Source organism: Bacteroides sp. AR29, from assembly GCF_900217715.1.
Taxonomy (GTDB): Bacteria; Bacteroidota; Bacteroidia; order Bacteroidales; family Bacteroidaceae; genus Bacteroides; species Bacteroides uniformis.
Genome location: NZ_OBMS01000002.1, coordinates 230,686 through 346,028, shown reverse-complemented (window position 1 = coordinate 346,028; position 115,343 = coordinate 230,686). Strand labels below are relative to the sequence as shown.

The 115,343-nt window shown below is 47.9% G+C and carries 97 protein-coding genes and 4 tRNA genes (2 of these 101 only partly in view); 65 read left to right on the top strand and 36 right to left on the bottom strand.

The annotated features are described in order from the left end of the window. From CSD97_RS01275 to CSD97_RS01260, 4 genes are all read left to right on the top strand, one after another. Nucleotides 1-1,167, top strand: partial view of an ABC transporter permease gene (locus CSD97_RS01275; RefSeq protein WP_005825072.1) — the 3' portion only. 93 nt of this gene lie to the left of the window's left edge; only the last 1,167 of its 1,260 coding nucleotides appear in the window; the start codon falls outside the window, past its left edge; its stop codon occupies nt 1,165-1,167. Nucleotides 1,168-1,172: 5 nt separating this feature from the next. Continuing rightward, complete coding sequence (locus CSD97_RS01270) at nt 1,173-2,414, top strand: ABC transporter permease (RefSeq protein WP_005825074.1); 1,242 nt, start codon at nt 1,173-1,175, stop codon at nt 2,412-2,414. A 78-nt stretch (nt 2,415-2,492) separates the two neighbouring features. After that, complete coding sequence (locus CSD97_RS01265) at nt 2,493-3,596, top strand: efflux RND transporter periplasmic adaptor subunit (protein ID WP_008662889.1); 1,104 nt, start codon at nt 2,493-2,495, stop codon at nt 3,594-3,596. 30 nt (nt 3,597-3,626) lie between these two features. Beyond that, the gene (locus CSD97_RS01260; RefSeq protein ID WP_005825078.1) at nt 3,627-4,955 is read left to right on the top strand and encodes a TolC family protein; all 1,329 of its coding nucleotides are present in this window, start codon (nt 3,627-3,629) and stop codon (nt 4,953-4,955) included. A gap of 84 nt (nt 4,956-5,039) precedes the next feature. Here CSD97_RS01260 and CSD97_RS01255 read toward each other — a convergent pair whose 3' ends face one another. The 3 genes from CSD97_RS01255 to CSD97_RS01245 form a co-directional block, all read right to left on the bottom strand. Further along, complete coding sequence (locus CSD97_RS01255) at nt 5,040-5,957, bottom strand: hypothetical protein (protein ID WP_005834784.1); 918 nt, start codon at nt 5,955-5,957, stop codon at nt 5,040-5,042. Nucleotides 5,958-5,971: 14 nt separating this feature from the next. Beyond that, nucleotides 5,972-6,664, bottom strand: a complete 693-nt coding sequence (locus tag CSD97_RS01250; RefSeq protein WP_005825088.1) for a DUF4476 domain-containing protein — start codon at nt 6,662-6,664, stop codon at nt 5,972-5,974. Nucleotides 6,665-6,764: 100 nt separating this feature from the next. Next, a complete protein-coding gene (locus CSD97_RS01245) occupies nt 6,765-7,601 on the bottom strand; it encodes a S1-like domain-containing RNA-binding protein (RefSeq protein ID WP_005834783.1) in 837 nt (278 codons plus the stop codon). 193 nt (nt 7,602-7,794) lie between these two features. On the opposite strand from CSD97_RS01245, the gene CSD97_RS01240 reads away from it, so the two are divergent. From CSD97_RS01240 to CSD97_RS01230, 3 genes are all read left to right on the top strand, one after another. Further along, a complete protein-coding gene (locus CSD97_RS01240) occupies nt 7,795-8,796 on the top strand; it encodes a malate dehydrogenase (protein WP_025833211.1) in 1,002 nt (333 codons plus the stop codon). A gap of 137 nt (nt 8,797-8,933) precedes the next feature. Continuing rightward, nucleotides 8,934-9,006, top strand: a tRNA-Phe gene (locus CSD97_RS01235). 15 nt (nt 9,007-9,021) lie between these two features. Continuing rightward, nucleotides 9,022-9,094: transfer RNA gene (locus tag CSD97_RS01230), tRNA-Pro, on the top strand. 144 nt (nt 9,095-9,238) lie between these two features. Here CSD97_RS01230 and CSD97_RS01220 read toward each other — a convergent pair. Further along, entirely contained in the window at nt 9,239-9,748 is a 510-nt protein-coding gene (locus CSD97_RS01220) for a hypothetical protein (RefSeq protein ID WP_098031853.1), read from the bottom strand. 520 nt (nt 9,749-10,268) lie between these two features. Between CSD97_RS01220 and argR the strand changes: the two genes are divergently transcribed. The 10 genes from argR (at nt 10,269) to CSD97_RS01170 (ending at nt 19,572) form a co-directional block, all read left to right on the top strand. Beyond that, a complete protein-coding gene (gene argR, locus CSD97_RS01215; protein WP_005825113.1) occupies nt 10,269-10,742 on the top strand; it encodes an arginine repressor in 474 nt (157 codons plus the stop codon). Nucleotides 10,743-10,777: 35 nt separating this feature from the next. Further along, nucleotides 10,778-11,335: a GNAT family N-acetyltransferase gene (locus tag CSD97_RS01210; RefSeq protein ID WP_005825115.1), complete on the top strand. Its 558-nt coding sequence runs from the start codon at nt 10,778-10,780 to the stop codon at nt 11,333-11,335. Nucleotides 11,336-11,348: 13 nt separating this feature from the next. Continuing rightward, complete coding sequence (locus tag CSD97_RS01205; protein ID WP_005825117.1) at nt 11,349-12,554, top strand: argininosuccinate synthase domain-containing protein; 1,206 nt, start codon at nt 11,349-11,351, stop codon at nt 12,552-12,554. Beyond that, nucleotides 12,555-12,773, top strand: coding sequence for a PspC domain-containing protein (locus tag CSD97_RS01200; protein ID WP_005825120.1), 219 nt, complete (start codon nt 12,555-12,557; stop codon nt 12,771-12,773). After that, nucleotides 12,766-13,734, top strand: coding sequence for an N-acetyl-gamma-glutamyl-phosphate reductase (gene argC / locus CSD97_RS01195; RefSeq protein WP_005825122.1), 969 nt, complete (start codon nt 12,766-12,768; stop codon nt 13,732-13,734). The genes CSD97_RS01200 and argC overlap by 8 nt, the downstream gene beginning before the upstream one ends. A 5-nt stretch (nt 13,735-13,739) precedes the next feature. Next, nucleotides 13,740-14,861: an aspartate aminotransferase family protein gene (locus CSD97_RS01190; RefSeq protein WP_005825124.1), complete on the top strand. Its 1,122-nt coding sequence runs from the start codon at nt 13,740-13,742 to the stop codon at nt 14,859-14,861. A 129-nt stretch (nt 14,862-14,990) separates the two neighbouring features. Further along, nucleotides 14,991-15,764: a pyrroline-5-carboxylate reductase gene (gene proC / locus CSD97_RS01185; RefSeq protein WP_005834777.1), complete on the top strand. Its 774-nt coding sequence runs from the start codon at nt 14,991-14,993 to the stop codon at nt 15,762-15,764. Between the two features lie 120 nt (nt 15,765-15,884). Beyond that, the gene (locus tag CSD97_RS01180; protein WP_016272528.1) at nt 15,885-16,439 is read left to right on the top strand and encodes a cupin domain-containing protein; all 555 of its coding nucleotides are present in this window, start codon (nt 15,885-15,887) and stop codon (nt 16,437-16,439) included. A gap of 7 nt (nt 16,440-16,446) precedes the next feature. Continuing rightward, on the top strand, nt 16,447-18,102 hold the full coding sequence (locus CSD97_RS01175; RefSeq protein ID WP_005825134.1) for an AMP-binding protein: 1,656 nt from the start codon (nt 16,447-16,449) through the stop codon (nt 18,100-18,102). Between the two features lie 219 nt (nt 18,103-18,321). Further along, on the top strand, nt 18,322-19,572 hold the full coding sequence (locus CSD97_RS01170) for an acyloxyacyl hydrolase (RefSeq protein ID WP_098031852.1): 1,251 nt from the start codon (nt 18,322-18,324) through the stop codon (nt 19,570-19,572). Between the two features lie 305 nt (nt 19,573-19,877). Here the strand turns inward: CSD97_RS01170 and CSD97_RS01165 are convergent. From CSD97_RS01165 to prmC, 7 genes are all read right to left on the bottom strand, one after another. After that, nucleotides 19,878-19,961 (bottom strand) — tRNA-Leu (locus tag CSD97_RS01165). Nucleotides 19,962-19,982: 21 nt separating this feature from the next. Continuing rightward, a tRNA-Gly gene (locus CSD97_RS01160) sits at nt 19,983-20,055 on the bottom strand. 102 nt (nt 20,056-20,157) lie between these two features. Next, nucleotides 20,158-21,498 (bottom strand): argininosuccinate lyase, encoded by a 1,341-nt coding sequence (gene argH / locus CSD97_RS01155; RefSeq protein ID WP_009037779.1) that lies wholly within the window; start codon nt 21,496-21,498, stop codon nt 20,158-20,160. Nucleotides 21,499-21,526: 28 nt separating this feature from the next. Continuing rightward, complete coding sequence (locus CSD97_RS01150; RefSeq protein WP_009037778.1) at nt 21,527-21,937, bottom strand: SRPBCC family protein; 411 nt, start codon at nt 21,935-21,937, stop codon at nt 21,527-21,529. Between the two features lie 93 nt (nt 21,938-22,030). After that, nucleotides 22,031-22,669, bottom strand: a complete 639-nt coding sequence (pyrE, locus tag CSD97_RS01145; protein ID WP_005825142.1) for an orotate phosphoribosyltransferase — start codon at nt 22,667-22,669, stop codon at nt 22,031-22,033. An 82-nt stretch (nt 22,670-22,751) separates the two neighbouring features. Continuing rightward, complete coding sequence (locus CSD97_RS01140; protein WP_009037777.1) at nt 22,752-23,231, bottom strand: regulatory protein RecX; 480 nt, start codon at nt 23,229-23,231, stop codon at nt 22,752-22,754. Continuing rightward, nucleotides 23,228-24,064: a peptide chain release factor N(5)-glutamine methyltransferase gene (gene prmC / locus CSD97_RS01135; RefSeq protein WP_009037776.1), complete on the bottom strand. Its 837-nt coding sequence runs from the start codon at nt 24,062-24,064 to the stop codon at nt 23,228-23,230. The genes CSD97_RS01140 and prmC overlap by 4 nt, the downstream gene beginning before the upstream one ends. Before the next feature lie 74 nt (nt 24,065-24,138). Here prmC and ribD point away from each other — a divergent pair, with 74 nt between their 5' ends. The 11 genes from ribD to CSD97_RS01080 all read left to right on the top strand — a co-directional run bounded on the left by ribD (nt 24,139) and on the right by CSD97_RS01080 (nt 35,962). Next, a complete protein-coding gene (ribD, locus tag CSD97_RS01130) occupies nt 24,139-25,194 on the top strand; it encodes a bifunctional diaminohydroxyphosphoribosylaminopyrimidine deaminase/5-amino-6-(5-phosphoribosylamino)uracil reductase RibD (RefSeq protein WP_098031851.1) in 1,056 nt (351 codons plus the stop codon). Nucleotides 25,195-25,328: 134 nt separating this feature from the next. Continuing rightward, nucleotides 25,329-26,693, top strand: a complete 1,365-nt coding sequence (locus CSD97_RS01125; protein ID WP_009037775.1) for a DUF6242 domain-containing protein — start codon at nt 25,329-25,331, stop codon at nt 26,691-26,693. A 5-nt stretch (nt 26,694-26,698) separates the two neighbouring features. After that, nucleotides 26,699-27,433 carry an isoprenyl transferase gene (locus tag CSD97_RS01120; protein WP_005834753.1) on the top strand — a complete coding sequence of 245 codons (735 nt, stop codon included), beginning with the start codon at nt 26,699-26,701 and terminating at the stop codon, nt 27,431-27,433. A gap of 52 nt (nt 27,434-27,485) precedes the next feature. Beyond that, entirely contained in the window at nt 27,486-30,125 is a 2,640-nt protein-coding gene (gene bamA, locus CSD97_RS01115) for an outer membrane protein assembly factor BamA (protein WP_005825149.1), read from the top strand. A gap of 41 nt (nt 30,126-30,166) precedes the next feature. Continuing rightward, a complete protein-coding gene (locus CSD97_RS01110; RefSeq protein WP_044468779.1) occupies nt 30,167-30,682 on the top strand; it encodes an OmpH family outer membrane protein in 516 nt (171 codons plus the stop codon). A gap of 128 nt (nt 30,683-30,810) precedes the next feature. Then, on the top strand, nt 30,811-31,317 hold the full coding sequence (locus CSD97_RS01105; RefSeq protein WP_098031850.1) for an OmpH family outer membrane protein: 507 nt from the start codon (nt 30,811-30,813) through the stop codon (nt 31,315-31,317). Between the two features lie 109 nt (nt 31,318-31,426). Then, nucleotides 31,427-32,266: a glutamate racemase gene (gene murI / locus CSD97_RS01100; protein ID WP_016272511.1), complete on the top strand. Its 840-nt coding sequence runs from the start codon at nt 31,427-31,429 to the stop codon at nt 32,264-32,266. A gap of 75 nt (nt 32,267-32,341) precedes the next feature. Beyond that, nucleotides 32,342-32,581 (top strand): DUF2007-related protein, encoded by a 240-nt coding sequence (locus CSD97_RS01095; RefSeq protein WP_005825154.1) that lies wholly within the window; start codon nt 32,342-32,344, stop codon nt 32,579-32,581. Next, nucleotides 32,571-33,650 carry a glutamate 5-kinase gene (gene proB / locus CSD97_RS01090; RefSeq protein WP_035449862.1) on the top strand — a complete coding sequence of 360 codons (1,080 nt, stop codon included), beginning with the start codon at nt 32,571-32,573 and terminating at the stop codon, nt 33,648-33,650. The genes CSD97_RS01095 and proB overlap by 11 nt, the downstream gene beginning before the upstream one ends. Nucleotides 33,651-33,716: 66 nt before the next feature. Continuing rightward, nucleotides 33,717-34,964 carry a glutamate-5-semialdehyde dehydrogenase gene (locus CSD97_RS01085; RefSeq protein ID WP_005825156.1) on the top strand — a complete coding sequence of 416 codons (1,248 nt, stop codon included), beginning with the start codon at nt 33,717-33,719 and terminating at the stop codon, nt 34,962-34,964. A 44-nt stretch (nt 34,965-35,008) separates the two neighbouring features. Then, entirely contained in the window at nt 35,009-35,962 is a 954-nt protein-coding gene (locus CSD97_RS01080) for an acetylornithine carbamoyltransferase (protein ID WP_098031849.1), read from the top strand. Nucleotides 35,963-36,102: 140 nt separating this feature from the next. Here CSD97_RS01080 and CSD97_RS01075 read toward each other — a convergent pair whose 3' ends face one another. The 7 genes from CSD97_RS01075 to rpmH form a co-directional block, all read right to left on the bottom strand. Beyond that, entirely contained in the window at nt 36,103-36,489 is a 387-nt protein-coding gene (locus CSD97_RS01075) for a rhodanese-like domain-containing protein (protein ID WP_008662859.1), read from the bottom strand. Nucleotides 36,490-36,502: 13 nt separating this feature from the next. Continuing rightward, entirely contained in the window at nt 36,503-37,171 is a 669-nt protein-coding gene (locus tag CSD97_RS01070) for a NigD-like C-terminal domain-containing protein (RefSeq protein WP_098031848.1), read from the bottom strand. 4 nt (nt 37,172-37,175) lie between these two features. Next, nucleotides 37,176-38,333 carry a hypothetical protein gene (locus CSD97_RS01065; RefSeq protein WP_005825164.1) on the bottom strand — a complete coding sequence of 386 codons (1,158 nt, stop codon included), beginning with the start codon at nt 38,331-38,333 and terminating at the stop codon, nt 37,176-37,178. Between the two features lie 12 nt (nt 38,334-38,345). After that, a complete protein-coding gene (locus CSD97_RS01060; RefSeq protein WP_005825166.1) occupies nt 38,346-39,326 on the bottom strand; it encodes a D-alanine--D-alanine ligase in 981 nt (326 codons plus the stop codon). Next, nucleotides 39,323-40,393 carry an RluA family pseudouridine synthase gene (locus tag CSD97_RS01055; RefSeq protein ID WP_005834741.1) on the bottom strand — a complete coding sequence of 357 codons (1,071 nt, stop codon included), beginning with the start codon at nt 40,391-40,393 and terminating at the stop codon, nt 39,323-39,325. The genes CSD97_RS01060 and CSD97_RS01055 overlap by 4 nt, the downstream gene beginning before the upstream one ends. 53 nt (nt 40,394-40,446) lie before the next feature. Next, nucleotides 40,447-41,094: a PASTA domain-containing protein gene (locus tag CSD97_RS01050; protein ID WP_005834739.1), complete on the bottom strand. Its 648-nt coding sequence runs from the start codon at nt 41,092-41,094 to the stop codon at nt 40,447-40,449. A gap of 169 nt (nt 41,095-41,263) precedes the next feature. Further along, entirely contained in the window at nt 41,264-41,425 is a 162-nt protein-coding gene (gene rpmH / locus CSD97_RS01045) for a 50S ribosomal protein L34 (RefSeq protein ID WP_004292199.1), read from the bottom strand. Between the two features lie 194 nt (nt 41,426-41,619). Between rpmH and efp the strand changes: the two genes are divergently transcribed. The 7 genes from efp to CSD97_RS01010 all read left to right on the top strand — a co-directional run bounded on the left by efp (nt 41,620) and on the right by CSD97_RS01010 (nt 47,714). Beyond that, the gene (gene efp / locus CSD97_RS01040) at nt 41,620-42,186 is read left to right on the top strand and encodes an elongation factor P (protein WP_005825176.1); all 567 of its coding nucleotides are present in this window, start codon (nt 41,620-41,622) and stop codon (nt 42,184-42,186) included. A 145-nt stretch (nt 42,187-42,331) separates the two neighbouring features. Next, nucleotides 42,332-43,321, top strand: coding sequence for a glycosyltransferase (locus tag CSD97_RS01035; protein ID WP_098031847.1), 990 nt, complete (start codon nt 42,332-42,334; stop codon nt 43,319-43,321). 31 nt (nt 43,322-43,352) lie between these two features. Then, nucleotides 43,353-44,039, top strand: a complete 687-nt coding sequence (gene radC, locus CSD97_RS01030) for a DNA repair protein RadC (protein ID WP_005825180.1) — start codon at nt 43,353-43,355, stop codon at nt 44,037-44,039. Between the two features lie 349 nt (nt 44,040-44,388). Further along, on the top strand, nt 44,389-44,700 hold the full coding sequence (locus CSD97_RS01025; protein WP_005824875.1) for an iron-sulfur cluster assembly protein: 312 nt from the start codon (nt 44,389-44,391) through the stop codon (nt 44,698-44,700). 39 nt (nt 44,701-44,739) lie between these two features. Further along, a complete protein-coding gene (locus CSD97_RS01020) occupies nt 44,740-45,504 on the top strand; it encodes a UDP-2,3-diacylglucosamine diphosphatase (RefSeq protein ID WP_005824878.1) in 765 nt (254 codons plus the stop codon). Between the two features lie 41 nt (nt 45,505-45,545). Further along, nucleotides 45,546-47,402: a ChbG/HpnK family deacetylase gene (locus CSD97_RS01015; RefSeq protein ID WP_098031846.1), complete on the top strand. Its 1,857-nt coding sequence runs from the start codon at nt 45,546-45,548 to the stop codon at nt 47,400-47,402. A gap of 99 nt (nt 47,403-47,501) precedes the next feature. Further along, nucleotides 47,502-47,714 (top strand): hypothetical protein, encoded by a 213-nt coding sequence (locus CSD97_RS01010; protein WP_008662841.1) that lies wholly within the window; start codon nt 47,502-47,504, stop codon nt 47,712-47,714. Nucleotides 47,715-47,820: 106 nt separating this feature from the next. On the opposite strand, the gene CSD97_RS01005 is transcribed toward CSD97_RS01010, so the two are convergent. From CSD97_RS01005 to pta, 3 genes are all read right to left on the bottom strand, one after another. Beyond that, on the bottom strand, nt 47,821-49,221 hold the full coding sequence (locus tag CSD97_RS01005; protein ID WP_098031845.1) for an alkaline phosphatase: 1,401 nt from the start codon (nt 49,219-49,221) through the stop codon (nt 47,821-47,823). A gap of 180 nt (nt 49,222-49,401) precedes the next feature. After that, complete coding sequence (locus CSD97_RS01000; RefSeq protein ID WP_005834728.1) at nt 49,402-50,598, bottom strand: acetate kinase; 1,197 nt, start codon at nt 50,596-50,598, stop codon at nt 49,402-49,404. 21 nt (nt 50,599-50,619) lie between these two features. Continuing rightward, nucleotides 50,620-51,639 carry a phosphate acetyltransferase gene (gene pta / locus CSD97_RS00995; protein WP_098031844.1) on the bottom strand — a complete coding sequence of 340 codons (1,020 nt, stop codon included), beginning with the start codon at nt 51,637-51,639 and terminating at the stop codon, nt 50,620-50,622. A 322-nt stretch (nt 51,640-51,961) separates the two neighbouring features. Here pta and CSD97_RS00985 point away from each other — a divergent pair, with 322 nt between their 5' ends. From CSD97_RS00985 to CSD97_RS00970, 4 genes are read left to right on the top strand one after another with little or no spacing between them, the layout of a single operon-like run. Then, a complete protein-coding gene (locus CSD97_RS00985) occupies nt 51,962-52,300 on the top strand; it encodes a CidA/LrgA family protein (RefSeq protein ID WP_005824896.1) in 339 nt (112 codons plus the stop codon). Beyond that, nucleotides 52,297-52,992, top strand: a complete 696-nt coding sequence (locus CSD97_RS00980; RefSeq protein WP_005824898.1) for an LrgB family protein — start codon at nt 52,297-52,299, stop codon at nt 52,990-52,992. Before CSD97_RS00985 ends, CSD97_RS00980 begins: the two co-directional genes overlap by 4 nt. A 52-nt stretch (nt 52,993-53,044) precedes the next feature. After that, nucleotides 53,045-53,959, top strand: a complete 915-nt coding sequence (locus CSD97_RS00975; protein ID WP_005824900.1) for a DUF2156 domain-containing protein — start codon at nt 53,045-53,047, stop codon at nt 53,957-53,959. 42 nt (nt 53,960-54,001) lie between these two features. After that, on the top strand, nt 54,002-55,018 hold the full coding sequence (locus tag CSD97_RS00970) for a GNAT family N-acetyltransferase (RefSeq protein WP_098031843.1): 1,017 nt from the start codon (nt 54,002-54,004) through the stop codon (nt 55,016-55,018). Nucleotides 55,019-55,020: 2 nt separating this feature from the next. Here the strand turns inward: CSD97_RS00970 and CSD97_RS00965 are convergent, their stop codons facing one another. The 4 genes from CSD97_RS00965 to folP all read right to left on the bottom strand — a co-directional run bounded on the left by CSD97_RS00965 (nt 55,021) and on the right by folP (nt 59,623). Then, the gene (locus CSD97_RS00965) at nt 55,021-56,340 is read right to left on the bottom strand and encodes a TldD/PmbA family protein (RefSeq protein WP_005834721.1); all 1,320 of its coding nucleotides are present in this window, start codon (nt 56,338-56,340) and stop codon (nt 55,021-55,023) included. 22 nt (nt 56,341-56,362) lie between these two features. Next, on the bottom strand, nt 56,363-57,901 hold the full coding sequence (locus CSD97_RS00960) for a TldD/PmbA family protein (protein ID WP_005824906.1): 1,539 nt from the start codon (nt 57,899-57,901) through the stop codon (nt 56,363-56,365). A 79-nt stretch (nt 57,902-57,980) separates the two neighbouring features. Next, the gene (gene cdaA, locus CSD97_RS00955; protein WP_005824908.1) at nt 57,981-58,745 is read right to left on the bottom strand and encodes a diadenylate cyclase CdaA; all 765 of its coding nucleotides are present in this window, start codon (nt 58,743-58,745) and stop codon (nt 57,981-57,983) included. 26 nt (nt 58,746-58,771) lie between these two features. Then, nucleotides 58,772-59,623, bottom strand: a complete 852-nt coding sequence (gene folP / locus CSD97_RS00950) for a dihydropteroate synthase (protein WP_005824910.1) — start codon at nt 59,621-59,623, stop codon at nt 58,772-58,774. A 184-nt stretch (nt 59,624-59,807) separates the two neighbouring features. On the opposite strand from folP, the gene murF reads away from it, so the two are divergent. Continuing rightward, nucleotides 59,808-61,106 carry a UDP-N-acetylmuramoyl-tripeptide--D-alanyl-D-alanine ligase gene (murF, locus tag CSD97_RS00945; RefSeq protein ID WP_098031842.1) on the top strand — a complete coding sequence of 433 codons (1,299 nt, stop codon included), beginning with the start codon at nt 59,808-59,810 and terminating at the stop codon, nt 61,104-61,106. Nucleotides 61,107-61,108: 2 nt separating this feature from the next. On the opposite strand, the gene CSD97_RS00940 is transcribed toward murF, so the two are convergent. Continuing rightward, a complete protein-coding gene (locus CSD97_RS00940; RefSeq protein ID WP_005824913.1) occupies nt 61,109-61,492 on the bottom strand; it encodes a VanZ family protein in 384 nt (127 codons plus the stop codon). A gap of 103 nt (nt 61,493-61,595) precedes the next feature. On the opposite strand from CSD97_RS00940, the gene CSD97_RS00935 reads away from it, so the two are divergent. The 3 genes from CSD97_RS00935 to CSD97_RS00925 all read left to right on the top strand — a co-directional run bounded on the left by CSD97_RS00935 (nt 61,596) and on the right by CSD97_RS00925 (nt 66,369). Next, nucleotides 61,596-62,963, top strand: a complete 1,368-nt coding sequence (locus CSD97_RS00935) for a sodium-dependent transporter (protein WP_005834711.1) — start codon at nt 61,596-61,598, stop codon at nt 62,961-62,963. Nucleotides 62,964-62,969: 6 nt separating this feature from the next. Further along, complete coding sequence (locus tag CSD97_RS00930) at nt 62,970-63,920, top strand: helix-hairpin-helix domain-containing protein (RefSeq protein ID WP_008662822.1); 951 nt, start codon at nt 62,970-62,972, stop codon at nt 63,918-63,920. Between the two features lie 124 nt (nt 63,921-64,044). After that, nucleotides 64,045-66,369: a TonB-dependent receptor gene (locus CSD97_RS00925; RefSeq protein ID WP_098031841.1), complete on the top strand. Its 2,325-nt coding sequence runs from the start codon at nt 64,045-64,047 to the stop codon at nt 66,367-66,369. A gap of 2 nt (nt 66,370-66,371) precedes the next feature. Here CSD97_RS00925 and CSD97_RS00920 read toward each other — a convergent pair whose 3' ends face one another. The 3 genes from CSD97_RS00920 to CSD97_RS00910 form a co-directional block, all read right to left on the bottom strand. Continuing rightward, on the bottom strand, nt 66,372-67,031 hold the full coding sequence (locus tag CSD97_RS00920; RefSeq protein ID WP_008662818.1) for an ABC transporter ATP-binding protein: 660 nt from the start codon (nt 67,029-67,031) through the stop codon (nt 66,372-66,374). A 64-nt stretch (nt 67,032-67,095) separates the two neighbouring features. Beyond that, nucleotides 67,096-67,806, bottom strand: a complete 711-nt coding sequence (locus CSD97_RS00915; RefSeq protein WP_005834703.1) for a tRNA threonylcarbamoyladenosine dehydratase — start codon at nt 67,804-67,806, stop codon at nt 67,096-67,098. A gap of 58 nt (nt 67,807-67,864) precedes the next feature. After that, a complete protein-coding gene (locus CSD97_RS00910; protein WP_098031840.1) occupies nt 67,865-69,994 on the bottom strand; it encodes a cation:proton antiporter in 2,130 nt (709 codons plus the stop codon). A 154-nt stretch (nt 69,995-70,148) separates the two neighbouring features. Here CSD97_RS00910 and CSD97_RS00905 point away from each other — a divergent pair, with 154 nt between their 5' ends. After that, nucleotides 70,149-71,156, top strand: a complete 1,008-nt coding sequence (locus tag CSD97_RS00905) for an aspartate-semialdehyde dehydrogenase (RefSeq protein ID WP_009037764.1) — start codon at nt 70,149-70,151, stop codon at nt 71,154-71,156. Nucleotides 71,157-71,228: 72 nt separating this feature from the next. Here CSD97_RS00905 and CSD97_RS00900 read toward each other — a convergent pair whose 3' ends face one another. The 3 genes from CSD97_RS00900 to CSD97_RS00890 all read right to left on the bottom strand — a co-directional run bounded on the left by CSD97_RS00900 (nt 71,229) and on the right by CSD97_RS00890 (nt 77,822). Beyond that, on the bottom strand, nt 71,229-73,127 hold the full coding sequence (locus CSD97_RS00900) for a RagB/SusD family nutrient uptake outer membrane protein (protein WP_005834695.1): 1,899 nt from the start codon (nt 73,125-73,127) through the stop codon (nt 71,229-71,231). A 19-nt stretch (nt 73,128-73,146) separates the two neighbouring features. Continuing rightward, a complete protein-coding gene (locus tag CSD97_RS00895) occupies nt 73,147-76,488 on the bottom strand; it encodes a TonB-dependent receptor (RefSeq protein WP_009037763.1) in 3,342 nt (1,113 codons plus the stop codon). A gap of 485 nt (nt 76,489-76,973) precedes the next feature. Further along, complete coding sequence (locus CSD97_RS00890; protein ID WP_005824933.1) at nt 76,974-77,822, bottom strand: hypothetical protein; 849 nt, start codon at nt 77,820-77,822, stop codon at nt 76,974-76,976. Between the two features lie 404 nt (nt 77,823-78,226). Here CSD97_RS00890 and CSD97_RS00885 point away from each other — a divergent pair, with 404 nt between their 5' ends. From CSD97_RS00885 to CSD97_RS00865, 6 genes are all read left to right on the top strand, one after another. After that, nucleotides 78,227-81,622 (top strand): TonB-dependent receptor, encoded by a 3,396-nt coding sequence (locus CSD97_RS00885; protein WP_005834692.1) that lies wholly within the window; start codon nt 78,227-78,229, stop codon nt 81,620-81,622. A 22-nt stretch (nt 81,623-81,644) separates the two neighbouring features. Next, nucleotides 81,645-83,330 carry a RagB/SusD family nutrient uptake outer membrane protein gene (locus tag CSD97_RS00880; protein ID WP_098031839.1) on the top strand — a complete coding sequence of 562 codons (1,686 nt, stop codon included), beginning with the start codon at nt 81,645-81,647 and terminating at the stop codon, nt 83,328-83,330. A gap of 208 nt (nt 83,331-83,538) precedes the next feature. After that, entirely contained in the window at nt 83,539-84,456 is a 918-nt protein-coding gene (locus CSD97_RS18990; RefSeq protein WP_244284005.1) for a hypothetical protein, read from the top strand. Then, complete coding sequence (locus tag CSD97_RS18985; protein WP_244284004.1) at nt 84,453-85,091, top strand: hypothetical protein; 639 nt, start codon at nt 84,453-84,455, stop codon at nt 85,089-85,091. Before CSD97_RS18990 ends, CSD97_RS18985 begins: the two co-directional genes overlap by 4 nt. Nucleotides 85,092-85,181: 90 nt before the next feature. Continuing rightward, entirely contained in the window at nt 85,182-85,454 is a 273-nt protein-coding gene (locus CSD97_RS00870) for an HI0074 family nucleotidyltransferase substrate-binding subunit (RefSeq protein ID WP_005824947.1), read from the top strand. 3 nt (nt 85,455-85,457) lie between these two features. Continuing rightward, nucleotides 85,458-85,766 carry a nucleotidyltransferase domain-containing protein gene (locus tag CSD97_RS00865; protein ID WP_005824948.1) on the top strand — a complete coding sequence of 103 codons (309 nt, stop codon included), beginning with the start codon at nt 85,458-85,460 and terminating at the stop codon, nt 85,764-85,766. 148 nt (nt 85,767-85,914) lie between these two features. Here the strand turns inward: CSD97_RS00865 and CSD97_RS00860 are convergent, their stop codons facing one another. Further along, nucleotides 85,915-86,538, bottom strand: a complete 624-nt coding sequence (locus CSD97_RS00860; RefSeq protein WP_005824951.1) for an HU family DNA-binding protein — start codon at nt 86,536-86,538, stop codon at nt 85,915-85,917. 371 nt (nt 86,539-86,909) lie between these two features. On the opposite strand from CSD97_RS00860, the gene CSD97_RS00855 reads away from it, so the two are divergent. The 15 genes from CSD97_RS00855 (at nt 86,910) to CSD97_RS00785 (ending at nt 111,402) form a co-directional block, all read left to right on the top strand. Further along, the gene (locus tag CSD97_RS00855) at nt 86,910-89,003 is read left to right on the top strand and encodes a BT4734/BF3469 family protein (RefSeq protein WP_098031838.1); all 2,094 of its coding nucleotides are present in this window, start codon (nt 86,910-86,912) and stop codon (nt 89,001-89,003) included. Nucleotides 89,004-89,233: 230 nt separating this feature from the next. Continuing rightward, nucleotides 89,234-90,400: a DUF1343 domain-containing protein gene (locus tag CSD97_RS00850; protein ID WP_098031837.1), complete on the top strand. Its 1,167-nt coding sequence runs from the start codon at nt 89,234-89,236 to the stop codon at nt 90,398-90,400. A 144-nt stretch (nt 90,401-90,544) separates the two neighbouring features. Next, complete coding sequence (locus tag CSD97_RS00845; RefSeq protein ID WP_009037758.1) at nt 90,545-91,999, top strand: sodium:solute symporter; 1,455 nt, start codon at nt 90,545-90,547, stop codon at nt 91,997-91,999. A gap of 15 nt (nt 92,000-92,014) precedes the next feature. After that, nucleotides 92,015-94,999: a xanthan lyase gene (locus CSD97_RS00840; protein ID WP_098031836.1), complete on the top strand. Its 2,985-nt coding sequence runs from the start codon at nt 92,015-92,017 to the stop codon at nt 94,997-94,999. 19 nt (nt 95,000-95,018) lie between these two features. Then, the gene (locus tag CSD97_RS00835; protein ID WP_034523321.1) at nt 95,019-96,878 is read left to right on the top strand and encodes a PQQ-binding-like beta-propeller repeat protein; all 1,860 of its coding nucleotides are present in this window, start codon (nt 95,019-95,021) and stop codon (nt 96,876-96,878) included. Between the two features lie 24 nt (nt 96,879-96,902). Continuing rightward, nucleotides 96,903-98,363, top strand: a complete 1,461-nt coding sequence (locus CSD97_RS00830; RefSeq protein ID WP_098031835.1) for a glycosyltransferase family 2 protein — start codon at nt 96,903-96,905, stop codon at nt 98,361-98,363. A 1-nt stretch (nt 98,364) separates the two neighbouring features. Beyond that, nucleotides 98,365-99,297: a DUF4922 domain-containing protein gene (locus CSD97_RS00825; RefSeq protein ID WP_009037754.1), complete on the top strand. Its 933-nt coding sequence runs from the start codon at nt 98,365-98,367 to the stop codon at nt 99,295-99,297. A 41-nt stretch (nt 99,298-99,338) separates the two neighbouring features. Continuing rightward, complete coding sequence (locus CSD97_RS00820) at nt 99,339-100,658, top strand: SpoIID/LytB domain-containing protein (protein WP_098031834.1); 1,320 nt, start codon at nt 99,339-99,341, stop codon at nt 100,656-100,658. A 27-nt stretch (nt 100,659-100,685) separates the two neighbouring features. Further along, nucleotides 100,686-102,008: an MFS transporter gene (locus CSD97_RS00815; RefSeq protein ID WP_005824972.1), complete on the top strand. Its 1,323-nt coding sequence runs from the start codon at nt 100,686-100,688 to the stop codon at nt 102,006-102,008. A 48-nt stretch (nt 102,009-102,056) separates the two neighbouring features. Next, nucleotides 102,057-103,298 (top strand): DUF1343 domain-containing protein, encoded by a 1,242-nt coding sequence (locus tag CSD97_RS00810; RefSeq protein WP_005834674.1) that lies wholly within the window; start codon nt 102,057-102,059, stop codon nt 103,296-103,298. Between the two features lie 176 nt (nt 103,299-103,474). After that, complete coding sequence (locus CSD97_RS00805) at nt 103,475-106,435, top strand: FAD-binding and (Fe-S)-binding domain-containing protein (RefSeq protein WP_098031833.1); 2,961 nt, start codon at nt 103,475-103,477, stop codon at nt 106,433-106,435. Nucleotides 106,436-106,468: 33 nt separating this feature from the next. Beyond that, nucleotides 106,469-107,653, top strand: coding sequence for a heparan-alpha-glucosaminide N-acetyltransferase domain-containing protein (locus CSD97_RS00800; protein WP_008662773.1), 1,185 nt, complete (start codon nt 106,469-106,471; stop codon nt 107,651-107,653). Nucleotides 107,654-107,782: 129 nt separating this feature from the next. Continuing rightward, nucleotides 107,783-108,622 carry a BadF/BadG/BcrA/BcrD ATPase family protein gene (locus tag CSD97_RS00795; protein WP_005824980.1) on the top strand — a complete coding sequence of 280 codons (840 nt, stop codon included), beginning with the start codon at nt 107,783-107,785 and terminating at the stop codon, nt 108,620-108,622. Nucleotides 108,623-108,668: 46 nt separating this feature from the next. Continuing rightward, nucleotides 108,669-109,478 (top strand): N-acetylmuramic acid 6-phosphate etherase, encoded by an 810-nt coding sequence (murQ, locus tag CSD97_RS00790; protein WP_005824981.1) that lies wholly within the window; start codon nt 108,669-108,671, stop codon nt 109,476-109,478. 28 nt (nt 109,479-109,506) lie between these two features. Further along, complete coding sequence (locus CSD97_RS00785) at nt 109,507-111,402, top strand: serine hydrolase (RefSeq protein WP_005824982.1); 1,896 nt, start codon at nt 109,507-109,509, stop codon at nt 111,400-111,402. A 144-nt stretch (nt 111,403-111,546) separates the two neighbouring features. Here CSD97_RS00785 and CSD97_RS00780 read toward each other — a convergent pair whose 3' ends face one another. From CSD97_RS00780 to CSD97_RS00770, 3 genes are all read right to left on the bottom strand, one after another. Further along, entirely contained in the window at nt 111,547-112,191 is a 645-nt protein-coding gene (locus CSD97_RS00780; protein WP_005824983.1) for an FKBP-type peptidyl-prolyl cis-trans isomerase, read from the bottom strand. A gap of 68 nt (nt 112,192-112,259) precedes the next feature. After that, the gene (locus CSD97_RS00775; RefSeq protein ID WP_005824984.1) at nt 112,260-113,801 is read right to left on the bottom strand and encodes a glycine--tRNA ligase; all 1,542 of its coding nucleotides are present in this window, start codon (nt 113,799-113,801) and stop codon (nt 112,260-112,262) included. A gap of 238 nt (nt 113,802-114,039) precedes the next feature. Further along, nucleotides 114,040-115,343 carry the 3' portion of a glycoside hydrolase family 3 C-terminal domain-containing protein gene (locus CSD97_RS00770; protein ID WP_098031832.1) on the bottom strand. It continues 1,033 nt past the right edge of the window, so the window shows 1,304 of its 2,337 coding nt (coding positions 1,034-2,337); its start codon lies beyond the right edge, outside the window; the stop codon is at nt 114,040-114,042.

The window sequence follows — 115,343 nt, the reverse complement described above, 5'->3', positions numbered from 1 at the left end:
ATGCTCATCGTGCTGCTCGGAGCCGGAAACGGTATCATACATGCCTTCGAGCAAAATGCGTCGGAGCGTGCCTTGAACTCTATCCGCATCTTCCCCGGCTGGACCACCAAGTCATACGACGGTCTGAAAGAAGGACGCCGCGTCCAACTGGACAACCGGGACATGGATGACACGGAGAAGCAATTCACTGAAAATGTCATCAGTGCCGGTGCCACCGTGCGTCAAAGTAATGTAAACGTCAGCTTCGGACAAGAATATATCAATATCTCTCTGCTGGGCGTATATCCCAACTACACCGAAGTGGAAACCGTGAAAACAGCGGACGGACGTTTCATCAACTACAACGACCTGAAAGACCGACGTAAAGTCATCATCCTCCATAAGAAATCTGCAGATATCCTTTTCGGAAAAACGCATACTGAACCCATCGGACAATTTGTCAATGCCAGTGGAGTGGCCTATCAAGTAGTAGGCCTCTACAATGACCAGGGAGACCGCGAGGCAAACGAAGCGTATATCCCCTTCTCCACCTTGCAGACCATCTATAATAAAGGAGACAAGCTGAATAACATCATCTTTACAACCAAGAACCTGCACAGCATAGAAAGTAACGAAGCCTTTGAAAAAGAATACCGCAAGGCTATTGCCACCAATCACCGCTTTGACCCCACGGATGAGAGCGCCATATGGATATGGAATCGTTTCACCAACTATCTGCAGACACAGAATGCAATGGGTATCCTCCGGACTGCAATCTGGGTTATCGGTATCTTCACACTGTTGAGTGGGATTGTCGGCGTGTCGAACATAATGCTGATTACCGTGAAAGAACGTACCCGGGAATTTGGTATCCGTAAGGCATTGGGAGCAAAACCTTTCTCCATCCTTTGGCTGATTATTGTGGAAAGCGTGACTATCACTACGCTATTCGGTTATATCGGTATGGTGGCAGGCATCGGGGTGACGGAATGGATGAACTCTGCTTTCGGTAGCCAGACGATGGATGCCGGCATGTTCCAGCAGACCATGTTCTCCGATCCCACCGTAGACCTCAGTATTGCTATCCAAGCTACCCTGACCCTTATCATAGCGGGTACGTTGGCTGGGTTCTTCCCGGCTAAGAAAGCGGTAAGTATCAGTCCTATTGAAGCACTTAGAGCAGATTAAAGATTATGAGAATAGACATAGATACGTGTGAGGAAATCCTCATCACAATAACAAGGAACAAAACGAGAAGCCTGCTTACGGCGTTCGGCGTATTCTGGGGTATCTTTATGCTGGTGGCGCTTATCGGTGGCGGCCAGGGCATGCAGGAAGAACTAAAATCCCAGTTCGAAGGATTTGCAACCAACTCGGGCTTTATCGCTGCACAAAAGACAAGCGAGGCTTATAAAGGTTTTCGCAAAGGACGATGGTGGGATTTGGAGATGGAAGATGTAGACCGTGTACGCAATGTGGACGGTGTGGCGCTTGCCACGCCTTCCATTGCCTTATGGGGACAAGTGGCTGTCTACGGAGACAACAAGTACGACTGTAGTGTGAAAGGCTTGTATCCCGAATATGAACAGATAGAACATCAAGAGATGACCTATGGACGTTTCATCAATGATGTCGACATTAAAGAGTCGCGTAAAGTGTGTGTAATCGGCAAACGTGTTTATGAAAGCCTCTTCAAACCCGGTGAAGACCCCTGCGGCAAATATGTCCGGGTAAATGGTATCTATTACCGGGTTATCGGAATGTGTTCATCCGAAGGCAATGTCAATATACAAGGGCAGGCCTCTGAAGCCATTACATTGCCTTTTTCCACCATGCAACAGACCTACAACCTCGGAAAGAAACTGCATGTAGTATGTTTCATCATGAAACCGGGAGTAAAAGTGAAAGACGTGCAGCCCGAAGTGGAACGTCTTGTAAAAGCAGCGCACTACATTGCTCCCGATGACAAACAAGCCGTCATGCTTCTGAATGCGGAAGCTATGTTCTCCATGATGGACAACCTGATGATTGGAGTGCGCTTTCTAATCTGGATGGTAGGTTTGGGGACGCTGTTTGCCGGAGCTATCGGCGTATCGAATATCATGATGGTAACCGTCAAGGAGCGCACAACGGAAATAGGCATACGCCGTGCCATAGGTGCCCGTCCTAAAGACATTCTGCAACAAATTCTTTCGGAAAGCATGGTGCTGACCACTATAGCGGGTATGGCAGGTATTTCTTTTGCCGTATTTGTACTGCAAATACTTGAAAAGGCCGCCAATGACCCTGGAGTTATCAAAACCCACTACCAGGTTTCATTCGGACTGGCTATCGGAACCTGTATCCTCCTCATCGCATTAGGAGTGCTTGCCGGACTGGCACCTGCCTATCGCGCCATGGCAATCAAGCCAATTGAAGCCATCAGGGATGAATAAACTTATAGAGAGACCACTAACCGTAAGCCATGAAATAATGGCTATATCAATCGTAAATAATTAAATCGTAAATATAAGATGAAAACAAAGAAGTTTCTGAAAATCGCATTATTGGTAGTAATTGCTGCCTTATTCATTTGGACATTCGTTTTTCTGTACCAGAAGTCCCAACCTAAAGTAACAGTATACGAAACGATAGTTCCGGAAGTGACAGACCTTGAAAAGACTACCGTAGCCACCGGCAAAGTGGAACCGAGAGATGAAGTCCTTATCAAGCCGCAGATTTCCGGTATCATTGCCGAAGTATACAAGGAAGCAGGACAAAGTGTGAAGCAAGGGGAAGTGCTTGCCAAAGTAAAGGTGATACCCGAACTGGGACAATTGAACTCTGCCGAAAGCCGCGTACGATTGGCGGAAATCAACGCTGCCCAAGCCGAAACGGATTTCGCCCGTACCCAGAAACTGTACAACGACAAGCTTATCAGCGCTGAAGAGTACGAAAAAGGGGAAGTAAGCGTGAAGCAGGCACGCGAGGAACTGCAGACAGCAAAAGATAACCTGGAAATTGTAAAGGAAGGCATCACCAAGAACAGCGCCTCTTTCAGTAGTACCCTGATCCGTTCCACCATTACCGGTCTGATTCTGGATGTACCCATCAAAGTCGGTAACTCGGTTATCATGAGTAACACTTTCAATGACGGAACCACCATCGCTACCGTTGCCAACATGAACGATTTGATTTTCCGCGGCAACATTGACGAAACGGAAGTGGGCCGTGTGCACGAAGGCATGCCGGTGAAACTGACAATCGGCGCCCTGCAGAATCTTTCGTTCGATGCCACACTGGAATACATATCTCCGAAGGGTGTGGAAGAAAACGGTGCCAACCAGTTTGAAATCAAAGCTGCCATTGCCGCACCGGACAGCGTACAGATACGTTCCGGCTATTCTGCCAACGCAGAAATCGTATTGGACCGTGCCCAGAAAACGCTTGCCGTACCGGAAAGTACCGTTGAATTCAATGGTGACAGCACCTTTGTATACGTAATGACGGACAGCGTACCGGTACAGAAGTTCGAACGCCGCCCCATCCAGGTCGGCATGAGTGACGGCATAAAGATTGCCATCAAAAGCGGTATCAGTGCCCAGGATAAGATTCGCGGTACAGAGAAAAAGGATTAACAAACGGAATAGCTTAAAAAGATATACGATATGAATAAAAAGATATTCTTATACCTCGCAATATTCGGCAGTATCTCAGTGCAGGCGCAGGAACGATGGTCTTTACGCCAATGCATAGACTATGCCATCGAGCATAACATCAGTATCCGCCAGACAGCCAACGCTGCCGAACAGAGTGCTGTCGAAGTAAATACAGCCAAATGGGCACGACTGCCGAACCTGAATGCCAGTGCCGGCCAGAGCTGGAACTGGGGACGTACGCAAACAGCCATCAAAAATGAGGATACGGGAGACTATTCCACTGTATACGTCAACACCAGCAGCCACGGCACTAATATGTCTGTCAATACCAGCATACCTATCTTTACCGGTCTGGAAATTCCCCACCAGTATGCATTGGCCAAACTAAACCTCAAAGCTGCCATTGCCGACCTGGACAAAGCCAAGGAAGACATTGCCATCAATATAGCTTCGGCCTACCTTCAGGTGCTGTTCAATGAAGAGCTCCACCAGGTGGCGTTGGGACAAGTGCAATTGAGCAAAGAGCAATATGTCCGCATCAGCCGGCTTGCCGACTTGGGAAAAGCCTCTCCGGCAGAACTGGCAGAAGCCAAAGCACGTGTGGCACAAGACGAGATGAATGTAGTGCAGACAAACAACAACTATAAGTTGGCCCTGCTCGACCTTAGCCAGCTTATCGAACTGGAAACACCGGAAGGGTTCAATCTGGAATCTCCGGCAGTCAATCTGGATTTAGTCCCTCTCACTCCTCCGGATGAGATATTCCAAACAGCCATGGTGAGTAAGGCTTCCATACAAGCTGCACAGTTCCGCTTGGAAGGCAGTAAACACAATATCCGTATTGCCCAGAGCAACTACTACCCGCAACTGAGCCTGAACGGTAGTCTCGGTACGAATTACTATTCTACCATCGACCGTACTTTCAGCCAGCAGATGAACGATAACTTCAACAAATATGTAGGATTCAACCTCAGCGTACCTATTTTCAACCGTCTCTCTACCCGTAACCGGGTACGCACGGCACGCCTGCAACGTGAAAACTATGCCTTGCAATTGGATAATGCCAAGAAGACACTTTATAAAGAAATCCAACAAGCATGGTACAACGCCGCTGCTGCCGAAAGCAAATATACCAGTAGCCATACAGCCACCGTTGCCAGCGAAGAGTCTTTCAAGCTGATGAGCGAAAAGTATGAGAACGGAAAAGCAAATGCCGTAGAATACAATGAAGCAAAACAGAACCTTATGAAATCCCAATCGGACGAATTGCAAGCCAAGTATGACTATCTGTTCCGTACCAAGATTCTGGATTTCTATAAGGGAGAACCGATTGAATAAAAAAAGAAGTATAATTTTAGTTGTTGTGTTTGATTCTCCCCTCTCCCTGCCTCCAGGCTGACAAGAGGGGAGTTTTTTGTTCTTCTATCTCCTTTCCGAAGAGCGGGAAGAGCTACTGCCGGTAGAACTGCGAGTAGTGCTTGAAGAGCTGCTGCGACGGCTTTCGGAACTCCGTACGCCGGAAGCATTTCTTCTTTCCTTGCTTGCCGTCTTTACCCTGCTACGGCTGGGGCTCTTATCATTATTTTTAGTTCTTGTGGTTTCTATTTTCTCTTTACTCGACTTTCTGCCACTATCCACACTACTACGTCGCGTACTGCTGTTACGTGTACCTGTGCTAATGCGATTATTACTACCGTTACTACGTCGCGTGGTATATACATCATCCCTGCCTGCCGGACGCTTATGCGAATTAGGGCGGATGTTCACCGAACCGAAATCTGAACGGCGGCTGGTGTGGTACGACTTATCATTCCGAATACTCCACGAACCGGTATAGTGCGGATGATGGTAACGACCGCGATAATAGCTGTTGTGATAGTGCGTACGATAATGCCCACCGCAATATGTACGGTAATGATACGGCCGCGGGAAATAGAAATGATTATGGTTGGTGTAAGTGATGTAAACCCTAAAAGACCAACGACCACCACTTACATAAACCGGACGGTAAAAATAGGCGGCCTGCATGAAACGGCCGTACTGCCGGTTATTCAGCACCCATCGAAGGTCGTCATTGCGCACATCCAGATAATCGTAATAGCGATTCAAGGCCCATTCCTCCCCCCGAAGAACGTCATCCATCAGATAACGTATACCGGAAATGAAATCATAGTTTATTTCGTACACGTCATTATACTGTTCTGTACTCAGGTTCAATTCATAGGCCATCTTGTCCGTAAGAAAACGGGTCTCTTTACGCACTTTGCTGTTGCTCATTGCCGCACTACAAACAGCTGTACTCATCATAGCGGCAAGAAATATAAATATAATCCGTTTCATAATCCCTCCTTTTTTTAGTTATTCTTCTCATGATATTGTTTGATGAAGGCATTTATCTCGTTCTTGTCCGACGAGAAGGTCAGCTTGTCTATCGCATAATAGAAATTCGGTTTATCGGCTATTTTAGGATAAATCTTCTTCATCAACTGTTTCTTTTCACTGTCGAAACGATAAAAATCCATCAGACGGATACACTGGTCAGTAGTGAACCAAGAGGTCAGCAAGGCATGGTCGAGCACTTCCTTACGGTCTGAATCGAAACTCTGTTTTTCCATCAGCCCCATAAACTGTTCGAAGGCAGATGGTGACATCACCGGTTCATGCTGCTCGCCTCCTAACGGTCTGTCACCGGGTCTGCCAGGCTTGTGATGATTAGAAGTACCCCAGTTTCCACCAGGTCTTTTGTCCTCTGGAATGAAAATATCTTCCACTTCATTGATGGAGCAATGCACACGTTCATCATATAGGAGTTTTCCTCTTCGGGAATTCTCCCCACGGGATGGCGCTTCATAAACCTCTACCCGACAACTACCACGCAGATTGGCTACAAAACAACTGAAAGTAGGCAGGCAAACCTGCTGTCCGTCGACCAGTACCACCACTCTACGATATGGACTTTCTATACGGATTCCGTCTATGGGCGCCGCTTTTATTGCGGGAAACGCTACCAGAACTAGACAAACACTTAATATCAAATGACGTATCATGACTTTTCTTTTTTTATTGTACGACAAAAATAGGGAGAGGAAATTCCCCTCCCTAATGATTGTCTCTATTTACAAGTAGGGAAATTCCTAATGACTGGGACTAATTCCTAATCCTGATTCCATCTTCCTCCAATACAACCAGATGTTTTTTGTACAAATCTCCCACAGCCTTTTTGAAGGTTTTCTTGCTGACACCGAAAGTTGCATAGATTTCTTCTGCCGGACTCTTGTCATTCAAAGCTATCCGTCCGCCCTGTTCACGGATATAGTCCAGCAACGTAGCTGAGAAATCTTCTACTTTAGCCTGCCCCGGTTTTTGAAGCAGCAGATCTATCTTGCCGTCTTCACGTACCTGCTTCACATAGGCTTTCATCCTCATGCCCGTGTGCAGTGGCTGAAATATCTCGCTCTCATATAGCAAGCCGCTATATTCATCGTTGATGATCGCCTTGAATCCCAAATCCGTCTTCTGCCAAATCAGGATATCCACCTCCTGCCCCGACTCATAGGCGGCCTTCTCTTTGGAAAGATAACGGTCTACCTTGGCCGATGCCACGATACGATAGCTTTCATCATCCAAATGGGCATGAACCACATACTTCTTTCCCACCTGCATCTTCATTTTCTGTTCGCGGAAGGGGACAAAAAGATCCTTCATCAATCCCCAGTTAAGGAAAGCACCATACTGGTTTATCCACGCCACCTCCAAGCAGGCAAACTGCCCGACCTGCACTAACGGTGTCAGAGTAGTGGCTACCAGACGTTCTTCGTTATCAAGATATATAAAAACGTTCAGTTTGTCTCCCACCTTACAGTCTTGGGGGACATAACGCGACGGAAGCAGAATTTCACCTTCTTCGCCACCGTCCAGATACATGCCGAAGGCTACCTCCTTCACCACTTCCAGCGTATTGTACTTTCCTAACTCAATGCTCATAGTTTCTTACTTATCTTCATTTTCCCAACAAAGATAAGTAATTTAGGTACAATACAGCAGTTCGGAAAGAAGAAATAACTTTTTGCTCTAAAAGATAACTTTTTTCTATGAACAACTCTCTTCAAAAAGGGTTATCTTTGTATCGTGACAATCAGCAAGAAAAGATATTACTCACCTTTAAATAAAAAAGATTATGGAATTTCTGACAAATGACAAATTGACAATCGTCGGCGCAGCCGGCATGATCGGTTCAAACATGGCACAGACTGCAATCATGATGCATCTCACTCCCAACCTATGTCTGTACGACCCTTATGCTCCCGGACTGGAAGGTGTGGCCGAAGAGCTGTTCCACTGCGGATTCGAAGGAATGAACATCACATTTACCTCCGATATCAAAGAAGCGCTGACCGGTGCCAAGTATGTGGTATCATCAGGCGGTGCCGCCCGCAAGGCCGGCATGACCCGCGAAGACCTTTTGAAAGGCAATGCCGCTATTGCCGAAGAATTCGGCAAGAATGTAAAAGCCTACTGTCCGGATGTGAAGCACGTGGTTGTCATTTTCAACCCTGCCGACATCACCGGTCTGATTACCCTATTGTATTCCGGCCTGAAACCTTCACAAGTGACCACACTGGCTGCCCTCGACAGCACCCGCCTGCGCAGTGAACTTTCCAAGCACTTCGGCATTGCCCCCGACAAAATCGAAAATTGCCGTACCTACGGCGGTCATGGTGAACAGATGGCTGTATATGCCTCTACCGCCAAGGTGGACGGTAAACCGTTACTTGATATCATCGGTACCCCCGCCTTGACTAAAGAACAGTGGGTCGAAATCCAGACTAAGGTAACCAAAGGCGGTGCCAACATCATCGCCCTCCGTGGACGTTCTTCCTTCCAGAGCCCGGCATACGTCTCCATCGAAATGATAGCTGCAGCTATGGGTGGCAAACCGTTCCGCTGGCCTGCCGGTACATATGTACACAGCCACGGCTTCGACCACATCATGATGGCAATGGAAACTGAAATTACCAAAGACGGTGTACACTATAAGGAACTGAACGGCACACCCGAAGAAGAAGCCAAACTGAAAGAAAGCTATGCCCATCTCTGCAAACTTCGTGACGAGGTGATAGAAATGGGTGTACTGCCTGCCATCAAAGACTGGCACAGCATCAATCCGAATATCGACTGATGTCTTCGATAGCAAATGATTTTTAGAAGTAAGGTGCCTCGCTCCATAGAGCAAGAGGCACCTTTTTTAGATATTTTTCCTCAAAAAGCCTTGCGGTATAAAAAAAACTCTTTATCTTTGCACCCGCAAACGAAAAAGGTGCCATAGCTCAGTTGGTAGAGCAAAGGACTGAAAATCCTTGTGTCCCCGGTTCGATTCCTGGTGGCACCACTTTTCAAAAGCAATCGGAATGTAGCGCAGTTGGTAGCGCACTACGTTCGGGACGTAGGGGTCGGGCGTTCGAGTCGCCTCATTCCGACAGAAGGCGACAAACGAGCAAAATCGGTTGTCGCTTTTTCTTTTTCACCTTCACAAACCGCTGTAAATCTGCGGAAAATTTTAAAAACTTCATTCTCGTTTTCTGTTCGATAATCCATTATATAAACCTATAACAAAACAGTTGTCAAAAACAAAACTTTCCCGCTTTAAAAGTAAAAGAAGGTATTTCCATAGGTTTTATCTTTATAGCATGATACCCCTCATACTTTTGAAATATAAAATATGTATAAGTAGTGATTGGAAAATATAACACCACTTTGTTTATAAATGATTGCTGAATTGTATCATACCCTTGATAACAAAAAAAACTATTATTATTAAGCATTAAAGAAAATCTCATTCTCACCAAACCCTGATAATTAATGATATGTGGTAAACACTTACTTTGAAATAATACTCCCAAAGGAAAATGATACCCATTACTGTTAGAACCTTGGAAATACAAAATCTGAGATTGTGTATCATATAGGAATTCAAGTTCTTTCCCCGTATGTGTAAAACAATAAAACCCTGTATGAATAACCTCTATACCTTCAGATAGATTACATTTCGAATGGATAGCTGTATTTACTACTCTTAGCACTTCATGTCTATTTTGCGAATACAGTCCTACTATTGTAGTATATAAATCCATAATGATTACTTTTTTACCGTAAAAATAGCTTTTTATTTTAAAACAACTAAAATAAAATCTATTATTTTCTCAAAATCCACTATAAACTTGTTCGATAATTCGATAGTGCAGCCGACAGAAAAGGCTTAGCTTTTAGAAGTTAAGCCTTTTTTATTTCATCCCTCCTCTCCTCCGGTTTCCCGACCATAAGAGAGAGGGGGGGGCAACGTAACAATCTGGGACCAACGTAAAAACCTGAGGGATTTTATTTCTATGCATATAATTTTTGTACAGTTTTTGATTGAAAGGGTGTCAGATTTGACAATTGCATATCTATTCTATATTATATCAACATTTACCAAAGACATACGGAAACAATCTCCAATAACGTAAAAGAACAAACAAGACTCCAACAAAGAGAACAAAAACAACATATACAGTACACCCGATGTATAAAAAGAATAAAAAAGCTCTCCTTTTTGCATATTCTTTCCGAAATAATCCCTAATTTTGCACTACTCTTAGAATAATTATACAGAAAATGAAGAAAAAAGCCAATCGGTTAGACGCCATCAAGATGATTATCTCAAGCAAAGACGTCAGTTCTCAGGAAGAACTGTTGCAAGCTTTGAGCAAGGAAGGCTTTGAACTGACACAAGCCACCTTGTCACGCGACTTGAAACAGCTGAAAGTAGCGAAAGCAGCGAACATGAACGGTAAATACGTATATGTGCTGCCCAACAACATCATGTATAAACGTTCGAACGACCAGAGTGCAAGTGAAATGCTGATGACAAGCGGATTCGTTTCACTTCAATTTTCGGGCAATATTGCCGTCATCCGTACCCGGCCCGGATATGCCAGCAGCATGGCCTACGACATCGACAACCGAGAGTGTCCCGCCATTCTGGGTACCATTGCCGGAGATGACACCATCATGCTGGTGGTGCACGAAGCAGCGTCACATGACGAGGTACGCAGCTTCCTATCGCAAATCATCCCGAACATTAAATGATAGATAACAACAAAAAACAAGAAATTAAATAAGAAATGGATTCGAAACAAATTGATGTGATGGTGGCTGACGCCTCACATGAAGTTTACGTAGACAAGATTTTGGATACCATCCGGGAAGCTGCCAAGGTACGCGGAACGGGCATCGCAGAACGCACACACGAATACGTAGCTACTAAAATGAAAGAAGGAAAGGCCATTATAGCCTTGTGTGGAGATGATTTTGCCGGTTTCACCTACATAGAGAGCTGGGGTAACAAGCAATATGTAGCAACCTCCGGTTTGATAGTACACCCCAAATATCGGGGACTGGGGCTGGCAAAACGTATCAAGACCGCTTCTTTCCGCCTGGCACGCCTACGCTGGCCTAATGCTAAAGTTTTCAGTCTCACCAGCGGAGCTGCCGTCATGAAAATGAATACCGAGCTGGGATATGTGCCCGTCACCTTCAACGAACTGACCGATGACGAATCGTTCTGGAAAGGTTGCGAAGGCTGTATAAACCATGATATATTGGTAGCTAAGAACCGTAAATTCTGCATTTGCACAGCAATGCTTTACGACCCGAAGCTGCACGAAGAGGATAAAATATAAAAATACTAAGGATATGGAAAAGAAGAAGAAAGTAGTAGTCGCATTCAGCGGAGGTTTGGATACCTCGTTTACGGTGATGTATCTTACCAAAGAAAAAGGGTACGAAGTATATGCAGCTTGTGCCAATACGGGCGGTTTCAGTGCTGAACAGTTGAAGACAAACGAAGAAAATGCCTACAAGCTGGGCGCCAAAGAATACGTCACCCTCGACGTGACGCAGGAATACTATGAGAAAAGCTTGAAATACATGGTATTCGGCAATGTTTTGCGTAACGGCACCTATCCTATCTCTGTAAGTTCCGAACGTATCTTCCAAGCATTGGCCATTGCACGCTATGCCAACGAAATCGGCGCGGATGCCATCGCCCACGGTTCTACAGGTGCGGGTAACGACCAGATTCGTTTCGACATGACTTTCCTCGTCATGGCTCCGGGCGTGGAAATCATCACGCTGACACGCGACATGGCACTGAGCCGTCAGGAAGAGATTGATTATCTGAACAAACACGGCTTTGCCGCCGACTTCACCAAACTAAAATATTCCTATAACGTAGGTTTGTGGGGCACTTCCATTTGTGGTGGCGAGATTCTGGATTCCGCGCAAGGGTTGCCCGAAAGCGCCTATCTGAAACACTGCACCAAAGAGGGCAGCGAGCAGTTGCGCCTCACTTTTGAAAAAGGTGAGCTGAAAGCCGTGAACGACGAGACATTCGACGACCCCATCAAAGCCATCCAGAAGGTAGAAGAGATTGGTGCGGCATACGGTATCGGACGCGACATGCACGTAGGCGACACGATTATCGGTATCAAAGGCCGCGTAGGTTTCGAAGCTGCCGCACCTATGCTGATTATCGGAGCACACAAGTTCCTCGAGAAGTACACTTTGAGCAAATGGCAGCAATACTGGAAGGACCAGGTAGCCAACTGGTATGGCATGTTCCTGCACGAAAGCCAATATCTGGAACCAGTAATGCGCGACATCGAAGCCATGCTGGAATCCTCGCAACGCAACGTAAACGGTACGGCTATCCTCGAACTTCACCCGCTCTGCTTTTCTACCGTAGGTGTAGAAAGCAAAGATGACCTTGTGAAAAACAAGTTTGGCGAATACGGTGAGATGCAGAAAGGATGGACGGCAGAAGATGCCAAGGGCTTCATCAAAGTAACCTCCACAGCACTGCGTGCTTATTATTCAAATCATAAAGACGAGAAAATCTAAATGACCGGCAGGAAGCAAAAACTGACACGTCCCCGGACTGGAAGGATGCTTTCAGGCGTATGTGCAGGACTGGCAAACTTTTTCGGACTCGATGTCTCATTGGTGCGTATCGTTTATACGTTCGCCACGATCTTTACTGCATTTGCAGGCATACCCATATACATTATAATGCTAATTGTTATACCACAAGAACCAAATAGATATTATCGAAATGATTAAAGTAGGAATCATCGGCGGAGCCGGATACACGGCAGGCGAACTGATACGTTTGCTGCTCAACCATCCGGAAGCGGAAATCGTTTTCATAAACAGCTCAAGCAACGCCGGCAACAAAATTACCGACGTACACGAAGGACTGTACGGCGAAACAGACTTGGTATTTACCGACCAGCTCCCGCTGGAAGAAATCGACGTACTCTTTTTCTGTACGGCACATGGTGACACGAAGAAGTTCCTCGAAAGCCACAACGTGCCCGAGGAACTGAGAATCATCGACCTCTCCATGGACTACCGCATAGCCTCTCCCGAACACGACTTCATCTACGGCCTGCCGGAGCTGAACCGCCGTGCCACCTGCAAAGCGAAGCACGTAGCCAATCCGGGCTGCTTTGCCACCTGCATACAGCTGGGCCTGCTGCCGCTCGCCAAACATCTGATGCTGAACGATGATATCATGGTGAACGCCATTACCGGAAGTACCGGCGCCGGTGTGAAACCGGGCGCCACGAGCCACTTCAGCTGGCGCAACAACAACATGAGCGTCTACAAAGCTTTCGAGCACCAGCATGTGCCCGAAATCAAGCAATCGCTCAAACAGCTGCAGAACAGCTTTGATGCGGACATTGACTTCATCCCCTACCGCGGCGACTTCCCGCGCGGCATCTTCACCACCATTGTGGTGAAGACCAAAGTGGCCCTGGAAGAAATCGTCCGCATGTATGAAGAATATTACGCCAAAGATTCCTTTACCCACATCGTGGAGAAGAATATCGACCTGAAGCAAGTGGTAAACACCAACAAGTGCCTCATCCATCTGGAGAAGCATGGCGACAAACTGCTTATCATTTCCTGCATTGATAACCTCCTGAAAGGCGCCAGCGGACAAGCTGTCCATAACATGAATTTAATGTTTAACCTGGAAGAGACCGTAGGATTACGGTTGAAACCTTCTGCATTCTAAAAAAAATGAATTTATTCGACGTATACCCTCTCTTTGACATCAACATCGTCAAAGGAAAAGGCTGCCATGTATGGGACGAGAACGGTACCGAATACCTCGACCTCTACGGTGGCCATGCAGTCATCTCAATCGGACATGCACATCCACATTATGTAGAGATGGTGAGTAACCAAGTTGCTACGTTAGGATTCTACTCAAACTCAGTAATTAACAAGCTGCAACAGCAAGTGGCAGAACGCTTGGGAAAAGTCTGTGGCTATGACGACTACTCATTCTTCCTCATCAACAGCGGTGCCGAAGCCAATGAAAACGCCTTGAAACTCGCCTCTTTCTACAATGGCCGTACCCGTGTGATATCCTTCTCAAAAGCATTCCACGGACGTACCTCACTGGCGGTGGAAGTAACGAACAATCCTAAAATCATCGCTCCCATCAACAACTGCGGGCACGTCACCTACCTCCCGTTGAACGACATCGAAGCCATGAAGGCCGAATTGTCCAAAGGAGATGTCTGCGCAGTGATTATCGAAGGCATACAAGGTGTAGGCGGCATCCAACTGCCGACAGACGAATTCATGCAGGCTCTCCGCCAGACTTGTACGGAACACAACACGGTCTTGATTCTCGATGAAATCCAAAGCGGCTACGGACGCAGCGGCAAGTTCTTCGCCCATCAGTACAACGGCATCAAAGCCGACATCATCACCGTGGCAAAAGGCATCGGCAATGGTTTCCCGATGGCAGGCGTACTCATCAGCCCAATGTTTACACCAGTATACGGGCAACTTGGAACCACTTTCGGCGGAAACCACCTGGCTTGCAGTGCCGCCCTTGCCGTGCTGGATGTGATAGAGCAGGAAAACCTGATAGAGAATGCAGCCCAAGTCGGCAACTTCCTGATAACGGAACTAAAGAAATTCCCTCAAATCAAGGACGTTCGCGGACGCGGACTCATGATAGGGCTGGAATTTGAAGAACCCATCAAGGAACTGCGCCTAAGACTACTGAAAGAGCAGCATGTATTCACCGGTGTAAGCGGTACGAATGTACTTCGCCTGCTGCCGCCTCTGTGCCTCGGCATGGATGAAGCAAAGGAATTCTTGGAACGCTTCAAGAAAGTACTTTAATATTTGACACAAATAATCAGCCAGCAAAAGAAACGACCGAAAAGCAGAATACCTTTCTCTCTCGGTCGTTTTTTGTAGAAAATTTATCTACCTTTGCCAGCAAAACAACTCTTTTAACAACAAAAAGATATGAAAACAGCAATTATCGGTGCAGGAAATATGGGGGGAGCCATTGCCCGAGGGCTGGCAAAAGGAACAATCATCCCTGCCGGTAACATCATTGTCTCCAACCCCACCCAGGGCAAGCTGGACAAGCTGAAGGCAGAATTCCCCGCATTGCAAGTGACCAATGACAACCAGGAAGCGGCAGCCGGTGCAGATATGATAATCTTTGCCGTGAAGCCATGGCTGATGGAGCCAGTGATAAAGGAACTGGAACTAAAAGGCACAGAGATTCTTATATCCGTTGCAGCCGGCATTCCTTTTGAAGAGCTGACACACTATGTAGCAGACAAAGAAATGACCATGTTCCGTCTTATTCCCAATACCGCCATCAGCGAGATGGAAAGCATGACACTCATCGCCAGCCGCAATGCCACCAAGGAGCAGGAGCAACTGATGCTGGACATTTTCAACCAGATGGGACTCGCCATGCTCATTCCCGAAGAAAAGATTGCGGCAACCACTGCCATGACTTCCTGCGGCATCGCCTACGTGCTTAAGTATATCCAGGCAGCCATGCAGGCCGGCGTTGAAATGGGTATCTATCCCAAAGACGGCATGCGCATGGTGGCACAATCCGTGAAAGGGGCAGCCGAGCTGATTCTGAACAACGACACGCACCCCAGTGTTGAGATTGACAAGGTGTGTACCCCCGGAGGAATTACCATCAAGGGAATCAACGAGCTGGAACATGAAGGATTCACCTCCACTGTGATTAAAGCCATCAAAGCGAGTAAATGATATTTAATGTGCTAATGTAACGATGTCCCGATATGCCTATGAGCTACGGTGTAATTAAACATTGTGCAGCCTATTGGCACATTGCCACACTTTAATAACAACCCATTAAAAAATATAATTATGGACGAACAAATCAGACAAATAGCCGAACGCCTGCGCGGACTGCGTGACGTATTGGAACTGACTGCCGACGATATCGCCCGTGACTGCGACATTTCTGCAGAAGAGTACCGCCTGGCCGAAACCGGAGAATTCGACATCTCGGTCAGCATGCTGCAGAAGATAGCACGGCACTACGGCATATCACTGGACGCACTGATGTTTGGGCAAGAGCCCAAAATGAGCTCCTACTTCCTGACACGTGCCGGAAAAGGAACCAGTATAGAACGTACCAAGGCATATAAATACCAATCGCTGGCAGCCGGTTTCATCAACCGCACGGCAGACCCGTTCATTGTGACCGTAGAACCGAAACCGGACAGCGAGCCGATACATTACAACAGCCATGCCGGTCAGGAGTTCAACCTCGTACTGGAAGGCCGTATGATGGTCAGCATCGACGGCAAAGACTTAATCTTAAACGAAGGAGACAGTCTATACTTCAACTCCAAACTGCCGCACGGCATGAAGGCGCTTGACGGAAAGACTGTAAAATTCCTGGCAGTAATCATGTAATAAAGTTATGGTAGAAAGATTTTTATCTCAAACATCCTTCACCTCACAGGAGGACTTCATCAAGAACTTGAAGATAAACGTACCGGAGAATTTCAACTTCGGCTACGACGTAGTGGATGCCTGGGCAGCCGAGCAGCCCGACAAACCCGCACTGTTGTGGACCAATGACCAGGGCGAATGCCGGCAGTTTACCTTTGCCGACATGAAACGGTACACAGACATGACGGCTTCCTATTTCCAAAGCCTCGGCATCGGGCACGGAGACATGGTGATGCTGATACTGAAACGCCGTTATGAATTCTGGTTCAGCATTGTGGCACTGCACAAACTCGGTGCAGTGGTGATTCCCGCCACCCACCTGCTGACGAAGAAAGACATCGTATACCGCTGCAACGCCGCAGACATTAAAATGATAGTCTGTGCCGGCGAAAGCGTCATCACCGACCATATCACGGCAGCTATGCCAGAGTCTCCTTCTGTGAAACGCCTCGTAAGCGTCGGGCCGGAAGCTCCCGAAGGATTCGAAGACTTCCACAAAGGTATCGAGGCCGCCGCTCCTTTCGTGAAACCGGAACATCCGAACACGAACGATGACATCTCCCTGATGTACTTCACCAGCGGTACTACCGGAGAGCCCAAAATGGTGGCCCACGACTTCACCTATCCGTTGGGACATATCGTCACCGGCAGCTTCTGGCACAACCTGAAAGAGAGCAGCCTACACCTCACCATTGCCGACACCGGTTGGGGAAAAGCCGTGTGGGGCAAGCTCTACGGACAATGGATTGCCGGTGCCAACGTATTTGTATACGACCACGAGAAGTTCACTCCCGCAGCCATACTGGAGAAGATACAGGATTATCACGTCACGTCGCTTTGTGCACCGCCCACCATCTTCCGGTTCCTCATTCACGAAGACCTTACGAAGTACGACCTATCCAGCCTGGAATACTGCACCATCGCCGGAGAAGCCTTGAACCCCGCTGTATTCGAGACCTTCAAGAAACTGACGGGCATCAAGTTGATGGAGGGTTTCGGACAGACCGAAACGACCCTCACCGTCGCCACCATGCCCTGGATGGAACCGAAACCCGGCAGCATGGGATTGCCCAATCCGCAATACGACGTAGACCTGATAGACAACGACGGCCGTTCTGTGGAAGCCGGTGAGCAGGGACAGATTGTAATCCGTACCGACAAAGGCAAACCGCTGGGATTGTTCAAGGAATACTACCGCGATGCCAACCGTACCCACGAGGCATGGAACAACGGCATTTACTACACGGGAGACGTAGCCTGGAAGGACGAAGACGGCTACCTCTGGTTCGTGGGCCGCGCCGACGACGTTATCAAAAGTAGCGGTTATCGCATCGGCCCGTTCGAAGTGGAAAGTGCATTGATGACCCACCCAGCCGTAGTGGAATGTGCCATTACCGGTGTGCCCGATGAAATCCGCGGCCAAGTGGTAAAAGCTACGATTGTGTTGGCAAAAGAGTACAAGGCACGCGCCGAAGAAGAGCTTGTCAAGGAGTTGCAGAACCATGTGAAGAAAGTGACGGCTCCCTACAAATACCCGCGTGTCATCGAATTTGTTGATGAGCTCCCCAAAACCATCAGCGGGAAAATCCGCCGTGTGGAAATCCGGGAGAACGACCGGAAATAATACTCGCCACCCAGTATCTGAATCATAAGACAACATCCGGGTGAATGAATAAGGAGGGGATAAAACCGAAGTCGGCCATTCTATTGACGATTTCCGTTTTACCCCCTCTTTTTACAAATAGTTGTCTCATTGTGAATACCAAAAGGAGAAAAGAACTATATTTGCACGAAATTAAACTTCACTTGGAACATTTATAAACAAGAAAGACCGACACGGCATATGAAAAATAGAACGCAGATATGGAAAATACTGGCTTTCTTAGGAGCGGTACTTTTCTTGTCTGATACAATATACGCCCAACAATGGACATCCGATAGTCATTCGGAATACAAACGGGATACACTCCCTTTCTCACAGCGCTTCATCCACAGATTAGGCGTAGAAGGGCGTGCTGGCTATATTTTTCAGACCAACCCTTTTCTGGAGTACTCCAACCACCAATACAAGCCCATGAAAAATGCCTATGCCGGCCATCTGAAATACTCCTTCCAGCTCCGTCCCCACACCGTTGCCGACCAGGCTTATATAGGAGCCTATCAAGGGATTGGAGTCGGCTATTTCAACTTCGGCAATCCGGAAGAGCTGGGCAACCCGCTGGCGGTCTATCTGTTTCAAGGGGGACGCATCGCCCAATTCAGCCCCCGCATATCCTTGAACTATGAATGGAACTTCGGCGCATCGTTCGGCTGGAAACCCTACGATGAATACGACAACCCGGAGAACCAGATTATCGGCTCGAAAGTGAATGCCTATCTCAATGTGAACCTCTACTTAAAGTGGGCACTCTCCCCCAAGTTCGACCTGATGATAGGAGCTACCGGAAGCCACTTTTCCAACGGAAACACCCAATATCCCAACTCCGGTCTGAACACGGTGGACTGTAAAGTGGGGCTGGTATATAACTTTAACCGCAGAGCGGATGAACTCGCCCAGTCATGGCAACACCCTATCGTTCCTCCATTCCCCCGCCACGTCAGCTACGACCTGACTTTGTTCGGCTCCTGGCGAAAGAAAGCAGTGGCCCATGAGGGCAGTAGTGGCCAGGTACCCGCACCCGGCACTTACAACGTGTTCGGTTTCAGCTTTGCACCCATGTACAACTTCGGCTATAAATTCCGCGCCGGTGTGGCGTTGGACGGCGTATACGACCACAGTGCGAACATGAAAGAATCGTACGAAGAAGAGAACGGCTTCTATACTCCGCCCGCCAAGAAGCAGATGGCATTGGGCTTATCCGCCCGCGGAGAATTTGTCATGCCTTACTTCACGGTAGGTATCGGTCTGGGAGCCAATGTTCTGCACGGCGGCGGTGACATGAAGTCTTTCTATCAGATTCTTGCCCTGAAAATAGACGTAACACGCAATTCGTATCTCCATATAGGATATAACCTCCGGGAATTTCATGAGCCCAATTATCTGATGTTGGGTATCGGCTATCGGTTCAATAACAAACGCCCCAAGCTGTTCTGAACAATAAAGAGGAGGGTATTTATATAGATTCTTTTATTTCATCTGCAAGCACATATTACCAAGTGCCACGCGCATATCATCTACTATAGTATTATAGTTAGTTTGTTAGTTCACAGAGATGAACACTTTGTTCAAGTATAGAGAAACAGTTTGTTCCAATAAGGAAAAACAGTCTGTTTTCATATGATGAAACGAAATGTTCTATTAAGGGAAACACTTTGTTCGCTATAGGGAAACGGTCTTTCATATCAAGAGCTTATAAAGAAAAAGCTCTGCAAATCAATGATTCACAGAGCTTAATCGAGTACTCGAAGCGGGACTTGAACCCGCACAGCCGCAATGGCCAAAGGATTTTAAGTCCTTCGTGTCTACCATTCCACCATTCGAGCATCCTAAAAAAGGGAAAGGAGAGCGGAAAACGAGACTCGAACTCGCGACCCTAACCTTGGCAAGGTTATGCTCTACCAACTGAGCTATTTCCGCATTTGGAGAACGGGTGCAAAGATAAACAGTTTTCCCGTTTCTGCCAAATTTTTTTTTATAAAAGTACAGTACTCGCAGCGGGACTTGAACCCGCAGAACCTTTTACCTGCCCAGCAACTCTTTCTCTGCAGCTTGCATGGTCTCAAAATTGAAACCATCTACCACTTTCTGCATCAGGGCAGAGACTTCATCGTTACAAAGGTTTCCGATACTGCCTTCATGGGTATGATGTACCTCTTTGCTGTGCGAGAAGTTTCCGGCTTCAATATCCAGTCCCACCTTCTTGTAGGCATCGCGGAAAGGCATCCCTTCACGTGCCAAGCGGTTGACTTCCTCCACACTGAAAATAAGCAGATACTTGTCATCATCAAGAATATGTTCGTTCACCTTGATTTCATTCATAATGTAAGTCGTCATCTGCAGACAGTCTTTCAGTTCCTGAAAAGCAGGCAGGAAGACCTCTTTGATAATCTGCAAGTCACGGAAATAGCCGGAAGGAAGATTGTTGGCTATCATCATAATCTGCTGGGGAAGGGATTGCAGTTTGTTGCACTTGGCACGCGTCAGTTCAAAGACGTCCGGGTTCTTCTTGTGAGGCATGATGCTGGAGCCGGTAGTGCAATCGTCCGGCAGCTTCACAAAACCGAAGTTCTGACTGTTGAACATACATGCGTCAAAAGCCAATTTCGATATGGTTCCGGCCACACTGGCAAGGGCGAAAGCTACATTACGCTCCATCTTGCCACGCCCCATCTGGGCATACACTACGTTGTAGTTGAGGGAATCAAATCCCAAAAGACGGGTAGTCATCGTACGGTTCAGCGGGAACGAGGAACCGTATCCCGCAGCAGAACCCAAAGGATTGCGGTTGCACATCTTGAAAGCTGCCTGAAGGAACATCATATCGTCCACCAGGCTCTCGGCGTATGCCCCAAACCAAAGTCCGAAAGAAGACGGCATGGCTATCTGCAAGTGTGTATAACCCGGCATCAGTACATCCTTGTAGCGTTCGCTCTGCATAACCAGCACATGGAACAATTGTTCCACAGCCTCTGCCACTTCCTTTATCTCTGCACGGGTAAAGAGCTTCAAATCGAGCAACACCTGGTCGTTGCGCGAACGTCCGCTGTGTATTTTCTTACCTATATCACCCAAGTTGCGCGTCAGCATAAGTTCCACTTGTGAGTGAACGTCTTCCACTCCCTCTTCTATCACAAATTCTCCACGCTCGGCCATCGCATAGATTTCCTTCAATTCGGCCAGTAATTGCCGCAGTTCTTCCTTCGTCAACAAGCCAATGCTTTCGAGCATCGTGATGTGCGCCATGGAACCCAGCACATCGTGCTTTGCCAAATAAAGGTCCATTTCACGGTCACGGCCTACCGTGAAGCGTTCGATATCCTTATTTACCTGAACGGATTTTTCCCAAAGTTTCTGAGCCACGTTGTTTCTAATGATTAATGGTTAGTGATTAATATTGTATCATCGCCAACATATCTGCCATCTTCTCCAGTCCTTCCTGCAAGGGTTTCTGCACCATGGTCTTCATAAACGGATTTATATCCATGCCGATGGTCAGCTTCATTTTGCATTCGGTTTCGGTGGTGGGTACAATCTGTATCCACAGATTGAAGGGCAGCGGTGAAGTGGTTGTTGCAAACTTGATACACTTGCAAGGTTCCTTCTCCACAATCTGCAACGTAATCTTTCCCACGGGGGCCACCTCTATCGTCATGCTCTCCGCGTCAAAACTCAAGTTCTTCACTTTGTCTTCAGGCAGACGGTCTTTCACCTTCTCCAGATTGCTCAGGTCGGAAAGCTTTTCATAAACAGCTTCTTGTGAAGCCGGTACAACTTTCACTCCACTCTCAAATTTCGTCATAATCAATCGTATTCAAAAAGAAAAAAGAACTATCCGGACAGAATCTATCCGAATGGCTCTTTTATCCATATTAACATTTTTACAAATAAGTTCTTATTTTCCAGATTCCCAATGTGCAGGGTCTTTACGCCATTCATTCAGAGTCTCCACATCTTCTTCCTCGATATAGCCCGTACGCAGTGCCACTTCCATCACAGCCTCGTAATTGGTCAGCGTCACCAAAGGCACTTTGGCATCCTTGAAAGCCTTTTCGGCAACCGGGAAACCATAAGTATAGGCAGCTACCATACCGATGACCTCACATCCGTCACGGCGGATAGCTTCTACAGCCTTTAAGCTGCTTCCACCCGTAGAAATCAAATCTTCCACGACTACCACCTTCATACCGGGACGAAGTTCACCTTCAATCAAATTCTCCAGTCCATGGTCTTTCGGAGTGGAGCGTACATATACAAACGGCAAGTTCAATGCATCGGCCACCAAGGCACCTTGCGGGATAGCTCCCGTTGCCACACCGGCAATGGCATCCACCTGTCCGAAACGTTCCAAAATCAGACGCGTAATTTCAATCTTTACGAAATTACGGAGAGAAGGATAAGAAAGGGTTTTGCGGTTATCACAATAAAACGGAGACTTCCATCCGGATGCCCAAGTGAACGGGTTAGCCGGTTGTAGTTTAATCGCTTTTATCTTCAGCAACTTCTCTGCAAACAATCTTTCTAAAGTTTTCATAGCAAAACTAATCTATATATGATAAATATGGCACAAAAATACGGAAACAGAATGAGAATAAAAAAGAGAAAGCCGATAATTTTCATTCGGAGTAGTCATTTTCCTCAGAAACCTCTATGCAACGACATATATCCTTCATTTCGAACCCCCTGCTCAAGGCAAAACGCACCAGTTTGCCATTCAACTCATACTCACTTTCGGCACGGACGCTTTTACGCTTTGCCGCCAGCAGTTTCTGCAAGACGGCGTGGTATTCCTCCTCATCAATCTCGTTCAAATAGGGCCAATAGACAGATGAAGATATCTTTTTCAACTGGAGCGCCTGCCCTATCTTCATCTTGCCCCATTTGGCTAAACGGTATTTGTCGTTGATGAAAGCACGGCAGAAGCGTTCTTCATCAATGTACTTCTCTTGTTCCAGACGGTTGATGATACGGTCTATGGCATCATAGGCAATGCCCCAGCGTTGCAGTTTCTCCGCAATCTCCGCCCGGCAATGCTCGGCAGTGGAGCAATATGCCGCCACTCTGTTCAAAGCTTCAGTTTCAGTTATTTCTATCATCGTTCTGCAATTACGTACCGGTCGTTGCCGGAAATATCTTTTCGGATACGGACATTCGTATAGCCTTGCTTGCGAAGCATCGAAGCGACAGCCTCTCCAAATGCCCGGTTGATTTCAAAATAGAGTCGGCCGCCGACCGTCAGCATGCTCCGTCCCAGTTCACCTATACGCCGATAGAAACGGAGCGGGTCGCTGTCTGGAACAAACAAAGCTCCCGAAGGTTCCCAGTTCAAGACATTTGGCTCCATGTCCTTCTTTTCTGTTTCCGTAACATAAGGCGGATTACTGACGATTACATCAAAGTACTCATCCTCAGTCGGTTGATACGTCAGGACATCACGCTGTACAAATTGTACGGAGGTCTGCAAAAGGCGGTTATTGTCGCCGGCTATGGCAAGAGCTTCTCCGGAAATGTCCCAAGCAGTTACTTCCGCTTCCGGCAACTCTTTAGACAAAGTGACGGCAATACACCCACTTCCAGTGCCAATGTCGAGAATACGGGAAGCCGGAGCGACTTCCTCCAGCATCCTCTCCACCAGTTCTTCCGTTTCGGGACGGGGAATAAGCACCCCCGGAGCCACCCGAAAAGTACGTCCCAGGAAACGGGCAGTACCCTGCACATACTGTATGGGCTCAAAATTGCACAGACGGGAAAGAATGCTTTCCAATTCCTTTTCATCCTTTGGAGATAAAATCATATCTTTGCCCAGGTAATAGTCAATATGACTCTGACCTAACATTTCACAGCAGACAATACGGGAAAGATTGGCTGCCTCCCGGGGAGGATAGCACTCCTGCAAAGCACTGCGGATATGTGAAACGGTTACATTCATTCGGAGTCCGGTTTTATTCGGGCTGCAAAAGTAATCATTAATTTTGATTATTCAACCAAAAGACAAGCAAGGATATGAATTCAGAAGAAGAGAAATATATGCTGCGATGCATCCAACTGGCACAAAACGGACTTTGCAATACAGCACCCAACCCGATGGTGGGAGCGGTAATAGTATGTGACGGGAAAATCATAGGCGAGGGATACCATGTGCGCTGTGGAGAAGCCCACGCCGAGGTCAACGCCATCCGTTCCGTGAAAGACACGTCCCTGCTGAAACGTTCCACCATCTATGTCAGCCTGGAACCGTGTTCGCACTATGGCAAAACTCCTCCTTGTGCAGACCTCATCATCGAGAAGCAGATTCCACGCATCGTCATCGGGTGCCGGGACCCTTTTTCTAAGGTTGCGGGCCGAGGCATACAGAAACTGAAGGATGCCGGACGTGAAGTTATTGTCGGAGTGCTGGAAACAGAATGTCGGCAGCTCATCCGCAGGTTCATCACTTTCCATACTTTGCGACGCCCCTACATCACCCTAAAATGGGCGGAATCTTCTGACAGATATATCGATTACTCCCGCACGGACGGTAAACCGGTTATCCTCTCCAGCCCGCTGACTTCGATGCTGGTACACAAGAAACGGGCAGAGCACAGTGCCATATTAGTAGGTACCCGTACGGCTGAACTGGACAATCCCGGCCTGAATGTCCGCCATTGGTATGGTCGTTCACCGGTACGTATCGTGCTGGACCGGCAACAAAAGCTATCCCCCAGCCTTCACCTATTTGACGGTAGCGTGCCGACCCTCGTTTTTACAGAAATCCCGCACGCTCCGCTACCGAATGTAGAATATCTGCCAGTCAGCGACTACCAGCAGAATATACTCCCCGAAATCATGGAAATGCTGTATACACGCGGATTACAATCCCTTTTGGTAGAGGGTGGCAGCCAAACGCTCCAATCCTTCATTGATGCCGGATTGTGGGACGAAATCTTTGTGGAAGAAGCTCCGCACCTTCTTCATTCCGGCGTCAAAGCACCCGAAATCAGTGACGGATATCCATTTGCAACAGAGTATTCTTTCGGCAGGAGTTTTCGCCATTATACGGCCTCAAGAAACAGTCAATAGCCTCATTTCAGGGCTTTTTTATCGAGAAAAAGGGGGATATTATCTATAATTTTATATAAAACTTCCCCGTAAAGCTGTTTATAGAAAAAAATGTTCCTATTTTTGCAACTTGTAAATAAACACTAACTTTCAAAATGAGAATAAAGTTTCTATCAGTAATTGTGAGTTTTCTTATTGTGTCATTTGCTCTAAGTTCATGCCTTGACTCTGACGACAATTATGAATTCAGCTCCGATGCTACTATACATGCTTTTGGTATCGATACCATACATGGCAAACATTACAAATTTACAATTGACCAGCTCAATAGACTCATCTATAACAGAGATTCATTGCCCGTAGGTTCAGATACCATCATTGACCGTATTCTGATTGATACTATGACCGTTACCGGTTGGATAACTTCAGGCTCGCCTACCGACACGGTATTCGTCATGTCGGACTCCGTGGATTTGAGACCCGCCATGAACAACGATGCCGGCATGCTGTTCAAAGCACATGCCGCCGACGGTGTTACAGTCCGCGAATATAAATTGAAAGTTAATGTACACCTGCAAGACCCGGACTCACTCGTATGGACAGACATGCAGAAAAGGGGGAATATATTCTCCAATACCATCAATTTAGGTCAGCAAAAAGCGGTTGTACTGGGAGACGAACTATTTGTCTACACTTCCAACAGTACTGCTTACAAGACATCGACTGCGCCCGATAAATACAACTGGAGTAAAGTCAATGTCAGCAACCTCCCCTCAGACGTAAAGCTGACATCTGCCGTAGAGTATAACAATGCGCTTTATATGGTTACAGAAAGCAAAAGAGTATTCAGCTCTACCAACGGCGGCGCCTGGACAGAAGTCACTACATTGGGAGACAATGTCATAGTCCTCATCAATGGTTTCTCTGACCGGCTCTCGGGTATTGTGGAAATCAACGGAAAGCAATATTTCAACATCTGTAAAGACGGAAAGAATTGGGAAACGGAAAACACGGCTGACAACCTTACCCTTGAGGAAGTCCCGGCAGGATTCCCTACCGAAAACATATCCACCACCCAGACCAATACCGGCAATGGTGTAGAGAAGGTGGTTCTGGCAGGAATGCCGCTGGCCAACGAACAAGAGACAATACCCTGGTTCTCATTGGACGGCAAAGGCTGGGCAAGCCTGGCTAACACGGTGTACGACACATCTTGTCCCGGCATGGTCAACCCTGCCATTATGTACTATGGCGACATGTTCTATTGCTTTGGAGGAGAACTTGACGCCATCTACAACTCCATCACAGGCATTGCGTGGAGCAAGACAGAAACCAAATTCCTGCTACCCCAGGAATTCAAAGGGAAAGGCGCGTACTCCATTATAGTGGAACCGACGAAAGACAAAACTGTGGACCCGGCAGACAAACGGGACTTCATTTGGGTGATATTCGGCGGCAACGGCACCAAGAATGAGGTATGGCGCGGACGTCTTAACAGATTGGGCTTCGAAATACAATAATAATGATGTCATATAAGGAAGAAATCGATCTAAACCGGATACCCCAGCACGTGGCGATTATCATGGACGGTAACGGACGGTGGGCCAAGCAGCGTGGACACGAACGCAGCTATGGACATCAGGCCGGCGCAGAGACTGTGCACGTCATTGCAGAGGAAGCCGCTAAATTAGGAGTCAGATACCTTACTTTATATACGTTCTCTACCGAGAACTGGAATCGTCCGTCGGACGAGGTAGCCGCCTTGATGGGATTGCTCTTCGACTCCATAGAGGAAGAGACGTTCATGAAGAACAATATCAGTTTCCGGGTAATAGGAGATATTGAAAAACTGCCTGCCAACGTACAGCAACGGCTCAACACTTGCGTGGCACACACCTCCCACAACACGGGAATGTGCCTGGTACTGGCATTGAGCTACTCTTCCCGCTGGGAAATAACGGAAGCTGCCCGGCAAATAGCCGACCTGGTACAGAAAGGTGAGCTGAAACCCGAACAAATCGACAGTGAGCTCATATCCCGTCATCTGACAACCCACTTCATGCCCGACCCCGACCTGCTGATACGTACCGGAGGAGAGCTCCGCCTTAGTAACTACATGCTCTGGCAATGCGCCTATTCGGAACTTTATTTCTGTGATACCTATTGGCCCGACTTCCGTGAAGAAGAATTACGCAAAGCCATATGTGACTATCAGAAACGCGAACGCAGGTTCGGCAAGACCAGCGAGCAAATCAATTAATCACCGGACACACAAATAGTAAATAGTAAATTGTAAAATAGTAAATAAAAAGATGCACTATCGTATTTTCTCCATACTCGTAACGTTTGTCTGCCTTTTCGGCTGCGCACTGACAACAGCAGCACAGGACGTAAACAACACCGATGAAACCGAAAAGCCGGTTATACTCTATTCGGGAACACCCAAGAAGTATGAAATAGCCGACATTAAGGTCGAAGGAGCCCAGAACTATGAGGATTATGTAATTGTCGGATTGTCCGGACTATCCAAAGGGCAGACTATCACCGTGCCGGGTGACGAGATTACACAAGCTTGTAAGCGCTACTGGCGCCACGGTCTGTTCTCTGACGTGGAAATTACAGCAGACAAGATTGAAGGCGACCAAATTTGGCTGACCATTCATCTGACCATGCGTCCGCGTGTTTCCGACATACGCTACAACGGTGTGAAGAAGTCAGAGCGTGAAGACCTGGAAAGCAGAATCGGCATGATAAAGGGCGGTCAGATTACACCTAATCTGGTGGACCGCGCCAAGACCTTGATAAAGCGCTATTTTGACGACAAGGGCTTCAAGAATGCAGATGTAATCATCACCCAACGTGATGATCCGGAAAAGAAGAATGAAGTGATTGTCAACATCGACATCGACAAGAAGGAGAAAGTGAAAGTACATCAAATCACCATTGTAGGCAACGAGGCCCTCACGACCAAGAAGCTGAAGCGTGTGATGAAGAAAACAAACGAAAAGGGCAAGCTGCTCAATCTGTTCCGCACCAAGAAATTCATTGAGGACAACTACGAAGCGGACAAACAGCTGATTATCGACAAATACAACGAACTGGGTTATCGTGACGCCATCATCGTGACAGACAGTATCAAGCCCTACGATGACCGCACGGTAGACATCTTCATGCAGATTGAGGAAGGACAGAAATACTATCTCCGCAATGTAACCTGGGTAGGTAACACACTGTATCCTTCCGAACAACTGAACTTCCTCCTCCAGATGAAGAAGGGTGATGTCTACAACCAAAAGTTACTTGAAGAGCGTACAATGACCGATGACGATGCCATCGGTAACCTTTACTACAACAACGGTTATCTGTTCTACAGCCTCGAACCGGTGGAAGTAAACATCGTGGGCGACTCCATCGACCTGGAAATGCGTATCTACGAAGGTCGCCAGGCTACCATCAATAAAGTCAGCATCAACGGTAACGACCGTTTGTATGAAAACGTAGTACGCCGTGAACTCCGTACCCGTCCGGGCGAACTCTTCAGCCGTGAAGACCTGATGCGTTCCATGCGTGAAATCCAGCAGATGGGACACTTCGACCCCGAACAAATCCAGCCCGACATCCAGCCGAGACCAGAAGACGGCACGGTAGACATCGGTTATGACCTTGTATCCAAAGCCAACGACCAGGTAGAGTTCTCCGCCGGTTGGGGACAAACAGGTATTATCGGTAAGTTAAGTCTGAAGTTCACCAACTTCTCTCTGTCCAACCTGCTGCATCCGGGTGAGAACTACCGCGGTATCCTCCCGCAAGGTGATGGTCAGACATTGACCATCAGCGGCCAGACCAATGCCAAATACTATCAGTCATACAGCGTTTCATTCTACGACCCGTGGTTTGGCGGTAAACGCCCGAATGCATTCTCCGTATCGGCTTTCTATTCTCGCCAGACCGACATCAGTAGCCGTTATTACAATTCAGCCTACATGAACAGCTATTACAACAGCTATTATAGCGGTATGTATGGCTACGGTATGTACAACTACGGCAATTACAACAACTACGAGAATTATTACGACCCGGACAAATCTATCCAGATGTATGGTCTTGCAGTGATGTTCGGTAAGCGTTTGAAGTGGCCGGATGACTACTTCCAGTTCACAGCCGAGTTGTCTTACCAACGTTATGTTCTGAGTGACTGGCAGTACTTCCCGGTTACCAACGGTAAGTGTAATAACCTCAGCCTCAACCTGACCTTGTCCCGTAGCTCTATCGACAACCCGATTTATCCGCGCCAAGGTTCCGAGTTCTCGTTGTCTGCACAAATCACACCGCCTTTCTCTCTGTTCGACGGTACCGATTACAGCAAGTACAGCACCAGCAGCCAGGAAGACATGAACAAGATGCACAAGTGGATTGAATACCACAAGTGGAAATTCAAATCCAAAGTCTACATCCCGTTGATGGACCCGATTACCGTCAAACGTACTCCGGTGCTGATGGGACGTGTAGAATTCGGTTTGCTGGGACACTACAACAAATACAAAAAGTCTCCGTTCGAAACGTTTGACGTGGGTGGTGACGGTATGACCGGCTACTCCAGCTATGCTACAGAAAGTATCGCCCTCCGTGGTTATGAGAACAGCTCATTGACTCCATACGGTTCTGAAGGTTATGCCTATACACGTCTCGGACTGGAATTAAGATATCCTTTGATGCTCGAAACAAGTACCAGTATTTATGCGTTAACGTTTGTGGAAGCCGGTAATGCATGGCATGATGTCAATAAGTTCAACCCGTTCGAATTGAAACGTTCAGCCGGTGTCGGTGTCCGCATCTTCCTCCCGATGATTGGTATGATGGGTATCGACTGGGCTTACGGTTTCGACAAAATAATGGGTTCCTCGCAATATGGCGGCAGCCAGTTCCACTTCATCCTGGGACAGGAATTCTAAGCAATGGACAATTGATAATTGACAATTAATGCAGTATCGTTATGAAGAAGAGTTTATTGATCCTTTTTACACTGTTTGCAGTAAGTATAACAGCCAATGCACAGAAGTTCGCCTTGATTGACATGGAATATATCCTGGAAAATATTCCTGCCTACGAACGTGCCAATGAACAACTGGAGCAAGCCTCCAGACAATGGCAGAGTGAAGTCGAAAAGATTTCCGAAGAAGCCAAGACTCTGTACAAGAACTATCAGTCTCAGATTGCCTCCCTTTCTGAAACACAGAGAGGTAAAAAGGAAGAAGAGATTGTCGCTAAAGAGAAATCAGCAGCCGAACTGCGCCGCAAATACTTCGGTCCGGAAGGCGAACTGTATAAAAAACGTGAAAGTCTGATGCAACCCATTCAAGATGAAATATACAATGCTGTAAAGGAAATTGCGACACAGAACGGATATGCGGTAGTTGTAGACCGTGCTTCCGCATCAAGTATCATTTTTGCCTCGCCGAGTATTGACGTCAGCAATGAAGTACTTGCAAAACTGGGATATTCAAATTAATTTCATACATTTGTTTCAGAATATAGACTGCATTCAGGATTAAAAATAAGCTTGCTTATTTTGTATTGCGTTCAGTTTGCGCTATATTTGTCCCCGACGAATAATCATTCAAATAAATAATAAACATTATGCTTAAAAAAATCGCACTACTCGTAGTTATGTTCGCCCTCCCGCTGGGAGCTATGGCGCAAGCTAAATTCGCTCACATGAATTCTCAGGAAGTAATCACTGTTATGCCTGAATTTACCAAAGCTCAAGCTGACCTTGATGCTATGTCTAAGAAATATCAGGATGAAATGCAGCGCACTAACGAAGAATTCCAAAAGAAGTATCAGGAATATCTTGTTCAACAAGATTCTTTGCCCAAAAACATCGCTGAAAGACGCCAGAAAGAATTAAACGATATGGCCCAACGCCAAGAACAATTCCAACAAGAAGCTTATCAAAGTATGCAGAAAGCACAGCAGGATGCTATGGCTCCTATCTATAAGAAACTGGACGAAGCTATCCAAGCTGTCGGCAAGGCTGAAGGCGTGGTCTATATCTTCGACTTGGCCCGTACCCCGATACCATTCGTAGGAGCACAGAGCGTTGATGTAACTGCCAAAGTTAAAACGCAATTGGGCATTAAATAATAGAATTATCTATGATAGAGCAAGCGCGGATAGTTTTATCCGCGCTTATTTTTTATACATTACTGAGAAATTTGCATTATCTTTGCATGGTACATAGTCTTTAGAAAGCATGAAACAGACATTACCTTCTGCAGCCGGTCCCATCGGAATATTCGATTCCGGATATGGCGGACTGACCATCCTGAGCAAGATACGGGAAGCCCTTCCCCAATATGATTACATTTATCTGGGCGACAACGCGCGCGCGCCTTACGGAACCCGCTCGTTCGAGATTGTCTATGAGTTCACCTTGCAGGCAGTCACCAAACTGTTCGAGATGGGTTGTCACCTCGTCATTCTGGCATGCAATACAGCTTCGGCAAAAGCTCTGCGCAACATACAAATGAATGATTTGCCTCGCCTCGACCCTATGCGCCGTGTGTTGGGAGTAATTCGCCCAACCGTAGAATGCATAGGGAACATTACCCAAAGCCGCCATGTGGGAGTGCTTGCCACGGCAGGAACCATCAAGTCTGAATCCTATCCGCTGGAAGTGCATAAACTCTTCCCCGACATCAAAGTGAGCGGTGAAGCCTGCCCTCTATGGGTATCCCTCGTAGAAAACAACGAGGCACAAGGTGAGGGTACCGACTACTTCATACGCAAGAACATCGACAACCTGCTGGCCAAAGACACGCAGATAGACACCGTCATTCTGGGCTGCACGCACTTCCCGTTGCTGCTGCCCAAGATACAGCAATACATGCCCGACGGCATCACGACCGTCACCCAGGGGGAACTGGTAGCAGACAGCCTGAAAGACTATCTTCACCGCCATCCGGAAATGGACAAAAAATGTACCAAAGGTGGAAGATGCGTCTACCGCACCACGGAATCGGAGGAGAAATTCACAGAATCGGCTTCTACTTTCCTGAATGAATCGATAAGAGTTGAGAGGATTGAACTATAAATTCGTCAGCATTAAACATTAAAACAAAAACATTTGTTATATTTGTAAGACAGAAACCTCTAAATTCATACCATCATGAAAGAAGAAGACAAAAGCAAACTCGTTGAGGTGTTCACCGGTTCACCGTGGGAAGCAGAACTCGTAAAGAGCCTGCTGGGAAATAGTGATATTGAAGCTGTAACAAAAGACGGAATGGTAGTAAACGTTGTACTGCCTGCCACTGCGGTAGATGTTTCCGTTCTCGTCAATGAGAAGGACTACGAAGCCGCCATGGAAGTAGTCCGTGAATACGAAAAGAGAGAAAATGGAGATTGATTTCAATAGAATTGCTGTCAAGGTAGGCAGCAATGTTTTGACACGTCGTGACGGCACTCTCGACGTCACCCGCATGTCCGCTTTGGTGGACCAGATAGCCGAGCTGCACAAGGCCGGCATAGAAATAATACTTGTTTCTTCCGGAGCCGTTGCTTCGGGACGTAGTGAAGTGCGCCCCACCAAGAAGTTGGACAGCGTAGACCAGCGCCAGCTCTTTTCCGCTGTAGGGCAGGCCAAACTCATCAACCGCTACTACGAGCTGTTCCGGGAGCATGGCATCCCCGTGGGACAAGTGCTCACAATGAAAGAGAACTTTTCCACCCGCCGCCATTACCTCAACCAGAAAAACTGTATGACCGTAATGCTGGAGAACGGCGTCATTCCTATTGTCAATGAGAACGACACCATCTCCGTGAGCGAACTGATGTTCACCGACAACGATGAGCTGTCCGGCCTGATAGCCTCCATGATGGATGCCCAGGCACTAATCATTCTCAGCAATATAGACGGTATCTACAACGGTTCACCCGCCGACCCGGAGTCTCAAGTCATCCGTGAAATAGAACAAGGCAAAGACCTCTCCTCCTACATACAAACTTCCAAGTCCAGCTTCGGACGCGGCGGCATGCTGACAAAAACCAACATTGCCCGCAAAGTGGCGGATGAGGGCATCACAGTAATCATAGCCAACGGGAAGCGGGACAACATCCTTGTGAAAATAATGAATAATGAAGAATTAAACTATACCCGTTTCATTCCGTCTCCGGAACCGGTATCGAGCATCAAGAAATGGATTGCGCACAGCGAAGGGTTTGCCAAAGGCGAACTGCACATCAATCATTGTGCCACCGAACTGCTCTTCTCGGACAAAGCAGTAAGCATCCTACCGGTAGGCATCACTGACGTTATAGGCGAGTTCGAGAAGGACGACATCGTACGGATTATCGACTTCGGCGGTAAACCCATCGGTGTGGGAAAAGCCAACTGTGACTCCAGCCAGGCACGGGAAACAATGGGAAAACATGGAAAGAAACCCGTAGTGCACTACGACTACCTATATATAGAATAGGACACAGACGGATACTATCCACGATATTCATACTTGCATATTTATCACTCTATACTCAGTAAGAAAATGAACTTAAACAAAACTTTTGTCGCCGTACAAGATGCCAGCCGTAACATGCTAGCGTTGAGCGACAAAGAAATCAACCAAATATTACTGGCTGTTGCAGACGCTGCCATAAACAAAACAGACTTCATTCTGAGTGAAAACCAGAAGGATTTGGAGCGTATGCCTTCTACCGACCCTAAATACGACCGCCTGAAACTGACAAAAAGCCGTTTGCAGGACATCGCTGCGGACATCCGCAACGTAGCCGCCCTCCCTTCTCCTTTGGGAAAAGTCCTTAAAGAGAACGTATTACCCAACGGATTGAAGATAAAAAGGGTCAGTGTACCTTTCGGTGTCATAGGCATTATCTACGAAGCCCGTCCCAACGTCAGTTTCGATGTATTCTCACTCTGCCTTAAAAGCGGCAATGCCTGTATTCTGAAAGGCGGAAGCGATGCAGACTATTCCAACCGTGCCATAATCAGCGTGATACACGAGGTACTGGAGCATTTCAACGTAGATACACATATCGTGGAACTGCTTCCTGCCGACAGAGAGGCGACTGCCGAACTACTGCATGCCAACGATTATGTAGATTTGATAATTCCGCGCGGCAGCAGCAGCCTGATAAACTTCGTACGCCAGAATGCCACAGTACCGGTTATAGAGACAGGTGCCGGCGTATGCCATACGTTCTTCGACCGCTATGGCGATATAAGCATAGGTCCATCTATCATTGCCAATGCAAAGACACGCCGGGTCAGTGTATGCAACGCTTTGGATTGCCTGATTATCGAAGCCGACAGCCTGGCTAATTTGCCCGACCTATGCCTGCCGCTGCAATCAAGCAATGTAGAGATATTTGCCGATGAACCCGCCTACCACAGTCTGCGTGACAAATATCCCGTCGAGCTGTTGAGACTTGCCACTGAAGACTGCTACGGCAGAGAGTTCCTGGACTACAAGATGGCCATTAAAACCGTGAATTCTTTCCAGGAAGCATTGGCACATATCCGGAAGTACGGTTCCAAACATAGCGAATGCATCATTACGGACGACAAGACACGTGCCGAATGGTTCTGCCGGGAAGTGGACGCCGCTTGCGTATACGTCAATGCACCGACCTCTTTCACCGACGGCGCACAATTCGGACTCGGTGCCGAGATTGGCATCAGCACCCAGAAGCTACACGCCCGCGGTCCGATGGCTCTGGAAGAAATCACCACATACAAATGGATTGTCGAAGGTTCCGGACAGACCAGACCTTGACAGCCGAATAACAAAGATATAGATACACTAAAAAGACTGTAAATATGAAGAACTTTACTTGCGTGCAGGACATCGGTAACCTGAAGTCTGCACTGGACGAAGCATTCGAGATTAAAAAAGACCGTTTCAAATATGTGGAACTGGGACGTAACAAAACGCTGATGATGATTTTCTTCAACTCCAGCCTGCGTACCCGCCTCAGTACACAGAAGGCTGCATTGAATCTGGGCATGAACGTAATTGTACTGGACATCAACCAGGGAGCCTGGAAACTGGAGACAGAGCGTGGTGTCATCATGGACGGTGACAAACCGGAACACTTACTGGAAGCCATTCCCGTGATGGGCTGCTATTGCGACGTCATCGGCGTACGTTCTTTTGCACGCTTCGAAAATAAGGAAGACGATTACAACGAAGTGATACTGGAGCAGTTCATCAAGCATTCCGGCCGGCCGGTATTCTCCATGGAGGCTGCCACACGCCATCCGCTGCAGAGTTTTGCCGACCTGATAACCATTGAGGAATATAAGAAGACGGCACGCCCCAAAGTAGTGATGACATGGGCTCCACATCCGCGTCCATTGCCCCAGGCTGTCCCCAACTCCTTTGCCGAATGGATGAATGCAACTGATTATGACTTTGTGATTACACATCCCGAAGGTTATGAACTCGACCCCAAGTTCGTAGGAAATGCCCACGTAGAATATGACCAGATGAAAGCTTTTGAAGGAGCCGATTTTGTCTATGCCAAGAACTGGGCGGCCTATACGGGCGACAACTATGGACAAATATTGAGCAAAGACCGCGCCTGGACAGTAGGCGAGCGCCAGATGGCCGTTACCAACAATGCCTACTTCATGCACTGCCTGCCGGTTCGACGCAACATGATTGTGACGGATGATGTGATAGAAAGCTCGCAGTCCATCGTAATCCCCGAAGCGGCCAACCGGGAGATTTCAGCAACAGTGGTGCTGAAGAGACTGCTTGAAAGCCTCTAACCAGAGAACAAGACTACTTTATTCTTTTTAGGCGCGGATTACGCGGAAAACGCGGATTCTTTTCTTAAATTTTTCCGTGAAATCCGCGTAATCCGCGCCTAAAAAGAAGTTATAGCAAATGCATTTCAGCTGCACCGCTATTACTTTTCCACTTCCTTGCCCGCTTCTTCCCAACCGATGAAACCTTTGTCAAGGTCATAGATTATATATCCTTTTTTGCTCAGTATGGCAGCGGCCTTTTTACTGCGTTTACCACTGCGACAATATACAGCAACCGGTTTGTCCTTCTGCAAAGTGGAGTCGGCCATCGTTTCAAACGACTCATCCAGCACATTGATATTGATACTATGGGGCACGTGTCCTTCCGAGTATTCGGCAACAGTACGCACATCCAGAAGCTGCACCTCCGGATTGGCTATCAATGTGGAAAAGTCATCTACCGAAACAGACTTGAACTGTCCCTCCTTCTGCTGGCAGGAAAAGAGGGTGGTAAAAACGAGGCAAAGGCCCGCGAACAATGTCTTCATCGAATATTTCATTTTAGTCAGGGTTATAAACAAAATCGTAAGTCTTGATGTCACCGGAATAAGTGTGCACACTGAAATGAACCATAACCTTCTGTATATCCTCTGCCGCATACTGCCGCAAAGGTACGGAAGCGTAGGCACGCCTGGTATAAGACACCACCTCCTCCTTTGCGTCATGATACAGCGTCAGATATACTTCACTACACCCGGTAGCAGTATCCACAATCACTTCATCCTCAATAAAATGGAACTTATGTTCACCATTCTCCTTGACTATCAGTGTCATATTGAGATAGTCGAGTCCCATCCAGATACCCAGCACATCAGTAGGGTCTGTCTTGACGCCCTCCTCGAACTTGTCGGCCGTTTTGGGAGCGACAGAAAGAACACCGCTCAAGGCATACAGCACCGCACCGGCAGTTCCATCGGCAGTTACCTCCGAAGCATAATTACTGATGACACGTACCGAAGCGTTTGCCTCTATGTTCGTCTTTGTCTTGTCCTCCACTACCGGCAAGGTTTCCCCTTCATCCGTCACAACAGACCGCAGATAGCCGTCAGCCCCCGAAAAGGCAGTCAAGAATTCCAGCTTCACGGAAGGATAATGATAATCATCATCGCCACAACCAGCCAACAGACAGGCCAATAAAGGCAAAAGCCACCAATCACAGTACTTCTTCATGTATTCATTCTTTTATAGCCGCCAGATAATTCTTCAACGGGTTGGCATACATCAGCAGCATTTTTCCGCGCAGAAAGTCCACGTCCTTATTAGGAATGGAGATACGCTCCAATTGTTGTTCTATATAGGCCGTGAAACGCTGCTTATCCTCGGCAGTGTAATGGTCGGAAAAATCCTCCTTCCCCTCGAGAAGGTCGTGTGCCACATAATTATTGGGATACATCCGGTAGCTGGCATGAATGCGTTTGTCTATCAGTGCAGACATGCGTGCAAAGAGTTCGGGCTTCGGAAGTGAACGGTCCATCTTCGCCAATTCATCATTCATGCAGGCACCCGTCTGGAAATGTACCCGCCCTTTATAGCCGAACAGTCCGGTCTGCATATTCAGCAAGTCGTCAGCCGTCGTTTTCTTATAGCCTTCAATGTCCCGTTTCAGTTGGAACTCCTGCGCTTTCAGGAAGTCGCAAGGGTCGTATTCATAGGAAATGGCAAGCGGAGCTATATTCATTTCCATTAAGCGGTCAATGACGTCGCCTTCACCGCCTATTGCCAGCATCTTCAGCACACTGTCCTGCGTGCGGTCGTTGGAATCCTTGGCACGCCCTTCACGTTGTGCAATCCAGATAGACTGTTTCTTCTCACTGATGGTATAATGCATATAGCGGGACATGCGTGCGGAAGCCTCCAGCATCTGGCGCATGGTCAACGCACGCAGCACGATGAAGGACTTGTTGACACGCACGAATTTCTTAATCCACGGATAGACAAGCAGGTTGTCGCCAATGGCTATCTCTACCGTATCCATACCCTGGTCTACCAAAAGAATGGACAAGAAACCGGAATCGAGAATAATGTCGCGATGATTGGAGATATAGGTATACGCCGCCGACTTGTCTGCCGGCAACGCGGTATGGTCCAAAGTCAATCCATCCGTAGCCTCCTTCGCCAATTTCCACAGAAGCCCATAGCAGAAGGTCTTCTGAAATTCCAGCTTGGTTTTACACGCGCGCATTTTCTGCGACCAGACTTCAAAAGGTACACCAGGCATCACAGTATCCACTGCCTGCCGGAACGCCGCATCGGCAATCAGTTCCTCATAGACTTGAGGAAGTTCCTCATCATGATAAGGACGGATTTCATCAAATTCCACGTTCGCATTCATAATGAATAATGATTAATCCTTAAACTTGTTTTCTATAATATCTGTCATTACATCCTTCATCTCCATTCCGGCAGCACGAACCTGCTGGGGAATAAAGCTGGTGGCAGTCATTCCGGGGGTGGTATTCACCTCCAGCAGATTGATTTTTTCCCCTTCGGTAATGATATAGTCCACACGGATAATGCCGTAGGCCCCGAGTATATCATAAATGGCAGAAGTCAGCGTCTGCACCCGGCGGGTCAAATCGTCCGAGATGCGGGCGGGAGTAATCTCGTCAGACGCACCATTATACTTAGCTTCATAATCGAAGTACTCGTTGTGGCTCACCACCTCCGTAATGGGGAACACTACGGACTTGTCTTTTGTTTTGTAACAGCCGCAGGTAATCTCGGTTCCGTCCATAAAGGCCTCCACCAGTACTTCCTGCGCTTCCGCAAATGCCTTGGCTATGGCAGGTTGTATCTGCTCTTTCGCCGTCACCTTGGTCACGCCGAAGCTGGAACCTCCCAAGCTGGGCTTAATGAAGCAAGGCAGACCGATTTTCTCCATCACATCTTCATCCGTTACCGACTGTCCGCCGCGCAGCAACAACGATTCGGCAATGCGCACACCGAAACCTTTCAGATACTGGTTGCAGGCAAACTTATCGTACGTGAGCGACGCTGCCAGTACTCCGCAACACGAATAAGGGATGTGGAGCATATCAAAATAGCCCTGCAGACGGCCGTCCTCACCCGGAGTTCCGTGGATGGTGATATAGGCAAAGTCGAATGTCACTTTCTCGCCATCCAGCACGAAGCTGAAGTCATTGCGGTCTACCGGAGTCTTAGCGCCGTCGGGCAGCTGTACATGCCAGTCCAGTCCGTGCATTTCTACAATATATAAGGTATACTTCTCCTTGTCGATGAAGGAGTAAATCCCCTGTGCACTACGCAGGGAGACGTGGAATTCGGAGGTATCTCCTCCGGCTACAATAGCAATCGTGCGTTTCATTCTAATTCTCTGTTACTGATATAGCCTCTCCATTTGTCTATCAGCCGGGTCATGTCATCGGGCAATTCCGAAGTGAAGTACATTTCTTCTCCGGTGACGGGATGCACAAACCCCAGCGTCATGGCATGCAATGCCTGCCGCGGACAAGTGTCGAAGCAGTTGTTTACAAATTGTTTGTATTTAGCGAAGTGGGTTCCTTTCAGGATTTCGTGTCCACCGTAACGTTCGTCGTTGAAAAGTATGTGTCCGATGTGCTTCATGTGCACACGGATTTGATGGGTGCGTCCCGTTTCAAGGATACATTCCACCAGTGTGACGTATCCCAAACGTTCGAGCACCCGGTAATGGGTGACGGCATGCTTTCCCTGGTCGTCGGGGAGGACGGTCATCTGCATGCGGTCTCTGGGATTACGACCGATATTGCCGACAACGGTCCCTTCATCCTGCTCTACATTTCCCCAGACCAGCGCCCGGTAACGGCGTTTTGTCGTCTTGTTGAAGAACTGGTTGCCGAGATTCGTCTTGGCATCCGGAGTCTTGGCTATCACCAGCAGGCCGGAGGTGTCCTTGTCGATGCGGTGCACCAGTCCCACATGCGGGTCATTGGCATCATAATCGGGATTATCCTTCATATGCCAGGCTATGGCGTTGACAAGCGTACCGTGATAGTTGCCATGACCGGGGTGCACCACCAGACCGGCAGGTTTGTTCACTACCATCAGATACTTGTCCTCATATACTATATCAAGGGGGATGTCTTCGGGGATGACTTCATTCTCATAGCGTGGACGGTCCATCATCACAGTGATTACATCCATCGGCTTCACCTTATAGCTACTTTTCACAGCCTTGCCGTTCGCCATCACGAAGCCTGCATCGGCAGCCTTCTGGATGCGATTGCGCGAGGAGTTCGTCAAGCGGTCGAACAGATACTTGTCCACCCGCATCATCTCCTGCCCCTTGTCCACCACCACACGGAAGTGTTCATAGAGTTGCGCCTCGTCACCCACCGGCTCTACGTCGTCCAGCTCATCATTATCTATATCATCCGGCAATTCTTCTATCATCACGGCATTTACAATTTGACTATTTACAATTTACGATTGGAGTCAGATGTTTATCAGAACCAGGACTCATCTGCCGCGGAGTCTTCGGACAACATGGGTTCAACGGTACCTCCCACAGAATCCACTCCCAGGGAGTCTGCCTGCAAGGCGCCTCCATCTCCCACCATCAGCGTCAGCACTGCACCGGCGGGCACTTTCTCGCCGATGGAAAGCTGACGGCCCTTATACTTCACGCCATACACCCAGTCCTTCTCTCCCGGAATATACTGTATCTCGGCCAGCTTGAAGCCCGAAGCCAGAATACGCGCTTCCGCCTGCCGCAGCGAACTGTTGTCCGCCACATCGGGTACTATGTGCAGAGGGACTTCAATCGTATTGATTGTAAGATAGATGGTACGTCCTTCCTTTACCTTTTGTCCGGCTGCCGGATTATATTCGAGGATGCAGCCGGCAGGAAGAGTCTTGACATAACTGGAATCCGAAACGATGCAGACCAAGCCGCGGTTACGGAACATTTTCTCGGCTTCCTCCACTCCCATGCCCTTCACATCGGGCACTATCACAGCCTCGCCGTGGCGGGTATATATATCCAGTCCTTTCAGCACTCCGAACAGCAATCCCACTACCACAACGGCCATCGCAAGTATGTTCGCCCAGAAGAACCGGTTCTGCCGGAAAGAGAAAAAATCTTTTATTGTCATAATCGATAATGCATTATTTGGGACAAAGATACAATTTTCACCACATAGTACACGGAGTTGGCAATAGTTTTTTCCGGAGAAGCGGGCACAATACATAAGAAAAGCTGCAAAAGACCAGAATCAGTCTTTTGCAGCTCCCTTATTTCTTTAATACGAACGAGAACGACTATTATGCCTTTACTCCGTTGTATTCGTCAGAAACAGTCAGTTTCTTTCTGCCTTTAGCACGACGTGCTGCCAATACTCTGCGGCCGTTTGCTGTAGCCATTCTCTCACGGAAACCGTGTTTGTTCTTTCTCTTTCTGTTCGAGGGTTGAAATGTTCTTTTCATTACTGTATCTTGTTTTATGTTATTATTCTCACGAATTCGGGCTGCAAAAATAGATACTTTTTTCAAATAAACCAAGAGATAACTCATTTTCTCTCAAAAGTTTTTGTGTTTTTTACCGATTTCCATTACTTTTGCACTCGCAAACCAGCACTAACGAAGTAAATACCAATATAATAATATTAAAGACTATAAGTATGATTAATGCCCAAGACATTAAAATCGGAACTTGCATCCGTATGGACGGCAAGCTGTATTTCTGTATCGACTTCCTGCATGTAAAGCCGGGAAAAGGTAATACTTTCATGCGCACCAAGCTGAAAGACGTGGTGAACGGTTACGTTCTGGAACGCCGTTTCAACATCGGTGAGAAACTGGAAGACGTACGTGTAGAACGTCGTCCCCACCAATACCTCTATCATGACGGTGACAACTACCAATTCATGAACCAGGAGACTTTTGACCAAATTCCCATCGCCCACGACCTCATCAACGGTGTTGACTTCCTGCTCGAAGGAATGATAGTAGACGTGGTATCAGACGCTTCTACAGAAACCGTACTCTATGCTGATGTGCCCATCAAGGTTCAGCAGAAGATTACCTATACGGAGCCGGGACTGAAAGGCGACACAGCCACCAACACGCTGAAGCCCGCTACGGTAGAATCAGGTGCAACGGTCCGCGTTCCTTTGTTCATCAACGAAGGCGAGACTATCGAAATCGATACGCGCGACGGTTCTTACGTAAGCCGCGTAAAAGCATAAGCCCTTTTGGAAATCAGGCAAATGCCCTTTTCATATCATCCCCGGTGCTCCACTTGGCATCCGGGGATTTTTCTTTCCATTTATTCATCTGCAAAGCTTAAATGATATATCTTTGCGGAGACAACCAAAACATAAAGCCATACCCATGAGATACTCCGTCATCATCCCCGTATACAACCGCCCCGATGAGGTGGATGAACTGCTGCAAAGCCTGACGCAGCAAAGTTTCAAGGATTTTGAAGTGATTGTGGTGGAGGACGGCTCCTCCATCCCCTGCAAGTCGGTCACAGAGAAGTATCAGGAACTATTGGACGTGCATTATTATGACAAGCCCAACTCCGGCCCCGGGCAGACCCGTAACTACGGGGCGGAACGAAGCAAGGGCGAATACCTGATAATACTGGATTCGGACTGCATCCTGCCCGAAGGTTATTTCCTTGCTGTGGAAGAAGAGCTGCAGCACGAAGCCGCCGATGCCTTCGGAGGCCCCGACCGCGCGCACGAATCATTCACAAACATACAGAAAGCCATCAACTACTCCATGACCTCCTTCTTCACCACCGGCGGTATCCGTGGGGGGAAGAAGAAGATGGACAAGTTCTATCCGCGTAGCTTCAACATGGGTGTGCGGCAGGAAGTGTACCAAGCCCTGGGCGGATTCTCGCGGATGCGCTTCGGGGAGGACATCGACTTCAGCATCCGAATCTTCAAGGGAGGATATACGTGCCGGCTGTTCCCCGGTGCCTGGGTATACCACAAGCGACGGACAGACTTCCGAAAATTCTTCAAGCAGGTACACAATTCCGGGATTGCCCGCATCAATCTGTACAAGAAGTATCCGGAATCGCTGAAGCTCGTCCACCTGCTGCCGGCTGCATTTACCCTGGGAGTGGCCATATTCCTGCTGGGAACGCCCTTCTGCCCGTACAGCCTGCTGCCCATCGCTCTTTATGCGCTTCTGGTATGCATGGACTCCACTATCCGGAACCGTAGCCTCAGCATCGGGCTCTACTCCGTTGCCGCCTCCTTCATCCAGCTCATCGGATACGGGACGGGGTTCCTGCGCGCCTGGTGGAACCGCTGCATACTTGGCAAGGACGAGTTCGAGGCGTTCAAAAAGAACTTTTACAAATAAGGAGGATTAGGGGTTAAGGATTAGGGATGATATGGAGAAACTGAATATCAACCAGTGGGCTGCAGAGGACCGCCCGCGGGAAAAGATGATGCAGAAAGGGGCGGAAGCCTTGAGCGATGCCGAACTGCTAGCCATCCTCATCGGCTCCGGCAATACGGAAGAAACCGCCGTGACACTGATGCAGCGCATACTCGCCGCCTGCGGCAACGACCTCAACCGCCTGGGCAAATGGGAGGTGCGGGACTTCTCCCGATTCAAAGGCATGGGCCCCGCCAAAAGCATCACCGTCATGGCATCCCTGGAACTGGGCAAACGCCGCAAGCTGCAGGAACGCTCCGGACGTACCGCCATCCGCTCTTCCGCCGACATCTACGAGCTGTTCCATCCCCTGCTCTGCGACCTTGCCACAGAAGAATTCTGGGTACTGCTTATGAACCACGCCGCCAAAGTGATAGACAAGGTACGCATCAGCCGCGGCGGCATCGACCAGACCACCGCCGACGTGCGCAGCATCCTGCGCGAAGCCCTGCTGCAACGCGCCACACAGATAGCCCTTATCCACAACCATCCCTCCGGCAACCCGCACCCCAGCAACGACGACCAGCGGCTGACGGAACTCGTGAGGAAAGCCGCCCAAACCATGAACATACACCTGACCGACCACGTCATCGTCACGGACGGAAGCCATTACAGCTTCAACGACGAAGGATTGCTATAAATAATCCAAGTTACAGACATACTATACGAAAGACAAAAGCGGTCATAACACTAACTATCAGCACATCGTATTTACCTGCTATTTACCAGCCAATGTAAAAGCCGTTACCGCGGTATGTAAAAGCCGTTACCCTATATTGTAACGCTCTTTACCCCATATTGTAAAGACCTTTACCGCCTATTGTAAAAGGAGTTTCCCCAGGGGTAAAGGGAGTTCCCCCAGAGGGTGAAGCGTGTTTCCCCACCGTCAAACCCTTTCTGAAGTAATGAAAAGGAGGGCGTTCCTTTGCATTTTCAATTAAATTCCATAGCTTTGTTCTTTGAAAACCTATATATAAAACCCTACGAATATGACCAAATTTGAAATAGAAGAGAAAATAGTCTCCATGCTCAAGACCGTATTCGACCCGGAAATACCGGTAAATGTATACGACCTGGGACTGATTTACAAAATAGACGTCTCCGACCAGGGAGAAGCCTCCATCGACATGACGCTGACTGCCCCCAACTGTCCGGCAGCCGACTTCATCATGGAAGATGTGCGCCAGAAGGTGGAATCCATCGACGGCGTAACCTCCGCCACCATCAATCTCGTTTTCGAACCCGAGTGGGACAAGGACATGATGAGCGAAGAAGCGAAACTGGAGCTGGGATTCCTTTAAATCAGTTGAAAGTTCAAAGTTGAAAATGGAAAGTTGAAAATGAAGAATGTATATTTCCTCTCGGATGCTCACCTGGGCTCACGAGCCATCGAACACGGACGAACCCAAGAACGGAGGCTGGTCAACTTCTTGGACAGCATCAAGCACAAGGCATCGGCCGTATACCTGCTGGGAGACATGTTCGACTTCTGGTACGAATTCCGTACCGTAGTGCCCAAAGGATACACCCGCTTTCTGGGCAAGCTGTCCGAACTGACCGACCTGGGAGTAGAAGTCCACTTTTTCACGGGAAACCATGACCTTTGGTGCGGCGACTATCTGACCAAGGAGTGCGGCGTCATGATACACCGCGAACCGCTGACCACCGAAATCTTCGGAAAAGAGTTCTACCTTGCCCACGGTGACGGGCTAGGCGACCCGGACAAGAAGTTCAAGATGCTGCGCGCCATGTTCCGCAGCCGTACCCTACAGACGCTGTTCTCTGCCCTGCACCCCCGCTGGAGCATGGAGCTGGGACTGAACTGGGCCAAGCACAGCCGCTTGAAACGCATAGACGGGAAAGAACCCGCATACATGGGAGAAAACAACGAATACCTGGTGCTCTACACCAAGGAATACCTGAAAAGCCATCCCAACATCAACTACTTCATCTACGGTCACCGCCACATCGAACTGGACCTGATGCTGAGCAGTACCGCCCGCATCCTCATCCTCGGCGATTGGATAAACTACTTCTCGTACGCCGTCTTTGACGGCGAGAACCTCTTCCTTGAGAATTTTGTGGAGGGAGAGACGAAGCTATAGCCCGCATTGCCAAACTGTTAACCATCATACCATTACCACCCATGAAACCTTTAAGACTGAAAAACATGATTGCCGGATGCCTGCTCGCAGCAGGAGCATTGCCGGTATGGGGACAATCCGGCGCCCCGACACTTGTCATCCGCATTGACGATCTCGGTGCCCTGCATTCCGTCAACGAAGCCTGCATCCAGACCTACCGCTCGGGTATTGCCCGCAGCGTGGAAGTGATGCCCGTAGCAGCCTGGTATCCAGAAGCCATCAAGATGCTGAAAGAAAATCCGGGACTGGACGTCGGCCTGCACCTCGTCATCACCAGCGAGTGGGAGAACGTGAAGTGGCGTCCGCTGACCCACTGCCCCAGCCTGACGGACGAGAACGGCTATTTCTACCCGATGATGTTCCCTAACCCCGCCTATCCGGGACAGTCCATCATGGAGCAGAAATGGGACATCAAGGAGATAGAGCAGGAGTTCCGCGCGCAGATAGAGACGACGCTGAAAAGCATTCCGCAACTCAGCCATCTGTCCGGACACATGCTCTCCACCGGTTTCAGCAAGGAAGTGAACGAGCTGGTGCAACGGCTCGCCAAAGAATACAACCTGCCGTCCATCGACCGCATGGACTCCTCCAAGGACTACCGGTTTACCTACATCGGGTACGACGGCCCCAAAAGAACCGCCGAAGAAAAGGAGGCCAGCTTCATCAAAGCATTGGAGAAGTTGCAACCGGGCCAGCGCTACCTTTTCTTAGACCACCCGGCACTGGACAACGATGAAATGAAAACCGTCTTCCACATCGGATATGAGGACGTGGCGCTGGACCGCCAGGGAGTGACCGACCTGCTGACAAGCCCCCGCGTCCGGAAAGCCATTGAAGACAAAGGCATAAAGCTGATTTCCATCAACCAACTGACCAAGGGCCTGCCCCGCGCCGCCGCTACTCCGAAGCTGGACAAGGCCATGAACAGATATCTGGATGCCGTAAAGAAAGCCGGACAAGACCTGCACAGTATCATGATTGTGCAACACGGCAATGTCATTGCCGAAGAATGGATGGGCGAAGGGAAAGAGGATGAGCCTCACATCCTAAACTCCGTCAGCAAGACATTCACCGCCACCGCCGTGGGACTTGCCGCCTCCGAAGGCAGGCTGAAGCTGACGGACAAGGTCATCTCCTTCTTCCCCGACAAGCTTCCGGCAACCGTCAGCGAAAATCTGGCAGCCATGACCGTACGCGACCTGCTGACCATGAACTGCGGGCACGACACCGACCCCACCGGAACGGTACGCAAAAAGGCAGACGCCGATTGGGTGCAGGAGTTCCTTGCCTTCCCCGTGGAGCACAAGCCCGGTACCTTCTACACCTACAACAGCCTGGGAACCTACATGCTCTCAGCCATCGTACAGAAAGTGACGGGCGAGAAAGTGGTGGATTATCTCTATCCCCGTCTGTTCCGCCCGCTTGGCATCGTCAACGCCCGGTGGCAGGAAAGCCCGCAAGGCATCAATACCGGAGGCTGGGGGTTGTACCTCAAAACGGAAGACCTTGCCAAGATGGGACAACTGTTCCTGCAGAAAGGAAACTGGAACGGACAGCAGATTCTGCCCGAAGAATGGGTAAAGGAGGCATCTGCCTGCCAAGTGCCCTCACTGCCCGCCGGCATGAAACCGGAGATGCTGAAGAAAGCGAAGATGAGCGCCAAGACAAGCGACTGGCTGCAGGGCTACGGCTACCAGATGTGGCGCTGCCACCACAACGCCTACCGTGCCGATGGTGCCAACGGACAATACATACTGGTGTTGCCGGACAAGGATGCCGTCATTGCCGTCACCGCCAACATCCCCGACATGCAGGCAGAGCTGAATCTAATATGGAAGTATCTGCTGCCCGCGCTATAAAACGTTTATTCTTATAAACGATTACGAAAAAGTGAAGGTTACCGGAACTTTTTCCCGGCATGGTTGTAATAACATCATAACATTAAAAACATTAGCGTCATGGATGATATGATTTACAGAAACGACCCGATTGCCGAAGAGAACATAGACCCGCACGGACGTCCGGCAACGGATGAATTCGAGGAATGGAGCGAAGAGGTCTCCGAACGGACAGATACCGGATACAAGGACCAGAAAATAAAATCCGCCAAGGAACGGGAGAAACGTATCCGGGAGATGGATGAAATTATAAAGAAGGACCTTAAGGAATAAATTGACAGCCACCACAGATAGCACAGATTCTCACAGATTAGTCTCTTATACTTGATATCAGAGCTTCCAATCTGTGAGAATCCGTGTAATCTGTGGTGACTTTCTATTATTTGTATCCGCCAGCCTTGGCTATGCGTTTCGGGATTTCCGTGTTGTCCATCTTACCCACGAACAGCTTGGAGCCTGCACCTACTGCGAATACCGGCACATATCCGGCTGTATGGCCACCGCTGGTCCAGCCTACCATGGCAATCTGGCTCATCACCTTCTTGGCGGCAACGGCCAGGGGCTCAGTCTTGGCATAAAGACTTTCCTCAAACACTACATGCTTGTTCACGAATGATTCTTCGTAAGCATCACGCAGCATCTTCTCCTGCTCCCAGCTCACCGGCAGTTCTTTCCAGAAACCCATCTTTTCTGCCAGGAATTCCTTCATTTCCGGCCAGTTGATAACCTTGCGCATCTTGCGTAAGTCCGTGATGGAACGCGAAAGGATATCCTGAGACTGCTTCTGCTTGGCAAGGGCTTTCAGTTGAAGCTCGTACTTACCGGTACCCAGACCCAGACCGCCGGTTTCATGGTCGGCAGTTACCACAATCAGCGTTTCTTTGGGATGCTTCTTATAGAACTCGTAAGCCACCTTGATGGCGTTGTCCATATCCACCACTTCCTCAAAGACTGTGGCGGGGTCGTTTCCGTGGCAGGCCCAGTCAATCTTTCCACCTTCAACCATCAGGAAGAAACCCTTGTTACTGCCTTTGGTCAAGAAAGAGATGGCGCTTTCGGTAATTTCGGCCAGCGTCAAGTCGCCTTCCTGGCGGTCGATGGCATAGGGCAGGCAAGAAGGCTCTGCCCCTTCTTTCTGGATAAGAATCATCTTGTCCGCCTGGGCAGACTTTGACTTGTATTCGTCAAGGCCTCTTGCAACGGTATAACCGGCTTCTTCAAAGATAGGGAAGATGCTCGGAGCCTCTTTCTTGTCGGCAGTGGTAGTCGGTTTCAAGAAACCACCGCCTGCATAGAAGTCGAAACCGGCTTTCGGCAGGTCGAGGGCTATCTCGTAATACATGCCACGGTCCGGCTGATGGGCATAGAATGCGGCGGGAGTAGCATGGTCTACACTGACGCTGGTAGTTACCCCAACTTTCTTACCGGACTTTTGGGCTCTCTCGGCCACACTCTGAAGCACACTCTTGTTATCGTCCATACCAATGGCGCCGTTGTAGGTCTTTGCACCGGTAGCCAAGGCTGTTCCGGCAGCAGAAGAGTCAGTCACCGAGTTGGTGGCAGAAAAGGTAGTTGCCATGCTGGCAACCGGGAAAGAAGTGAACAGCAAAGGCTTTACACCGATGCGCCCTTCTTGTTCGGCCAGATACATCTCCGTACCGTTCACCTGGTTCACACCCATTCCATCACCGATGAAATAAAACACGTACTTCGCCTGCTGGGCATAGGCCATGCCGCTGGTCAGCAGTACAAAGAACAACACATACATTAATCGTTTCATAAGCAGTTCTTATTTAAAGTTATTCGAAAAATTGCCTTTATTGTTTTTAACCGAGTAACAAAGATAAGGATTTTAAAGGATTCGGAAAACATTTCGCCCCTACAAATACATTACATATTTGCAGGGGCGAAACCACATCCGGACTCCGGGAAGCCGGAACCGGGAAATATTACAGCGATATTACTTCTTCAGAATATCCATCGTGTCCGAAGCAATCATCAGTTCCTCGTCAGTGGGAATTACCACCACCTTCACCTGAGAATCTTCGGTAGAGATAACCATTTCTTCACCGCGTACTTTGTTCTTCTCGGCATCCAGCTTTATGCCCATGAATTCCAGGCCTTCACATGCACCCCAGCGGGCACTTGCCTGATTCTCGCCGACACCACCGGTAAATACCACGATATCCACACCACCCAAAGCAGCAGCATAGGCACCGATATATTTCTTGATGCGGTAGAAGTACATTTCTTCAGCCAGAACAGCCTTCGGATTGCCGGCAGCTACGGCATTTTCCAGGTCGCGCATGTCACTGGATTCACCGAAGATACCCAGCACACCGCTCTTCTTGTTCAACAGGTTGGAGATGCCGTTGGCATCCAGACCCTCTTTCTCCATGATGAAGGAAACGGCACCGGCATCAATATCACCACTGCGGGTACCCATCATCAGACCTTCCAGCGGGGTCAAGCCCATGCTGGTGTCTACACACTTACCGTCCTTGATGGCAGTAATGGAACCACCGTTGCCAATGTGGCAAGTGATGATTTTCTTTCCTTCCGGCTCTACACCCAGGAACTCGCAGACGCGCTGCGATACGTAGCGGTGTGAGGTTCCGTGGAAACCATAACGGCGTACGCCGTACTTTTCATAAAGTTCGTAAGGCACGGCATACAGATAGGCATGCTTCGGCATGGTCTGATGGAAAGCCGTATCGAACACACCAATCTGCGGAACATTAGGCAGAATGGCAGATATTGCATTTACCCCCTTCAGGTTAGCAGGATTGTGGAGCGGAGCCAGGTCGTTGCAGGCAGTGAAGGCGGCAAGCACTTCCGGCGTCAGCCGTACAGACTCGCTGAACTTTTCGCCTCCATGCACCATACGGTGACCTACGGCATTGATTTCGTCCAAAGACTTGATGGCTCCATATTCAGGGCTTGTCAAAGTGTTCAAGATAAATTCCACACCTACGGTATGCTCTGGAATGTCCTTCTCAAGAACTTTCTTCTCGCCACTGGGCAAGGTGAACTTCAGGAAAGAGTCCTTCAAACCAATTTTTTCAATACCACCCTGGGCGATAACTTCTTTCCGGTCCATATCAAACAATTTGTATTTGATGGACGAGCTACCGCAGTTCAATACTAAGATTTTCATACTATATATCAGATTTAAAAGTTATTCAGCATTCTTTTTGGCTGCAATAGCCTGATTTGCAGTGATGGCAATCATGCGATAAACGTCTTCGATGGAGCAACCGCGTGAAAGGTCGTTCACCGGACGGGCAATACCTTGCAGGATAGGACCTACAGCATCGGCATGTCCCAAACGTTGTACCAGCTTATAGGAGATGTTGCCCACCTCAAGACTGGGAACAACCAGCACATTGGCATGTCCGGCAATGGAAGAACCCGGAGCCTTGCTTGCACCTACTTCCGGCACCAAAGCCGCATCGGCCTGCAATTCACCGTCGATGGCAATGTCGGGAGCCATTTCCTTGGCAATCTTCAATGCCTCAACGACCTTATCTACTACTTCATGTTTGGCAGAGCCCTTGGTAGAGAAGCTCAACAAGGCAACTTTCGGGTCCAAACCGGCAACTGCCTGGGCTGTGCGTGCTGTACATACTGCAATCTGTGCTAATTGTTCAGCATCAGGCACCGGAGTCACAGCTACGTCACCCATTACCAGGATACCGTTCTTTCCATATTCAGGAGCATGCGTCAGCAGCAGCATGGCACCCGAAACGCAAGTGATGCCCGGAGCAGTCTTGATAATCTGCAAAGCAGGACGAAGTACATTACCCGTAGTGTTACGTGCACCTGCCAACTGGCCGTCAGCATCTCCATTCTTTATAATCAGGCAGCCCAGATAAAGCGGGTCGACAACCAGCTTGCGGGCCTCTTCGATAGTCATGCCTTTCTTTTTGCGGAGCTCGCAAAGCAGTTGGGCATATTCTTCTTTCTTAGGATGGTCTTCCGGGTCGATAATGGTAGCTTTGTTTATATTTCCCAGCCCCCACTCTTTGGCACAAGCCTCTATCTCGGCAGGTTTTCCAAGGATAATCAAGTCGGCTACTCCGTCAGTCAGGATTTGATTGGCAGCTTTCAGTGTACGCTCTTCCGTACCCTCGGGAAGAACAATTCGTTGGCGGTTTGCTTTGGCACGCTCAACAATTTCGTTAATTAATCTTTGCATGATATTTTAATTGTCTATTAAGAATCGGCAGTATGTGTTATTCACGCCGCAAAAGTACACAATTTTGCAATATCTACATTGCAAACATCGGTCTTTTTACCGTTCAGACCATAATTATTATAATATTTAACATTAGGTATTCCCAGCATTCATGTGTACGCACACGTGCCCCTCTGCAACAAACAATTACCCGTCCGGCAGGAACAACCCGCCCGACTCTACAAACGACATAAAAAAAATCAGGATACAACGATAACAAGCAATACATAGAATACCTACCTTTGCAGCGTTTTCAACGTATAACAATAGGTATTATAATAATATGATTCGTCAATGCGCCATCCTTTTCGGATGCTTAGCTTTGGGTGAACTGATTGTTTTCTTTACGGGTATCAAGTTACCTTCCAGCATCATCGGTATGCTGTTGCTCACCCTATTCTTGAAATTGGGTTGGATTAAACTGCACTGGGTGCAGGGTATGTCCGACTTCCTGGTTGCCAACCTGGGCTTCTTCTTCGTACCGCCCGGTGTAGCTCTCATGCTTTACTTCGATGTCATCGCCTCCGAGTTCTGGCCGATAGTGACCGCTTCCATAATCAGCACCCTGCTGGTGATTGTAGTCACCGGATGGGTTCATCAACTAACACGTAAAATCAAATGAACTTTTTAGAAAACGAATTTTTCCTATTGGCTGTCACCTTCGGGATTTTCTTTCTGGCCAAACTCCTGCAGAAAAAGACCGGCATCATGTTGCTGAACCCCATCCTGCTGACAATTGCCATCCTCATTGTCTTCCTGAAGATGACACATATCAGTTATGAGACCTACAATGAAGGAGGACATCTGATAGAATTCTGGCTGAAACCCGCTGTTGTGGCCCTGGGAGTCCCCCTATACCTCCAATTGGAAACGATTAAGAAACAGCTGCTCCCCATCATGCTGTCACAACTTGCCGGCTGCATTGTGGGAGTTATCTCTGTCGTGCTGATAGCTAAATTGATGGGGGCTTCCGACGAGATTATCTACTCCCTGGCGCCCAAGTCGGTCACTACGCCGATAGCCATGGAAGTAACCAAGTCGCTGGGCGGCATTCCCTCACTTACCGCCGCCGTAGTGGTCTGTGTAGGCTTGCTGGGAGGAATACTGGGCTTCAAGACCATGAAACTGACCCACATCGGCAGTCCTATGGCACAAGGCCTTTCCTTGGGAGCCGCCGCCCACGCGGTAGGAACTTCCACAGCCATGGACATCAGCCGCAAATACGGCGCATTCGCCAGCCTCGGCCTGACCCTGAACGGTATTTTCACTGCATTGCTGACCCCAACTATTCTGCGATTATTAGGGCTACTCTAACAAAATCTTCTTATTTTTGTTATCTATAATCATAACCAACTAAAAACAACGTATGATTTCATTTAAAGATATCGAATTACAAGACAAAGAACTGATTACTTCCTATACACAGAACAGTCCGCGACGGAATTGTGACCTCTCATTCTCCAACCTATGCAGCTGGCGTTTTCTATACAATACAAAGTTTGCCATCATGGACGGCTTCCTCCTGCTGAAATTCTGGGCAAACGATGAACTGGTGTACATGATGCCGATAGGTAACGGAGATTTGACAAAAGTACTGGACGCACTGGTCGAAGACGCACACCGGGAAGGGGAACCTTTCTGCCTGCTGGGAATATGTTCGGGCATGTGCTCGGAACTGGAAGCCTTCATGCCCGGAAAATTCCAGTTCACAGCAGACCGGGACTATGCCGATTACCTCTATCTGCGTACAGACCTCGCCACGCTTGCCGGAAAGAAATTCCAGTCCAAACGGAATCATGTCAACAAATTCAAACGCACCTATAATTACGAATATACTCCCATCACTCCCGACCGCATCCAGGAATGTCTGGACCTGGAAGCCGAATGGTGTAAGGCCAACAATTGCGACCAGCATGAAGGAACGGGCAACGAACGTCGCGCACTGGTCTACGCCCTCCACAATTTTGAAGAACTGGGATTGACCGGGGGCATCCTGCATGTAGACGGCAAAATTGCCGCCTTCACTTTCGGAATGCCCATCAACCAAGATACCTTCGGAGTACATGTGGAAAAGGCCGACACCAGCATAGACGGAGCGTACGCAATGATTAACTATGAATTTGCCAACCATATCCCCGAACAATATGTCTACCTCAACCGTGAAGAGGATTTGGGTATTGAAGGATTGCGCAAGGCCAAACTTTCGTACCAGCCTGCCATTATTCTGGAAAAATACGTGGCATGCCTGAAAGATGAACCGGTGGAAGCTATCAAATGGTGAGAGTAAGGATTAGAGATTAAGGATTAAAAGGATAAGGGATTGATGATACGGGAAAAGGTAAAGAACTTATGGAAGCTCTGTTTCAATGATAGCGAGGAATTTACTGAACTGTATTTTCGGCTCCGCTACAACAATGATATCAATATTGCCATCCAAAGCGGCGAAGAAGTGATTGCCGCCCTACAGATGTTGCCTTATCCTATGACGTTCGAAGGAGAAGATATTCATACGGCCTATATATCCGGCGCCTGCACACACCCTGATTACCGTAACCGGGGCGTAATGCACGAGCTGTTATCACAAGCCTTTGCACGGATGCTACACAATAATGTCGCCTTATCCACCTTGATACCGGCAGAGCCGTGGCTGTTCGACTACTATGCCCGCAGTGGTTATGCACCCGTATTCCGCTATGCCGAAGAGACTTTTATCGCTTCCGGCACACCGGCAGCCGATACGGGCCTTACTTTGGAAATGTCTGCCGAATATACTGAAAAAAGATATGAATATCTCGACCGGAAATTGCGGGAGCGCCCTTGCTGCATTCAGCATACGGAAGAGGATTTTCAGGTTATCATTGCCGATTTACAACTGGGGCAGGGCTTCGTTTGCACATTGAGCAATGGGGAGGAAATCACGGCTTTGGCCATTACCTATCCGATAGGGAAAGCCAACTGGCGCATTGGAGAAATCGTGTCGGATACTCCCGCTACAAAAACTTTACTGCTTCAACATATCTGCCAAAGCCTGAATCTCCCGTCCATCCGGGTTCTCACTCCTCCCGCTACCGGTGAAAGCCAACTTTTGGGCATGGCACGCATCATCAATGCCAAAACCATGCTGCAACTCTATGCTACGGCCCATCCGGAACTGGAACTCAGCATTCATCTCACCGATGAGCAGGTCAGTGCCAATAACGGCTACTACTACCTGAACAATGGTAAATATATGAATAGTGCCAAGCGTCTGCCGGGCAGCCACTTGGCACTTACAATCGGTGAACTCACCGAAAAAATATTTGCAACATCAAGCCCATATATGAGCCTGATGTTGAACTAGCATTATAATCCGCTGAAGTCGACTCCCTCAAATACCAGCGAAGGAATCTGCCATGAACGGTTCGGTTGAGGGTCATTGCCCACAGCAACCAAGGAATTCCATAAAGTAACCATGTTACCCGTCACATTCATTTCGTTGACGGGCTGTGTCAGCTTGCCGTCTTCAATAAGGAAACCCTCTATACCATAAGAGAAGTCACCGGTACTGCTATTGCTGTTACCGCCATTGAAGCCCGTAACCAAGATGCCTTGTTTAATATCTGCAACCAATCCGTTCAGGTCCTTATCGCCCGGTGTCAGAATTAGACGTGAAGGTGCACTGATAGTAGGAGCTATATCCATCTTCTTACCATTGTAGGTATCGATGAAATAAGTTTTCAGCACGCCTTTGTCAAAAACAGTGCGGGGTTCGGTAGCCACACCCTCATTATCGAAATAGCGTGAACCGTTTGCACCGATAGCATGCGGCTCGTCACGCAACGTGAAGAGGTCGGAAGCCACTTTCGTATCCAGCTTATCCATCAGGAAGGAGTTCTTTTGTTGCAAAGCACTGCCATACAATGCACTTAGCATCGGACTGAGCAGGTTTCCCACATTCATAGGGTCAACCACCATTGTATATTTACCCGACTTTGCTTTCTTCTGTCCCAGCTTGCGCAATACGCGTTCCAATGCCTTGGCACCGATTCCCGTCTTCGTCAATTTATCATAGAACAGAGCCGAGTCGTACCAGTAATCCTGAGGGCGAGCTTCGCCCTCTCCCTTAATGGATACACTGGCTGAGACAGAGAACCAGGTACTCTTCGACTCGCCTTCAAATCCGTTGCTTATCAAACGATAGGAAGAACCCTCGCCATCACTATAAGAAGAATCAACCGAAATGATACGCTCATCCTTGCCCAATACCTCCTCTGCAGCAGCACGTGCAATCGCCACTTTATCATCCGGGTTGACTTCATAGAGTTTCTTGTCAAAAAGCTGCAAGTCAGGCTTGCCTCCTTTATAGTAGCGTGCAGGGTCGGCCAGCATACGCGACTCATCCACCGCCAGATAGCGGGTAGACTCTATACCATTCGTGATAAGAGTTTCCAATTCTTTCTTATCCAGCCGATTGGTGGAAAAAGAGCCGAAACGTCCGTCCACATAAAGATTCAATCCCAAACCATTCTCCGTAGACTGCTGCAAACGGTCCATTTTGCCGTCACGCAGTTCAAAAGAAGAATTAGAATTTGTATATAGCACCAGTTTGGCTGCCTGGCAACCGTTCTTCAAGGCATATTCCATTGCCCATTGTGCCAATTTCTTATTGTCGTCTGTAATCATGTCTTTAATTGATAGTTGATAATTAACTTTCTCCTCCTACAGTCAGCTTGCTGACTAGTGCCGATGGCATACCGCAGGTAACGGGACAAGACTGACCGTCTTTACCACAGGTCCAAGTACCGTTGTCAATCTTATCGTTATTTGCCACCATCGTGATGTCAGCCAATGCTTTCGGACCATTACCGATGATATTTATATCCTTGACGGGCTGCGTCAACTTGCCATCCTCAATCAAGTAACCCGACTTCACAAAGAAGGTAAAGTCTCCGGCACCGATTTGCACCTGGCCATTGGTAAACTGGTCACAATAGATACCTTTCTTCACGGTGGAGATAATGTCCGCTTCCTTCATATTGCCGGCTTCCATATAAGTGGCACGCATACGGGGGATAGGAGTATTACGGAAAGTATCGCGACGTCCGTTTCCAGTAGGAGCCACCCCATAATGCTTGGCACTGATGCGGTCGTGCAGATAACTGGTCAGGATACCTTCCTTCACGATATAGGTTTTCTGGCCTTCCACACCCTCATCGTCGAAATTCACGGCTCCACGATTGAAAGCGATGGTACCGTCATCCACCACGTTGATATGCTCATCGCACACCTTCTTTCCCAAAAGGTCGCAGAAAATGGAAGTACGTTTACGGTTGAAGTCAGCCTCAAAAGCATGTCCTATGGCTTCGTGCAACAAGATACCCGAACCGCCAGCCCCCATCACGACGGGCATTTCGCCACCTTTGGGTTTCACAGCCTTGAACAAGATAGCAGTCTTATCCACCGCCTCACGTGCAATAATATCCACGATGTCATCCGTCATGAATTCAAAACCCTTGCGGTAAGAACGACCGGCATAACCGTTCTCCATCTTTCCATTCTCTTCCATGATACAGACTGCCATAAAAGAAACCATCGGACGGTAGTCGTAGTAGCTCACGCCCTCGGAATTACAGAACAGCACGTGCGATGTACTGTCAGAAAGAGAAGCCTGCACCTTACGTACACGATTGTCCAAAGAGAAAATCTTTTCGTTCAGCTTTTCTAAATAAGGTATTTTTGCCTTGACACTCACGTCCTCCCAAGGTTCAGTGACGGCATAGCGGCTTTTGGTAATTGTCTTTTCCGTCAGTCCTACAGATTTTCCGGCCTTGCCCGAAGAGGCGATACGGGCAGCAGTACGTGCAGCACGCAGCATTTCTTCCATAGTTACCCCTTCCACATAAGCATACCCCGTCTGGTCGCCTGCCAATACGCGTACGCCCATACCGAAGTCAATGTTAGCTCCACAGTTGTTTACTTTGCCGTCCATCAGAACCACACTGTTGTTGAATGTGTGTTCAAAATAAAGGTCGGCATAATCGCCGCCTTTTTCCAGAGCGGCAGCCATCACTTTCTTCAAGTCAGCCTCCGTCACACCGAAGTGAACCATTGCCGAAGCTACGGCAGACTGATTATCTGCTCCTCCTAAAGCTCCGCGTACTGACGCAGGCATAGCCAACGAGGGTACTGCCAGCGAACCTAACATCGCCAGACTTCCCGTCCGTAAGAAATTTCGTCTATCCATCCTTTTCAGTTATTAGTTATAAGATATTGTTTTTTATATCATAGTTATATGACGTAAAAATAGGAGATTTTGTCACACCTTAGCTTTCCTTTGTTAACAAACTTTCCAATTCCTCTGCATTCAGACGCAGATAGAATTGTCCTTTGTAAGCCACTGAAATACCTCCGGTCTCCTCCGATACAATGATGGCATGCGCATCAGACACCTGGGAAATCCCCATGGCAGCACGATGCCTCAGCCCCAGTTCCTTAGGAATGTCCAGATTATGGGAAACAGGCAGGATACATCCCGCCGCTTTGATACGTTTCTTACTGATAACCATCGCTCCATCGTGCAACGGACTGTTCTTAAAGAAAATATTCTCAATCAGACGCTGGTTTATATCGGCATTGATAATCTCTCCCGTACGCACCACATCATCCAAAGGCAGATTATGTTCAATGACAATCAGGGCACCAACCTTCTGCTTCCCCATACTGATACATGCCATTACCACCGGCATGATGTCGTCATGTTCCAGCTTCTCTTTCTTGTTACCGGTGAAGAAGCGCACCAGCGCACTGGCATGCTGATGCGAGCCGAGTGTCAGCAAGAAGCGCCGTATCTCGTCCTGAAACAAAATGATAAGCGCCAGCACGCCCACACTGACCAGCTTGTCGAAGATGGAACCGAGCAATTTCATCTCCAGCACCTGCGATACCACCAGCCATATCAGGATAAACACCAGGATACCCGTAAACACATTTATAGAACCGGAGGCTTTCATCAGCTTATACGTATAGTACAACAAGAAAGCCACTAACAGAATATCTATAAAATCTTTTATTCCAAATTCAAAAAACACGATATTGAATGATTAGGGGTTAGGGACTAGGAATTATTTCGCATGGCTTGCACAATCCGTACGGTTTCCACGGCTTCTTTCACGTCGTGTACGCGGAGAATGTCAGCACCTTTCAGCAAACAGATGGTATCGAGCACCGTAGTACCATTCAGCGCCTCCTGAGGAGTAATGTCCAACAAGCGGTATATCATCGATTTACGTGAAACGCCTACCAGCAAAGGCAACTCAAAAATACGGAACTCTTCCAGATGGGACAGCAATTCATAGTTATGCTCCATTGTCTTTCCAAAGCCGAAACCGGGGTCCAGAATGATGTCTTTTACACCTAAGTCACGTAATTGCTGCACCTTGCGCGCAAAATACAAGAAAACCTCTTTCAGAAGATTGTCGTAATGAGGATGCTGCTGCATACTTTGCGGAGTGCCTTGCATGTGCATCATAATATAAGGTACGTTCAATGCCGCAACGGTATGGAACATATTCGCATCCATCTCACCGGCCGCAATATCATTGATGATGGCAACACCATACTCTTCCACACACATTCTTGCCACATCCGCCCTAAAAGTGTCTACCGACACCACAGCATCCGGCTGTATCTCAAAAAGTATTTTCAGGCCCATACGCAACCGTTCCATCTCTTCCCTGGCAGAGACATTGTCGGCATTGGGACGGGAAGAGTAAGCGCCTATGTCAATAATGGCCGCTCCCTCCGAAACTATCTGTTTCACCCGGCGTGCTATTTCCACCTCTGTCTGTGTACGGCTACCGGCATAAAAGGAATCGGGAGTAACGTTCAGTATGCCCATGACACGGGGTTGAGAGAGGTCGAGCAGCGAACCGTTGACATTTATATATCGGGCAGTTGTAATTTCCATAGGCAGTCTGTTCTATATAGTACCTGCAAATGTAAACAAAAAAGTGGTTTCAAAATACATAAACTCATAAAACTGATAAGTTTTTTGCTTGTACCCGGGAAGGGAGAGGATTAAAACTATATCTTTGCACGATGGTTTACCACAGATTACACAGATTCACACAGATTGATTTAATTATAAAGTCATGGATATAACAGCTATACATCAGATATTCCTAACATGCACCAGTGTCACTACTGACAGCCGTAACTGCCCCCAAGGCTCTTTATTCATTGCGCTGAAAGGCGAGTCGTTCAACGGAAATGCCTTTGCCGCCCGAGCGCTGGAAAGCGGAAGTGCTTATGCCATAGTAGATGAAGAAGCCTATGCCCCCGCAGGCGATACACGATACATCGTGGTGGAAAACAGCTTGAAGACCTTGCAACAACTTGCCAATTACCACCGTCGGCAGATGCGTACACCCATCATCGGCATTACGGGTACAAACGGAAAGACTACTACCAAGGAACTGATGTCCACCGTACTTTCGCAAACTCACAACGTGCTCTATACCTTGGGAAATTTGAACAATCACATCGGTGTTCCCCTCACCTTGCTCCGCCTGCGCCCTGAACACGACCTTGCCGTGGTGGAAATGGGTGCCAGCCACCCGGGAGACATCAAGGAGCTGGTAGAGATAGCCGAACCTGACTACGGGATCATTACCAACGTAGGAAAAGCCCATCTGGAGGGATTCGGCTCTTTTGAAGGAATCATCAAGACCAAAGGAGAGATGTACGACTATCTGCGGACGCGGAAAGAAGCTACCATCTTTATCCATAACGACAACCCCTACTTGAAAAAGATAGCCTACGGACTCCACCAGATTGCCTACGGCAGTGAGGACGGGCTGTACATCAACGGACACGTCACCGGCAATTCTCCTTACCTCACCTTCGAGTGGAAAACGGACAACGAAAGCAAATATCACGAAGTACAAACCCGGCTTATCGGTGAATATAACTTCCCCAATGCTCTGGCAGCTGTCACCATCGGACATTTTTTTGGTGTGGAACCGGAGAAAATAGACAAGGCACTGGCCAGATATACCCCGCAAAACAACCGTTCACAACTGAAAAAAACAGCGGACAACACTCTGATTATCGATGCCTATAATGCCAATCCCACAAGCATGATGGCTTCCATTAGTAACTTCCGGAACATGCAGGCCGAAAACAAAATGTTGATATTGGGAGATATGCGGGAGTTGGGTAAAGACAGTGCCGACGAGCACCAGAAGATTGCAGACTATCTGGAAGAATGCGGATTCAAGGATGTAGTTCTTGTAGGGGAATTGTTTGCCGCCACACGCCACTCTTATCAGAGTTATCCCGATGTAACCGCACTCATCGCAGAGCTGCAAAGAGAGAAACCTTGCGGGAAAACAATTCTGATAAAAGGGTCGAACGGCATCAAGCTAAGTTCCGTAGTTGAATACTTATAATCCTATTTCATCCTTGGCCTTAAAATGAAATAGCCGACCATTGATGCAAGCACCGCTCCCGTGGTATTGGCCGCAAAATCCAGCCAGTCTCCACCACGGTATGTCGTGCAGTATTCTTGCAGCAACTCCACCATTCCGCTGAACAAAACGGGACAGACAAACGCCCCTGCCCATGCATGCCATAAAGGGGCGTTGTCTCTCCGGTGAGCGCGAAGAAACTCCAGCCACAGCATTCCTGACATGCCGAAATACATACAGATATGCACCACCTTGTCTATATTGGGAATCTTGCTTATTTCTGTAGAAGGCGGTTTAAAGAATGAAAGATAAATCACCGTCAGAATAATAAAAAGCGACACCGGATATTTCTTAATATAATATAGCATATACCAAATTATCAACGAACTGTGCGCAAAAGTACAGAACATTTTCTATATTTGCATGTTTTAGCTGGTATTAATAACGAATTGAAAGAAAAATCTACGTTTTATGACAAAAAGTGACAGAGCCAACTTCGGAAGCAAATTAGGCGTCATACTTGCCTCGGCAGGCTCCGCAGTCGGTTTAGGCAATATCTGGCGTTTCCCGTTTGAGACCGGGAATCACGGAGGTGCGGCATTTATCCTTGTATACTTGGTTTGCGTGCTCATTCTCGGCATCCCCATCATGATTGCAGAATTCCTCATCGGCAGGCGCTCGCGTGCCAATACGGCAAGGGCTTATCAGAAATTGGCACCCGGCACGCATTGGCGCTGGGTAGGACGTATGGGCGTACTGGCCGGATTCCTTATTCTGGGATATTACTCCGTTGTGGCAGGATGGACGCTTGAGTTTATCGGCGAAGCGGCTACCAACAGTTTTGCCGGGAAGTCGGCAGCCGATTTCATCGCATCCTTCAACAGCTTTGTCAGCAACCCCTGGCGTCCGGTCATCTGGCTGGTGCTGTTCCTGTTGGCCACCCATCTCATCATTGTCAAAGGAGTGGAAAAAGGTATTGAAAAATCAGCCAAAATCATGATGCCAATGCTATTTGTCCTATTGATAATCCTTGCCATCTGCTCCATATCCCTGCCCGGAGCAGGAGCAGGCATTGAATTCCTGTTGAAACCGGACTTCAGCAAAGTGGACGGCAATGTGTTCCTTGGAGCCATGGGCCAGGCATTTTTCTCCTTGAGCTTGGGGATGGGATGTCTCTGTACATACGCTTCTTACTTCCGCAATGATACGAACCTGCCCAAAACGGCACTCAACGTGGCGGCTATCGACACCATGGTAGCCATTTTGGCAGGATTCATCATCTTCCCTGCCGCCTTCTCTGTAGGCATCAAACCGGATGCGGGTCCTAGTCTGCTATTCATCACCTTACCTAATGTCTTTCAGCAAGCGTTCGGCAATATTCCCTGGCTGGCGATACTGCTGTCTCTGATGTTCTATATCCTACTGGCATTGGCAGCACTTACTTCCACCATTTCCCTGCACGAAGTGGTAACTGCCTATCTACATGAAGAGTTCAAGTTCTCACGCAGCAAGGCAGCCAGATACGTGACAGCGGGCTGTATTTTCTTAGGAGTATTCTGCTCACTGTCTCTCGGTATCGGCAAAAGCTATACCGTATTCGGGCTAAACCTATTCGATTTGTTCGACTTTGTAACGGCCAAGCTAATGCTACCGTTAGGCGGTTTCTTCATTTCCATCTTCATAGGCTGGTATCTGGACAAGAAAATCGTATGGGAAGAAGTCAGCAACAATGGCACTCTGAAAGTATCCGTCTACAAGCTATTGATATTCATCCTGAAATATATTGCTCCGATAGGAATTGCACTGATTTTTATCAATGAACTGGGTTTTCTGAAATAGGCCATCATGCAGAACCCCTTTAAAGAATTCCTTTATTTCTCCCGGGGAGAAAGGCGCGGAATACTGGTTTTGATTACCGGCATTATTCTCGTCTTTCTCTCCGGGTATATTTATATATACCAAAGAGAGAACCGCCCCCTCTCCGATGAAGTAATCCGGCGGCAGGCCACTGCCATGGCAGAATACGAATCGTTCATCGCATCCATACAAGAAAAGGAACAAAAATGGGACAACAGACTTAAACCTTCCTCCCAAAAACAACCGACAACCGTCTCCTTGGCCCGTTTCAATCCCAATATCGCCGACTCCGTCATTTTTTGCCGACTGGGACTGCCCGGATGGATGGCGCGGAACATACTCCGCTACCGTAGTAAAGGAGGGAAGTTCCATAAGGCAGAAGATTTCCGGAAAATATATGGAATGACAGAAAAACAATATCAGACACTCCTACCCTATATCCACATCACTCCGGAAGACACAGAAACAAGAACCGTCCAGTTATACAGCTCTCCTGCAAGCAATGACAGCGCCGTTACTTTCCGAATTGCACCGGAAAAATATCCGTCTGGGACCCTTGTCGACCTGAACCGCGCCGACACCACAGAACTGAAGAAAATACCAGGCATCGGTAGTGGCATTGCCCGTCTAATCATCGGTTATCGGCAACGCTTGGGAGGATTCTACAACATCACGCAATTACAAGAAATCCATTTGGACACCACCCAATTGCAGTCCTGGTTTTCCATCGACACCCGGGCCATCCACCTCATCAACCTGAACCGTAGTAGCATAGAGAGGCTGCGCCACCATCCTTACATCAACTTCTACCAGGCAAAGGCCTTTGTAGAATACCGGAAGAAGAAAGGCGACCTTCATAGTCTGAAACCTTTTGCACTTTACGAGGAATTCTCCGATACCGATTTGGAGAAAATCAGTCACTACGTTTGCTTTGAATAACAGCATCATGCAACATTTTTCAATGTCTGATGCAACCTTTTCACCAGTCATTTCGTCTAACAAGCAGAAACACCCTAAAAACAGGAAGGCCTACTGCAATAAGGATTAGAACCATCGTATCAATATGAAAAAATTAATGATTATAACCATGCTGCTGGGCAGTATGGCACAGAATGCTTTTGCTCAAAAAATAGAAATAAAAGGAACCGTCCGCGATGCTTCCGACAAGAGTATAGAGTATGTCAATGTGGTATTACAGACCATCGACTCTACTTTTGTCGCCGGTGTGACCACAAGTCCAGAAGGAGAATTCATCTTCAAGAACACTGCTGCCGGAGATTACAGACTTGTTCTTTCCAGCATCGGGTATAATACCGAATACATCACCCTCAATGGAGTAAAGCACCATACCGACCTTGGACCAATCGTCTTGGACAGTGCCTCCATCGCACTGGAAGGAGTGACTATCACCGGCTCCAGCCAAATCAGCCGTGCAGACCGCAAACTGGTTTTCCCATCCGAAAGACAAATGAAAACTTCCACAAACGGAGTGAATCTGTTGCAGGAACTGATGCTGCCACGTATTCTGGTCAACCCCATGAACAATGAGATTGGATTGTCCGGCGGTGGAGAACTGCAATTACGCATCAATGGAGTCAAAGCCGAAATAGACGAGATAAAAGCCATTCGCCCTGCCGACATTATACGTATAGAGTACCATGACAATCCGGGACTGCGCTACGGTAATGCCGAAGTCGTTTTGGACTACATAGTGCGCCGTCCCGAAACGGGCGGAAACTTCGGTGCCGACATTTCCCAAGGATTGAACACGATGTGGGGAAACTATAATCTGTACGGCAAAGTAAACCATAAAAAATCAGAATTCGGCTTCTCCTACTACATGGGACCGCGGGATTTTAACGGCATGTACCGCGACAATGAAGAAGAATTCCACCTGGCAGACGGCACTACACTCAGACGCCTGGAGAAAGGAGAGCCCAGCAAGGCAACCATGTGCCAGCACAACCTAAACGTAAATTATAGTTTGCAGGCTTCTGAGAATTCCCTTTTCAGCGCCACCTTCCGCCTTCGAGGAAACAATCAGCCACACTGGGATTATAAAGGAACTCTCTATAATGCCAATGATGAAACGGACGTGGTAGACATGACCGACCGTACCGACCAGAGCTGGACACGTCCCTCACTGGATTTGTACTACCAACAGAATCTGAAAAACAAGCAAACCCTGGTATTCAATGTAGTAGGCACCTATAATCGGGAAAAATCGCAGCGGCTCTACCAAGAAAGCACCCCGGGGAACATATTGACCGATATTGACAACAATATCCGAGGCAACAAATACTCCCTGATTGCCGAGGCCATTTATGAGAAGCAATATTCCAAGGGGAACGCATTGAGCTTCGGTCTGAGCCATACACAGTCCTACTCTAACAATGAATACAGAAACGGGCATTATTATGAAACCAATATGCACCAAGAGAACACATACATATTCGGAGAATACCGTGGAAAGATAGACAAACTAAACTACCGGCTGGGAGTGGCCATGACTCGTTTCTACTATAATCAGAGCGGCAAGGACAAATCTACCGAGAACTACAGTTTCAACCCGAGTATCGTTCTGCACTATGCCATGTCAGACAACTCCTACCTCCGCTGGAAGGGAAACATCTATAACGCTTCTCCTTCATTGGGCGACCTCAGCGATGTGGAGCAAGCAGTGGACTCATTCCAGATACGTCGTGGCAACCCGCATCTGAAATCATATATGTGCTATCATACGGAACTGACTTACGAATGGAAAAAAGGCATCTTTTATACCAATCTATGGGGAGCCTATGACTATCGTCCCAATGCCATTATGGACGAGAAGATTCAAGAAGGCAACAAAATAGTGCAGACTTGGGACAATCAGAAGGATTGGCAGAAACTCTCCGGGCGTGCCATGCTCCGCGTAGGACCCATCCGCGACATTCTGCAATTTTCTTTTACGGGCGGTGTCAACCATTACATGAGCCATGGCAATCACTACTCGCATACCTACACCAACTGGTTTTGTGAGGCAGAAGCCTCATTAAACTACAAACAGTTCTCTCTGTTCTGGCAGATAAACACCAATTGGAACAATTTCTGGGGAGAAACCCTCTCGGGAGGAGAAAACATCCAGATGTTAGCTGTATATTACAAGCATAAGAATCTTCGGGTAGGAGTCGGTGCATTCAATCCTTTCACCGACAACTATAAAGTACAAAGCGAAAACTGGAATAAATTCGCATCCTACAAGACAAATAATTATATAAAAGAAAGCTCCCGCATGTTCCTGGTGAACTTTTCCTACAACTTCTCGTTCGGCCGCAGTTTCAAGACAGCACAGCGGAAGGTAAACAACAGTGACAATGACTCGGGAGTAATGGGCACGGGGAAATAGGCTCAGACCATTTTATTGATTTCCCCGTCAATCAGATGTATCGTCCGGTCGGTGAGCTGCGCCAGTCCTTCATCATGGGTTACGATAACAAACGTTTGTCCGAAACGGTTACGTAAATCAAAAAAGAGCTGGTGCAGTTCTTCCTTATTATGGGTATCCAAGCTGCCGGAAGGTTCATCTGCCAGCACCACTGCTGGATGATTGATGAGAGCACGGGCCACCGCCACACGCTGCTTCTCACCTCCCGACAACTCATTCGGCTTGTGGGAGGCCCGTTCGGCAAGCCCCATGAATTCAAGAATTTCCGTAGCCGCCTCCTTGGCTTCCTGCTGTCCTCTTCCGGCAATGAAGGCTGGTATCATTACATTCTCCAAAGCCGTAAACTCCGGCAGCAGTTGATGGAACTGGAACACAAAGCCGATATGGCGGTTGCGGAATGCGGAAAGTTCCTTCTCCCTCATACGGTTGACTTGTGTACCGTCAATAACCACCGAACCGCCATCCGGCATATCCAACGTACCCATGATTTGCAGCAAGGTAGTTTTACCCGCTCCACTGGGGCCTACAATGCTGACAATCTCCCCTTTCTCTATCTCCAGGTCAATACCCCGCAACACTTGCAGGTTACCGAAACTCTTCGTTATATTCTCTAAATGAATCACTAGGCTATTTACAATTTGACAATTTACTATTTACTATTTGATAGTTTTCTTTCAAGTGCTATTACTATAGTCTTTTAATTACATATTCGGCCAAATAGCAGCCAAAAACTGCGGGCATGTAGCTCACTGTTCCACAGGTGGACTTCTTGTTCATCTCGTCGTCCGTCAGCAAAACGGCATTCGGATCAGCCTGTTCGGTGCTGAAAACAACTGGAAGTTTCCGCTTTATGCCCATTTTTTGCAGACGCTTACGCACAGCCTTGCTCAACCCGCAATGATAGGTATCCCAGATATCGGCAAAGCGCACTTGCGAAATGTCACTCTTTGCTCCTGCCCCCATGCTGGACACTATCTTGATATGCCGCTTCATGCTTTCCGCTATCAAGTGGCATTTTGGAGCAAGCGTATCGATGGCATCCACCACAAAGTCATAAGCCGCATCATCCAGCAGTTCCGGTATGTTCTCATCTTTCAAGAATACGGGCAACACTCTCAGTTCCAGAGCCGGATTAATGTCCCTGAAACGTGATGCCAATATCTCCGCCTTCTTTTGCCCCAGGGTAGAATGCAGAGCCGGCAACTGACGGTTTATATTCGTAGGCTGCACGGTATCGGCATCGACAATCGTCATCCGCCCCACTCCGGCACGGCATATCATCTCGGCCGCATAAGCACCTACACCACCCAGTCCTACGACAAGTACATGTGCCCGGCGCAGGCGTTCCATTTTTTCATCTCCTAATAAAAGTTGCGTTCGTTGTTGCCAATCTTCCATTTTCACCACAGATTACACGGATTTACACAGATTTTTGTCAATTATCAATTGTCAATCGTCAATTCTTCTTGAACCATTTATAGAACCATTTGCCTACCTTCTCGTAGTGCTGCGACTCGTTGTTGCCACGCGGGTTGGAGAAGGATACCGCATCCTGCGGCTCGCCCAGTTGGTCGGGATAGAGTACTATCAGGCTGTTATTTGCAAAGTACTTGCTGATTTGTGCCGGTAGCTTCTCGAAGGAGCTGTCATAGGAGATGGAGCCGCGGCGGGCGCTGATGATGACCAGCAGATGGTCGAAATTCACTTGTCCGGTCAGTATCAGCAGGTCTCCCCAGTCGTCCAGGCGGGAAAAGTCTGTCAATGTCTGTCCATATTTGGCTTTCACCAGCCCTTGAAGATGGGCGGTAGTCTCTTCATTGGCATAAAAATGCACCCGACAGCCCAAAGTACTCCCCAACCGGCAGAAATGTTCCACCCACTTCAGGAATCCCGCCTCATACTCGGCTTTCGGAGGTACCGCCACAATCACCCGCCTAATTGTGTTAATGGGCATCAGGAACTTGGAAACCATCACCTCGCGATGCAAGCCCTTCAGCAGATTCTCCGTCAGCATACCGAAGAATGAATCCACAATATTGACTTTACGGTGCAGACCTATAACGACATCCGTTGCCGCATATTCTTTTGCTGTATGGATAATGCCCGAAGCGATATTCAAGTCGTAACGCGTGATTTGCCTCAACGGCACATCTGCCGAGGCCGTTATCATGGCAGCCTTTTCCAGATAGCGTTTCCCGCGTAGTTCGGCACTTTCAGAGCTACTATCATCGTTGATGACATTCAGTGCCAACAGATTATCCCGTTGCTTCGGGTCGCGTATCACCAAAGAAAGATTTATCAAGTCTTCAATCGTATCGGGGTTGGCTATCGGAATCAATATCTTCTCCGCTTCCACGGAGCGGTTTTCTTCCAGATGCGCCTCCTCCATGGCAATCTTCCGTGCGGCACGCTCCGTAATGAACGAGCTCACAATGCAAGTTACAAGAATCAGCAGGACAGTACCATTCAAAACATCATCGTTCAGCAAGCGTTCCCCATTGGGCAGAATGATGTTGTATCCCACCAACACAGCCGCCAGCGTTGCCGCTGCTTGTGCATTGCTCAATCCGTACATCAGCTCCCGTTCAATCCCTCCCATCTTATATATTTTCTGCGTCAGCCAGCAGGCAATCCATTTACCTGCCAATGCCACCACAATCATTACAGCCGCTACTTTCAGAGCATCGCCATGACCGAAAATCACGTGCACATCAATCAGCATACCCACACCTATCAGGAAATAGGGAATAAACAAGGCGTTGCCCACAAACTCCAGATGGTTCATCAACGGAGAGACATGCGGAATCAGCCGGTTCAAAACCAAACCTGCAAGGAAAGCACCCAGGATACCTTCCATCCCCACAAACTCCATCAATCCGGCTCCGAGGAAAACCATGGCAAGCACAAATATGAACTGCATCACGTTGTCATCGTACCTCCGGAAGAACCAACGGCCTATGCGTGGAAACAGATATACAATCAAAATACCCAGGAAGATAACCTTTATGACAAGCCATACCCAGAAGAAGCCGTCCGACTCCCCCTTGAACATACCACCCACAACGGCCAGGACCAGCAAAGTGAGTGTATCCGTAACCGCCGTCCCCCCCACTGCAATACTCACACTGCGATGCTGCGACACACCGTAACGAATCACGATGGGATAGGCCACCAGTGTATGCGATGCATACATACTTGCCAGTAGGACAGAGGTCAGTACCCCGTACTTCAACAAAGCTATATTCGTTACCAAGCCTATGCCTATGGGCACAATAAAAGCCAAGAGCCCCAGAACAAGCGCTTTGCCCCGGTTCTGTTTGAAGTCCCCCATATTCATTTCCAGACCGGCAAGGAACATGATGTAATACAAACCCACTTTGCCGAAAAGCTCAAAACTGCTGTCACGCACCAAGATATTGAAACCATGCTCCCCAATGACAAGCCCCGCCAGTATCATTCCGATAATGTGCGGAATACGAAGCTTATTCAACAATATGGGAGCAAACAATATAATGAGGAGTACAAGGAGGAATATCCATGTAGGGTCGGTGATGGGAAGTTTCAAGCTGAAGTCAAACCAATCCATAGGCTATAAGTTTTAGGTTTTGAATGCAAAATAACGAAAAACTTTTCACTTTATGCGGTGTTATACAGCATTTTGTTATAAATTTGCGACCAATTCTATCTTTTTAGAGATAGTATTTCACTTTTTTATAAACTTAATTTAAAACAAAAGAAAAATGAAAGTAGCTATTGTTGGAGCAAGCGGAGCCGTGGGACAAGAGTTCCTGCGAGTGCTCGATGAAAGAAATTTCCCGTTGGACGAGTTAGTATTGTTCGGTTCTAAACGCAGTGCCGGAACCAAATATACCTTCCGCGGTAAACAGATCGAGGTGAAACTCTTGCAACACAATGATGACTTTAAAGGGGTTGATATCGCTTTCACTTCCGCAGGCGCAGGCACCTCCAAAGAATTTGCCGAAACCATTACCAAGTACGGAGCAGTGATGATTGACAATTCCAGCGCTTACCGTATGGACGACAATGTACCTTTGGTAGTGCCCGAAGTGAATGCCGCCGACGCCAAAGAACGTCCTCTCGGCATCATCGCCAACCCCAACTGTACTACTATCCAAATGGTAGTGGCACTGAAAGCCATCGAACAGCTTTCCCATATAAAGACCGTACACGTTTCTACCTATCAGGCTGCCAGTGGTGCCGGCGCCGCTGCCATGGATGAGTTGTACGAGCAGTACCGCCAGGTATTGGCAGGCGAACCCGTAACCGTTGAGAAATTCGCTTACCAGCTGGCATTCAACCTCATTCCGCAAATCGACGTATTCACCGAAAACGGCTATACCAAAGAGGAGATGAAGATGTTCAACGAGACCCGTAAGATTATGCACTCTGACGTAAAAGTCAGTGCTACCTGCGTACGTGTTCCCGCTCTCCGCTCCCACTCCGAAAGCATCTGGGTAGAAACCGAGCGTCCCATCTCCATCGAAGAAGCCCGCGAAGCATTTGCCAAAGGCGACGGACTGGTGTTGATGGACAACCCGGCAGAAAAGGAATACCCCATGCCGTTGTTCCTCGCGGGCAAAGACCCGGTTTACGTAGGCCGTATCCGCAAGGACCTCAGCAACGAAAACGGATTGACGTTCTGGATTGTGGGCGACCAGATTAAGAAAGGCGCTGCACTGAATGCGGTGCAGATTGCAGAATACCTGATTAAGGAAAAGGCACTGTAAGAGAACAATGAATAAAAAATAAGGGATGTCCTAGAAATGACATCCCTTATTTTTATAATCCACTTTATGGTATTACCAGCCTGGGTTCTGAGTCAACACCTGACCTTTATTCTCATAAATAGTCAGCTGTGCAGCCGGTATGGCACGCAAATAGTAGCGTTCCGAATTCAATTCACCAGCCTTGAATATACGAAGTTCCTTTTCACGAAGATAATAAATATACCCTTTTTCAGTATCCTCATTACCCGGATTCTCCGGGTCGAACAGATAGAGCACTCTCTTGCCGGAATCATCTTTTGAAGATATTTCCGGATAATCGGCCATATTGACATAAGCACCCAGGAAAGACATGGCAGGATAACCATTTGCATCTTCTGAGTTTAAGTATTCAAACTTGGCCCAACGACGGAGGTCTTCACCACGACGGCCTTCCATAATCAACTCAATACGACGCTCACGACGGATTTCCCACAAAACCGGATTGACATCAGGGTCACGGGCAGGGTCATTGATAACAACTCCATTCACACTCAAGTTGCCGCCATTCAGTTGAACTTTCGGCATTGTCTTGGCTTCAGTATCTCCCCACTTCGTCAGCTGACGGTCACGGAGTTCATTGATAGACTTGTCAAGGTCACTCTGAGTGAAAGCGTTACCACCCACTTGGGCAATCTCATAACGCGCCTCTACATAGTTCAGCAATACTTCCGCATAGCGGATGCACGGCGCATCAGCCGGACTTAATCTACCGGTACAATAATCCAGACCAGCCACCCACCACTCGTCGTTCAAGAACTTTTTGGTAGGATATCCCGTTGGTGATGTACCTTCGGTATAATTTGTCCCCATGGCGCTCATGATACGAAGACTGTCGGCAACTGTTTGATACAAACGCGGGTCACGGTCTTGAAATGACTTCTGAATACTCGGGTCTTCCTTACCTTGATACAGCGGAGACTGACCTATCGGCAAACCGTCACTACAAAGATAAGTGTTGATTACATCTTGCGTAACACCACCCTGAGTCTGATCTTCCGGACCATTGTAGGACATCAAAGCATTACACTGCAAACCGCTTGTATATTCACGATACCAGATGACTTCCGGATTGTTAGCCAAATCGTCCGTAGTAAACAAAGCATTATAGGTATTGCCTATTGAATAGATACCAGAGTTCATCACTACCTCTGCACCATTAATGGCTCCTTGCAGTAAGTTCTTAATATCACCATCCGCCACCTTCTCTGAAGTAGGACCTACAGTAGTACCGTGATACTTCAGCCATGTGGCATGATACAGCATTTCGCGTGACATATACGCACCAACCACATATTTGTTGACTTGGCGCTTCGTATCATCCGTACGTACATTATCCAATGCATATTGAAAATCCTCTTGTATCTTCTGCGCTACATACAAATAAGAATCACGGTCTTTATAAAGAGCCGGGTCTGCCGGGTCTGTCACCTTATCGTAGTAAGGAACACCGCCATAATACTTTGCCAGCGTACTATAGGCCATTGCACGGAAATAGCGTGCAATACCTTCCCAGTGTCTCTTGGCTTCGTCCGAAATATTCATTCCGGGAATCTTCTCAAGCATGACATTGGCTTTATAAATAACACTATAATTGCCCGACCAAGTTCCTGTCTGGCTATTCCAGTCCGTAGTGGCAGAAGTGGAGAAATAAATATATCCTGAACCGTTTGTATTTGCATTATTCAGATTGATAAAATCATCCGTATAGTCATCTCCAGAGAAATAACCGGCAAAAACAGTATAGTCGGTACCATATCCTGTAAAGTAGGAAGAATAGAAGTCTTGCGCATAAGTACGCAAAGAAGTTTCAGTCTGCCAATAAGTGTCATTGGTCTGCTTGTCCTGCGGGTCTTTATTCAAAAAATCGTCGCAACCGCAGAGCGAGCCCATTGCCAACGCACAAACGATGTATAATAAATTTTTCTTTTTCATAACTGCAATTACTATTAGATTATAAACTAAGCTGAATACCGAACGACACTGTCTTCTGGTATGGATAGCTACGGCCAAAGTTACGCTGGTCACTCTTACCACTGGCCGTACGTATTCCTATTTCCGGATCGATAGCAGGTTTCACACCGTCGATGGTGAAAAGGTTTTCACCAGTGAAATAAACACGCAAACCTTGCACTTTGAATTTACTCAACCAAACCTTAGGAAGAGAATATCCTACAGTAAACGTCTTCAGACGCAGATAAGCCATATTCAGCAAATAGCGGTCATTCACGCTATAGTTACCCGAAGCAGACTGCTTGTAATCCATCGGACGGGGATAGAAAGCATCTGTGTTTTCGGGAGTCCAATAATCCTCAGCACCTTTGTAGAAGGGTTCACCGGTAGTAAAGCCTGGTAATACCTGGTTACCTGCCGCCCAAAGTTTTCTTTTGGCTACCCCCTGGAAGAACATGCTTATATCAAAGCCTTTCCAAGCAGCATCCAGATTCAAACCAAACTGTAAACGCGGCAGGGCGTTACCTATAACACTAAGGTCACCCTTGTCATTTGTATTGGTCTGTTTTACGATTTCACCGTTGTTGTCGAGGTCTTTATAAAGCACATCACCGGGAGCAAATTGATAACCGGCAGGGAATACTTTAGTCTGGTCGGGCAAACCGGCTTTCAAAGAACCGTCAGCATTAAAGTCATCTTCCGTCAAGAAACGGTCGAACTGCAAGCCCCAGATATCTCCCAAAACCATACCTTCTTTATAAGCACTCTTATCCCACCAGCCGGTAGCTCCATAAGAAGGAATCTTTGTATTATACGTCCACTTGGTTACTTCAGTCTTGTCATCGGCAACAGAAGCCGTCACGCCAAAGTGCAGACCATTCTTGAAGGTATGGCGATAGTCAATGGCAAGTTCCCATCCTTTGGTCTGGATAGTACCCATATTTTCATATGGAGCGTCAGCACCCAATGTGGCAGGTAGGTTGGCAGTAGTCAAAATATCACTGGTAGTACGGTTATACCAATCAAACGTTACTCCCAAAGCGTCATTGAAGAAACGGGCATCCAAGCCAAGGTCAAGTGTAGTAACCTTCTCCCAAGTAAGGGTTGAAGACACAATAGTCGGTTTTTGTGTTGACTGTACTTTCTTTCCATCGATAATCCAACTGTCTACAGAAGTGGACAGAGTGGAGATATAACGGTCGGTACCTACATCCTGGTTACCAATCATACCCCAAGAGCCGCGAATCTTCAACGTACTCAGATAAGGCTTCAGTGACTGCATGAACGGTTCTTCAGAAATACGGTAACCGGCAGACATGGATGGGAAGAAACCGAAACGATTCCCAGAGGGGAAACGGGAGGAACCGTCATAACGGCCGTTCAGTTCCAACATATATCGGTCTTTATAAGAATAATTAAGACGTCCGAAGAAGCCTGCTACAGACCACCAAGTATGCGAGGAGCTTGTAGTCTGGTCACCTGTAGCCAGATTCAATTCCGGTTTTGCGGGGTCGAGCAGACCTTTGCGTTGCGCCCAGTAATATTCATATTCGCTCTTTTCAAGGCTGGAACCTGCCATTGCCTTAAAATCATGATCTCCCCAGCGTTTGGCATAAGTTGCCACGAAATTGGCTGTCAGATTCTCCGTGCGTCCGGTTTCCTGATATACATAATCATAAGTAGCAGCAGATAGATAACTGCCATAAGAATCACGTAATGCCTCAACAGACGGACGGGCAGTGAAGATTTCATAACCACTGGTCAAGCTCGGTGTACCATACTTCTTATAGCGATTTTCCACGCTGCTATAAGCAACATCTATATCCAGTGTTAAATCTTTGATAGGCTTGATAGTTGCACCACCTGTCAAACGCAGATACTCACGTTCTTTTGTGGTAATAGGAGCACTTTTCTGTTCGGTCAAGGCGTTACGGAACTCCTTGCCTTCAAAAGTACCGTAAGGCATCATCGGCTGCCAACGATACAGATAGTACATCGGGTCGTAAAGATCAGTATTATAGTTGAATGGCTTGTCGTAGTCAGAACGGGTGAACATGACACCTGTACGGATAGACACATATTTGTTTAATTCAGAGTTCAAAGAGATATTGGCATTGTAACGCTTATAGTTGTCCGAATTGACTTTCATCATACCATCCTGGCTCAGATATCCCAAAGCGATATTGTAATTAGTCTTTCCGTTGCCACCGTTGATAGAAAGGCTATGGTTCTGCTGCGGAGCCCAGTCCTTGATGTATTCATCATACCAGTCCCAAGTACGGATAAAGAACATACCGCCATCGCGGAACTCAAAGTCACGACCCAATTCCATCTCACGGCCAAACTGGTCACCATAGCCATATTTGTCCCAGTAATCCTTCATTTTCTGCACATGTGTAGCATCCACACGCATATTACCCACTACGTTATAAAATGCGGTAGACCCCTTAGTCTGATTGATTACACCTTGCAAGTTAATATCAGCCTGCTGCCATCCCGGAAGTTGTTCGGGTGTCTTGGTCGGCGTACGCCATGCAAAGTTATTGGTATATTTTACAGAGAGACGTTCATGTTTACTTCTTGATTTTGTGGTAATCAGCAATACGCCAAATGCACCACGGGCACCGTAAATAGAAGCAGAAGCGGCGTCTTTCAATACAGAAATACTTTCAATATCGTCCGGATTCACCATAGAAATATCCGTTACTTCCACATTATCTACCAGAATCAACGGTTTGGAGTCACCATTCGGAGAACCGATACTACCACGAATCTTGATAGTAGGCGCACCACCTATCTCACCGGAGTTAGTAGTAATGGTCAATCCCGGTACCGCCCCCTGCAAGGCACGGCCTATATCCGTGATAGGACGGCTATCAATTGTTTTGTTCACATCCACGGAAGCCACCGCACCGGTCAGGTTCACCTTTTTCTGTGCACCATAACCTACTACGACAACTTCATCCAACAATTCCGTATCATCTTTCAAAACAACCTTCATTACCGAAGTTGCCTTGACTTCTTGAGTAGTATATCCCACAAATGATACTTGCAGAATAGCACCGGGCTTTACATTTAATTTGGAAACTCCATCCAAATCCGTAATACCACCATTGGTCGTACCTTTCTCAATGACATTGGCGCCAATAATAGGTTCACCTTTTGTATCTACAACTGTGACAGTCACAGAGATAGATTGCATCTGTTCTTGTACTCCTTGTGAGTCGTCGGATGCTGTTTGGGCAGCCATCACGTTGCCACTGCCTAAAAACAGAGCACAGATTGCCACCGCCGTAAAGAACTTACCATTGGCAAGTCCTCGTTTTTTGCGATCTTCATTCATAAGTGATTGATGATTTTGTTAATTAAACCAGTTTTTCAAAATTAGGATAAGGGAATCATATAGTTCGGAATTGTCAGACCATTTCCGAAGATTTCTTTAATTTCTCATAGGCATTTTCTTTATTTAAAGGTTCATAACTTTTATATTATCTCTCTTTTTTTCTATTTATTTACTATAGCTTTATTTAAAGGTTCATAACTTTTATATTATCTCTCTTTTTTTCTATTTATTTAGTTTGGAGCCCCAAGTCCAGACGGAACTTAGTTATATATTATATAAGGCTAAAATTTTGTTAATTACTTAACTCTATTGGTTGTTTTAAGAGATAAAAAACTCGTTATTAACAAAGGTGAGAAATGATTCGTTCATTTCGTCCTAACAAAGATACATTATTATTTAATATCAAGAACATTCCTTTGCATTTATTTAACTTTATATTCATACATTTGCAAAAAGGAGGTTATACACCTTATTATATAAAGAATTTAAGGTTCTTCTATATTTAAAGAATGGAATTCAATCAGACCATTCATTGGTGTTTCTTCAATGATTTCCAGTTCGATGCCAAATTCACGGGCAACTTCCCGCAAAATGGTCGCGTAGCTGTAAGCCAATGAACCCACAAAACGAATAGGATAATTTTTGTAGTCATATTGGCAGACATTACGAGTAAAGAAATTTCTCAGATTACCGGTAATCAGCTCAAATACATAGTCATCATTGGTATAATCTGCCAAAAAATAAGATATAGTAGACAAAAAGCGATTGGGGAACGGGCGGTTATACACAGATTCCATAACCTCATTCGGGCTTATACGGAACTTCTCAAAGAAATCCGCCGTTACATCTTTAGGAGCCAAACCTTTCAGTACATCAGACAAAAACATTTTGCCCAATACAGCACCACTACCCTCATCCCCCAGGATGTAACCTCCTGCCCGGACATTCTTTACAACGATTTTCCCATCATAAAAACATGAGTTTGAGCCGGTTCCCAAAATACAAGCAATGCCGGCCTCGCATTTGAACAAGCCACGTGCAGCTGCCAGCAAATCACTCTCTACCTGAATTGGAGTTTTGAATTGTGCTACCAATGAAGCTCCCAATACATTTTTCTTTTCATAAGAAGTACATCCGGCACCATAATAATAGACTTGTTCCAATTTCCTTTTGAAAAAATGCTCGGGTAATCCTAACCGCACACTTCGGCTAATCTCTCTTCTCGTTTGAAAGAAAGGATTTAAGCCCTCTGTGAAGGCTCGCTGTATCAGACGATTATCTTCAACCAGCGCCCATTCTGTTCTCGTAGAACCACTTTCTGCAATTAGTTTCATAGGTAGTTAGTTTCAGAATTGAATACAAATATATAGCTTTTTTTAATCTTTCCAAGGCTATTTCAAGAAAAAATCATTTTGCTGGCCATACATCTCCCTTTTGCTCATGTCTTCAATCATCCAACAAAGTATTCCCACTTTTCCAACGCAACCGTGTTTTAGTCAAAACAAGACGATAACAGACTAATAATAAGATACTATCTGACTGAATTCCAAGTTCCGTCTGGACTTGGCAAACAAATAGGAAAACAAGAGATAATATAAAGTTATGAACCTTTAAAAAGAGAAAATGCCTATGGAAAAAGAAACAATCCTGCAAGTTGAATAGTCTCCACTATTTGGCTCTTGTTACCCTTACCCTAAATTTAAGAAGTATTTAATTAACAACAAATCATCAATCATTTATGAATGAAGATCACAAAAAACGAGGACTAACACATAGCAAACTCCTCACAGCAGTGGCAATCAGCTCACTGTTATTAAGTAGCGGCAACGTGATGGCTGCACAAGCCAATCCTGATAAATCGCTTGGTGTAACAGAACAATTACAAGCTATCACCATCAGCGGTTTAGTTGTCGATGCAGCCGGCGAACCGATTATCGGTGCCAGCGTAGTAGAAAAAGGGACTACCAACGGCGGAATTACCGACCTAAACGGTAAGTTTACATTGACCGTAACACCGGGAGCAACACTAAAAATATCATTTGTGGGCTATCAGACACAAGAAGTGAAGGCAGCCAAAACGATGAGAATAACTCTGAAAGAAGATACCGAGATGCTGGATGAAGTAGTAGTAGTAGGCTACGGTGTACAAAAGAAGGCTAACTTGACAGGAGCAGTTTCTACAGTGGACTTAAACAAGACAATGGCAGGTCGTCCACAACAAGATGTAGCCAAAGCATTGCAAGGGGCTGTTCCGGGACTAAGCATTCTCACCACAAGTGGTGCCATCGACGAGACAGCCTCCATGCGTATACGTGGTTTGGGGACATTGAGTAATGGAGAAGTCAGCAATCCACTCATTGTAGTGGACGGCGTTCCGATGGATGACATTTCTTTCCTCGATACGCAAGACATCGAAAATATTTCCGTACTGAAGGACGCTTCCGCTTCCTCCATTTATGGAACGCGCGCCGCTTTCGGTGTGATTCTAATCAATACCAAGAGCGCAAAGCCTAGCGAAAAGGTTACCATCAATTACAGCAACAATTTTGCATGGGATCAAGCTACTTACCTGCCGGACTATCCCGATGTACCCACACAATTAAAGATGGGTATCGAAGCCAGTATGAACGGTGGTGCCGGTATGCCTGAATTGTTCGGTATGTATTTCGACAAATTGTTACCTTACGCCGAAAAGTGGCAGCAACAGAACGGCGGCAAGACCGGCTACCGTCCTATGAACCTCTACCAAAGCGATAGTAACGTGGGTGACTATATCGTATTGGACGGCACTCCTTTTTATTATGCTGACTGGGATGTACAGGACATCTACTTCAACAAAGCTGCTCCTTCCATGAGCCACAATGTTTCTATACAAGGAACATCTGGTAAGACCAATTACTACCTATCTTTCGGCTACAACGAAAAGCAAGGACAGATGAAGATTCACCCGGACGAACTAAAAAAGTACAATGCCTCAGTCAATGTCACCACTAATGTTTACGACTGGCTACAGGTGGGTGCACGCATCAACTATAGTCGTAAGAACTATAAACGCCCGGACACATGGGCCAACACCTACCAATATTTGTGGCGTTGGGGTTCTTATTTCATTCCTTCGGGCACAATCGACGGCTATGACACACGCGTCATGGCCATGCAGAAGCAAGCTGCCGATCGTGAAGTGACAACAGACCTGACCCGTATGAACACCTTCTTGAAAGCTGAAATCGTTAAAGGACTGACCCTTAATGCAGACTTTACATATGCCATTCAGAATATGAACAGCGGTTCGCAGGACAACTCCGTTTACGGCATCAATTGGAGCGGGAAACCGGTACCCTCTTACATCGTCACTAAAGGCAATAGCGGTATCTGGAGAGACTTTTCCAAACAGAACACATGGACGGCCAACGCATACGTAAACTATACCAAAACATTTGCCAAAAAACACAACCTGAATGTAATGGCAGGTGTCAACGCAGAAGAAGAGGAATACAAATATCTGTATGGTACCCGCAATGTGATGTACGATCAAGAGGGATACCCCGAACTGAATATGGCTGGCAAGGATGGACAAGATTTGAGTTGGAATCATACATCCCGCGCTTCTGCCGGTTATTTCGGCCGTATCAATTATGACTACAAAGGCATTTATTTATTGGAACTGAACGGACGTTACGACGGTTCTTCCCGTTTCCCCCATACCGACCAGTGGGCCTTCTTCCCTTCTGCATCCATCGGCTACCGCTTCTCCGAAGAAGCCTACTTCGCCCCACTGAAACATATTGTCAGCAATGGTAAGTTGCGTGCTTCTTTTGGCGAAATCGGCAACGAGGCTGTGGGCGACTACATGTTCGAACAATTAATAAGCCAACGGTTGAACAATAAAAGTACCGGCTATATCTATTGGATTGAAAACAATAATGCCAACGCTAATCTCCTGACCATGTATAACATGCCGGATTTGGTATCAAGTACTTTGACCTGGGAGCGTATCCGCACCCTCAATATAGGTCTTGACCTGGGTCTCTTGAATGACGAACTGACTATAGGTTTCGACTGGTTCCAACGTGAGAATCGTGACATGCTGGCACCGGCACAAGTATTGCCGAACACTCTGGGTGCTTCTGCTCCTTATGAAAATGCCGGTACCTTACGTACACGTGGATGGGAGTTGAACTTGAACTGGCGCCATACCTTCGGCGACTTCGACGTATATGCCAACTTCAACATCGGTGACTCCAAGACTAAAGTAACAAAGTGGGACAATGATTCCAAACTGCTCAGCACCTATTACACCGGTAAAACCTACGGTGACATTTTCGGTTTTGAAACCGACCGTTACTTCGAGGAAAAAGACTTCACCAGCCAAAATGCAGACGGCTCATGGAATTATGCAAACGGCATTGCAAGCCAGGCAGGACTGGAATCCGGTAATTTCCATTACGGCCCGGGAGACGTCAAGTTCAAGGATTTGGACGGCAATGGCAAGATTGACGGTGGAAAAGGCACAGCAGACGACCACGGCGATTTGAAAGTCATCGGAAACTCTATGCCACGCTACGAATACAGCTTCCATTTAGGCGGAGCGTGGAAAGGTATCGACCTTGACCTCTACTTCCAAGGTGTAGGCAAACGTGAGGACTGGACGACTTCTTCCCTAAACCTTCCCGCCATGGTACATGCCGACGTAGCCATCTATTCCCACCAAACAAGCTATAACAAAGTGCTTTGGAATTCAGACTATACCGCCATTACCGGTTATGAGGTAAATCAAGGGAACCGTTATCCACGTCTTTATCGTGGTACAAATAATAGTGGAGGTACCGTATCCGGTATAGCTAACGGCTGCAACAACTACTATCCCCAATCCCGCTATTTGACAGACATGTCCTATCTTCGTCTGAAGAACGTAACTGTGGGATATACCCTTCCGAAAGAGTGGACACGCAAAGCCTACATTGAGAAAGCACGTATCTACTTCAGTGGCAGCAACCTCTTTCTGCTCCACAAAGGGAATGACCTTCCAGTCGACCCCGAAATCAGTACAGGCAATGGACTTACAGCTGGTGGATGGGGACGTATAGCTCCTATTACACGCACATTCTCATTTGGAGTCCAGGTAACATTATAACAACCTCAAAAACTTAAGAACAATGAAGAAATTATTTATATATGGGGTCACAGCGCTGGCGATGTTAACCGGTTGCAACGATTTGCTGGACAAATCCCCCTTGGATACCTTCACGAATACTCCGGCATACTGGAGCAACACCGATAATTTGGATAATCAGTGCAATACTTTTTATAACAACTTTACCGGCTTTGGCAACGGAGCCAGTGGAGGATGGTTCTACTTCAAAACAATAAGCGATGACCAGGTAGATGCAGAAAGCCATAACTGGACTTACACTAACGTGGTCGCATCTTCCACAAACTGGTCAGCCCCTTTCACAGAAATCCGACGCGCCAACTATATCATTGCCGGTGTACAGTCTTCCTCTCTTGATGAAGCAACAAAGGCCCACTATGAAGGTCTTGCACGCATGAACCGTGCGTGGGAATACTATCAGTTGGTCCGTATGTACGGCGATGTTCAATGGATAGACAAAGTTATCGACCCAGCCGACAACGAAGCCCTCTACGGACCACGCACCGACCGGGATGAAGTGATGGACCATGTGCTGGCAGACATCAATTATGCGTGCGAACACATTACCGCAAACAGCAATCGGCAACGTTTCAGCACCGACATGGCATATGCCATGAAAGCAGACATCACCTTATATGAAGGTACATACTGCAAATATCGCACTCAAGCTGAGAATGGCAAAGCCGCTGATGAGAGCCGCGCCAACAAATACTTGCAAGAATGTGTATCAGCCTGCGAATATCTTATGGCCAAAAACTACTCTCTAAGTAACAGTTACAAAGCCAACTATAATTCTGTCAGCCTGGCAAGCAATCCGGAAATGATTTTCTACAAGCCTTATGCACAAAGTTCGTTAAGGCACTCCACCATTGACTACACAATCAATACAAGTGGTACGCACGGCATTTCAAAGGACGCATTCGACAGTTTCCTTTTCCTTGATGGAAAACCGTTGGCAACAACCTCGAAAAACAAGGACGATGCAGCCGTATTGGATGCAGACAAAAATTACTCTATAAGAGAGGTTTTGGCCGTACGCGACAAGCGCCTGTCCGAAATTCTTGACCCGGTACTTTCTTTCAGAGGCCACGCCTACAGCCGTGCCGGTGTAGCAGCCTTCACCACATCGACCGGTTATGGCATCGCCAAGTATGATAACCCCGAAGAATTGAGTGTTAGCGACCGAAACAACATCGGCTACCAATACACCGACTGCCCGCTCTATTGGATTTCAGTTATTTATCTGAACTTTGCAGAAGCCAAAGCCGAAATGGGTTCTCTCACACAAGACGATCTCAACAACTCCATAAACAAGCTTCAGGCTCGTGCCGGCCTGCCGGCTATGACAACTACTCCAGATGCCGATCCTGCCAATAATATGGGAGTAAGCAATCTGATTTGGGAGATACGCCGCTGTCGCCGTTGCGAACTGATTATGGATAACTGGTACCGATATTGGGATTTAATCCGTTGGCACCAGCTCGACAAATTGGATTCAACCAAGTACCCGAACACCATGTTGGGCGCCAACGTAAGCAATGTGCCTAACTGTGAAGAAGCGACCAAGAACGGATATATAGATGCCTCCGATGCACAAATCCGTACTTATGAAGCCAAACATTATTTCTACCCGATTCCAACTACACAGTTGACCCTAAATAAAAACATGAAGCAGAATCCGGGTTGGTAATCAACTAAAAACAGCATATCGCGCTGTACCTCGTTTGGATTTAATTAAAGCGTTCATACATTCCATGTATCTAAATACAAATGTATGGACGCTTTTGTTATTCCCTTTAAAAGGTGTATAGAAACACGAATAGCACCTTCTAAAAGGAACCATAAATCAATATCATATACTTTCCCTTCGTTCATAACATACTAACAAGAAACATATCATGAAAAAGAAGAACATATTTTTCGTACTACTAATCTGCTTCATCAATAGTAGTTGCAACAAAGAAGAACAAACAGACGAGTTACAAGATAAGGATTTCTATTCTGATGTCACAACACGTGCTTCCTACATAAGCGGTACTATTACGGGCGAAATGAACCCCTATGTTGGTGATGGTTACTACACTTATGATTTAAGTATTCCTATACAAAAACAATCTGTAGGTATAAGAATTTCAGCAGTCGGTGGAGAAGCACGATTCAAAACAAACTACCAAGAACGATTCGAGAGTACATGGGTAACCCAAATTCCAGCAGTAAAAAACCATTTTCCAATAAATGTATTATGGACTAAAGCAGGTAGTAATTCTACCCTGATGGTACGTCCTGAAAAAAGTACAATCGAACTTACCGCAGATCTAAGAAACATCAATGTCAAAATGAAACCTATGCCAATCAATGCCCCTTCAACATTTGAATTGGGAGATACGATAACACTTTGGTGCAATTATCCCATAAACAAAGATACGGGCATAAAGTGGACTTACGATAAAAATCTATTCGCTGAAATCTCTCAAAGTGCATCTGTTACACAAAGCAAATTCCAAATAAATTTGAAATCAAAGCAAGCCTTCAAGAACAGCGATGTCGGAGTAGAAGTCCATGATTTCTACATAAATTCTATCGGAGCAAAAGAGTATTTCATGGCTCGGAAAAGCAATATCAGTTTTCCCAATATGGGTCCTCAAATAGATGGCTACAGAAATATTGAACAATATAAAGAATACATATATTCCATCAATGACAGCAAGGCACATACATTTTATTGGACCGGGAAGAATATTAAGATAGTAAGTGGTCAGAACAGCTCTACGGTAACAATCGTACCGACCAACCCGGTAACGCAAGTGTCAAAGTGAGCTACAAATATAAAAATCAAACCGATAATTTTACCAATGAGCTACCTTTGAGTGTATCTAAGACATCAATGCAACTGATTGGCCCTGACGTAATCTGTGACAACGGGACATTCAGTATCAAGAATTTTCCCACAAAAGCAACAGTGGATTGGATTGTTGGCAACGATTTATATTCGCAATTAAATCAGGCATCACCTGCTATCACCCTGAATAATTTAGGGACACCCGGAGGCAGTTCCATTTATACGACCTTAACCGCAATAGTACACACAAAGGAATACACTGTTCAGTTTTCCAAACCAATTACTTTCAATGTATCAGGAATACAAGAAAATGACCATGACATTATATATGGCTATCTGTCACAAAGCGGAGGTGAATGCGGATTGAATCCTATTCCTGAAGGTGCGCATGATTTTCATTGGAGTGTTGACTGCGATTGGGAGGTAGACATGCAAGGATATTATTTCACTACTTTCAGCAGTCGGAACAGTCATGAAATTGAACGAGTTTGCGTAACGGTTGATTTCATAAATGCATGTGGAACCAGAACATACATATATAACTATTTCGACATCGGCTCAACAAATTCAGGAACTTATTCCACACCTAAAAACAGCCTTTCTCCAAAATAGCCCCAGACAGCTTTCACGAAAAAGCCCCCATCCATTTGCTCGTTACACAAAAGAAGCTTATATTTGCTTACTTAAAAACAGACAGCTATCATGGTACAGCAAGACATACGATGGATACAGCGTTTTGAATATACCCACGAACTGGCCTGGAAAGTGATGAAGGACTATGCAGAATATCAGGGGTATACCGACATCCGCAGCTCCCGTGATGCCATACGCAAAGCCCTTGAAATGGGATTGATTGATGACAAGCAATGGACGGAGACTATAGAAGCCCGAAATCTGACATCGCACAATCATGACAACGATGTAGTCTCTGAAGAGAAAATGCAATCCTTGAATACACCATCCTTATTCGATTGAGCTATGTACGGATTGACCGACAATGAACTGGAAAAGCTATGCAATCTCTTCCGGAAACATGAAGAAATAGAGCAGGCTGTTTTGTACGGCTCACGAGCCAAAGGAAATTTCAAGCCTTTTTCCGACATAGACATCACGCTGATGGGAGACAGACTTACGTATAATACTTTAAGCAGCCTTTCCGATGAAATCGACGACCTGCTTTTGCCTTACAGCGTAGACCTTTCCATCTATGGCAAATTAAAGAATGCCGACCTTTTGGAACATATACACCGTATGGGAATACCCATATTCAGCCGCCCATCAAACTAAACTAAATTTCACACATCCACCCTCACCACCCTCACCTTTCGCACGCATCGCCCTATTCATCGGCATTCAAGAGGTGGGTGAGAGCAAATTTAAAAAGTGAGGGCAAAATTTGCCCTCACCACAAGATTTCTTCGTTCAAAGTTATAAGTCACTCATTCTTACCGTAATATCCTGAAACGGGTACATAAATCGGTTGCAGCATTGTTCCCTCATTCTTCAACTTTCCTTCGGTGCGCAGCCGACGGATATGCCGCATGGCAGTAGTACGCATCATGCCGCAAACGCTTTGAAAGTCATTCCGTGTCATAAAAGGGCGAGTGGCGAAATAGTTGGTCAGCCGACGGTCTATCTCTTTATCCGTCAGTTTAGCCGAATGCTCGTTTGCCTTCAAAGCCTTTGCCTTGATGGTACCAATTTCATTTTTCAGTTTTTGGTCGGCACGAAATTTCACACCCGCCATCTTCACCTTCGTCAACTTACGCTTGGTAGCAGCCACTACCGGTTCGATCGTGGTGAGCGACACGCGAAAGTAGCCGATGCCGTCGAGATGCACCTGCCTTCCTTCGGCAAGTTCCCTGCCCATGACGTGCGACACAGCATCAAGCACAGCCGTCACATCGGTTTCTGTCAATGAGCAACGTGCCTGGATGTCCCGCCGCAATTCATCGGTAGACCTGCTCCCATTTAGGCGGAGACGGGGATGAAGGATTTTATCTTCCGGAGATTTGTCGTACGAGTCCGGATTCTCGTACCAATCAAACAAAATAGCCATAGTTCAAACTGCGTTAAAGGGTTACATTATACGATAAAGCACTGCACGGAACACGTGCGAAGTACGTACGCAGTCTGTTGAAGTACAAAGGTTATATCACAGCCCAGCCCGTGAGCAGAACCGTTCACTGTAGTGAGCTGCTCCGTTCACTAATATGAACAAGAAAGACCACTTTAGTGGACTGTTCATAAACTCTGGTGTAAAAATAGACAAAACTATGGGGATAAGCAAAGAAACAAACACCTTTTATAAAAGAAACATATAGACATTCCACCCCAAAAAAGAAGCCAATCGGAAAATAATCCTTGAAAAGCTTGTATCCCCCCCTTTCCCGGCGTATCTTTACAAGAATATTACATACACGATAAAGAATGAAAATCACACTGATCAGAGAGGAACGCGAAAGCGGAAAAGAGGCCGTCAGCACACAAGAAACGGACATGTTGATGGAAAAGCTGAAAACAGAGAACAAGACCGGATACATTACGGAGCTGCGTAACATCATCCCGCATTTGAAAGGGACCAACGCCCGATATGAGCATATCGACAGACTGCCGCGTCTCTATCCCGCCGTAGAAATGACCCGCACCAAAGCAGGAGAACACCGGATAAAGACCTACAACGGGCTGGTACTACTGGAAGTAAACAATCTGGCCGGGGTGGCCGAAGCCGAACTGGTGAAACAACAAGCCGCCCTGCTGCCGCAAACCTTTGCCGCCTTCTGTGGCTCCAGCGGACGAAGCGCCAAAATATGGGTACGCTTCACCCTGCCCGACGGAGGGCTTCCAAAGAATGAAGACGATATCGCCTTATTCCACGCCCACGCCTACCGCCTGGCAGTGAAGTGCTACCAACCCCTTCTCCCTTTCCCCATCACCCTCCGGGCTCCTTCACTCCTACAAAGCTGCCGGATGACCGTGGACGAACAGCCCTATTATAGCCCCACCGCCGTGGCCTTCTGCCTGGAACAGCCCTGCGCCCTGCCCTCGGAAGACAACTACCGCCAACGGAAACAGCAGGAAAGCAATCCGTTGCTGAGAATGACTCCCGGCTACGAAGTGGCGGACACATGCAACCTGCTCTTCGAGGCCGCCCTCGACCGCGCCTTCCGCGATTTGGACAACTGGCGACGGGGCGACGACCTGCGCCCGCTGCTGTCCCGCCTTGCCGAACATTGCTTCAAAGCCGGCATTCCTGAAGAAGAAGCGGTGCGCCAGACACTGATGCACTACTACCGGGAGGCAGACGAACCCCTTGTACGCCTGACGCTGCATAACCTTTACGGGGAATTGAAAGGCTTCGGCACCCGCAGCAGCCTGAACAAAGACCAGGAAACAGCTTTCCGGCTGGAGGAGTTCATGAAACGCCGCTACGAATTCCGCTACAACACCGTGCTTGGCGACTTGGAATACCGGCAGCGCGACTCCATCCACTTCTACTTCCAACCTGCCGACCAGCGCGTACGCAGCAGCATCGCCATGAAGGCACTGAAAGAGGGAGTACGTGTGTGGGACCGCGACATCACCCGCTTCCTGTCTTCGGACTACGTGCCGCTATACAACCCCATCGAAGAATATCTCTATAACACCGGACGCTGGGACGGCAAAGACCGCATCCGCGCATTGGCCGACCTCGTGCCCTGCCACAATCCCCACTGGAGGGAACTGTTCTACCGGTGGTTTCTTGGCATGGTGGCACATTGGCGGGGAATCGACAAACAGCACGGCAACAATACCTCGCCCCTGCTCGTAGGTCCGCAAGGTTACCGCAAAAGTACTTTCTGCCGTATCCTATTGCCACCGGAACTGCGTTTCGGCTACACCGACAGTATCGACTTCAAGAGCAAGCAGGAAGCGGAGCGCAGCCTTGGCCGCTTTTTTCTGATTAACATCGACGAATTCGACCAGATAAACGCCAATCAGCAAGGCTTCTTGAAGCACCTCCTGCAAAAACCGGTTGCCAACCTGCGAAAGCCCTACGGTACCACTATTCAGGAAATGCGCCGCTATGCCTCCTTCATCGGGACCAGCAATCTGAAAGACCTGCTGACCGACCCGTCGGGAAGTCGCCGTTTCATCTGCATCGAAGTGACCGGTCCTATCCAGACAAACGTCACTATCAATTATCACCAGCTCTATGCCCAAGCCATGCACGACATCATGAAGGGTGAACGCTACTGGCTGGACGACACTGACGAAGCAATCGTAAAGGAGTACAACCGGGAATTCGAGCGGGTAGACCCATTGGAAGAACTTTTCCTTTGCCATTTCCGTGGCGCGGAGGAGAGCGAAGAAGGCGAATGGCTCACAGCCATGCAGATTTTCAACGACCTGCAACAGAAAACGAGGGATAAGTTGGCCATCAACCGGATAGCAGCTTTCGGGCGCACGCTCCGCAAGCTGGACATCCTCAACAAGAAATCGAACCGGGGAACACTTTATCATCTGGTAAGAATAGAAGAATGAACCGGCACTCCCACCGATTGTACCAAAGTGAGGGCAAACTTGGCCCTCACTCTTTTTATAAAAAGTATTTCCGTAGGCAACTGATGCAGTTCAACCATTATTTAATAAGGTGAACAGTTGACTATTTGCAAATTATGATTGATAATACTAAAAATACCCAAATAAGTGTTTTTGATATTAAAATAAAACGTATCTTTGTTGCAAACAACGTCCTCCTTAATAATACTATTATGAAGAAACTGCTGCTTTTAGCCTTTGTGCTATGTAGTTCTTTACTGTGCCGGGCACAAGAAGAACGAATTATTTTAGGTGATGAACAGACTTCCGAGTATTTTCCAATCCTAAAAGATAAACGAATTGCCATATTCTCCAATCATACAGGAATGATAGGAGACAAGCATCTGCTGGACATTCTGCTGGAAAACAAGTTCAATGTAGTAGCCATTTTCTCCCCTGAACACGGTTTCAGAGGAGATGCCGACGCAGGCGAACACGTGTCCAGCTCGGTAGACAAGAAGACCGGAGTACCTATCCTCTCGCTGTACGACGGGAAATCCGGAAAACCAAGCGAAACATCCATGCGCAAGTTCGATATCCTTGTGGTAGACATCCAGGATGTAGGCCTAAGATTCTATACTTATTATGCCTCTATGTGCCGGCTGATGGACGCTTGTGCAGAATACAACCGCAAGGTGCTGATACTGGACCGCCCCAATCCGAACGGACACTACGTGGACGGCCCGATACTGGACATGAAATATAAATCCGGTGTAGGTTGGCTGCCGATTCCCGTGGTGCACGGCATGACGCTGGGCGAACTGGGCCTGATGGTAAACGGCGAACGCTGGTTGCCGGCGTCACGCACTTGCGACCTGACCGTCATTCCCTGCAAGAACTATACGCACCGGACCCTATACAAGCTGCCGATTCCCCCGTCCCCCAATCTGCCGAACATGAAGTCCATCTATCTGTACCCCTCGACCTGCTATTTCGAGGCCACTCCGGTCAGTCTGGGAAGAGGAACCGACCTCCCCTTCCAGGTCTACGGGCATCCCAACATGACGGGCTACAGCTACAGCTTCACCCCGCGCAGTGTTCCCGGAGCCAAGAATCCGCCCCAGCTGGGCAAGCTTTGCCACGGCGTGAACCTGAGCAACATGAGCGACGAGGAAATCTGGAAACGCGGTATTGACTTGAGTTACGTGATAGACGCTTACCGGAATCTGAACATGGACGACCATTTCTTCCGTTCCTTCTTCGAACTGTTGATAGGCACCGACTACGTGCGCAAAATGATAAAGGAAGGGAAGAGCGCCGAAGAAATCAAGGCAAGATGGAAAGACGACGTAGAGAAATTCAAGGTACAGCGCAAGCCCTACCTGCTCTACGAAGAATAAAGACATGTACAATTCACTATTTACAATGTACAATTTCAGAGAAGGTACAATTCAAAAGTAAATGGGAAGGTACAACAGTTTATACTAAAGAAACGCCGCATGGCAAATTGTAAATTGTAAATGAACAAATTGTAAATAAACATTATGACTCCACTATCCGTAATCATCACCATAGCCGCCTACTTCGCGATACTGTTCACGGTATCCTATATTGCAGGAAGGAAGGCAGACAACGCCGGCTTCTTTGTGGGTAACCGCAAGTCATCCTGGTATGTCGTGGCGTTCGCCATGGTCGGTTCCGCCATTTCAGGTGTGACCTATGTATCCGTACCCGGCATGGTTGCCGCCAGCAGCTTCGGCTATCTGCAAATGGTGTTGGGCTTCATTGCCGGACAGCTCATCATAGCCTATCTGCTGGTACCGCTATTCTACAAAATGAACCTGGTATCCATCTACGAATATCTGGAGAACCGTTTCGGCATGTCTTCCTACCGCACGGGTGCCTGGTTCTTCTTCATCTCCAAAATGCTCGGTGCCGCTGTCCGTCTATTCCTCGTATGCCTGACGTTGCAACTGCTGGTATTCGAACCTTTCGGACTGCCTTTCCTACTGAACGTGGCCATCACGGTGGCACTGGTCTGGTTGTACACTTTCCAGGGTGGCGTAAAGTCTCTTATCTGGACAGACTCTCTGAAGACATTCTGCTTGGTGGTGTCGGTCGTACTCTGCATCTGGTATATCGCTTCCGACCTCAATCTGTCATTTACCGGTATGGTAAGCACCATTGCCGACAGTGACATGTCCCGCATCTTCTTCTTCGACGATGTGAACAGCAAGCAGTACTTCTTCAAGCAGTTCCTCGCCGGTGCCTTCACCATGATTGCCATGACCGGGCTGGATCAGGACATGATGCAGCGCAACCTGAGCTGCAAGAACTTCAAGGACTCACAGAAGAACATGATTACCAGTGTCATTTCGCAGTTCTTCGTCATCCTGCTTTTCCTGATGCTGGGCGTGCTGCTCTACATCTTTGCCGCCAACCAGCAGATTGCGGTGGAGAAGAGTGACGAACTGTTCCCGCTGATTGCCACCGGCAACTATTTCCCTGCCATTGTGGGCATACTGTTCATCATCGGCCTGATTTCTTCTGCCTATTCAGCCGCAGGCTCGGCACTCACCGCGCTGACCACTTCCTTCACCGTAGACATTCTGGGAACGAAAGGCAAGTCGGAAGAGACGGTTGTGAAGATGCGCAAGAAAGTGCACATCGGCATGGCGGTTGTCATGGGAATCACCATTTTCGTATTCAATCTTCTCAACAACACCAGTGTCATCGACGCTGTATATATTCTGGCAAGCTATACCTACGGTCCTATCCTGGGTCTGTTTGCTTTCGGCATTTTCATGAAACAACAAGTGCGTGACAAGTACATCCCGTTAGTTGCCATCGCCTCCCCGGTTCTCTGCTTCATTCTGCAGAAGAATTCCGAAGCCTGGTTCGGAGGTTATCAATTCAGCTACGAATTGCTGATTTTCAATGCACTGTTCACTTTCATCGGTCTCTGTCTATTGATTAAGAAAGATAAAAAGAACAATTAACTTAATACATCATCTATGAATGTAAGACGTCAGTTTTTACTTAGTCTGCTTGCCGCCTCCCTCTTCCCCCACGCGGGAGGCGCGCAAGGACTTCCGACGGATGTCCGTCAGGCAATCGGGAAATTCCTGGATACCACCGCACGAAAAGAAGTTTCCGTAGGACGTATCAGCATCGACTCAGTGGCTGTGGAAGGAAATACACTGCAACTGTTTGCCAACATGAACTGTGCCTATATTCCTTTCCGTGAGGACAATGTGGCCGAAATCTACCAAGGCGTAAGCGCCCTGCTGCCGGCGGAGTTTGCCAAATACAAGCTGCAAATCCGTACCAACAAGCGCAGTATCGAAGAACTGGTTCCCCAAGCCCTGCGCAGTAAAAAAGACAAAAAGACGAAGACATTCAGCCCCGTCGCTTCCAAGCCTCTGGTTACCGAAGTTTCCTCCCCCTACACCCCCACCAACGGCTTGCATAACCGGCATATCGCCCTATGGCAAAGCCACGGCTGGTACTACGAATCAAAACTCGACCGCTGGGAATGGCAGCGTGCGCGTATCTTCCAGACAGTGGAAGACCTCTACACCCAGAGCTACGTATTGCCCTTCCTCGTACCGATGTTGGAAAATGCCGGTGCCAATGTGCTGCTTCCCCGCGAACGCGATTGCCAGACGGCAGAAGTCATCGTAGACAATGACGGTTGCCTGACCGGCCGTTCCGTCTATACAGAAAATTCCGGTGACAAGCTCTGGAGTCAGGGAGAAGGACAAGGCTTCGCCCACCTGCGCCCCCAATACATAGACTTTGAGAATCCTTTCAAGGAAGGCACCTACCGCGCCATAGAAACCATCAAGAAAGGAAACGCAAGCACCGCCGAATGGATTCCCGAAATCCCTTCGACCGGACAATACGCCGTATACGTCTCTTACCAAACCTTGCCAAACAGCGCGGACGATGCCCTTTACACCGTCTATCACAAAGGCGGCACCACGCAGTTCAAGGTAAACCAGCAAATGGGAGGCGGCACCTGGATTTACCTCGGCACCTTCGGCTTCAATGCCGGCCGGAACAATGAATGCAAAGTCGTTCTGAACAACCTTTCCTCCAAAGTAGGAAGAATCATCACTGCCGACGCCGTGAAGATAGGCGGCGGCATGGGGAACATAGCCCGGGGAGAAGTCAGCGGTTATCCCCGTTTCTGCGAAGCCGCCCGCTACTGGCTGCAATGGGCAGGCATACCGGACAGCGTATATTCAGAAAGCAACGGCAAGAATGACTATACCGACGACTATAAATGCCGTGGTATCTGGGTGAACTACCTTTCCGGAGGCTCTGCCGTGAACCCGACGGAAAAAGGGCTGAACATCCCTGTCAACATGGCCTTTGCCTTCCACTCCGATGCAGGAACTACACTGAACGATTCCATCATCGGGACACTCGGCATCTACTATACCAACGCCTACAATGAGAAATTCGCCAACGGAGCATCCCGCTACTTGAGCCACGACCTGACAGACTTGATTCAGTCCAACATCGTGCGTGACGTGCGTACCCTCTACGAACCCCAATGGACACGCCGAGGCAAATGGAACCAATCCTACTATGAGGCCCGTGTACCCCGCGTACCTACCATGCTACTCGAACTACTTTCCCATCAAAACTTTGCAGACATGCGCTACGGACTGGACCCGCGTTTCCGTTTCACCGTAAGCCGCGCCATCTACAAAGGTATGCTTCAGTTCCTCTGCTCACAATACAACATGGATTATGTAGTGCAACCGTTACCGGTAGACCACATGGCCTTGCGCATGACCAGCGAGAACGAAGTGGAACTGACCTGGCAACCCGTAGCGGATGCGTTGGAACCAACTGCCGTAGCAGAGAAATACATTGTTTATACCCGTATCGGTGACGGGGATTTCGACAACGGAGTATTGGTGGACGGCAACAGTTACCGAACCACGCTCCCCGCCGGCATGGTATGCAGTTACAAGGTAACCGCTGTCAACAAGGGCGGTGAAAGTTTCCCTTCCGAAATTCTTTCCGCCGGACGGGCGTTCAATTCCAAAGGTACCGTATTGGTGATAAACGGATTCGACCGCATCAGTGCCCCTGCCGACTTTACGGCCCCCGCCGACACCCTCCTTGCCGGATTTCTGGATGAGCAGGACCACGGGGTCCCCTATATCCATGACATCAGCTACATTGGCAAGATGAAGGAATACCGCCGTTCCATTCCCTGGATGGACGACGACGCCTCCGGTTTCGGCGACAGTTATGGAAATTACGAGACCCAAGTCATCGCAGGAAATACGTTCGATTATCCTGCCATACATGGTGCCGCTATCCTGAAAGCGGGATATTCGTTTGTATCGGTTAGTAATGAAAGTCTCTCCCCCGTAGGAAAGGGAGAGAAGAATATTCCGGTGGATATGAGGGAGTATAGGTATGTGGACTTGATACTTGGGAAGCAATGCCAGACCAAGATGGGACGGGGAGGCGTAAAACCGTTGGAGTTCAAGACTTTCAGCAAACCGATGCAGGAGGCTATTGCGGCTTATTGTAAGCAAGGTGGAAATATCTTTGTTTCGGGCGCTTTTGTAGGAACGGATTTATGGGACAACCGCCTTGCAACCGCCGACGAAGCCGACAAGAAATTTGCGATGGAAGTACTGAAATATAAGTGGCGTGTGGGACAAGCGGCTACAATGGGTAAGGTGAAAAGCGTAGCTTCTCCGTTCCCCGCCCTTTCAGGAAACTATACCTATCACAATGAGCTGAATGCCGATTCGTATGTGGTGGAATCACCGGACGCCATTGAACCGGCAACCAAAGATGCACACACCGTGATGCGGTATTCTGAAAACAACCTGAGTGCCGGTGTGGCCTACCAAGGCGACTACAAGACTGTTGTATTGGGATTCCCTTTTGAATCCATACGTACTGATTCTGAAAGAGAGGCATTCATGAATGCTGTACTGACATTCTTCAATGACAACAAGTAATATCAACCAATCATCATCTATGAACAGAAGACTGTTAATAATCGTCCTGATGGCTTGCCTGCTCCCCCTGGGGATGCAGGCACAGCAAGGGACATTCCGTTTTGCCCAACTGACGGACATTCATCTGACCCCGAACAATCCGAATCCCACAGAGGACCTGCTGCGTTCCGTGGCACAGATTAATGCCACCGACAGTATCGACTTTGTCCTGGTGACGGGCGACCTGACCGAAGAAGGCGACCGTACTACCATGGAAAAAGTGAAATCGTGCCTTGACTTGCTGAAGGTCCCCTACCACGTAGTCCTAGGCAACCATGAAACGAAATGGAGCGACTCCGGCTGTACCGCTTTCGGAGAAATCTTTGGCGGCGAACGCTTCGAGTTCGAGCATAAGGGATTCCTTTTCCTCGGCTTCAACTCCGGTCCGCTGATGCGTATGGCCTACGGGCATGTAGTGCCGCAAGATATCCGTTGGATGACGGAAGAAATGGATAAAAACGGCAAAGACAAACCGGTGATACTTGTCACCCACTACCCGCTAATGGAAGGTGATGTGGACAATTGGTATGAGGTGACGGATGCCGTCCGCCCCTACAACGTACGCTTGTTTATCGGCGGACACTACCACAGCAACCGGGATTTACGTTACGACGGCATTCCGGGCGTACTGATGCGCAGCAACCTGTGCGACAAAGAAGGGAAACCGGGTTACGGCATCTATGAAGTAACCGGGGATTCCATCCGGGTATACACGCAACGTATCGGCGAGCCCAAGAAGCAGTGGACAGCATTCTCGCTGACCGGACAGTATTACGACCGCAACGGAAAGGCAGAGAAATATCCTGACTTCTCGGTCAACAAGGAGTATCCGCAAGTAAAGGAGCAATGGATGGTGCAGACGGGCGCAGGCATTTACTGCTCTCCCGCCGTAGAAAAAGATAAAGTGTTCGTAGGAGACGATATGGGACAGCTGACAGCCTACGCCCTGAAAAACGGTAAAAAGCTATGGAGCTTTGAATCCGGCAAGCGCATTGTCGGTACTCCGGCCGTAAGCGAGGGTATCGTTGTATTCGGGTCTGCTGACCGTCGCATCTACGGATTGAACGCCAAAGACGGCAGCCTGCTCTGGACGGTAGAAGCCGCCGAACCGGTACTCGGAGCCGTGACCATCGCAGACGGCAGAGCATACATCGGTGCCAGTGACGCCACTTTCCGTGCCATAGACATCCATACGGGAAAAGTAATCTGGGCCTACACCAGCGTGAAGGGCTACATCGAGACCAAGCCGTTGGTGACGGAAGACAAAGTTATCTTCGGCGCATGGGACAATACACTGTATGCCCTGAGCAAGGCAAACGGGCATGAACTATGGAAATGGACGGGCGGACTGACCCGTATGCACTTCTCTCCAGCCGCCGTATGGCCGGTAGCCACCGACGGCAAAGTATTCATTACCGACCCGCAACGCGCCATGACCGCCATAGACATCCATACGGGCAATACCGTGTGGCGCACCTTCCAGTCCATGGTGCGCGAGACCATCGGACTTTCCGAAGACGGTGAACGTATCTATAGCAAAACGATGAACGACAGCATTGTTTGCTATGCAGCTCAAGGAGATACTCCGCGGGAGTTGTGGGCAACCAATGTAGGTTTCGGTTATGAGCATGCCCCCTCCATGCAAGTGGAAAAAGAGGGGGTAATGTTTGGCAGTACCAAAGAAGGACTTATCTTCGCACTGGAAGGAAAAACAGGCAAAGTACTGTGGAAACATAAAATAGGAAATTCACTCATCAGTACCGTAGTTCCGTTGAACGGCCACGAAGTTCTATTCACGGCAACCAGCGGGGAAGTGGGACTTCTGAGAATTAAAAATTGAGAATTAAAAATTAAAAGATATATCATGAATAAAATCAGTTGCTTTCTTCCCTACGCAGGAAAAGAACAAGTAGAAAAAACAGTGAATAGCCTACAGGCGACAGGACTTATAGAAGAAATCCGGTTAATCACGACCGATGCCACTCTGGAATCGCTCCCGGACTGCGAAATATTGTTTGTTGACATGCCCTACAGCAGTGCAACTCTCAAAGCTATTGCTAATGCAGCCAAGGGAGAATACACATTGCTTTATACCAAAGAGACTACGCTCGAAATGGGTATGTTTGCACTGGAACGTATGATACACATCCTTGAAGATTCAAGCGCCGGTATGGTATATGCCGACCACTACCAAATAGCAGACGGCAAGCAGAGCAACGCTCCGGTAATCGACTACCAATTCGGTTCCTTGAGGGATGACTTCAACTTTGGCTCCCTGCTCCTTTTCAACACCGAAAAACTAAAGGAAGCCGCCGGACACATGAAGTCTGACTACAACTTCGCCGGACTTTACGACCTGCGCTTGAAATTGAGCCAACATTCAAACTTGGTACATATCAACGAATACTTATACAGCGAGGTGGAAAACGATACCCGCAAGAGCGGCGAAAAGATTTTCGACTATGTAGACCCCAAAAACCGTGACCGCCAGATTGAGATGGAGCAGGCATGTACCGAACATCTGAAAGAAATCGGGGGATATCTGGCACCGGAGTTCAAGAAGATTGAGTTCTCTGCCGGTAACTTCGAATATGAGGCCTCCGTCATCATTCCGGTACGCAACCGTATCCGTACCATCCGCGATGCCATCAAGTCGGTACTGATGCAGAAGACAGACTTTAAATATAATCTTATCATCATCGACAACCATTCCACAGACGGCACTACGGAGGCCATCGATGAATTCAAGGATGACGAACGCGTCATCCATATCATCCCCGAACGTACCGACCTCGGCATCGGCGGTTGCTGGAATATGGGGGTACACCACCCCAAGTGCGGCAAGTTTGCCGTGCAGCTGGACAGCGATGACGTATACAAAGACGAAAATACACTCGCCATCATGGTCCGCGCCTTCTACGAGCAGAACTGCGCCATGGTAGTAGGCACCTATATGATGACGGACTTCAACATGAACATGATTGCTCCGGGCATCATCGACCACAAGGAATGGACTCCGGCAAACGGACGCAACAACGCCCTCCGCATCAACGGTCTGGGTGCCCCGCGCGCCTTCTATACCCCGGTGCTGCGCGAAGTGAAAGTACCCAATACCAGCTATGGCGAAGACTATGCACTGGGACTGAACTTCTCCCGCCAGTACCAGATAGGACGCGTGTACGACGTGGTCTACCTCTGCCGCCGCTGGGACGACAACTCCGATGCCTCACTGGACATCGTGAAAATGAACGGACACAACCTCTACAAAGACCGCATCCGTACCTGGGAACTTCAGGCACGCATAGCGATGAACAAAAACAAGTGATATGAATCAAACGATACACCATCTTCTGACTGGACAATTGGCATCCTGGGAGACGGCACGCAACAACTATGCCGCCCTCTCCGGTGTGCGGGTGAAAGAGCTGAATGTAAACGGGATACCTTATAAGGTACAGTTCAACCCGGCACGCATCGTTTCCTCCGGTGCCAAAGTGGATGCCAAGTCCATCCTGGAACGGAAATGCTTTCTGTGCCCGGCCAATTTGCCGCCGGTACAGAAAGGTATCCCGTTCGGAGGACACTACAATATTCTGGTGAATCCGTTCCCCATCTTCCCCCGCCACCTGACAGTACCGGAACTGGCACATACCCCTCAACGCATAGCCACCCGCTTCACCGACATGCTGGAGCTGGCCGAGGCGCTGACGGATTACACCATCTTCTACAACGGTCCCAAATGTGGTGCTTCCGCCCCCGACCATGCTCATTTCCAGGCAGGAAACAAAGGGTTCATGCCTATTGAAAAGGACTGGCGCGGACAGACTGCCGGGAAAATAGCCGATTATAGGAAAGCAGCACTGTGGTATCTTGACGACGCTCCCCGTGCCACACTTGTGATTGAATCCACCTCCAAAGAGGACGCGGCAGACTTGTTCGACATCATTTACCGTTCTCTGGACGTGAAACCCGAAGAAGACGAGCCGATGATGAACGTACTGGTCCTATACGAGGCCGACCGTTGGGTGGTCTTTGTCTTCCCGCGCGAGAAACACCGCCCCGCCTGCTATACTGCCGAAGGAGAAGCCAATCTGTTGAGCAGCCCGGCATCCGTCGACTTGGGAGGTGTCTTTATCACCCCCGTAGAAAAGGATTTCTTGAAAATCACTGCGGAAGACGTGGCGCAGATATTAAGTGAAGTATGCCTCTCTGCCACAGATTTCCACAAGGTACGGCAGCGTATCAGGGAAAAAATATGACTTCTGAAATCCAAGAACTCTAATTTTAAAGAAATACCATTATGAAAGAGCCCAAAGTACAAGTAGGCATTCTGTTTGAACCGCAGATAGAATTCGTTTTGCTGAATCCGTATCGCATGGACGGAACGGAAGTCAGCGGCAAGCAGGTAGTGACCTACGACGAAGGCAAGATTCTCTGGAATGGACGCCGGTATGACGAACTGCTGTTTGAACCGCAACACGAGCAGACCGATGCCTTCGAACTATTGGACGTTACCATCGGCATCAATTTCCATTGGGAGCGCAAGGAAGACCAGCGTTTTCTGGGTGCTCTCAAAATCATCGTTGAGAATGGAAAGCTCACCGGCATCAACGTCATCCATGTAGAAGATTATCTGACCAGCGTCATCTCCTCCGAGATGAGTGCCACCGCTTCTCCGGAGCTGCTCAAGGCACACGCTGTCATCTCCCGAAGCTGGCTACTGGCACAAATACAAAAGAATAAGGAAATCACCGAAGCCCAAGCTAACTACTCGGCCTTTACGCAGACCGACGAAGAGCTGATTCGCTGGTACGACCGAGAGGACCACACCCACTTCGATGTATGCGCCGACGACCATTGTCAGCGCTACCAGGGTATTACACGTGCCTCTACCGATATTGTGAAACAAGCCATCTCCGCTACCCGCGGCCAGGTACTGACATCTGATGGTAAGATTTGCGACGCCCGTTTCTCCAAATGCTGCGGCGGTGCTTTCGAGGAGTTCCAATACTGCTGGGAAGACATCAAATACCCCTATCTTGCCCAACAACGAGACAGCAAAACGCACGCCACACTGCCCGATTTGACGCAGGAAGTCGAAGCGGACCGCTGGATTCGTACCTCCCCCGAAGCATTCTGCAACACCACCGACAAGAAAATCCTCTCGCAGGTACTCAATAACTATGACCAGGAGACTACGGACTTCTATCGCTGGAAAGTGGAATATACCCAGGAAGAGCTTTCAGCCCTCATTCTGAAACGTTCAGGCATTGACTACGGACAAATCATCGACCTTATCCCCATAGCCCGCGGAACCAGCGGACGCCTCTGGAAACTGAAGATTGTGGGAACCAAACGCACACTCACCATCGGCAAGGAACTGGAAATCCGCCGCACGCTCTCCACTTCACACCTCTACAGCTCTGCCTTCGTGGTAGACAAAGAGGAGTTGTCCGCCGAAGGCATTCCCGGACGCTTCATCCTCACCGGTGCCGGTTGGGGGCATGGTGTGGGACTTTGCCAAATAGGTGCAGCCGTGATGGGCGAGCAAGGGTATAAGTATGATGCAATACTGTTGCACTACTATATAGGTGCCAGCATTGACAAGCTGTATGAATAATCGAATAGAACACAATAAATCAATATCATGAACCATACAAAAAACATATCGCCATGGGCATGGGTACCCACCTTGTACTTTGCACAAGGCATTCCATATTTTATCGTAAACAACATCTCCGTGATGATGTTTACCAAAATGGGCGTACCGAACGGAGAAATGGCCTTGTTCACAAGCCTGCTCTATCTGCCATGGACTATCAAACCCTTCTGGAGCCCGTTTGTCGACATCATCAAGACCAAAAGATGGTGGACCCTTTCCATGCAGATTCTGATGTCTGTGGCATTCATCCTGCTGACGCTGTCCATTCCACGGCCGGACGAGGCGACTATGGCGGCCGGAACAACCCCCATCAGCATGTTCAGCATCACGCTGATGCTGTTCATCATCACGGCTTTTGCCTCTGCCACACACGACATTGCCGCCGACGGCTTCTACATGCTGGCACTGAAACAGAGTGACCAGGCAGCCTTCGTTGGCATCCGAAGCACGTTTTACCGGCTCGCCTCTATCTTCGGACAAGGCGTGCTCGTAGCCATTGCCGGCGCCATCGAACTGAGAACCGAAAACATTCCGCTGTCATGGACCATCACGATGCTGGTTACAGCCGTTCTGTTCAGCCTGGTGACGTTCTATCACCTCTTTGCAGTCCCCAAACCCACCTCAGATAAGTCAACACTGGCTGCCGATGCCGCCACTGCAGGAGCTATATTCAGAGAATTCGGACGAACATTCGCCACCTATTTTACCAAACCGGGCGCATTGCTGGCCATCGTGTTCATGTTGCTGTACCGCCTGCCTGAAGCATTCCTCATCAAAATGTGTATGCCTTTCCTGGTTGCCTCCAAAGAATCGGGAGGTCTGGAACTATCGACAGCAGAAGTAGGTATCGTATACGGCACCATCGGAGTCATATTCCTCACCCTGGGCGGTATCCTCGGAGGATTGTTCGCATCACGCATTGGCTTGAAAAAATCCATCTGGTGGATGGCAGGATGCATGACTCTGCCATGCCTGACGTTTGTCTATCTTGCCATTGCCCAGCCCGACAATCTGTTTGCTATCTCAACCGCCATCGCCATCGAGCAATTTGGCTACGGCTTCGGTTTCACGGCCTACATGCTCTACATGATGTACTTCTCCGAAGGTGAATTCAAAACATCCCACTATGCCATCTGTACCGCATTCATGGCACTAAGCATGATGATACCAGGTATGTTTGCGGGATATATCCAGGAGGCTATCGGATATACGGACTTCTTCTGGTTGGTAATGATATGCTGTTTCGCCACGGTTGTTGTCACCATTTTTGCAGACAGAAGGATAGACCCGGAATATGGAAAAAAATGATTAATGGTTAATGATTAATGTTTTGTGAGTAATATTTAGTGATTGGTTATGAAGAGGACTATTATTATATCCTTGCTCTGCCTCCTTTGCGGAGGTGCGATGCAAGCACAGAAGATCAGAATAAAGACCGGTATCGAGGTACTGAAAGAACAGAATTTCCGATGCCTGGAAGGTAAGCGTGTAGGATTGATTACCAACCCGACGGGGGTGGACAACCGGATGAGGTCCACCATTGACATCCTGCACGAGGCGCCCAACGTGAACCTTGTGGCACTCTACGGCCCCGAACACGGCGTGCGCGGCGATGTGCACGCAGGCGACCATGTGACGGACATCAAAGACGCGACTACCGGACTGCCCGTCTATTCGCTTTACGGAAAGACCCGCAAGGCCACGCCGGACATGCTGAAAGATGTGGATGTATTAGTGTATGATATCCAAGACATCGGTTGCCGTTCCTTTACCTACATCAGCACCATGGGACTGGCCATGGAAGCCGCTGCCGAAAACGGCAAGGAATTCATTGTGCTGGACCGGCCCAATCCCGTAGGCGGATTGAAGATTGAAGGCAACTTGGTTGAAGATGATTGCATTTCTTTTGTAAGCCAGTTTAAAATTCCGTACCTTTACGCCCTCACTTGCGGTGAGCTGGCACTGATGCTCAATGGCGAGAAGATGTTGAAGGATGGGGAACAATGTAATCTCCACATAGTGAAGATGAAAGGCTGGAAACGCAAGATGGATTATACCCAAACCGGACTGCAATGGGTTCCCTCCTCTCCACACATTCCACATCCTCATTCTGCATTCTTCTACCCCGTCAGCGGCATTCTGGGCGAACTAGGATATATGTCTATCGGCGTGGGGTATACCATTCCGTTCCAGATGTTTGCCGCACCATGGATGGAAGCGGAAAAGCTGGCCGGAAACCTGAACCGTCTGAACGTACCGGGGGTCATCTTCAGACCGATGTACCTAAAGCCGTTCTATAGTGTAGGCAAAGGCGAGTTGCTGCAAGGTGTGCAAGTGCACATCATGGATTTCGGCAAAGCACCGTTGAGCGACCTGCAATTCCTGGTCATGCAGGAAGTCGCCGCCCTCTATCCTGACCGTGCCGTGTTTGACCATGCCGACAAGGGACGTTTCAACATGTTCGACAAAGTAAGCGGTTCGCGGCAGATACGCGAGCGCTTCTCGAAACGGAACCGTTGGGAGGACATACGCGACTACTGGTATAAAGATGCCGAAGACTTCCGTAAGTTGTCGAAAAAGTATTATTTATATAAATAAATTTACAGATAAATAAGGAAGGGAAAAGAGCCTGATACGGAGACTATTTCAGTCGTATACAGAACCACATTCAGTCGTATACTTAAATATATTCAGTATACGACTGAATGTACCCCCTCGTAAGACACGTTTACAGAGCACTTTGAAGCGAAGTGATGCAATAAAAAAAAGTGAACATGAAAGAGCATAGTTACATGGCTTTCCTGCAGGAAGCAAAACAATTCATTCCGCAGGAAAGGATTTACACCGACGAACTTCGCCGGCTGGCTTGGGGTACGGATGCCGGTTTTTACCGACTGGTTCCCCAGATTGTAATCCGTTCGAAAGACGAAGATGAAGTTTCACAACTGTTGAAACTGGCGAGCCGCCACGGGCTGCCCGTCACCTTCCGAGCGGCAGGGACCAGTTTGTCGGGCCAAGCCATTAGTGACTCCATCCTCATCGTAGCCGGTAAGAATTGGGAAAAATACAGCATATCCGCCGACTACGAACAGATAACCCTCCAACCGGGCATCATCGGACAACGTGTGAACGAACTGTTGGCTCCCTACGGCCGTAAGTTTGCACCGGACCCCGCCTCGGTGAAAAGCGCCATGGTAGGCGGTATTGTCATGAACAATGCTTCCGGCATGAACTGCGGTACGCACGCCAATAGCGACAAGGTGCTTGTTTCCGCCCGTATCATCCTAATGGACGGTACCCTGCTGGATACCGGAAATCCCGTCAGCCGCGCCTCCTTCGAAGTGAGTCACCGTGACTTCATTCGCCGCATCTGCGAACTGCGCGATGAAATACGTACCAACGAAAAACTGGCCGAACGCATCCGTTACAAATATTCCATCAAAAATGTAACCGGGCTCAATCTGTTGCCCTTCGTCCGTTTCGACGACCCATTCGAAATCATTGCCCACCTCATGGTAGGTTCCGAAGGTACACTGGCGTTCCTTTCGGAAGTGACGATGAAGACTGAATATGATTATCCCTACAAGGCCAGCGCTATGCTCTACTTCAAGACCATCAAAGAAGCGAGCCGCGCTGTGGTAGCCATGAAGAAGCTGGTCGACGAAACCGGCGAATGGACAGTAAAAGGGGCTGAAATGCTAGACTATAAAAGCCTTTCTTCCGTCAACGACCCCGTATTCCTAAAATACAAAGGCGAAGTTGCCTCCTCTGCCCTCCCCGGCGTGGAGCCCGGCGACGAAACCGGGTTGACAGCAGTGCTGACCGAAACCAAAGCCCGTACCCCGGAAGAACTGCAACAGAACATATCTGCCATTGAAGCTTGCCTGCAAGCCTTCACCACCTATATTCCGGTACGCTTCACCGACCGTCCGGAGGAATATTCCAAATACTGGGCCATCCGTTCCGGCATCTTCCCCTCTGTGGGAGGTACGCGCCAGCCGGGAACCACTTGCCTCATCGAAGACATCGCCTTCCACATTGAAGACCTTCCGGAGGCAACGGCAGAACTGCAACAGCTCATAGCCCGCCACGGATATAATGACGCCTGCATCTACGGCCATGCTCTCGAAGGCAACTACCACTTCATCATCAACCAGTCCTTCAGTACCCAAGCGGAAGTGAAACGCTACGAAGACTTGATGAATGACATCAAGACCTTGGTAGTAGATAAATATGACGGTTCCCTAAAAGCCGAGCATGGCACGGGCCGGAATATGGCTCCCTTTGTCCGCCATGAATGGGGAGATGACGCCTACAAAGCCATGAAAGCCGTCAAAGAGCTGTTTGACCCACAAGGATTGCTAAACCCCGGTGTCATTTTCAATGATGACCCGCAATGCCATATCAAGAACTTCAAGCCGCTGCCTTTATTAGTGATGAGTGACAAGAGACAAGCTACGTCACTCGTAGCTGACAAATGCATCGAGTGCGGTTTCTGCGAAGTCAACTGTCTCTCCTGCGGCTTTACCCTTTCCTCGCGCCAGCGTATCGTGTTGCAGCGCGAAATATCCCGGCTGAAACAAAGCGGCGAGGACCCGACACGCCTTGCACTGCTCGAAAAACAATACCGCTATCCCGGCAACCAGACTTGTGCCGGAGACGGCCTCTGCTCCATGTCGTGCCCGATGGGTATCAATACGGGCGACCTTACCCATATAATCCGCCAGGAAGCATTACCCAAAGGCAGTCTGGGATACAAAGCCGGAGACTTTGTCGCCAATCATTTCGCTGGTGTCAAGAGTGCACTGCGTCCCGTATTGTCCTTAGCCAACTTCGGACATTCACTATTAGGGACAAAGGCGATGAGCGGCATTACCAAGGGGCTGCACAATGCATTAGGCATACCTCTATGGACGCCGGCTATGCCGAAAAGTTATCAGTTACAAGCTACGGAGTTACAAGCTACAAGCACTATGCAGCATAATAGCGCAGCACTTGTAGCTCGTAGCTCTGTAACTCGTAACTACAAAGTCGTCTACTTCCCCAGCTGCATCAACCAGACTATGGGTCTGGCAAAGAAGTCTCCCGTAGAGCAGCCATTGGTAAATAAAATGGTGTCCTTGTTGCAAAAAGCCGGTTACGAAATCATCTTCCCGAAAGATATGGACAAGCTTTGCTGTGGCACCATTTGGGAAAGTAAAGGGATGCTGGACATTGCCGATCGCAAGACAGCCGAACTGGAGGCCGCACTTTGGGAAGCCAGCGAACAAGGCAAATACCCCGTCCTCTGTGACCAAAGCCCTTGTCTGCACCGCATGCGCGAATGTATCAAGAAGATGAAACTGTATGAACCTGCAGAATTCATCTATACATTCTTACGTGAGAAGCTGATTTTCACACCTATTAACCGCCCCGTAGCAATCCACATCACCTGCTCCATGCGGAAAATGGGACTGGCAGATACCATTATAGCCCTTGCACGCCTTTGCTCCAGTAAAGTCATCGTGCCGGAAGAAGTAGGTTGCTGCGGTTTTGCCGGGGACCGGGGATTCACCTATCCTGAGCTGAACTCGTACGCCCTACGCAAACTCCGCCCGCAAATAGAAGCGTCCGGAGTGAATATAGGCTACTCTAACAGCCGTACTTGTGAAATCGGATTGACAACAAACTCAGGTATCCCCTATGTATCCATTGCCTATCTGGTAGACGAATGTACAAAGGCAGCTGATAATTAGGATTGATAATTAACTTAACACACAAATATTACAATGAACAGTACAAAAGTAAGTAAACGCATCCTTGCACTCGACATTCTCCGTGGTGTCACCATCGCAGGTATGATTATGGTAAACAACCCCGGTTCGTGGGGACATATCTATGCCCCCTTGCGGCATGCAGAGTGGAATGGTCTGACCCCCACCGACCTCGTCTTTCCCTTCTTCATGTTTATCATGGGAATTTCCACATACATTTCCCTGAAGAAATACAACTTCGAGTTCAGCCACGCCGCCGGCATGAAGATACTGAAACGCACCATCGTCATTTTCCTTATAGGCATGGCTATCGGCTGGTTCTCGCGTTTCTGCTATTACTGGGCCTCCGCTCCGGACGACCTCAGTTTCGGAGAGAAGCTATGGGCTTCCGTCTGGACATTCGACCGTATCCGTATTCTGGGTGTCATGCAACGGCTGGCCCTTTGCTACGGAGCAGCCTCCATCATTGCACTAACCATGAAGCATAAACATATACCTTATCTGATAGCCGGCCTATTGACAGGCTACTTCATACTGTTGATGTGCGGCAACGGTTTCGCCTATAATGAAACAAACATTCTTTCCGTGGTAGACCGTGCCATCCTGACCCCTGCACACATGTACAAGGATAACGGCATAGATCCCGAAGGTTTGTTAAGCACCATTCCTGCCATTGCACATGTGTTGCTGGGCTTCTGTGTAGGGCGGCTGATGCTGGATGGCAACAAGTCGGAAGACCGTGCCTCATTTCTCAATTCGCAGCTTATCACACTGTTGCTGGTAGGTGTTATCCTTACTTTCTCCGGTTTCCTGCTAAGCTACGGCTGCCCCATCAACAAGAAAATATGGTCTCCTACCTACGTACTCGTCACTTGCGGACTGGCATCCAGTTTTCTGGCATTGCTTATCTGGATTATTGATGTGAAAGGCTATAAGAAGTGGAGCATGTTTTTCGAGGCATTCGGTGTGAATCCGCTGTTCATGTATGTATTGGGCGGCGTACTTAGCATACTTTTCGGTAGTATCAGTTTCCCGTGGGGAAACAGCAGCATCAGCATACACGGATTCTTATACAATATAGTCCTCATGCCCGTTTTCGGTGAAACCGCCGGTTCCCTTGCCTTTGCCCTGCTGTTTATCGCCATTAACTGGTGTATCGGCTACCAGTTGTACAAACGAAAAATATATATCAAAATATAAGGATTAGGGGTTAGTGATTAAGGATTAGTGATTAATACGTTGCCTATAATTAAGAAACAGTATCACCTACCATTAATCACTAATCCTTAATCACTAACCCCTAATCCCTAATCATTAAACATTATTTATATGATTCTAATAGCAGACAGTGGCTCTACAAAGACCGATTGGTGTGTTGTAGAGAATGGAGTACTTCTCCAACAGATATTCACGAAAGGGACGAACCCTTTCTTTCAGTCGGAAGAGGAAATCAGTAATGAAATAGCAACAGCGCTATTACCTCAGCTGAAGACAAGTGAGCTGGATGCCGTATACTTTTATGGTGCAGGATGCGGATTTCCCGACAAGATAAGTATGGTGCACCGTGCCATAACCAAACACCTCAGTGTGAAAAATGAAGTGGAAGTCAATACCGATATGCTGGCTGCCGCACGTGGCCTCTGCGGACATGACTCAGGCATTGCCTGCATCATGGGGACCGGCTCCAACTCATGTTATTATGACGGAAAAAGCATTGTCACCAATGTATCTCCTCTGGGATTCATCTTGGGAGACGAAGGCAGCGGAGCCTGCTTGGGCAAACTGTTGGTAGGCGATATCTTGAAAAATCAGATGACACCCGAGCTGAAAGAGAAATTCCTCAAACAGTTCGACCTGACACCTGCTGATATCATCGACCGTGTCTACCGTAAACCTTTCCCCAACCGTTTCCTGGCAAGCTTGTCACCATTTCTTGCACAGAATCTGGGTGAACCTTGTGTACGCGCTCTGGTACTGAACAGCTTTAAGGCATTCCTTAAACGCAATGTCATGCAATATGAAGACTATCAGCATCAAAAAGTACATTTCATCGGTTCCGTAGCCTTCTATTACAAGGAAGTTCTGGCAGAAGCTGCCAAAGAAATGGGTATCCAACTGGGTGCAATCATCAAGAGCCCCATGGAAGGACTCATCAAATATCACAACTGAAAGTGACAAATCGTAAATAGTAAATCGTCAAATAGTAAATAGCCTTATGTTCGTAAAAATCTCAGAGCAACCATCGCTCTACAATGACTTGGAAAAGAAATCAGTCCGTGAAATTCTGGAAGACATCAATACCGAAGACCAGAAAGTGGCGCTTGCCGTACAGAGGGCAATCCCTCAAATAGAAAAGTTGGTAACCCAGATTGTGCCCCGCATGAAACAAGGCGGACGCATCTTCTACATGGGTGCGGGTACCAGTGGACGTCTGGGCGTACTCGACGCTTCGGAAATTCCACCGACTTTCGGTATGCCCCCCACGCTGGTTATCGGCTTGATTGCCGGTGGTGACACTGCATTGAGAAATCCGGTAGAGAATGCCGAAGATGACATTCACCGCGGTTGGGAAGAGTTGACGGAACGCAATATTACAGATAAGGATACGGTCATCGGTATTGCTGCATCCGGTACCACCCCCTACGTGATTGGTGCCATGCACGAGGCACGCGAACACGGCATACTGACCGGCTGTATCACCAGCAACCCGGACTCTCCAATGGCAGCAGAGGCAGATGTAGCCATCGAAATGATTGTAGGGCCTGAATATGTGACGGGAAGCTCACGCATGAAATCGGGAACAGGACAGAAAATGATACTGAATATGATTACTACTTCCGTCATGATACAGTTGGGACGCGTGAAAGGCAACAAAATGGTGAATATGCAGCTCAGTAACAAAAAGCTTGTGGACCGTGGTACCCGTATGATTGTAGAGGAACTCGGACTGGACTATGGCAAAGCCAAGGCGCTGCTGTTGATGCACGGTTCGGTGAAAAAGGCAGTGGATGCGTACCGGATTTAGCTATTACTCACTCTTAAATTCCTTTATTATGAAAGCAATATATTTTTTTCTCTTTTCTCTTTGTCTGCAAGCTGCCACCGCGCAACCCTTGCAACGCGTAGCCCCTGAACAAGTGGGAATGGACTCACGCAAGTTGATGTATGCTGACGAAGCGATTGAAACAGCCATCTCCAACAAGGATATTCCCGGTGCCGTACTTGCTGTAGTACGTAACGGCAAGATGGCCTATCTGAAAGCTTACGGCAACAAGCGTATTTATCCCAATGTGGAGCCTATGACTGCCAATACTATCTTTGATATGGCATCTTGCAGCAAATCCATGTCGACCGCCGTATGTACGATGATACTGGCAGAACGCGGCAAGCTCCGTATGCTGGACCCCGTCAGCCTCTACATACCCCATTTCAAGAATTGGGAAAGCGAAGACGGCAAAGAGAAAAAGGTAATCCGCATTGCCGATTTGATGACACACACTTCCGGTCTTCCTCCCTATGCACCGGTAGCCGAGCTAGAAAAGCAGTACGGTTCTCCCAATCCTGATGGGCTTATGGAATATATTGCTACTTGTAAACGCGACTTCAAGCCGCAGACTGATTTTCAATACAGTTGCCTCAACTTCATCACTTTGCAGCACATTATCGAGACTATAAGCGGACAGAGCCTGCGTGACTTTGCACGTGAAAACCTATTTGATGTACTCGGCATGGAGCATACCGACTATCTGCCTTGCCAACGTGATAAGGATGGTAACTGGATTACGATAGTTGACAAAGGAACGAGAAAACAAGGACACAAGGAAAACAACGTAGCCAATTCTCAATTTTCAATTCGCAATTCTCAATTGAATAACATTGCCCCCACTGAAAAGCAACCTAATGGACAAGTTCTCTGCGGACAAGTTCATGACCCGCTGGCACGTGTCATGAACGGAGGTATCAGCGGTAATGCAGGAGTATTCTCTTGTGCTGATGATATTGCCATACTCTGCGCAGCCCTGCAAAACGGAGGTGAATGGAACGGACGCCGCATCCTGAGTCCGCTGGGTGTAAAAGCCATGCGTACTGTGCCACGCACTACCGCCAGTCTGGGACGCACTCTCGGTTGGGATAATTTTACAGCCTATGCCTCCAACAATGGAGATTTGTTTGGTCCTAATACCTATGGGCATACCGGCTACACGGGTACCTCCATCATTATCGATCCGGACAATGACACTTCCGTCATACTCCTTATCAACGCCGTACATCCGGAAGACGGACACAGCGTAGTTCGCCTGCGTTCATTGGTTGCCAACGCTGTGGCGGCTTCCATCTACCCCATTCCGCGTATTTATACAGACCATTACTACAAACGTTTCCTACAGTTTATGGATGAGCCTGCCATTACAAGCAAGGACATCGTCATGCTTGGCAATAGCCTGACTGAAGGTGGCGGTGACTGGTCTGCCCGTCTTGGTAAGAAGAATGTACGTAATCGCGGCATCATCGGTGATGAAGTGATGGGTATCTATGACCGCCTGCATCAGATACTTCCCGGACATCCCGCCAAGCTGTTCCTGCTTATCGGAGTCAATGACATTTCCCATGACTTGGCACCAGACAGTATTGTAGACATGATTCGCATGACGGTGGAACGCATCCGGAAAGAATCTCCCGACACAAAACTCTACCTACAAAGCCTACTCCCTTTCAATGAAAGTTTCGGCCGATACAAAAAACTGACTGGAAAGACAGATATGGTTCCTGAAATCAACTCCCGTCTGGAGGCGTTTGCCAAAGAGGAAGGCATTGCCTATATCAATCTTTTTCCACTATTTACAGAGAAGGGAACAAATGTACTACGCAGTGAGTTGACCGGCGACGGACTGCATTTGAATGAGGATGGATACAAAATCTGGGTAAAGGCCATTAAGAAGAAAATATAAAACGAACCAGTCTCCGAACGTCTGCCACACTACCAACAGGCTAAAGAAGACATCTCTCCATTAACTAGATTCCCCCTGCCATAGACATCTATAGCAGGGGGAATTCTTATATTCGGGGCGTTTCGGCACACACCCTCTTTTATCTCATTCGGCAAAGCTAACCAGTTGCAAGTCAAACGTCAACAGAGAGCCTCCGGGGATTGTATTTGTAGAATAAGGAGCAGTATAATCATTTATACCATATCCGCTTTGATAAGGGATATACAACATCCACCGCTCACCCATCCGCATAAGCTGCAAGGCAGCTGCCCAACCGGCAACGACACCCGAAACTTCAAAATCCACGAATGAATCAAAAACCGTAGGTTCTTTTACCGGAGGAATAGGTATATCGCGGTCAATAGCACTATAACCGTCAAAGCAACCGTCGAATTCTTCGCCATTCACATAAGTCCCATAATAATAAGCATTCACCTTTGAATGATAACCCGTATACAACGGGCGTTCACCCGTCTCATTCTTCACAAGCTTCTTGCAATAGACATACTGAGCACCTTCAGAAGTGCTTGCAGTCGTCTGTATGGCATACAGTTTCCCGAGTTCCATAGCATCGGCCTGCTCTGCTGTGGCGACATAATTCTCGCCAGTCAGCCTTTTTATCGAGTCAACAAAAGCCTCGCCGCGTTCTCTCCAATTATCATACTTTCCAGCCTCTTCCACTTCTTCACAAGAGATAAAAGCACCCACCAGCAACAGCAAGAAAGGCAAAAACAAAAGGGACTTTTTCATTTACTATTTTACTATTTTACTATTTACTATTTCAGTTTGTTCACGCACCGGTCTATTCCATAACCGCTTTATTGCAAGGTTTTCAGCAACGATGTGATGCTTACACGGTCTGCAATAATATTATTCAGTTCAGAGATAGCCACGCGCTCTTGCTGCATGGTGTCACGATTACGCAGTGTCACACAGTTATCTTCCAAAGTCTGATGATCCACGGTGACACAGTACGGAGTACCAATGGCATCCTGGCGGCGGTAACGCTTACCAATAGAATCTTTCTCATCATACTGACAATGGAAGTGGAACTTCAGATTGTCAATGATTTCGCGCGCTTTTTCGGGCAGACCATCTTTCTTTACCAACGGCATTACGGCCAGTTTCACCGGTGCCAGTGCAGCAGGCAACTTCAAGACAACACGGGATTCACCGCTATCCAACGTCTCTTCACAGTAGGAAGCCGACATGATGCTAAGGAACATGCGGTCTACACCGATACTAGTCTCGATGACATACGGGGTATAGCTTTCGTTGGTTTCCGGATCGAAATACTTGATGTTCTTGCCGGAGAACTTCTCATGCTGGGACAAGTCGAAATTTGTACGGCTGTGAATACCCTCTACTTCCTTGAAACCGAAAGGCATCAAGAACTCAATGTCTGTAGCAGCATTAGCGTAGTGGGCCAGTTTGTCGTGGTCGTGATAACGGTAATGGTCATCACCGAAGCCCAGCGCCTTGTGCCATTTCAGGCGAGTAGCCTTCCAACTCTTGAACCAGTCAAGCTCTGTACCCGGCTTCACAAAGAACTGCATTTCCATCTGCTCGAACTCGCGCATACGGAAGATGAACTGGCGGGCTACAATTTCGTTACGGAAAGCCTTACCAATCTGGGCGATACCGAAAGGAATCTTCATGCGACCGGTTTTCTGTACATTAAGGTAATTTACGAAGATACCTTGTGCCGTTTCCGGGCGAAGGTATATCTTCATGGCACCATCGGCGGTAGAGCCCATTTCAGTTGAGAACATCAGATTGAACTGGCGTACCTCTGTCCAGTTCTTTGTGCCACTGATAGGGCAAACGATTTCTTCGTCAAGGATAATCTGACGGAGTTCGTCCAGATTATTATCGTTCAAAGCCTTGGAAAAACGTTCATGCAAGGCATCACGTTTGGCCTGGTGTTCCAGCACACGACCGTTGGTACTGCGGAACTGAGCCTCATCGAAAGCCTCACCAAAACGCTTGGCAGCTTTGGCCACTTCTTTGTTTATCTTGTCATCGTACTTAGCAAGCTGGTCCTCTATCAACACATCGGCACGATAACGTTTCTTGGAATCGCGGTTGTCAATCAAAGGGTCATTGAAAGCATCTACGTGTCCGCTGGCTTTCCAGATGGTGGGGTGCATAAAGATTGCTGAGTCGATACCGACAATATTTTCGTGCAGCAGCACCATACTCTGCCACCAGTATTGCTTGATGTTATTTTTCAGTTCCACACCCATCTGACCATAGTCATACACAGCTCCCAGTCCATCATAAATCTCGCTGGAAGGGAACACAAAACCATATTCCTTACAGTGTGATACGAGTTTCTTAAAAACGTCTTCTTGTGCCATTTTCTGTTGTATCTAAATTAATTTGAATCTTATTTTCAGCTAAAAAGCGCCACAAAGATAGGGATTTATATCGTAAGTAGGACACGGAGGGTATTAATTTATCTTATTACCAAATAAAAGAAGAAGCTACCTCATAACTCCGAGGCAGCTTCTTTCCCAATTTTACCCAATTACAATTAATTTACCTAAGCACTACAAATCAACCTAATCACAACCAAGAATAATATTATACTCACCTTCAGCGTTTTATCGTATTAACAGTCTCTTGTGGTTTCAATATGTCATTTGTTTTTTCCACAACTGATACCACATCAACATCAAGTACAGCCTTAATATCCTTGGAAGAGGTTCCAATCAAAAACTTATAATTTCCAGCATCCACTACCCATGAAGAAGAAGCTTCATCATAAGAAGCCAAATCCGTAGTGTTCAGTTTCAAAGTGGCAGTAACAGTCTCACCTGGCCTCAATTCCTTAGTTTTGGTAAAAGCTTTAAGTTCTTTTTCCGGTTTGTTCATCTGAAACCTATTGGGAGCGGAGACATAAAGCTGAACAACCTCTTTCCCTGCAAACTTACCAACATTCTTCACATCAATAGAAACAGAATATATACCATTATCAACTTTGACAGACGGATTGACATACTCGAATGTTGTATACGAAAGACCATAGCCGAAAGGATAAGACACTTGCTTTCCGAAACTATCGAAATAGCGATAACCGACAAAAATATCTTCTTCATAATCCGTATAGTCTACATTCTTCACTGAAGAGCTTTTGTCCTCCTTATTCCTCACATCTGTATTAGCCCTAGCATCCATAGGAAAATTGGTCGAAGAAGCAACGTCCATCAACTTGTTCGGGAAAGTCATTGTCAACTTACCCGATGGAGATACCTTACCGCTCAACACATCCGTCACACTATTTCCACCCTCCTGTCCTGCCTGCCAAGCCAGCAAAATAGCATCCGGTAGTTTTTTCCAAGAAGCTGTTTCAATTACACCTCCGATATTCAATACCACCACCACTTTCTTCCCAGCAGCATGGAAAGCTTGGCTGACGGACTTCAGCAGTTGCAATTCTTCCTCACTCAGTTCAAAATCACTGACATTACGGTCTACAAATTCACCGGAAGCACGTCCCAGCGTAACCAATGCAACATCCGCTTTAGCAACTTGTTCTGACAACACCTTTGTAGTAGGGATAAGTTCTGTCGGGCGAGGTACCGGCATAAATCTGGAGAAAGGCTGAGACGAGTCAGGAGTATTTTTCTTATTCTCGGCCTCAATATACTGTTCATAATCGGCCTTCAATGCTTCATCTATCTGGTATCCAGCATTCTTCAAACCATCCAATAATGAGACTGTATAGGCACGATTCACATTACCTGAGCCGGTACCTCCTGCTATGAAATCATAGGAAGTACACCCGAAAAGAGCTATATTTCTGACCTTCCTTTCAAATGGCAAGGTTTCGTTATTATTCTTCAACAAAACCATTCCTTCAGTCGCTGACTGGCGGGTAACTGCTGCGTGCGCCTTCA

Bases quoted from the DNA above. Each gene is read 5' to 3' on its own strand.
- CSD97_RS01270 (WP_005825074.1), top strand. From the start codon at position 1,173: ATGAGAATAGACATAGATACGTGTGAGGAAATCCTCATCACAATAACA.
- CSD97_RS01265 (WP_008662889.1), top strand. From the start codon at position 2,493: ATGAAAACAAAGAAGTTTCTGAAAATCGCATTATTGGTAGTAATTGCT.
- CSD97_RS01260 (WP_005825078.1), top strand. From the start codon at position 3,627: ATGAATAAAAAGATATTCTTATACCTCGCAATATTCGGCAGTATCTCA.
- CSD97_RS01255 (WP_005834784.1), bottom strand. From the start codon at position 5,957: ATGAAACGGATTATATTTATATTTCTTGCCGCTATGATGAGTACAGCT.
- CSD97_RS01250 (WP_005825088.1), bottom strand. From the start codon at position 6,664: ATGATACGTCATTTGATATTAAGTGTTTGTCTAGTTCTGGTAGCGTTT.
- CSD97_RS01245 (WP_005834783.1), bottom strand. From the start codon at position 7,601: ATGAGCATTGAGTTAGGAAAGTACAATACGCTGGAAGTGGTGAAGGAG.
- CSD97_RS01240 (WP_025833211.1), top strand. From the start codon at position 7,795: ATGGAATTTCTGACAAATGACAAATTGACAATCGTCGGCGCAGCCGGC.
- CSD97_RS01220 (WP_098031853.1), bottom strand. From the start codon at position 9,748: ATGGATTTATATACTACAATAGTAGGACTGTATTCGCAAAATAGACAT.
- argR (WP_005825113.1), top strand. From the start codon at position 10,269: ATGAAGAAAAAAGCCAATCGGTTAGACGCCATCAAGATGATTATCTCA.
- CSD97_RS01210 (WP_005825115.1), top strand. From the start codon at position 10,778: ATGGATTCGAAACAAATTGATGTGATGGTGGCTGACGCCTCACATGAA.
- CSD97_RS01205 (WP_005825117.1), top strand. From the start codon at position 11,349: ATGGAAAAGAAGAAGAAAGTAGTAGTCGCATTCAGCGGAGGTTTGGAT.
- CSD97_RS01200 (WP_005825120.1), top strand. From the start codon at position 12,555: ATGACCGGCAGGAAGCAAAAACTGACACGTCCCCGGACTGGAAGGATG.
- argC (WP_005825122.1), top strand. From the start codon at position 12,766: ATGATTAAAGTAGGAATCATCGGCGGAGCCGGATACACGGCAGGCGAA.
- CSD97_RS01190 (WP_005825124.1), top strand. From the start codon at position 13,740: ATGAATTTATTCGACGTATACCCTCTCTTTGACATCAACATCGTCAAA.
- proC (WP_005834777.1), top strand. From the start codon at position 14,991: ATGAAAACAGCAATTATCGGTGCAGGAAATATGGGGGGAGCCATTGCC.
- CSD97_RS01180 (WP_016272528.1), top strand. From the start codon at position 15,885: ATGGACGAACAAATCAGACAAATAGCCGAACGCCTGCGCGGACTGCGT.
- CSD97_RS01175 (WP_005825134.1), top strand. From the start codon at position 16,447: ATGGTAGAAAGATTTTTATCTCAAACATCCTTCACCTCACAGGAGGAC.
- CSD97_RS01170 (WP_098031852.1), top strand. From the start codon at position 18,322: ATGAAAAATAGAACGCAGATATGGAAAATACTGGCTTTCTTAGGAGCG.
- CSD97_RS01150 (WP_009037778.1), bottom strand. From the start codon at position 21,937: ATGACGAAATTTGAGAGTGGAGTGAAAGTTGTACCGGCTTCACAAGAA.
- pyrE (WP_005825142.1), bottom strand. From the start codon at position 22,669: ATGAAAACTTTAGAAAGATTGTTTGCAGAGAAGTTGCTGAAGATAAAA.
- CSD97_RS01140 (WP_009037777.1), bottom strand. From the start codon at position 23,231: ATGATAGAAATAACTGAAACTGAAGCTTTGAACAGAGTGGCGGCATAT.
- prmC (WP_009037776.1), bottom strand. From the start codon at position 24,064: ATGAATGTAACCGTTTCACATATCCGCAGTGCTTTGCAGGAGTGCTAT.
- ribD (WP_098031851.1), top strand. From the start codon at position 24,139: ATGAATTCAGAAGAAGAGAAATATATGCTGCGATGCATCCAACTGGCA.
- CSD97_RS01125 (WP_009037775.1), top strand. From the start codon at position 25,329: ATGAGAATAAAGTTTCTATCAGTAATTGTGAGTTTTCTTATTGTGTCA.
- CSD97_RS01120 (WP_005834753.1), top strand. From the start codon at position 26,699: ATGTCATATAAGGAAGAAATCGATCTAAACCGGATACCCCAGCACGTG.
- bamA (WP_005825149.1), top strand. From the start codon at position 27,486: ATGCACTATCGTATTTTCTCCATACTCGTAACGTTTGTCTGCCTTTTC.
- CSD97_RS01110 (WP_044468779.1), top strand. From the start codon at position 30,167: ATGAAGAAGAGTTTATTGATCCTTTTTACACTGTTTGCAGTAAGTATA.
- CSD97_RS01105 (WP_098031850.1), top strand. From the start codon at position 30,811: ATGCTTAAAAAAATCGCACTACTCGTAGTTATGTTCGCCCTCCCGCTG.
- murI (WP_016272511.1), top strand. From the start codon at position 31,427: ATGAAACAGACATTACCTTCTGCAGCCGGTCCCATCGGAATATTCGAT.
- CSD97_RS01095 (WP_005825154.1), top strand. From the start codon at position 32,342: ATGAAAGAAGAAGACAAAAGCAAACTCGTTGAGGTGTTCACCGGTTCA.
- proB (WP_035449862.1), top strand. From the start codon at position 32,571: ATGGAGATTGATTTCAATAGAATTGCTGTCAAGGTAGGCAGCAATGTT.
- CSD97_RS01085 (WP_005825156.1), top strand. From the start codon at position 33,717: ATGAACTTAAACAAAACTTTTGTCGCCGTACAAGATGCCAGCCGTAAC.
- CSD97_RS01080 (WP_098031849.1), top strand. From the start codon at position 35,009: ATGAAGAACTTTACTTGCGTGCAGGACATCGGTAACCTGAAGTCTGCA.
- CSD97_RS01075 (WP_008662859.1), bottom strand. From the start codon at position 36,489: ATGAAGACATTGTTCGCGGGCCTTTGCCTCGTTTTTACCACCCTCTTT.
- CSD97_RS01070 (WP_098031848.1), bottom strand. From the start codon at position 37,171: ATGAAGAAGTACTGTGATTGGTGGCTTTTGCCTTTATTGGCCTGTCTG.
- CSD97_RS01065 (WP_005825164.1), bottom strand. From the start codon at position 38,333: ATGAATGCGAACGTGGAATTTGATGAAATCCGTCCTTATCATGATGAG.
- CSD97_RS01060 (WP_005825166.1), bottom strand. From the start codon at position 39,326: ATGAAACGCACGATTGCTATTGTAGCCGGAGGAGATACCTCCGAATTC.
- CSD97_RS01055 (WP_005834741.1), bottom strand. From the start codon at position 40,393: ATGATAGAAGAATTGCCGGATGATATAGATAATGATGAGCTGGACGAC.
- CSD97_RS01050 (WP_005834739.1), bottom strand. From the start codon at position 41,094: ATGACAATAAAAGATTTTTTCTCTTTCCGGCAGAACCGGTTCTTCTGG.
- rpmH (WP_004292199.1), bottom strand. From the start codon at position 41,425: ATGAAAAGAACATTTCAACCCTCGAACAGAAAGAGAAAGAACAAACAC.
- efp (WP_005825176.1), top strand. From the start codon at position 41,620: ATGATTAATGCCCAAGACATTAAAATCGGAACTTGCATCCGTATGGAC.
- CSD97_RS01035 (WP_098031847.1), top strand. From the start codon at position 42,332: ATGAGATACTCCGTCATCATCCCCGTATACAACCGCCCCGATGAGGTG.
- radC (WP_005825180.1), top strand. From the start codon at position 43,353: ATGGAGAAACTGAATATCAACCAGTGGGCTGCAGAGGACCGCCCGCGG.
- CSD97_RS01025 (WP_005824875.1), top strand. From the start codon at position 44,389: ATGACCAAATTTGAAATAGAAGAGAAAATAGTCTCCATGCTCAAGACC.
- CSD97_RS01020 (WP_005824878.1), top strand. From the start codon at position 44,740: ATGAAGAATGTATATTTCCTCTCGGATGCTCACCTGGGCTCACGAGCC.
- CSD97_RS01015 (WP_098031846.1), top strand. From the start codon at position 45,546: ATGAAACCTTTAAGACTGAAAAACATGATTGCCGGATGCCTGCTCGCA.
- CSD97_RS01010 (WP_008662841.1), top strand. From the start codon at position 47,502: ATGGATGATATGATTTACAGAAACGACCCGATTGCCGAAGAGAACATA.
- CSD97_RS01005 (WP_098031845.1), bottom strand. From the start codon at position 49,221: ATGAAACGATTAATGTATGTGTTGTTCTTTGTACTGCTGACCAGCGGC.
- CSD97_RS01000 (WP_005834728.1), bottom strand. From the start codon at position 50,598: ATGAAAATCTTAGTATTGAACTGCGGTAGCTCGTCCATCAAATACAAA.
- pta (WP_098031844.1), bottom strand. From the start codon at position 51,639: ATGCAAAGATTAATTAACGAAATTGTTGAGCGTGCCAAAGCAAACCGC.
- CSD97_RS00985 (WP_005824896.1), top strand. From the start codon at position 51,962: ATGATTCGTCAATGCGCCATCCTTTTCGGATGCTTAGCTTTGGGTGAA.
- CSD97_RS00980 (WP_005824898.1), top strand. From the start codon at position 52,297: ATGAACTTTTTAGAAAACGAATTTTTCCTATTGGCTGTCACCTTCGGG.
- CSD97_RS00975 (WP_005824900.1), top strand. From the start codon at position 53,045: ATGATTTCATTTAAAGATATCGAATTACAAGACAAAGAACTGATTACT.
- CSD97_RS00970 (WP_098031843.1), top strand. From the start codon at position 54,002: ATGATACGGGAAAAGGTAAAGAACTTATGGAAGCTCTGTTTCAATGAT.
- CSD97_RS00965 (WP_005834721.1), bottom strand. From the start codon at position 56,340: ATGATTACAGACGACAATAAGAAATTGGCACAATGGGCAATGGAATAT.
- CSD97_RS00960 (WP_005824906.1), bottom strand. From the start codon at position 57,901: ATGGATAGACGAAATTTCTTACGGACGGGAAGTCTGGCGATGTTAGGT.
- folP (WP_005824910.1), bottom strand. From the start codon at position 59,623: ATGGAAATTACAACTGCCCGATATATAAATGTCAACGGTTCGCTGCTC.
- murF (WP_098031842.1), top strand. From the start codon at position 59,808: ATGGATATAACAGCTATACATCAGATATTCCTAACATGCACCAGTGTC.
- CSD97_RS00940 (WP_005824913.1), bottom strand. From the start codon at position 61,492: ATGCTATATTATATTAAGAAATATCCGGTGTCGCTTTTTATTATTCTG.
- CSD97_RS00935 (WP_005834711.1), top strand. From the start codon at position 61,596: ATGACAAAAAGTGACAGAGCCAACTTCGGAAGCAAATTAGGCGTCATA.
- CSD97_RS00930 (WP_008662822.1), top strand. From the start codon at position 62,970: ATGCAGAACCCCTTTAAAGAATTCCTTTATTTCTCCCGGGGAGAAAGG.
- CSD97_RS00925 (WP_098031841.1), top strand. From the start codon at position 64,045: ATGAAAAAATTAATGATTATAACCATGCTGCTGGGCAGTATGGCACAG.
- CSD97_RS00915 (WP_005834703.1), bottom strand. From the start codon at position 67,806: ATGGAAGATTGGCAACAACGAACGCAACTTTTATTAGGAGATGAAAAA.
- CSD97_RS00910 (WP_098031840.1), bottom strand. From the start codon at position 69,994: ATGGATTGGTTTGACTTCAGCTTGAAACTTCCCATCACCGACCCTACA.
- CSD97_RS00905 (WP_009037764.1), top strand. From the start codon at position 70,149: ATGAAAGTAGCTATTGTTGGAGCAAGCGGAGCCGTGGGACAAGAGTTC.
- CSD97_RS00900 (WP_005834695.1), bottom strand. From the start codon at position 73,127: ATGAAAAAGAAAAATTTATTATACATCGTTTGTGCGTTGGCAATGGGC.
- CSD97_RS00895 (WP_009037763.1), bottom strand. From the start codon at position 76,488: ATGAATGAAGATCGCAAAAAACGAGGACTTGCCAATGGTAAGTTCTTT.
- CSD97_RS00890 (WP_005824933.1), bottom strand. From the start codon at position 77,822: ATGAAACTAATTGCAGAAAGTGGTTCTACGAGAACAGAATGGGCGCTG.
- CSD97_RS00885 (WP_005834692.1), top strand. From the start codon at position 78,227: ATGAATGAAGATCACAAAAAACGAGGACTAACACATAGCAAACTCCTC.
- CSD97_RS00880 (WP_098031839.1), top strand. From the start codon at position 81,645: ATGAAGAAATTATTTATATATGGGGTCACAGCGCTGGCGATGTTAACC.
- CSD97_RS18990 (WP_244284005.1), top strand. From the start codon at position 83,539: ATGAAAAAGAAGAACATATTTTTCGTACTACTAATCTGCTTCATCAAT.
- CSD97_RS00870 (WP_005824947.1), top strand. From the start codon at position 85,182: ATGGTACAGCAAGACATACGATGGATACAGCGTTTTGAATATACCCAC.
- CSD97_RS00865 (WP_005824948.1), top strand. From the start codon at position 85,458: ATGTACGGATTGACCGACAATGAACTGGAAAAGCTATGCAATCTCTTC.
- CSD97_RS00860 (WP_005824951.1), bottom strand. From the start codon at position 86,538: ATGGCTATTTTGTTTGATTGGTACGAGAATCCGGACTCGTACGACAAA.
- CSD97_RS00855 (WP_098031838.1), top strand. From the start codon at position 86,910: ATGAAAATCACACTGATCAGAGAGGAACGCGAAAGCGGAAAAGAGGCC.
- CSD97_RS00850 (WP_098031837.1), top strand. From the start codon at position 89,234: ATGAAGAAACTGCTGCTTTTAGCCTTTGTGCTATGTAGTTCTTTACTG.
- CSD97_RS00845 (WP_009037758.1), top strand. From the start codon at position 90,545: ATGACTCCACTATCCGTAATCATCACCATAGCCGCCTACTTCGCGATA.
- CSD97_RS00840 (WP_098031836.1), top strand. From the start codon at position 92,015: ATGAATGTAAGACGTCAGTTTTTACTTAGTCTGCTTGCCGCCTCCCTC.
- CSD97_RS00835 (WP_034523321.1), top strand. From the start codon at position 95,019: ATGAACAGAAGACTGTTAATAATCGTCCTGATGGCTTGCCTGCTCCCC.
- CSD97_RS00830 (WP_098031835.1), top strand. From the start codon at position 96,903: ATGAATAAAATCAGTTGCTTTCTTCCCTACGCAGGAAAAGAACAAGTA.
- CSD97_RS00825 (WP_009037754.1), top strand. From the start codon at position 98,365: ATGAATCAAACGATACACCATCTTCTGACTGGACAATTGGCATCCTGG.
- CSD97_RS00820 (WP_098031834.1), top strand. From the start codon at position 99,339: ATGAAAGAGCCCAAAGTACAAGTAGGCATTCTGTTTGAACCGCAGATA.
- CSD97_RS00815 (WP_005824972.1), top strand. From the start codon at position 100,686: ATGAACCATACAAAAAACATATCGCCATGGGCATGGGTACCCACCTTG.
- CSD97_RS00810 (WP_005834674.1), top strand. From the start codon at position 102,057: ATGAAGAGGACTATTATTATATCCTTGCTCTGCCTCCTTTGCGGAGGT.
- CSD97_RS00805 (WP_098031833.1), top strand. From the start codon at position 103,475: ATGAAAGAGCATAGTTACATGGCTTTCCTGCAGGAAGCAAAACAATTC.
- CSD97_RS00800 (WP_008662773.1), top strand. From the start codon at position 106,469: ATGAACAGTACAAAAGTAAGTAAACGCATCCTTGCACTCGACATTCTC.
- CSD97_RS00795 (WP_005824980.1), top strand. From the start codon at position 107,783: ATGATTCTAATAGCAGACAGTGGCTCTACAAAGACCGATTGGTGTGTT.
- murQ (WP_005824981.1), top strand. From the start codon at position 108,669: ATGTTCGTAAAAATCTCAGAGCAACCATCGCTCTACAATGACTTGGAA.
- CSD97_RS00785 (WP_005824982.1), top strand. From the start codon at position 109,507: ATGAAAGCAATATATTTTTTTCTCTTTTCTCTTTGTCTGCAAGCTGCC.
- CSD97_RS00780 (WP_005824983.1), bottom strand. From the start codon at position 112,191: ATGAAAAAGTCCCTTTTGTTTTTGCCTTTCTTGCTGTTGCTGGTGGGT.
- CSD97_RS00775 (WP_005824984.1), bottom strand. From the start codon at position 113,801: ATGGCACAAGAAGACGTTTTTAAGAAACTCGTATCACACTGTAAGGAA.